This window comes from Bacteroides sp. D22, from assembly GCF_000163675.1.
GTDB lineage: Bacteria > Bacteroidota > Bacteroidia > Bacteroidales > Bacteroidaceae > Bacteroides > Bacteroides xylanisolvens.
Genome location: NZ_GG774812.1, coordinates 53,996 through 152,314, shown reverse-complemented (window position 1 = coordinate 152,314; position 98,319 = coordinate 53,996). Strand labels below are relative to the sequence as shown.

Here is a 98,319-nt window from a genome sequence, read left to right as displayed (position 1 = left end):
GGACTTTCCTTCATTTCGGCCTCCGTTGAGGGAGCACCCAGAACCTGAACAGGAATTATCTTCTTGCGGGTATCCGTGTACCATTTGGCAAATAGGTTATAAGGCACTTTGTTAGACATACAAAATTTCTCAATAGAAACACCCGCAGGGATCCCTTCCAATTTATAGCGCAAAAATAGACGCTCAAAATCATTGTAACTATACATAAACTTGGATTTTGATTTAACGAAAGCAAAGATCTGGATTTTATATCGGTTATACTATACGGCATTTTTGGACGCTAACAAACGTTGGATTTAACTGTTAGTATATACCAACTCTATATTCTGAGGTGTGAAATTATTTTCAAACTATGAATACAAAAATAAAACGAGGACTTAAAGCGGACAAGAGCCATACAATGAGTGCTCACACAATTTCCACAAAAGTTCTTTTTTAGATTGTCCCATAATATTTAGCATACCATTCAGCAAATCTTCTCAATCCATCTCTCAAGTTTGTGCTTGGTTTAAATCCAAAATCTTGCTCTAAAGGTGTTGTATCTGCATACGTTACTGGTACATCACCTGGTTGCATCGGAACGAGTTCCTTATGAGCCTCAAAATCATAATCGGCAGGGAGAACTCTAGCGGTAATTAGTTCTTCTTCAAGGATAGTCACAAAATCCAGCAGATTCTCTGGCGAGTTATTGCCAATGTTATATACTTTATATGGAGGAATTGGCAATCCATCCTCACCGTTCTGTTTTTCCGGAGCGTGTTGCATAACACGTACTACTCCCTCCACAATATCATCCACATAGGTAAAATCACGCTTGCAATTACCATAATTGAAAATTTTGATAGTTTCGCCTTTTACAAGCTTGTCGGTGAACCCGATATACGCCATATCTGGACGACCTGCAGGACCATAAACCGTAAAGAAACGCAAGCCTGTTGATGGAATATTGTAGAGTTTTGAGTATGCGTGAGCCATTAACTCATTACTCTTCTTTGTTGCCGCATAAAGGCTAACTGGGTTATCAACCTTGTCATCAGTTGAATACGGAACTTTCTTGTTACTGCCGTATACGGATGATGAAGAGGCATAAACCAAGTGCTCCACCTCATAATAACGGCAGGCTTCAAGGATATTATAGAAACCGATAAGATTACTTTGGACATAGGCATCAGGATTGGTGATACTGTAACGGACGCCCGCCTGGGCCGCAAGATTTACGACAACGGAAATTCTGTCTTCAGAGAAAATTCTTTCTACCGCATCCTTATCGGCAATCGAGGCACGGACAAAAGTCCAGTCACGGTTTAACAACTCTATTTCCTTGAGACGCTCATACTTGATATTGACATCGTAATAATCGGTGATGGAATCAACACCGATTACCCTGATATTTCGGAAATCATGGAAAAGGCGCATGACAAGATTGCTCCCAATAAAACCGGCAGCACCCGTTACAAGCACAGTCTTTCCGTCCAGCTCTACATTATATGGCAACATGGTCAGTCCCTTCTAAAAATGTCACGTGTATAAACCTTAGCTTCCACATCTTCCAGACTGTTGTCAAAACGGTTGGCTATGATAGCCTTGCTCTGCACCTTGAATCCAGCAAGATCGTTAACAACCCTGCTGCCGAAAAATGTAGTCCCGTCCTCAAGCGTGGGTTCATAGATGATCACTTCCGCACCCTTCGCCTTGATACGTTTCATTATACCTTGAATGGCGGACTGGCGGAAATTGTCAGAGTTCGATTTCATGGTCAGGCGGTATACGCCGATGACGCAAGTATGTTCCTTGGATGCGTCCCATTGTCCATTTCCCGTATAATAACCTGCCTTGCGGAGCACTGCATCAGCTATATAATCCTTACGGGTTTTGTTTGATTCCACGATTGCGGACATCATGTTCTGAGGAACATCCTGATAGTTGGCAAGGAGTTGTTTGGTATCTTTCGGCAGGCAGTAACCGCCATAACCGAATGAAGGATTATTATAATGTGTCCCAATACGGGGGTCAAGGCCTACGCCCTCAATGATCGCTTTGCTGTCCAATCCCTTTATTTCAGCGTATGTGTCAAGTTCGTTAAAGTAGCTGACACGGAGAGCCAGATAGGTGTTGGCGAAAAGCTTGACTGCTTCCGCCTCTTTTATGCCCATAAAGAGCGTGTCGATGTTTTCTTTGACAGCCCCTTCCTGCAAAAGGGCGGCAAATGTCCTAGCTGCTTCCTGTAACATAGTGACATCCGTGACAGACCGGATCGCCTTGTTTTCTTCAGCAAACTCCGGACCGTCAATGATCTTCGGATAACCTACGATGATACGGCTCGGGTAGAGATTGTCATAAAGGGCCTTGCTTTCACGAAGGAACTCCGGTGAAAACAGCAGGTTGAACTTCTTGACTCCTTTCTGGGCATATTTTACATAAAGGTTACGGGTATATCCCACCGGAATTGTCGATTTGATGACCATTACGGCATCGGGATTCACTTCAAGCACAAGATCGATAACTTCCTCCACACGACTCGTATCGAAATAATTCTTCACAGGATCGTAGTTTGTAGGAGCGGCTATTACCACAAAGTCGGCATCAGCATAGGCTAACCTCCCGTCCAAAGTGGCAACAAGATCAAGCGGCTTTTCAGCCAGATACTTCTCGATATAATCATCCTGGATAGGGGAAACCTTGTTGTTCAGTTTCTCCACCTTTTCCGGGATTACATCCACGGCAGTTACATGATGATGTTGTGATAGCAGTGTCGCTATGCTCAGTCCCACATAGCCGGTGCCGGCTACTGCGACCCGAATCTCTTTGAAATCACGCATATTATGTTTGATTTGGTTTTATCAATAGCAGTTTATATACCCTCCCGACTTGTATGCTTTTCTCCATAGCCATAACCGTAACGCTTGCCATAGCCATAATACTTGCCGTATTTACCATAACCATAATAATAGCCGTACTTCTTTTTCTGAAGATCCAAGCCGTTAATGGCGATACAGAGGTTAGGCAGTTTGTTGTTTTCCATAAGCTCATTGATCAAAGTAAACTCTGCCTTACGGGTATAATCAGCACGGCATACGTATACCGACAAATCAGCTGTGCGACCTATCAGCAAGGTATCAGTTACCATACCCACGGGGGCCGTATCCAGAATCACATAGTCAAAATTAGCCCTCAACGTTTCGATGGCTTTTTCCAAGCCGTCACGGGCCAACAGTTCCGTTGGATTGGGAGGAACTGATCCGCCCGGAAGAATAAACAGATTCTCGTTTATATCGGAAGGCTGTACTAAATCCATCAGATTCTTTGTCGGATTGGTCAGAAACTGGGTAATACCATGTTCCTTTTGGGAAATATTAAAAACCTTATTCAAGCCAGGCTTGCGAATGTCAAGACCAACTATCACAACTTTTTTACCTAACAAAGAAAGACTAATAGCCAAATTAGACGATACAAAAGACTTACCTTCACCACTGACGGTAGATGTCACCAGAATCACATTCTTGCCATTTTCAAGCATAAACTGAAGATTGGTACGGACATTACGGAATGTCTCGCTCATCAGGTTATTCTGATTCTCAAATACAGCTATAGAACCGGACTTTTCATCCGCCAACGGGATATCGCCAATAACAGGAAGAGAAGTTAGTTTTTCAACATCAGCACGGCCCTCAATCTTAAATTTGGTCAAGCCAATCAGATAAATGATACCTACCGGAAATCCTACTCCTAACACCAAGGCGGCAAGATAGATCATCATCCTCTTAGGAGAAACCGGATTGTCGTCTGCTAACGCTTCATCAATAATCTTGGCATTGTTTGCTGTAGCTGCCAAAGTGATGGCATTCTCTTCACGTTTTTGAAGTAACATCAAATAAAGGCCGGCCTTAATTTCCTGCTGCCGGGCGATACTTACGAACTGGCGTTCCTGGGTCGGAGCGTCATTAATACGACGGGAATAGCGGTTCGCCTCACGGGCAAGGTCTTCTTTGGTTATCTGCAACCCTTTCAATGTAGCATCCAGCGTAGCCTGTACATTGCTCCGCATCGCACGGATACTGGTATCCAAATTTATGATCGTCGGATTATTCTCGGTTGATGTACGCAGCAAGCGCTTTCTTTCAACCAACATCTCATTATATCTGTCTATTGCACCTGCTGATGCTGCATCCTGTAATCCAATATTACTTGGCAAGACCTCATATTCGTTACCTTGCATATAGCGTTGCAAATCCATCACCAAATTGATTTGAGTCTGGTTTTCCACACGCTTCTTTTCATATTCAGCATTACCGGTTAAGGCTATTTGAGCCTCACTGCTCAAATCTGTAATTCCGGCGCTACGCTTGAAATTCTCCAAGTCTTGTTCGGTACTTCCAAGTTCCTTGGAAATAATGCCGATACGGTCGTCGATGAATTCTGCGGTTTTCTGGGCTACCTCATTCTTGTCATTATTGGCATTGATATTGTACATCTCAAGGAGTTTGTTGATGAAGTCCCTGCCACGCCAGGTATTTGAGTTCTTCAACGAAAGAACAGCTACAGAAGTGGTTTTTGATGTAGGGGCTATCGACAAGGACTGGATATATCCTTTGGCCACAGACATCGGCCGGTTTATAAAAGCTTTTATATGACGCTCTTTACTTTCCTCCTTAGCCTGATTAACCGCCAATGTATCCTTGCTTTCAAAAAAGGCGACCGTCCCCTCATCCGTCGGAAAAACAGCTGGTAATTGTTCGAATTGTTTCCGATACTCTTTGTCTTTCACTGTTATCAACGCATCCATCCCACCATTGGGAAATAAAGTCATCTCCACTTCCATTGGTGCAGACAATTTTTCCGCCTCTTGTGGAGTCAAGCTCACCACTACGGGCGAGGTACGGTAAAGTTCCCTACTAGGAAACTCATCTTCATCCTTATAAGTCACAAACAGTCCCAGATTGTTGACCACTTCACGGGCAAGAGACTTTGATTTCAGCACCTCGATTTCATTGTCTACATTGTTCGACGAGGAAACGAAGCCGTCCAGTCCCATCTTTTCCAGTTCGGAGGACATGCTCGCACCACCGCCTTTCTTGTCATCCTTGATCAAGACTGTAGCGGATATATTATAGACAGGAGTGGCCAGACGCAGGTAACCCCATGCACAGGCGATACAGATTATTACAGAAACCACAAACCAGGGCCAGTGGATCAGGTAACGGAAAAGGATTTCCTGAATATTCACCAGCTCTTCCGGTTGCTCACCCCGGTTCTCTCTTTTTTCCTCAATCATATCTATATTACTATTTGAAGATTGTTACTAATAAACTTGCCAATGATACCAGAATAGAAGTAGCGGAGAACCACAAGCTAGTACTGTTACCTATATCGGAATTACGGGCTTTTGCTTTATTAGGAGTCACATAAACTATATCATTCTGCTGTAACCAATAATAAGGAGAAAGAATTGTCTCCGCCTTGTTTAAATCCAATGTCACAATTTCCTGTTTGCCATCAGCACCCTCACGAATCAGCTTGACATTGTCACGGACGCCCCAGACGGTCATATCCCCCGCCATAGCCAAGGCTTCTAGCAGGTTTACCTTCTCGTTACTGATGGTAAACGTACCCGGACGGGCTACTTCTCCCAATACGGAAATCTTGTAATTAACCATACGCACGGTGACGATCGGACTCTCCTTGATGTAAGGTTTCAGTTTTTCGACAATCAACTGCTCGGCCTCCTTCTTGGTCAGACCGCCCACTTTTAATTCGCCTAATACCGGAAAATTGATCTTTCCTTCATTATCCACCAGATAGGGCTGTAGGACAGGCTGAGCTGTCAACTGTGTATTCCCAATAGCCACACTGCCAGGACCCGCTACAGTCAAATTGAATGGAACTGCAAGTTCCGGACTAGTACACGACACCACGATAGTAAGTAAGTCTTTAGGCATTATCTTTGCATCATACAAATTTTCCTGTTGATTGATATCCTTTACAACTCCCGCATCCTGCAAATAAGGTACTTTCTTATAAGACTGACAGGAAGCAAGCAGAAATACCGCTATCAGGCAAGAAAACAGACTTTCATACAAGCTTCGTACATTCAAATGCGTGCGCAATGATTTATTCATATTAAATGATAATTTATTTATAGAATCTTTTGTTGATTATTTCCTATTTATTCTTTATCCAGTACTTCAAATCGCGGAGAATTTTTTGATTTGAACTCCGGAACTATTTTCTTCATCAACCGCACGGTATCCATGATCTTTACCGCACGCGACAACCTTTCAAACTCTGCATAAGTATCAAGAATATCAGTATATTCATACCGACGAACTTTGGCGATCATGATTTTCTTATTCTCTGTTGGGATCGTATTTTCTTTATCGCTCAAGACCTCTTCATAAAGCTTCTCACCCGGACGTAATCCCGTGAATTCTATTTTGATGTCTTCACCCGGACGATAGCCAGCCAATTCGATCATACGAGTCGCTAGATCAACGATCTTGACTGCTTTTCCCATCTCAAAAACAAAGATCTCATTGCCCTCACCCATTGTGGCGGCCTCCATTACCAAACGGCAAGCTTCGGGAATGGTCATGAAGAAACGAATAATATCGGGGTGAGTAACAGTCACCGGCCCACCATTCTCTATCTGTTCTTTAAAACGAGGAATGACAGAACCGTTACTACCCAATACATTACCAAAGCGAGTGGTGATAAATTTTGTATGACCTTTCACTTTTCCTTCACGGATAGCGCATCCCAGACTTTGAACATAGATTTCTGCCAAACGTTTGGAACAACCCATTACATTAGTAGGATTTACAGCTTTATCCGTAGACACCATAATCATTTTTTCTGCATCATATTCCACAGCCATGTCAGCCACCTGACGAGAACCGGTTACATTGACAAGCACAGCCTCACAAGGATTTTCCTCCATCAAAGGCACATGTTTATAAGCAGCAGCATGAAAAACAATTTGAGGATGATACAATTCGAATACCATACGAACGCGTTCCTTCACACGCACATCACCAATCACCGGAACAAAATCTATATTCGGATATTTTTTCTCAAATTCAAGACGGACATTATGCAAAGGTGTTTCTGCAGAGTCGAACATGATAAGTTTCTGAATTCCCATCTGCACTAATTGACGGCAAAGTTCACTGCCAATACTGCCTGCCGCACCAGTCACCAACACCACTTTTCCCCTGAATTCTTCTGCAACCTGACGAAGGTTGATATTAATTTCGGCACGACCCAACAAATCCTCAATCTTAATAGGACGTACCCACTGATGAAAGTTTCCGTCAGAGTCCGCTTCACTGATAGTAGGAGCTATCAATGTTTTAAGTTCATTGTTTTTACAATATTCCAAAAGTCGTTTTTCTTCCAGGCGGGTATCTTCATAACGGGCAAACAGAATCCCCTTAATTCCGCGCTTCCGCATGATATAATCAACATCCGATTCATTTTCAAAGTAATAAACGGGAAGATCTGCCAATCGGCGTCGGCTGTTATTTTTACCATATACATAAAAACCGGTTACTTTATAATGTGCACTATCCCTAAGACGTAACTTCAAGGCTACACTCTCTTCATTAGTACCATAAATAAGAATACGTGTGTTCTTTTTATTCACCCAATCCAATAAAAAATCATAGACGATTATCAATGATACACGGAAGGTTGTCAAGATCACTAAAGTCAATAAACCATCAAATAGAAGATAGGATATTTTATAATTATATGGCAATTGGGTCTCATATATAACTCCAAAAGAAATAATGACCAAACAGGTAATTTTAAATAAAACGGCACACATGATACGCCAAAGTTCACGTGCCTGTGAGAAACGAATTGTATTACGATAAGTATGGAATAATAAAGAGCCCGCAACACTTGCCACCAAAGAAACGCAAGCAAACTTACAAAGCATCCAGTCGGTCATTGGAACATGCGCCATATAATGAATTACCGCATAAGCGACCAACGAACATAATACAGAAATTGCCGTGTCAATACCTAAAATAACCCAATAACTGAAATAATTTTTGCGGGCATATTGCACTATGCCCTTCAATGTTTTTTCCATTATAGTATAAATGAATAAAATAATATTTCGAAATTTGATTTATCTAATTGATTACGATCAGTACAAGGACTATGACTACGATTTCCATGTTGGTGTAGCCCAACAGAGAATCCCTTCATCTTTCGATACGGACATACATTTCTACACTATATCTTTTGTAAAGATGTAATTCATAATACTTTATGGATTTTTATTTTTGAGAGAGGTCATCGATAAATATATCCACTGTTTGGTTACCGATGTCAGATAGACTGCCTGCTATTTTACAGACTTTCATTACATTTTTGCAGTAAAATCCCCATACCCCTATAAAATAGATTGATTACTCAATCACGTAAATCCCCATTTTCAGATACCGGCTCTACACACCCAGCCGGTATATCTACACATGCACACCCTAACATTGTCAATCGAACAGCAACTTTCGATTTCCCATTCACATGTACTAATTCCCCTTCCAATCCTGCCAATGGTCCCTTGATTACCCGTATTTTCTCTCCCGGAGCCAATGGCGATGTACTCATGCTAATCGTCTCATCCGAGTAGTCGAGCATAAACTTAAATCGCAACATTTGTTGATCAGGAATAACAGCCGGAGTACTCTCCCCACGTAATACCATGTAACGGCTGATAGAAGATAAAGTCAGGACTTCTTTTTGTTCTTGCAGATCAACGTGAACGAAAATCATCATCGGAAGCAGTACCCGGTCGACAATTTTACGGCGGTCGCTCCATTGATGAACTTCTTGTTGAATTGGAAGGAAATTTTCGATCCCCATTTTCGTAAGCCGCTCACCCGTTTTTTTCTCGTGACAAATACGTACGATTGCCACCAACCAACGTTTTGAGCGAGCTACGCTGCTGCCAATCACATCTGTTGGCAGAAGATTTCGATCGTCATTTTTCTTAATGATCATGTATTTTTACCCCTCATTTTTCCATACCCCTTAGGCAATGGATTGAATTCGGTGACAAAGATAGATAAAATTATAAATAGTAAACAAGAAAAAACGCTTTCTTTTTTTACACACAAATAGAAATATACAGTTAAGACTATCTTGGACGTGAAAAATCCGCTATCACATTGGTTCTATTTTACCACCCATATTTTATACAACATCCCTAAACAAATCAGGCGCGGAAATTCCGCGCCTGATTTCTATTCTTTCGATTTACTTACCACTTATAATTGATACCGAAGCTAAGCAATTCTTTCAACTGGAAGAAGCTGTCTCCTTCAGTCGGTTTCGAGCTATCGTCAAAACGGGTATGTATATAGAGCTTGGTAGAAAGATAACGGTTCAAAACGAAGTTGAATGTATTTTCCCATTCTACACGTGCCCAATGATAGTTGGTCAGATAATTGAGACGAGACTCTAAAGTTACTGCAGAGATGATGGTCCAGTTCAATGTGGATTGCAACTGGGAACCAAAGTCGTTTTTAGAGCATTTTCCTTTGTCTAAGCCAAACTTTGTTTCGTCTACTTCAGAATTACCGATATAACGCAAGTTATAAGTCAACGGCGCCATAAACACAGAAAGATTAAATTTCTTCTTACTCAATTTATAATCCATACCGACACTGACCGCCAAATCTGCCGGAGACATGAAAGATGAAACCAATTCTTCGCTGTTAGCTTTATATCCATTGAAAAACTGTGTCTTAAACTCGGACGAAATGGTATAATACCAATTCTTGAAAGCTCTCAAACCTAATTTATTATACAAACGAAATTGGTCTGTATTGAACAGATATTTATGGTATTCATCTGACGGAGTGGAAGTCATACCTACTTTAGCTTCCAGCTGGTTCTCAAACAGCACCTTTTCATTGTCATTATAGTTGGCAAAAATCTGAAAAGTGGCTAATCCGGAGAAGTTACTTTCACCTCCCTTATACCAGTTATCCGAAAGGTGGTTCTGGCTAATCTGCAACGATCCGTTACCTCCGGTCACCCACCAGTTCGGCCGACTAATCTTCATATTGGCTTTCCCTACATTATCATCCATATTTTCCGGTTGAAACAGATGAATAACGTTTGCTTTGGGAGATATTTTCGGCTTCACATCGTGACGGAATACATCACGACTCATGATGCGGTCTTCTGTAGTGACAACCAAGTTCGGACGTTCCAAATAAAGATCCATCAATGCACTGTTCACTATTTTCTCGGCACGCTGGGTTTTGGTAAATGCCAGGGTATCATAAGGCAGAAGTTCCGCTGTCAGTTGAGGAGTGGTGTCCCATTGCATAGGCTTCCATTCCAATTTCGAATATTGTGCCATCGGAGCATAATAATATGCCAATGGTGTGAACAGACGAAAATAATCGGGATCAGACGGAATATAACGTGGCGGCACAGACAGATCGTTCAAATAATCTAATTGCGCGACATACTTATTATATAAATAAGAAACGGTATCCAGTTTCGGAGTCGGCCCCGACATATTCAGTTTGAGCATCAAATATTTCTGAAGCTCCGCCGAAAGCGTATCTGCTTTCACGACTCTGGCTTTTGCCACAACTGTTGAAGATTTAACCGTTTTGGCAGGTTTAATCGCTTCAGGAGCAGGCTGCAGAGAGTCAGTCGGAAGTGGAGAGGGATCGACAGATTCCTGTGCAAAAAGCGATAACGATAAGATTGACAGAATAAACGCTGAACATAAAGTAGTAATTCTCATCATATTTGTCTATGGTTTAGAGTGCAAAGCTACATTATTTTGTTCAGAAATCATAGGATTCTTTTAAAATTGCATTTTTTAATAAAATTGTGGAGACGAAAGACTGTAATCTTCCTCTTTTTTTTATAATTTTGCGGTTTTTAAGTTCGTAAGAATACTACTAAGTAAACAATTATTAAAACAGTTATAGCTGTGGGAGAAACAAAGTATATTTTCGTCACCGGTGGTGTTGCCTCTTCTTTAGGAAAAGGGATCATCTCATCATCCATCGGTAAGTTGCTGCAAGCAAGAGGTTATAATGTAACCATCCAGAAGTTTGACCCGTATATCAACATCGACCCGGGAACATTGAATCCTTATGAGCACGGAGAGTGCTATGTAACCGTAGACGGACACGAAGCCGACCTCGACTTGGGACACTATGAGCGATTCCTGGGTATACAAACGACAAAGGCGAACAACATTACTACGGGACGTATCTACAAGAGCGTCATTGACAAGGAACGTCGTGGAGATTATCTGGGTAAAACGATCCAGGTGATTCCTCACATCACAGACGAGATCAAACGGAATGTTAAACTGCTTGGTAATAAATACAAGTTTGATTTTGTGATTACTGAAATCGGTGGTACGGTAGGTGACATCGAATCACTCCCCTACCTCGAAAGTATCCGTCAGTTGAAATGGGAACTCGGTAAGAACGCTCTTTGCGTACACTTGACCTATGTTCCTTATCTTGCTGCTGCCGGAGAATTGAAAACAAAACCGACGCAACATTCTGTAAAGGAACTCCAAAGTGTGGGTATTCAGCCGGATGTACTGGTACTGCGTGCCGAGCATCCGCTAAGTGACGGATTGCGTAAGAAAGTGGCACAATTCTGTAATGTAGACGATAAAGCCGTTGTGCAGTCTATCGACGCGGAAACAATTTACGAAGTACCTATCCTGATGCAAGCGCAAGGGCTGGACAGCACTATCCTCGAAAAGATGGGACTGCCGGTAGGAGAAACTCCGGGACTCGGTCCATGGCGTAAATTCCTGGAACGTCGTCACGCTGCAGAGACAAAAGAACCGATCAATATTGCACTAGTTGGAAAATACGATTTGCAGGATGCTTACAAATCTATCCGTGAAGCTTTATCGCAAGCGGGTACTTACAATGACCGCAAAGTGGAAGTTCATTTCGTAAACAGCGAGAAGCTGACAGACGAAAATGTATGTGAAGCTCTGAAAGGTATGGCGGGCGTAATGATTGGTCCGGGATTCGGTCAACGGGGTATCGACGGCAAGTTTGTCGCTATCAAATATACACGTACACATGACATTCCGACTTTCGGTATTTGTCTGGGTATGCAATGTATTGCTATTGAGTTTGCCCGCAACGTACTGGGATACACTGATGCCAACTCACGTGAAATGGATGAAAAGACTCCGCACAACGTGATTGATATCATGGAAGAACAAAAAGCAATCACCAATATGGGTGGTACGATGCGTCTGGGCGCTTACGAATGTGTATTGCAGAAAGGTTCGAAAGCATATCAGGCTTACGGACAGGAACATATTCAGGAACGTCACCGCCATCGCTATGAGTTCAACAATGATTATAAAGACCGATATGAAGCTGCCGGCATGAAATGTGTAGGTATCAACCCTGAATCGGATCTGGTAGAAATCGTTGAAATCCCGACTTTGAAATGGTTTGTCGGCACACAGTTCCATCCGGAATATGGCAGTACGGTACTGAACCCTCATCCGTTGTTCGTTGCATTTGTGAAAGCTGCCATCGAAAACGAAAAAGCAACGGTGAACGGCTAACGATACGTGGTAAACAACCGGTAGTTTGTAATTTATATAATTTGTAATTAAAATAAGAATGGATAAAAACACCATCACAGGTCTCGTTCTGATAGGTATATTATTGGTAGGATTCAGTTTTTTGAGCCGTCCAAGCGAGGAACAGATAGCTGCGCAAAAGAAATACTACGATTCTATTGCCGTGGTACAGCAGCAGGAGGAAGCGTTGAAGGCTAAAACGGAAGCTGCACTGGCTAACAGTCAAAAAGAGGTGGCATCGGCTGCCGATTCTTCTGCTTTGTTTTTCAATGCCTTGCATGGAACCGACTCTAAAATCAGCATCCAGAATAATGTAGCGGAAATCACTTTCACAACCAAAGGCGGACGTGTCTATTCAGCCATGCTGAAAGATTATATGGCACAAGACAAAAAGACGCCGGTCATGTTGTTCGACGGTGACGATGCTTCGATGAACTTCAACTTTTACAACAAGGCAGGAGCCATCCAGACCAAAGATTATTTCTTTGAAGCTGTGAACAAGACGGACAGTAGTGTTACAATGCGCCTGGCTGCGGATAGCGCAAGCTATATCGATTTCATCTATACGCTGAAACCGGATAGCTACCTGATGAACTTTGAAATCAAAGCGACAGGCATGGAAGACAAGTTGGCTAGTACTAAGTATGTGGACATCGACTGGTCACAACGTGCCCGCCAACTGGAAAAAGGATTCACTTATGAGAATCGTCTGTCGGAACTGACTTATAAAGTAACAGGTGACAATGTAGACAACTTGTCTGCTGCCAAAGATGACAGTCAGGATTTGCCGGGACGCATTGATTGGGTAGCTTTCAAGAATCAGTTCTTCTCGTCTGTATTTATCGCTGAACAGGATTTCGACAAGGTTTCCGTTAAGTCAAAAATGGAACAACAGGGAAGCGGATATATCAAAGATTATTCTGCTGAAATGAATACTTTCTTTGATCCGTCAGGCAAGGAACCGACAGAGATGTACTTCTACTTCGGTCCGAACCACTTTAAGACGCTGAAAGCGCTGGATAAAGGCCGCGACGAGAAATGGGAACTTCACAGACTGGTTTATCTGGGCTGGCCGTTGATTCGCTGGATTAACCAGTTTATCACAATCAACGTATTCGACTGGTTATCCGGTTGGGGATTGAGCATGGGTATCGTACTGTTGATTCTGACCATCATGGTGAAAGTCGTGGTTTATCCGGCTACCTGGAAAACGTACATGTCTTCTGCCAAGATGCGTGTATTGAAACCGAAAATTGACGAAATCAGCAAGAAATATCCGAAGCAGGAAGATGCAATGAAGAAACAGCAGGAGGTGATGGGTCTTTACAGCCAGTACGGGGTAAGCCCGATGGGCGGCTGTCTGCCGATGTTATTGCAGTTCCCTATCCTGATGGCTTTGTTTATGTTCGTGCCGAGTGCTATCGAGCTGCGTCAACAGAGTTTCTTATGGGCAGACGACCTTTCTACTTATGACGCTATCATCACATTCCCATTCCATATTCCGTTCCTGGGCAACCACCTTAGCTTGTTCTGCTTGCTGATGACGGTGACAAACATCTTGAACACGAAGTACACGATGTCTATGCAGGATACCGGAGCGCAACCACAAATGGCGGCAATGAAATGGATGATGTATCTGATGCCGATTATGTTCTTGTTTGTCTTGAACGACTATCCGTCAGGTTTGAACTATTACTACTTCGTGTCAACGCTGATTAGCGTGGGTACTATGATTCTGCTTCGTAAAACGACCGACGAAACTAAATTGTTGGCTATTCTTGAAGCGAAAAAGAAGGACCCGAAACAAATGAAAAAGACCGGATTTGCTGCTCGCCTGGAAGCGATGCAAAAGCAACAAGAGCTACTGCAACAGCAAAGACAGAATAAAAAATAAGGAATTATTCCTGAATCATATTCTAAGAAAGCCGGACACCCTATTTTGGTTGCCCGGCTTTCTTTCTCTAAACAATATAATAAGATGAAAACTAAATATTCGTATAAACAAATCTGGACGATCACCTTCCCTATCCTGATCAGTCTGATTATGGAGCAAATGATCGGCATGACGGACACGGCCTTCCTGGGACGTGTGGGAGAAATCGAGCTGGGTGCTTCTGCTATCGCAGGGGTATATTATCTCGCCATCTTTATGATGGCATTCGGCTTCAGCATCGGCGCACAGATCTTAATCGCCCGCCGCAACGGAGAAGGAAACTACAAGGAAATCGGACCGATTTTCTATCAGGGCATTTATTTCCTGCTTGCCATGGCAGTGATTTTATTCACATTCTCCATCGTATTTTCACCATATATCTTAAAGAATATCATTTCGTCTCCTCACATTTACGATGCAGCCGAAAGTTATATTCACTGGCGTGTGTACGGGTTCTTCTTTTCTTTTGTCATGGTCATGTTCCGCGCCTTCTTTGTAGGTACGACACAAACCAAAACACTGACGCTGAACTCTATCGTAATGGTGCTTTCGAACGTGGTATTCAACTATATCCTGATCTTCGGTAAATTCGGTTTCCCGCAACTGGGAATTGCCGGTGCTGCCATCGGTTCGTCACTGGCCGAAATGGTATCGGTGATTTTCTTTATCATCTATACATGGAAACGAATTGACTGCAAGAAATATGCGTTGAACATATTGCCCAAATTCCATGGAAAAACACTGAAACGCATACTGAATGTTTCTGTGTGGACAATGATTCAGAATTTCGTTTCTTTGTCTACCTGGTTCATGTTCTTCTTGTTTGTGGAACATTTGGGAGAGCGGTCATTGGCGATTGCCAACATCATCCGCAACGTGTCGGGGATACCGTTTATGATTGCAATGGCATTTGCTTCCACCTGCGGTTCATTGGTAAGTAACCTGATCGGTGCAGGCGAACAGGATTGTGTACGGGGAACTATCAAACAGCATATCCGTATCGGATATATCTTTGTATTGCCGATCCTGGTATTCTTCTGTTTATTCCCGGATCTGATTCTGCGCATTTATACAGACATCCCGGATTTAAGGGCGGCATCCGTTCCTTCACTGTGGGTACTATGTTCTGCCTATCTGGTGCTGGTGCCTGCCAATGTGTATTTCCAATCGGTATCAGGAACAGGAAATACGCGGACTGCATTGGCTATGGAACTTTGTGTACTGGCTATCTATGTCACCTACTCGGCATATTTCATTATGTACCTGCAGATGGACGTCGCTTTTGCCTGGACAACGGAATGTGTGTACGGTACTTTTATACTGTTGTTCTGCTACTGGTATATGAAGAAAGGAAACTGGCAGAAAAAGAAGATTTAAATCCTTTTTTCACTATCTTCGCAAGAAAATAAACATTTTATAAAATATATGAGACAAGCTAATTTATTTATGATGTCGGCAGCAATGTTGTTAGCTGCCTGCGGAGGAACGAAAGACGCAGGCAAAACAGATCAGGTGCTTATCGAGAAATCGGATATTAAGATCGAAGGGAAGCGCATGACTCCCGAAGCACTTTGGGCTATGGGACGTATCGGCGGATTCGCCGTATCGCCCGACGGAAAGAAAATTGCGTATACGGTAACGTATTACAGTGTACCGGAAAACAAGAGTAACCGCGAAGTTTTCGTGATGAACGCAGATGGAAGCGAAAACCAGCAAATCACTCATACCCCGTATCAGGAAAATGAAGTGACATGGATTAAAGGAGGCACCAAACTTGCATTCTTAAGTAATGACAACGGAAGCAGCCAGCTCTATCAAATGAACCCGGATGGTAGCGGACGCAAGCAATTGACCCACTACGACGGAGACATCGAAGGTTATTCCATTTCGCCAGATGGCAAAAAGCTACTGTTTATCTCACAAGTAAAGACGAAAGAAAGCACTGCTGATAAATATCCGGACCTGCCGAAAGCCACAGGTATCATCGTGACCGACCTGATGTACAAACATTGGGATGAATGGGTAACGACAGCTCCACATCCTTTTGTTGCCGACTTCGACGGTAACGGTATTTCCAATATCGTGGATATCCTGAACGGAGAACCGTATGAAAGTCCAATGAAACCCTGGGGTGGCATTGAGCAACTTGCCTGGAATACAGCTTCGGACAAAGTAGCTTACACTTGCCGTAAAAAGACAGGACTGGAATATGCGATTTCTACCAACTCTGATATTTATATCTATGACTTGAATACTAAGAAAACAGAAAATATTACTGAAGAGAACAAAGGATATGATACCAACCCGCAATACTCACCGGACGGCAAGTATATTGCCTGGCAGAGCATGGAACGTGACGGATACGAAGCGGATTTGAACCGTCTGTTCATCATGAACCTGGAAACTGGCGAGAAGCGTTTTGTGAGTAAGACATTCGAATCGAATGTGGATGCTTTTGTCTGGGGAGCAGATGCTAAAGTGATCTATTTCACAGGTGTATGGCATGGAGAATCACAAATTTATGCGCTTGACCTGGCAAATGATTCGGTAAAGGCTATTACTTCAGGAATGTATGATTACGAAGGGGTAGCTCTTTTCGGAGATAAGCTGATTGCGAAACGTCATTCAATGAGTATGGGGGATGAGATTTACTCTGTGGCACTGGATGGTTCTACCACTCAACTGACACAGGAGAACAAACAAATCTATGACCAGTTGGAAATGGGTAAAGTGGAAGGTCGCTGGATGAAAACAACAGATGGTAAACAGATGTTGACATGGGTGATTTATCCTCCACAGTTTGATCCGAACAAGAAATATCCGACTTTACTGTTCTGCGAAGGAGGTCCGCAGAGTCCGGTAAGCCAGTTCTGGTCTTATCGCTGGAACTTCCAGATTATGGCAGCTAATGATTATATCATCGTTGCTCCGAACCGTCGCGGTTTGCCGGGATTCGGTGTGGAATGGAACGAACAGATTAGCGGCGATTACGGTGGCCAGTGTATGAAGGATTACTTCACTGCTATCGATGAAATGGCAAAAGAGCCGTATGTGGACAAAGATCGTCTGGGATGCGTAGGTGCCAGCTTCGGAGGATTCTCCGTATATTGGTTGGCCGGACATCACGACAAACGGTTCAAAGCGTTCATTGCTCATGATGGTATCTTCAACATGGAAATGCAATATCTGGAAACTGAAGAAAAATGGTTTGCCAACTGGGATATGGGAGGCGCATACTGGGAAAAACAGAATCCGGTGGCACAGCGTACGTTTGCCAACTCTCCTCACCTATTCGTAGAGAAATGGGATACTCCTATTCTCTGTATCCATGGAGAAAAAGACTACCGTATCCTGGCTAATCAGGCTATGGCTGCTTTTGATGCTGCCGTGATGCGTGGTGTTCCTGCAGAGCTGCTAATTTATCCGGATGAAAACCACTGGGTATTGAAGCCACAGAATGGGGTTCTATGGCAACGCACATTCTTTGAATGGTTGGACAAATGGGTGAAAAAAGCTCCGTCTAAATAAAATTTTAAAGCACGGATTATACGAATCTCACGGTCATTTGATTCACTAAAACTGCATATTTCATATAATCTGTGCTTAACGACTTTCCAATAAAGTAAAATAAAAGAAGGCTCTGTTCTCAATCTACTTGAGTTCAGAGCCTTCTCCATTGCATCCATCATAAATCGGCTAAATCTTACTCCGAATAAATATTTTCAATTTCTACAATATACATCTTGTGGAAACCACCATGAGCACCACCGTACCACTTTTCCAATGATTCCTTATCCAGAAAACATTCCGGTTTGATACCGTCAGCATAAAGCTTCTTACACTCCAGGCTCAATCGTGCCTGCTCGAACAACACATTGCCATTTTCTGTAAACACTGGCTTCAATCCGGTCTCTTTTACTTTATCTATATTACGTCCCGACTTAGAACCACAAATAGCGTGAATCTTCTTATTTTCTGCCCCTAAGAAAGAAAGAGTCAGGTGATCGTTCTTCTCTACAAATTCATACGTATACCGTTCGGGACGGATAAAAACGAAAGCAACAGGCTTGTTCCACAGCCAACCGATGCCACCCCAACTTGCTGTCATCGTGTTAAACTTCTCTTTTGTTCCGGCCGTAACCAGCATCCACTCTTTTCCAATCGCTTCGAAAAAGTTTTCTTTCAGGTCTTTTACTTCTAATTTCTTCATCTCTTTATTCGTTTCTAATTATTTCTGTTTTTTCAATTTTACAATCTCTCCCAAATAGGGAATCTCCACTGGAATCTTCCGTTTCTTTGCTTCTGCTGCAAAAACTTTCGGAGGATCGTGCAAAGGCTCGTCAGACAAGTCGAATGTGCCATAATGCATGGGAATGGTAAGACCTGCATTCATTTCTTCGGCAGCAGTCAAGGATTCGTATGGCGATATATGGTTGGGACGCATAAACCAGCGAGGTTTGTATGCACCGATACCTAACAAAGCATAATCCGGTGCTCCGAACAGATCGGGAATCTCACGAAAATGGCTGGAATAACCCGTATCACCACTATAATAAAGAGAAATCCCATTTCCTTGCAGCATAAAAGCTCCCCACAGTCGCTGACCGCCATCGCGTACGGAACGTTTGCTCCAGTGTTGTGCCGGCAGAAACGTGATCTTCAATCCTTCATCTTCCATTTGTTGATACCATCCGGCTTCAATCACTTTCATTTCAGGGAACCATCCCTGAATCAGTTCACCGGTTCCCAAGCCGCAGAAAAGTTTCATTTGCGGGTTGTTCTTCAGTAAGCGGGCTATACTCTGTTTATCCAAATGGTCGAAATGGTCATGACTGACAAGTAGATAATCAATCTCCGTAAATATATCAGGATTAGCAGGAAATTCGCTCTGTCTTTTCACAAAAGGAATACTGCCGAACACCGGATCGAACATGATTCGCTTACCTGCTAATTGAAGAAAGAAAGAATTATGTCCGAGCCATATCAGAGAATCTCCTACCACCGCATCCAATGAGCGAAGATAACAAACTTTCGGGTCCCATTTCACCGTCTTCTTCTCTTTGCGTTGGGGATTGGGCGAAAGACGCCATTTCAACACGCTGCCCATCCCCGGACGGAAGCGATGCTGCCTGTTAAAAAAACGTCCGCGCACCATCGGATTTCCTCTCCAATAAGGATTGACTGTCGCTAAACGTTCGTTTCTCCTAAAACATATATGTTCACCCATTTTATTTCCTGAATACGTATTTACAAACTTACTAAAAAATCTCGATTTACGATGAATAAGGGAAAACAAAAAATGTACCCCGGACACACTATCGGGGTACATTTACTTATAAAAGAATAAATATTATCCTTTTTTAATAGAATGAGGCTTAGTTAACAGCAGTGTAGCCCATACAAAGGCAGTTGCCAGCCAAGAGCAGAAAGATTGATAACCATAATGACCGCACCCAATATCCATAAAATCAGTAACGACCATTTCAAACCTGTTCCCATTGGCGACCAATGGAATAGCTGGCGCAAGATAGTATACAAGAAAGCTCCTAATGGAATACCGATGAGGGCAACTCCGGCAATCGTACCTAATAATGTCATCATAGGAGAGACGGAAGCAACCGGCATCCAGTCGATGGCAGGCAACAATTCATAAAGTAAAGCTCCTCCACTGACTGCCACAGCAATTGCCGCAAATACCAACGCTACCAATACGACAGCCAATACGAACAAGACAGGGCAACAAAGAATGACAAGAGCTACCAAAAATATCTTAAAGAGAACGGCAGCAATGGAAACAAATACATCGCCTATCTTTTGAAGAAAGGTACGAGGTTTACCGGAGTTCACATAATTATTAACCCCATCTGCTACCCGTTCGAAGCCGTCTGTCACTGTTTTGCCAATATTCTCAATGGTTACCGCTTCTCCACGCATACTTAACTTTTCTGCGGCGGTACGAGCTTCCGGAATAACGAGCCATCCGATAATATAAAGGATAATCATCGGGCAATAAGGCACAAACACCAGAATAATCATCAGGATACGCACCAATGTGATATCCCAACCGAAGTAAGCTGCCAGTCCTGCTGCCACACCACCCAACAATTTATTATCCGGATCACGGAACCAGCGACGTTGGGCAGAGGTTTGCGTATTATTTTGATTAGCGGACGATGCTTGTTCCGTTCTTCTCTGTGAATCTGTATCCTCGTCAGCAATGCCAAAATCTTCCGGTTTGCCTACGCGGGCGATAATTTCTTCTACATCCGAAACTGTGATGACCTGTTTTCCTTCAGTTACTTTCTCGGCAAACAGTTCGGCAATACGCATCTCAATATCGTCTACAATTTCTTCCGCACCCTCCTGTTTACGAAAATAATGTTTCAAATTAGACAGATAATTGTCTAACAGTCGGTAGGCATCGTCATCTATATGATAAACTATTCCTCCTAAATTTATGGTCAATGTCTTTTTCATTTTTATTTCTTCTTTTTCGGATTATCTATTGGCTATATGATTCACTGTGTCGTTAAGTTCTTTCCAGGAAATTTCCAGTTCTCCCAAAAAGGTTTCTCCTTGTTCAGTGAGTTTATAGTACTTGCGGGGAGGTCCTTGGGTAGATTCCACCCATTCATAACTTAACAAGTCGTCATTTTTCAGACGGGTCAGCAACGGATACAAGGTGCCTTCCACTACAATCAGCTGGGCTTCTTTCAATTTCTGAATAATATCAGAAGCATAGGCAGGCTCTTTGTGCAGCAAAAGCATGATGCAATATTCAAGCATGCCTTTCCTCATCTGTGATTTTACATTGTCTACTTTCATTATTCACTTCTTTTAGATGGCACAAATATATGCATTACCCAAGTACCTTGCATTACAAAGTACTATAAATTAATAATAATTAAAACATTAGAGAGTGCTTACCTTATTATAAAAAGAAATAATGGCTATATTTGTGCCCGTTAAACCATAAAATAGAAAGTACGTATGTTTACAATTCGAAAAGCAACGGTAGCCGATTGCGAGCTTATTCATATGATGGCAAAGGAGGTATTCCCCGCCACCTACAAGGATATTTTATCTCCTGAACAACTGGATTATATGATGGACTGGATGTATGCTCCTTCCAATGTGCGCAAGCAAATGGAGGAAGAAGGGCATGTGTATTCCATCGCCTATAAAGAGAATGAACCATGCGGATACGTCTCTGTGCAGCAACAGGAAAAAGATGTATTCCATCTTCAGAAAATCTATGTTCTCCCCCGCTTTCAGGGTACGCATTGCGGCAGTTTCTTATTTAAGGAAGCAATCAAATGCATCAAGGAGATGCACCCGGAACCTTGTCTGATGGAACTTAACGTGAATCGTAACAATAAAGCCTTGCAGTTTTACGAATACATGGGAATGAGAAAGTTACGGAAAGGTGATTTCCCGATTGGCAACGGGTATTATATGAATGATTATATTATGGGATTGGATATTTAATAAACCAAAATGCCCCGGAACAAGTATCGTGAATGTTCCGGGGCATTTTGTTATTTAGTCAATGACGGGATTCTATTTCGCTACGCGTTCCAACCATTTTACCATTGAAAGCATTACAATCATAGAAGCACCTGTTGCGCCTACAAATACTAACCAGCAAGCCCAGATAGGAACAGTGGTATAAAGAATACCACCGATAAACAGCAGTGAATTACCCACAGCTGTTGCAGCCAACCAGCAACCTTGCATTAATCCCTGCAAATGAGGAGGAGCAACCTTAGATACAAACGATAATCCCAGAGGAGAAATGAACAATTCGGCAACTGTAAGGATGAAATACAGACCGATCATAATCCACGGAGTCACACGAATAGCATTTATTTCAGCAGCACTCATAGTACCCAACACCTCTTTCGAAGGCAATGTAAAGGAGAATACCATCAAGAATACATACGCTAATGCGGCAATACCCATACCGATGGCAATCTTCATCGGGGTAGAAGGTTCTTTACCATTCTTTTTCATTGAGCCGAACATCCACATGATAAATGGAGTCAGGAATACAACGAAGAACGGATTAACGCTCTGGAATATTTCAGCTCCCTTGATCTGCGTAAAACCTAAGTCGATATTAATAACACTCAAATCCACATAGTCACGGGCAAAATAAGTCAAAGAATAACCATTCTGGTGGAAAGATAACCAGAAGAAAATAACAACACCGAATACTGCAAACAAAGCATAGATACGTTGTTTGATTTCAGTAGCGCTCATTTGGATTTCTTCCTTATTCACAGTCGCAGTACCTTTACTGGTTTCCAATTTAGTCGCAGGATCCGGGAAGCGTTTCTTATTTGCCATATAAATAATCAGCGAAACAAGCATAGCACCAATAGCAGCCATAAAAGCATACTGAAAACCACGGTTAAATACATCAAGGTAGTTATTAACAAACATACCCATATCTGTTACAGGAGTCCCGTCAAGAACAACACTCTTAGCCAAAGTTGTCAGATTCTCCATTGCTTGTGGAGCCATATCATTTCCTTTTTCTAAATATTGATGGCACAATTCAGGTAAAGTGGCATCATAATCAAAATTGTTCACCTTCAGCCACCAGTTGCGCACACCAATAGCAATAAACGGTGCAAAAACAGCCCCAATATTGATAAACATATAAAATATCTGGAAACCGGCATCACGTAGGTTTGAATATTTAGGGTCATCGTACATCTGGCCTACCAAAGCCTGCAGATTTCCTTTAAATAAACCATTACCAAAAGCAATCACCAAAAGTCCGAAACAGGTTAATCCCAAGTAAAGAGCCATACTAGGAACAGGGGTCGGAGTAGGAATGGCAATAATCAAATAACCGATAGCCATTAATATCAGCCCTACTAAAATAGTGCCTTTAAAATTTTTCGTCTTATCAGCAATAACACCTCCCGCCAAAGCTAAAATATAAATGGAAGCATAGAACGCGGAATAAATGTATCCGGTAGTTGTCTCGGACAATCCAAATTTCGCTGAAATAAACAATGTCAAAATCGCCATCATAATATAGAAGCCAAAACGCTCTCCCATATTAGCTAAAGCTGCAGCAATCAGACCTTTAGGGTGTTTACTGAACATAGATATAAGTTTTTAGAATTAATAAATGATTGATTTAAATAAATATTTCTTGCAAATATATACTTTTTCTTGAGTTTTTGCACAATGATTTGTTAAACTACTCCTCAAATAAACGACAAATTTCTGCTCTGGATTCACGAATCAAATCTTCCGGAGCTATTTTTATCTGAAGTCCCCGTACCCCGGCACTTACATAAATATACGGAAATTCCCGGCTGGTTTCATGGATATAAGTAGGAAAATGTTTCTTCATGCCGATAGGCGAACAACCTCCCCGGATATATCCGGTAAGTGGCAGAAGTTCTTTTACGGGAATCAAATCACACTTCTTATTACCCGATGCTTTAGCTGCCAGTTTCAAGTCAACTTCATGTTCTCCCGGAATGACACAGACAAAATATCCGCTTTTATCGCCATGCAGGACAAGAGTCTTAAACACTTGCTCAATGTTTTCTCCTAAATCTGCTGCTACATGAACAGCACTTAAGTCGTTTTCATCCACTTCGTAGGGAATCAGTTCATAGGCTATCTTAGCCTTATCTAACAGCCGTGCGGCATTTGTTTTATTGATTTTCATTTTCGTTGTATTTATACTTTCTATATCTGATAAATAAAGAATTAGCGGGAGACAAAGTCCTCCATGACTTTTATTAAGACACGGATTACACGGCTCTAATTAAATAAAAACCATGTAATCCGCGCCTTAATTAATATGATTAGAGATAGTTGACTTTATTGGGGGAACGCCCTCACTCTATGCTTCAAATTAGAGCCCCAGCTCTTCGCGAAGAAACTTAGGTGTATATCCCTTAGGGCTCTTCGCAACCTCTTCCGGTGTTCCGTAACTAAGGAGTTCTCCCCCGCCCTTACCCCCTTCAGGGCCCATATCGATAATATAATCCGCCATTTTAATCACATCCAGATTGTGTTCGATGACAATAACCGTATTCCCTTTATCTACAAGCTTATTCAGTACTCCCATCAGTACACGGATATCTTCAAAATGAAGTCCGGTAGTCGGTTCATCAAGGATGTAAAGGGTCTTGCCTGTATCCCTTTTCGACAGTTCCGTTGCCAGTTTCACACGCTGGCTTTCTCCACCGGAAAGAGTGGTAGAAGATTGTCCCAACTTTATATATCCGAGTCCGACATCCTGCAATACTTTTATCTTACTCAAGATTTGCGGAACGTTTTCAAAGAATTCTACGGCACGGTTGATTGTCATGTCCAATACATCGGCAATCGATTTTCCCTTGAAACGTACTTCCAGTGTTTCCCGGTTATAACGTTTGCCGTGACATACTTCACAAGGCACATATACGTCAGGAAGGAAATTCATTTCAATTGTTTTATAACCATTTCCCGTACAGGCTTCACAACGTCCGCCTGAAACATTAAAGGAAAAACGTCCCGGCTTGTAACCGCGAATCTTAGCTTCCGGAAGACCTACAAACAGATTACGAATATCAGAAAACACACCGGTATAGGTAGCTGGATTGGAACGTGGCGTACGTCCCAAAGGTGATTGATCGACATTCACTACCTTATCGATATTTTCCAATCCTTCAATCGAATCGTATTCCAAAGGATCCTGCAAAGAACGGTAGAACTTCTGCGATAGAATCGGCTGCAGAGTTTCATTAATCAAAGTAGATTTCCCGCTTCCCGATACACCTGTCACGCAAATTAGTTTTCCTAACGGAAACTCTACATCGACATTCTTCAGGTTATTCCCTTTCGCTCCTTTCAGCCAGATAGATTTCCCGTTTCCTTTTCTACGCTTGGCGGGGATTTCTATCTTCATCTTTCCATTCAGGTATTGCGAAGTCATCGTATCGGTCTTCAGCATCTCCTGGGGAGTTCCTGCAAAAACAACCTCTCCACCGAGACGTCCGGCTTTTGGTCCCATATCGATAACATAGTCGGCAGCCAACATCATATCCTTATCATGTTCCACCACAATCACGGAGTTTCCCATGTCACGGAGTTCTTTCAAGGAGTTGATAAGACGTAAATTATCACGCTGATGCAGACCGATACTCGGCTCGTCGAGAATATAAAGCACATTCACCAATTGAGAACCAATTTGTGTAGCCAAACGAATACGCTGGCTCTCACCACCGGAAAGGCTGACAGAACTACGGTTCAACGCCAGATAATCCAAACCAACATCCAGCAGGAACTTCAAACGTGTACGAATCTCTTTCAGAATCTCTACTGATATTTTCTTCTGCTTATCGGAAAGGAACTCATCTACCTTCATCAACCAGTCATACAGCTCGTTGATGTCCATGTTTGCCAATTCATTAATATTCTTATCGTGGATGCGGAAATGCAGAGCTTCCTTATTCAGGCGAGCCCCTTTACATTCAGGACAAACCGTTGTTTTGGCAAATTGTTCCGCCCATTTCTGCGCTGTCGCAGAAGCATCTTTCTCCTGCAACATCTGAATATACTTCACCACTCCTTCATAGGTAACAAAGTAATCGGATGAAGTGCCGATCAGCGAACTCTTGATTTTAATCCGTTCGTCAGAGCCATACAACACTTCATCAATCGCATCGTCCGGCAACTCCTTAACCGGTGTTTTCAACGTTACATCGTACTTCTCAAGCAAAGCACCGATTTGCCAGAAAATCATCGCATTCTTATATTTTCCCAAAGGAGCTATCGCACCTTCGTAAATGGAAAGTTCACGATCGGGAATCACTTTGTCCACGTCAATCTGATTGACTACTCCCAACCCTTTACACTTCGGACACGCTCCTTGCGGTGAATTGAATGAGAAGTTATGCGGAGCAGGTTCACGATAAGACAACCCGGTGACAGGACACATGAGTCGCTTACTATAATGCCGGATACTTTCGGACTGGGCATCCAAAATCATCATCAGCCCGTCTCCCTGACGCATGGCAGTTGCCACACTCTGTTTCAGACGCCGGTCGTCTTTCTCTGCAACCACTAATTTATCGATAACCACTTCTACATCGTGGTTCTTATAACGGTCGAGCTTCATACCATGCGTGATTTCACGCACTTCTCCGTCTACTCGTACATATAAATATCCTTTTTTACGTATCTGTTCAAAAAGTTCTCTATAATGTCCTTTACGTGAACGTACCAATGGCGCCAGCAGATATATTTTCTTTCCTTTATAATCTTTCAGAATCAAATCCAGAATCTGCTCTTCGGTGTATTTCACCATTTCTTCCCCCGACAGATACGAATAGGCGATTCCCGCACGGGCATACAACAAACGGAGATAATCGTAGATCTCGGTAGTTGTTCCTACGGTAGAACGGGGATTTTTATTCGTTGTTTTCTGTTCAATGGAGATAACCGGGCTCAAGCCTGTTATTTTATCGACATCCGGACGTTCCAGATTGCCCAGGAAATTGCGGGCATAGGCTGAAAAAGTTTCGATATAGCGGCGCTGTCCTTCGGCAAAAATCGTATCGAAGGCTAAAGAAGATTTTCCACTACCGCTCAATCCGGTGATAACGGTCAAGCTGTTACGGGGAATCTCGGCATCAATGTCCTTCAAATTGTGCACGCGCGCACCGTACACATTAATATATTCTGTTTCCTGCATATTCATATCCTTCCATAAATGTTGCAAAATTAATGTTTCCGCCCGAAATATGCTCCTAAAAAAGCACAATATTATTTTCTTAACTCAAATCTTATGAAGATATAGGGCATTATTTGTACCTTTGTTCCTTGATTTCAAGAACCAATAGTTATAATTTGATGAAACCGATAAACCGAATATTCTTATTTCTGCTTTTTATAAGCGTTTCATACGCTATCAGTTATGCACAGGAAAACCAATCTTATTTCTTGCATACCATCGAAAAAGGACAAAGTTTATACTCCATTTCCAAGATGTATAATGTCACTACGTCAGACATCATACGTCTGAATCCTGGTTGTGACGAAAAAATCTATGCCGGACAGACCATCAAAATCCCTACCGGAAAAGAGAGTCAGAAAGGAGAAACATTCCATACGATCCAAGCCGGAGAAACATTGTACAAACTGACAACGATGTATAATGTGTCCGCCAAAGATATTTGTGAAGCAAACCCAGGTTTGAGTGCCGAGAATTTCCGTATCGGACAAGTTATTCTGATTCCGCAGAAAAAAGAAGAACAAACTGACGCCGTAGTTCAAACGCCTACTGAACAATCGACTATTCAAGGCCCTGTTGTTCCGAGATGCAAAGATATGCATAAGGTAAAGCGCAAAGAGACTATATTCAGCGTGAGCCGTGAATACGGAATCAGCGAGCAGGAGTTGATTGACGCTAACCCGGAACTGAAAAAGGGCATGAAAAAGGGACAATTTCTTTGCATCCCCTACCCGGCAGCAACCACCGTACAACCTACACAGAAGGAAGATCCATACGCTGTTCCTCCCAGCAATAGCGAGCTTTTCCGCAAAAATAAGGAGACTCCCCAAAAGCTGTCTACTATTAAGGCTGCCTTGTTGTTACCTTTCCAGGAGGACAAACGCATGGTGGAATATTACGAAGGTTTCCTGATGGCAGTAGACAGTCTGAAACGTACGGGCGTTTCTCTTGATTTATATGTATATGACAGTGGAAAAGACATTTCTACATTAAATACGATTCTTGCCAAAAACGAGATGAAGAGTATGAATATCATCATCGGTCCGATGCATCAGAATCAAATAAAACCATTGTCAGACTTCGCGGAGAAGAACGATATACGCCTGGTGATCCCTTTCTCTCAAAAAGGAGAAGAGGTATTCAAAAATCCTGCTATTTATCAGATTAATACGCCTCAATCTTATTTATATTCAGAGGTTTATGAGCATTTCACCCGCCAATTCCCTAATGCGAACGTTATTTTCATCGAACCGTCGAGTGCTGACAAGGAGAAAGCGGAATTTATCAGCGGCTTGAAACAAGAGTTGAAGAGCAAAGGAATTCCTATGAGAACCGTCAGCGAAAGCGCAACTAAAGAAACATTGAAAGCAACACTTCGCAGTGATAAAGAAAACATTTTTATCCCGACATCGGGCAGTAATGTTTTACTGATTAAGGTACTCCCTCAACTGACGTTGTTAGTCAGAGAGAATCCTGCAGAAAAAATTCACCTGTTCGGCTACCCGGAATGGCAGACTTACACTAGAGATCATCTGGAAAATTTCTTTGAGTTGGATGTATATTTCTACTCTTCATTCTATACGAATACATTGTTCCCGGCAGCCGTGCAATTCACCAACGCTTATCATAAATGGTATAGTAAAGATTTGGCAAGCAAATACCCCAATTACGCAATGCTTGGCTTCGACACCGGTTTCTTCTTCTTGAAGGGATTATCGCTCTATAGCTCGGAATTGGAAAACAATCTGCCTAAGATGAACCTGACGCCAATCCAGACAGGATTCAAATTCCAGCGCGTGAACAACTGGGGAGGATTTATTAATAAAAAAGTGTTCTTCATACGTTTCACTAAGAATTTTGAATTAGTAAAACTTGACTTCGAATAATACGAAAATGATAAAGATAAAACCATTTTTGATTGCAACACTCCTACTTACGGGATTTGCTCTTCCTGCCACTGCCCAAATTGGAGAAGCACGCAGCAATTTATCAGTAGGTGTTAATGGAGGTGTCAACTTAAACAGTGTTTCTTTCACTCCCAGCATCAAGCAAAATAGCTTGATGGGAATTACCGGAGGCTTGACGGCACGTTATATATCCGAGAAGTATTTCGCCATGATTTGCGGTGCACAAGTCGAATTGAATGTATCACAAAGGGGTTGGGACCAATTGTTTGAAACGGTATCATTGGACGATAACGGATATGAAGTCACCTCGAAGGATCCGAGCAAAACTTATACCCGCAAAATGACCTATATTGATATTCCTTTTCTAGCCCATCTTGCTTTCGGACGAGACAGAGGATTACAATTCTTTGTTCATGCAGGTCCTCAAATCAGCTTTCTGATAAGCGAATCGGAAACAATAAAAGGTATTGATATGAACACCTTATCCAATACACAGAAAGCGGTGTATGGAGTTAAGATTCAGAATAAATTCGACTACGGTATTGCCGGTGGCGGCGGTGTAGAACTCCGAACAAAGAAAGCCGGTAGCTTCATCGTTGAAGGCCGTTACTACTTTGCGCTGTCCGACTTTTACAGCACCACAAAGAAAGACTATTTCGCCCGTGCAGCGCATGGAACAATTACCATAAAGCTCACGTACCTATTTGACTTGAAGAAATAAAATCCTCTCCCTCCTCCCTTTCGAGAGAAGGAGCTTGAATATCTACAAAGCATCGCTTTAGGGATACTCTTTAAATAAATAAGGCAACTAACTCGCAATGAATTAGTTGCCTTATTTGTATCTTTAAAACAGAGATATTCAGTAAATGCACCGTTTTAGGGATGCTAAAGCATAGCTTTAGAGAGCAAAAAGCACCGCTTTAACTCTTATAAAGCGATGCTTTTCATTAATCATATTAACGAATTACCCAGATATAGGGAAAAGTCTTATCTCAATCTATCCGCAGCCTTTACCATCACCTCATCGCGTCCAATAGCACGAACAGCCAATATATTCAGAATGATGGAAATAAGTGGTAAACACAATGCCCAGCCTACCCGGAACATATTTGCATCATTCTTCAACGCAAAATAAAAAGCAAGGGCAGCAATGTAATAACCGACCAACAACAAGCTATTGAAAATCGTCATGCGAATCTGCAACATACGGTTCTTATATAAAAAAATGGTAGCCACGGCAACGATAGTACTAAGCATCAGAATCCCGAATAACCCCCATGTAGACTGAAAAGCGTCGTTTATTTCCAATCCTAATGCCTTAAAAGGATGTTCGCCCATTGTATCAATGAAGTAACCTATCGGCATACACATAGCTGTAATCAGTAATCCTGCAACAATCAATAAATAAACAGTTTGAATTCGTTGAATCATAAGTATTCTAAATAGTAGTTGAGTTAAACAATAATAGCCAAGCAATAAGGAGTAGGGATAATCATCCCACTTACTACTTGACTATCAAATTCTTCGTCAGAAAATAAATTACTGAAGTTTTTCTTTCTCCTTAGCCGGATTTCTATAATATATTTTCCCTTCGATGTATTCTTGCGTAGCAATCAAGTCCGGTTTCGGCAATTTCTCATAATAACGAGAAATTTCGATTTGCTCTCTATTTTCAAACACTTCTTCCAAGTTGTCATTGTAAGAGGCAAACTCTGCCAATTTCTTTGAAAGATCGTTTTTGATTTCTACACTGATCTGATTAGCACGCTTGCCAATAATGGCAACAGTTTCGTAAACATTACCTGTATCAGCACAGAGTTCCATCATGTCACGGGTTACTGTTGTAGCAGGAGCATTCGTTTTTTTGTAGTCCATAAATCTATTTAAATTTAGTCTTTAATTACTTTCTGTGATTCATTGAATATTTTCTCGGCTTCTTTCAAATATTTACTTTCAGGAAATTCATTCTTGAAAGCATAATATTCGTCCACTGTTTCGCGGTAACGATCCATCTTCTTGTCTTCTACACTATAGATAGCCATTTCGTGTCTTGCACGCAGAATCAAGATAGAAAGTTCTTCACGATAGTCAGTATAAGGATAATCTTTCAGTGCATTTTGAGCTGTGATTACACAAGACTCATAGTTATTGCCTAAATAATTACCCAGATTATAATATAATCTTGCAGAATAAAGTTCTTTCAAAACCAGCTTATCCTGCAAAGCAAAAATCATATCCTGTGCTTCCTGCTTCTTTGTGCTGTTCGGGAAATATTCCATGAACATCTGCAACTGCTGGATAGCCTGATAAGTGCTTGATTGATCCAAACGTGGTTCCGGGGTATCCAGGAATAAAGCTTTACCTGCATGAAAACGTGCCAGTTCGGTAAAAGTGCCACGGGGATACGTATTGAAATAGGTGATAAATGTCTGGGCAGCTGTCTGATAATCTTTCTGATTATAATAACTCATTCCCAACATATACAAAGACTCTTCCGCTTTATCGGTTCCTTTCAGAATGGTTATCAACTCATTCAGCAACGTAGCTGAACGATTATACTGTCCCTTCGCAAAATAGTTTTTGGCGGCTTCGTACTTGTATTCGTAATCGGTGCTTTTCAGCAATTTATTGTACTCTCCACATGATGTCAGAGTAGCCGCCGCAAGCAAAGTTATAATGATATTTTTCTTCATCCTATTTAAAAATAATGCGCAAAGTTACTTATTCGCTGGGAATTTAGCAATTAATCTGTGTTTTTTAATACATAAAAGGCGTTAAACATCGACAAAAGGAGAGAAAATGACGTCGAATTGCAAACACCAAACTGTAAACGGCAGGTAATAAACGAATCACACAGAAATCATGATTGACATAAACCTGACGAACAAACGTCAGATTCCTTGTTATAAGACAGAAAAAAACTTGTTATAAGGCAGAAAAAAAATAGTGACGGTATATGCCCGGGATAGTGACGGTATCGGTGAAGCATACCGTCACTATCCACATCGGATAGCGTCACTATTTTTTATAGCAGAAAACGGCAAACAAATGTGTTATCCCATTCAAAGACAACACAGCTATTTACCGTTCCCTGTTTATCGTTTACTGCTATATCTACAGCTTGTACAAATCACTTGCAGCCAGCAGATCGACTTTCTTTTCTTTCAATACCTCGATACATTTATCCAGATTGCTAGGGCGAATTACCACATTTGCAATATTGTTATTGGCAAACGAATACATATATTCAATAAATACACCCTCGTCTGATAAATATCCCAGCACTTTTGCCAAAGCACCCGGTATATTGGGACAGCTTATACCTACTACATCAGTCACATTCACTGCAAAATGATTATCTTTTAAAGCTTTGTATGCTCTATCCGGATCGGATACAATTCCACGCAAAATACCAAAATCAGCATTTTCGGCAATGCACAAGGCAGAAAGATTGATATTTTCTTTCGCCAGCACTTCAGTCACTTCCGTCAAACGGCCTGACTTATTTTCCAAAAAGATAGAAAGTTGTTTTGCTACCATATTTATTAAAGTATTAAGTAATAAGTATTAAGTAACAAGCATTAGGTATTAGGCAACAAGTATTACCGTAGTTCCAAGATCACCCGCATGGTTAATACTTAATACTTAATACCTAATACTTATTTATATTTTTCTGTTATCAATCACACGTTTTGCTTTACCTACGCTACGCTCAATGCTGCGAGGCTCTACCAATTTCACGTTGACTCCCAATCCAAGTACGCTTTGCAAACGTCCTCCCAGCTTTTTCTTCAAAGCCAGCATTTTGTTGATCTCATCAGAATAGAATTCCGGACGTACTTCAACCTGGAGCTCCATCGTATCGGTATTATTTTCACGACCCACTATCAACAAATAATGCGGTTCAAATTCTGCCATTTCAAGGATAACGGATTCAATCTGTGTCGGGAATACGTTTACACCACGGATAATCAACATATCATCACTGCGTCCCAAAATACGATCCATACGTACTAATGTACGACCGCAAGAACATTTATCATGATGCAAAGCAGTCAAATCACGCGTACGGTAACGGAGCAATGGCATCCCCTCTTTGGTGAGGTGGGTAAACACCAGTTCGCCCATTTGTCCCGGCTCAACCGGTTGCAAAGTATTCGGATCGATAATTTCCGGGAAATAATGGTCTTCATTCAAGTGAGTGCCGTTCTGACATTCGCACTCGTAACCGACACCCGGTCCGGCAATCTCACTCAACCCATAAATATCGTATGCTTTGATTCCCAGTTTCTCTTCAATTTCATGACGCATATTTTCCGTCCAGGGCTCCGCACCGAACGCACCGACTTTCAGTTGAAATTCTTCACGTGGCAAACCGGAATCTTTGATTGCATCTGCCAGGTAAAGCGCATAAGAAGGGGTGCAACAAAGCACTGTCGATCCGAAATCATGCATCAAGGCAATCTGTTTTTCAGTGTTGCCACTGGACATCGGAATAACAGAAGCACCGATATTCTCGGCTCCGGCATGTGCTCCCAGTCCGCCCGTAAACAGTCCGTATCCGTATGATACCTGAAAAATATCAGAACGGCCCGCTCCGTAAGCGGTAAAAGCGCGTGATATACATTCCGCCCAAGAGGCCAAGTCCTTACGGGTATATCCGACAACCGTCGGCTTTCCGGTCGTTCCGGAAGAGGCATGAATACGTACAATCTGGCTCATCGGCACGGCACAAAGTCCGAACGGATAATTATCTCTTAAATCATGTTTCGTGGTAAACGGCAGTTTTACAATATCATCGATACTATTGATATCATCGGGGGTTATTCCCATTTCCTGCATCTTCTTTCGATAGAAAGGAGTGTTGTGATAGACGTAATCTACAATTTTCTTGAGTCGTATGCTTTGAATCTTGCGAAGACTTTCGCGGTCCATACACTCAATGCTCTCATTCCAAATCATTATGTTTCTGGTATTACTAGTTGTATGAATCTGTTTTTTGATATTAATATGTTGCAAAGTAAAGGATTTATTTGGAAAAATGATTTGTTATCTCGATTATTTTACCGAATATTGCTCCACTTTTTAGGATTTAACTATGAATTATGAACTAACATCAGCTTACAAACCTACCGGGGATCAGCCGGAAGCGATAGCACAACTGACTGAAGGGGTACTTCAGGGAGTTCCCGCACAGACTTTATTGGGAGTGACCGGATCGGGAAAAACATTTACCATTGCCAATGTGATCGCCAATATCAACAAACCTACGTTGATTTTGAGCCATAACAAGACATTGGCTGCCCAGCTTTATAGTGAGTTTAAAGGTTTCTTCCCCAATAACGCGGTAGAATATTACGTTTCTTACTATGACTATTATCAGCCGGAGGCCTATCTCCCGAGCAGTGATACTTATATAGAGAAAGATCTTGCCATCAATGACGAAATCGACAAACTTCGGCTCGCGGCCACTTCTGCCCTACTCTCCGGACGAAAAGACGTGGTAGTGGTTTCTTCCGTTTCTTGTATCTACGGTATGGGAAATCCTTCAGACTTCTACAAAAATGTCATTGAAATAGAACGGGGACGGATGATGGACCGCAATGTCTTTTTACGCCGTCTGGTAGACAGTTTGTATGTCCGTAATGACATCGACTTGAACCGTGGAAATTTCCGCGTTAAAGGTGATACTGTGGATATCTATCTGGCTTATACCGACAATCTGCTCCGTGTCACCTTTTGGGGGGATGAGATTGATGGTATAGAAGAAGTAGATCCTATCACAGGAGTCACTATCGCACCATTTGACGCCTATAAGATTTATCCGGCTAACCTGTTCATGACGACCAAAGAGGCTACTCTCCGTGCTATCCACGAAATAGAAGATGATCTGACCAAACAAGTGGCATTCTTCGAGTCTATCGGTAAAGAATATGAAGCCAAACGACTATATGAACGGGTGACTTACGATATGGAAATGATACGGGAGTTAGGGCATTGCTCCGGAATTGAGAATTATTCCCGTTATTTCGACGGTCGTGCTGCCGGTACCCGTCCTTATTGTCTGCTCGATTTCTTTCCGGATGATTTTCTGATTGTCATTGACGAAAGCCACGTAAGTGTACCTCAAATCCGTGCGATGTACGGAGGAGACCGTGCACGTAAAATCAATCTGGTGGAATATGGTTTCCGATTGCCTGCGGCTATGGATAACCGTCCGTTGAAATTCGAAGAGTTTCAGAAAATGGCGAAACAGGTAATTTATGTCAGTGCCACACCGGCAGATTATGAATTGATTCAGTCTGAAGGTATCGTCGTAGAGCAGGTGATTCGTCCTACGGGACTGCTTGATCCTGTCATCGAAGTGCGCCCGAGCCTTAATCAGATTGACGACTTAATGGAAGAAATCCAGCTCCGCATTGAAAAGGAAGAACGCGTACTCGTCACCACACTAACCAAACGAATGGCAGAAGAACTGGCAGAGTATCTTCTTAATAATAATGTAAGATGTAACTATATCCATAGTGATGTCGATACATTGGAACGTGTGAAGATTATGGATGATCTCCGGCAAGGAATCTATGATGTGCTTATCGGAGTCAACCTGCTTCGTGAAGGACTCGATCTTCCGGAAGTGTCGCTCGTTGCTATTCTTGATGCCGACAAAGAAGGATTCCTCCGCTCCCACCGTTCACTGACGCAAACCGCAGGACGTGCTGCCCGTAATGTAAACGGCAAGGTAATCATGTATGCGGACAGGATGACGGATAGCATGAAACTGACGATTGACGAAACCAATCGCCGCCGGGAAAAACAGTTGGCATACAATGAAGCAAACGGAATTACTCCGCAGCAGATTAAAAAGGCCAGAAACTTGTCGGTATTCGGTAATGCAAAAGAGGCGGATGAACTGCTAAAAGAAAGACATGCTTATGTAGAACCTTCTACTCCGAACATTGCAGCAGATCCGGTAGTGCAGTATATGAGTAAAGCGCAAATGGAAAAGAGTATCGAACGTACTCGCAAACTGATGCAGGAAGCAGCCAAGAAACTCGAATTTATTGAAGCTGCACAATACCGTGACGAGTTGTTGAAACTGGAAGATTTGATGAAAGAGAAATGGGGGTAAAAACTCCCATTCTTCATATATTACATGAGAATTGCCAAGGGATAAAACTCTTAACAAACCTGTAACACAGGATTTAATCTATTAATTAGTGTTATAAAAACACCAATTAGCAGCTTATAATTTGCAAAGTTGCCAAAACTCCGTATCTTTGCACTGTGTTTTTCATAGTATTAGATTTAAGGTTAACAAAGGTTGGAGCAAGGCGTTGCTCCTTTTTTTATGTCTATACGTCATCTAAAACCTTTTCAACAACTATATCCATAGAAGTGCACATTCACAATAAATGCTGCCCAACTTGATTATCAGACAGCATTTATATTTCAAAATTTACATCAATAAACCTTAGAGTGCTTTCTCTATCGCACTCTTAATCAACGGCTCCATAATATCATACCCCTCGCCTGTCGGATGCACTCCATCTTTAGTATATTGGGGATTCAAGGCCTGATTTTCATCCACCATTGCCTTATAATAATTAACAAACGGAATTTTATTAGCTTTTGCATAAGCCTCTATCCGATCATTTAAAGATTTAATTTTCTGTGGAACATCTTTTATTTCCATTCTCCATTTAAATGCAGCGGCAGGCAATACGGAAGTCAGAATCACTTTTATCTTATTTGCTTTTGCCAATTCTGTCATAGAAACAATGTTTCCGAATGTATAATCTTCATTATAAGTTTGTGTATTTTCGGCGACATCATTTGTTCCGGCATTAATCACCACTAAAGCAGGAGAAAGATTAATCACATCTTCCCGAAAACGCAACAAGAATTGATAGGAAGTCTGCCCACTGATTCCACGGCCGATATAACCGTTTGATTTGAAAAAGTCCGGATGAGTACGTACCCAGCCCTCCGTAATGGAATTTCCCATAAAAATAACTCGTTTGTCTTTCTTCGTCGCCTTTGGAAGTGCAGCATTTTGTTTTGAATAACGAGCTAAATTTCCAAAATCATTTTTCTGTGCATAGCTTTCTCCTATTGAGAAACTCAAGCAAATAACAGCCAATAACATCCATTGGCTTAATCTTCTTTTATCCATGTTTATATTAAGTATTAGTAATATGATATTTTGCACAAAGATAAAAAAAACTCCATACATAGACGCCCAAAATATCGAATAACCGTTAAGACGAAAGATGTTTTTCTTAATCTATGTTATATAACATGCTATTTTACTTGGATTATTTGCTAATTTCCCAGGAGTCCGTATCTTTGCACTGTGTTTTTCATAGTATTAGATTTAAGGTTAACAAAGGTTGGAGCAAGGCGTTGCTCCTTTTTTTATGCCTATATATTAGAAGTGAGTTTAACATACCTTGAATAAAAAGTGATATACGTTTCTTTATTCCCAAATATAACTTTACCTTTACTGAAAAATCAGAATATGGCAAAGATTACAGTTCAGACCACAGACGTTACTATCTTAAAGATCAACGATACAGATTATATTTCTTTAACCGACATAGCTAAATACAAGACAACAGATGCTAATACTGTTATTGCCAACTGGCTACGTAATAGAATGACTATTGAATATCTAGGACTATGGGAAATATTATATAACCCCCATTTTAAACCCCTCGAATTCGAGGGGTTTAGAAAAGAAGCAGGTTTAAATGCATTCACTCTTTCTCCTCAAAAATGGATAGAAACGACCTGTGCTATTGGACTCATATCCAAATCCGGAAGATATGGCGGCACTTTTGCCCACAAAGATATTGCATTCAAATTTGCAAGTTGGATTTCTGTTGAATTTGAGTTATATATAGTAAAAGAATTCCAACGTCTCAAAGAGCAAGAGCAAGCTCAAATTGGTTGGTCAGCAAAGCGAGAACTATCTAAAATTAATTATCATATTCATACTGATGCAATCAAGCAGCATCTTATCCCTCAAGAAATCACCCCACAGCAAGCATCCATGATTTATGCCAGCGAAGCTGATATCCTTAATGTAGCCATGTTTGGAATGACAGCCTTAGAATGGCGTGATACACACCCTAATTTAAAAGGTAATATTCGTGATTATGCCTCAATCAATGAACTTATCTGCTTATCAAACATGGAAAATTTAAATGCCGTTTTCATAAATGAAGGTTTGACACCCAAAGACAGACTTATCAAATTAAATCAAATAGCAATTCAACAAATGAGCATACTAGAAGATATCAAAAATAAAAAGTTATTACAATAATTTATGGAACAACAAATTCAACTCAACGACCACAACAAGCAGGAGTATCCTCCTATGCATACAGCAGAGCATTTACTCAATGCAACCATGGTAAAAACCTATGGCTGTCCACGTTCTCGCAATGCCCACATCGAAAGAAAAAAGAGCAAATGTGATTATATACTTTCGTCATGTCCGACAGCAGAACAAATCCAGTCCATTGAAGAGACAGTAAATGAAGCAATCAGTCAAAACCTACCTGTGACTGTTGAGTATATGACACATGAACAGGCCAAAGACATCGTAGATTTAAGCAAGCTACCTGCTGACGCAAGTCCTACCCTTCGCATTGTCCGCATTGGAGATTATGACGCCTGTGCCTGTATCGGATTGCATGTATCAAATACTTCTGAAATGGGAACTTTCAAAATCATTAGCTATGACTATGACGAAGAAAGGCAAACATTAAGAATGAGATTCAAACTAATCGAGAAGAAATAGACATATTATCAAATTAATATCTATCTTATATAAAATAAATAAAAACAAAATACATTTTGTCATCATTATTGCAAAATTGGCATTATTATAATGACAAATAGACAATTTTAGTCTCAAAAATCACTTGGCATAAGGTTTGCACTTATAGAAGCGAACAATGGTTCGAGAGCAGACGATGGAAACCGGGACAACCGGTACCATCAGAAGTGAAAATACCGAAGTTCAAGAATAATTAACTGAATGTTTAACTTAAAGATAGGAGACTAAAATTATGATGCCTGTTAGAAGAACTCAAAGTTGGTTACCAAGTATCTTTAATGATTTCTTTGATAACGATTGGATGGTAAAAGCAAATGCTACTGCACCTGCAATTAATGTTTTGGAAACAGAAAAAGAATACAAAGTGGAATTGGCTGCTCCGGGTATGACGAAGGATGATTTCAATGTTCGCATTGATGAAGATAATAACCTCGTTATCAGCATGGAGAAGAAGACTGAAAACAAGGAGGAAAAGAAAGACGGTCGCTATCTGCGTCGCGAATTCTCATACTCTAAGTTTCAACAAACTATGATTCTACCGGATAATGTAGACAAAGAGAAAATTGCTGCATCTGTAGAACATGGCGTTCTAAATATCGAACTTCCGAAACTCTCTGAAGAAGAAGTAAAGAAGCCAAATAGACAAATCGAAATAAAGTAATACAGTAACCACTTACTATTCACCGGAGACGGTGATGAAAAGGATCAAAAACAGCTCTCTCCCTTAAAGGGAAACGAGCTGTTTTTTTATTGTCTTTGCAGGCGCCGCCTTATTAACATAACATACCCACAGGGTTTTCGGACTGCCCCCTTATTATCTTCAGTTGTTCTTCCGATAGCTAATTACCGCCCAACTATTAAACACGACTGCAAAAAGCAACAATATTCCGAACTGCGGCAGCAAATCAAAGAAACCACTCCCCTTCAGATATATCATTCGCATCACCTCCATAAAATACTTCAAAGGATTGAATATCGTTATTATTTGTGCCCATTCCGGCATGCTGCTAATGGGGGTAAACAAACCGCTCATCAAAATCACCACCAACAAACAGAACCACATAACAAACATTGATTGCTGCATCGTTGCTGAATAGTTGGAAATGACTAGTCCGAAGCCGGACATCACCAGAACAAAAAGAACCGCGAAAAAGTAAATCAACAGAAAATGCCCGACAGGTACTATGCCATAAATTAACCAGGCTAATATGAAACACACCGTCAGCACCAGAAAACCAATCAGCCAATAAGGCAGGAGCTTTGCCAAAATAAAAACAAACTTCGGAACCGGAGTCACATTGATTTGTTCTATTGTCCCCACTTCCTTCTCGCTAACCACATTCAACGCAGGCAAGAAACCACAAATCAAAGTCAACAACATGACCATCAATGCCGGAATCATATAGAGCTTATAGTTCAGATTCGGATTAAACAATCCCTGCGTATCAACCTGTATGGAAGGGAAAGTGCCGGAAACGGTAGCTGCTTCGGGATGTTCCGAACGTAGTTCGGCTGCATAATCATTAATGATAGAAGACAAATAAGAACTACCCAGACCGCCTTTCGTTCCATTCACGGCATTGGCTGCTATCAATACATGAGCATCCTCTCCATTCATCCAATCCCGTTCCAAATGCCTTGGAATTTCCATCACAATATCAGCCGTTCCAATTTCAATGTTTCGAAGACCTTCTTCATACGAGGTCGGTACTTCTACCAAACGAAAGTAAGTGGAGGCAGCAATCTTATTCACTAAACGTTGTGAAATAGCCGAATGGTCATTATCCACAATATTCAGCTGTATATTCTTGATTTCCAGATTTACCGCCCAAGGCATCAATAGCATAATCATGCATGGAAATACAAGAATCAATTTTGGAAGAAACGAATTGCGAAGCAATTGTTTAAACTCTTTTTCTATCAGGAACTTTATCATAAATAATTCTTCAATTTGCTGATATGTTTATATGTCAATGCCATGTAGTATAACACAGCCAATTGGCACATTAACATATTATTCTTATCTACTCCAATCTATACTTGAATTTCTTGATACTGATCGTAATAAGTACCGTCGCCATTAATAATAAGATACCAATCTCCTTATATACCAATACAACAGGTACTCCTTCAATCATCAACTTTCGCACAGCCTGAATATACCAACGTGCCGGAAGTATATCCGAAATCCACTGAAGTATCAACGGCATACTCTCAATAGGGAAAATCATCCCCGATAAAAGCATCGTGGGCATCATCAACATCAAACCGGAAACCAGCATGGCCGCAACCTGTGTACGCGTGACTGATGAAATCAATAAGCCCAACGCCAAGGATACGAAGATAAACAACAAAGAGACGGTTATCAACCAGAATAAACTTCCTACTACCGGAACATCCAGCACAAAGACCGAAAGTAAAAGAATTGTTATCAGATTGACAAACGACAACACAAAATAAGGCACAGCCTTTGCCAAAATAATAAATAGTGGCTTCACAGGCGAAACCAGTAATACCTCCATGGTCCCCGTCTCTTTTTCACGAACAATGGAAATCGAGGTCATCATAGCGCAAATCAGCATCAGGATCAACCCCATTACCCCCGGAACAAAGTTATAAGCACTCTTCATTTGCGGGTTATACAACAGTTTTATATCCGACGTTAAACGGGCAGCCGACATATTGGGCGGCATCATTTCCTGACCTACCATAGAAACAATTCCCGTCGCATAATTAACCTGCGAAGTCGACATATTCGGATCTGTTGCATCTACTACCAGCTGCACATGAGCATCACCCGTATAGAGATCATCAACAAAACGTTCGCTAAAAACAATCGCCATATCAACCTTATTCTTCAGAAAAGCAGCTTCCATTTCCTGGGGCGAATGAAAACGCGCGGTAACAGTGAAATATTCACTGGCGTCCAAACGATCAATTATTTTTCGTGTCACCACATCATTAGAAGGATCGAGCACCGCCAACCGGACATTTTTCACCTCTGTACTGATGGCAAAACCGAATAGTATAATTTGTACAACCGGCATCCCCAATAAAATCAGCATGGTTCGCCGGTCACGGAAAATATGATAAAATTCTTTCTTTACAAAAGCTATAAACTGTCTCATAATCAATCTGCTTTGCGCACCGCACCGCGGGCTAATTGCTGAAAAACATCATCCATCGTTTCCGCACCGAATTGTTGCTTCAGACGGGCAGGTGTATCAAGAGCTTTAATCTGACCGTCCACCATGATAGATATCCGGTTACAATATTCCGCTTCATCCATATAATGGGTAGTGACAAATATGGTGATTCCCTGGTCGGCTGCCTGATAAATCAATTCCCAGAACTGCCTTCTCGTAGCGGGATCTACTCCACCCGTCGGCTCATCCAGAAAAACAATTCTCGGCTCGTGGAAGATTGAAACTGAAAAAGCTAATTTCTGCTTCCACCCCACCGGAAGACTCTTCACCAAAGTATCCCGTTCGGCAGTAAGCTCCAGGCGATCCAACAATTCTTCTGTCTTCCGTTCTATTTCTTGCTCTTTCATCCCATAAATCCCGGCAAACAGACGGATATTCTCCCACACTTTCAGGTCTTCATATAGCGAAAACTTTTGGCTCATATAGCCGATATGCTTCTTTACTTGTTCAGCTTCCCGGAAAATATCATATCCTGCCACCTTTCCTATGCCTGATGTCGGTTTACTTAATCCGCAAAGCATGCGCATGGCCGTGGTCTTTCCGGCTCCATTAGCACCCAGAAAGCCAAATATCTCTCCCCGGTTCACCTGAAAGGAGATATGATCTACCGCTGTAAAATTACCAAAACACTTTGTCAACTGCTCCACTTCAATGACCGGAGCGGTTTCATGCCTCACCTCCTCCCGTTCCAAAGAAGGAGGACAAAGGATGGATGCAAATTGCTGAAGAATACGCTCGGGAGTATCAATTCCATGAATCTTTCCATGATTGATAAAAGCAATCCGGTCACATTGCCGGGCTTCATCCATGATGGGAGTAGAAACAACAATGGTAATACCCTGTTCCCGCAAGTTACGAAGCATTTGCCAAAATTCCTTGCGCGACACAGGATCCACTCCGGTAGTGGGTTCATCCAGAAATAAAATATCAGGCTTATGGATCAAAGCGCAACTCAATGCCAGTTTCTGCTTCATTCCACCCGACAAAGCTCCTGCCCTTCTTTTCCTGAACGGTTCTATCTGCTGATAGATATCTTTAATTAAATCATAGTTCTCCTGAACAGTCGTATGGAATACGGTAGCGAAAAACTCCAGATTCTCCTCTACTGAAAGATCCTGGTAAAGTGAAAAACGGCCGGGCATATATCCCACCTTTGTACGAATCTGTTTATATTCTGTTGCCACATCCAGTCCGCCGATCGTGGCCGTTCCCTTATCTGCCAGCAGCAAAGTAGTCAGAATACGGAATAAGGTACTCTTACCGGCACCGTCAGGACCTATCAGCCCAAAGATCTCTCCCCGTTCTACCACAAAAGAAACCTCTTTCAGCGCTTCCACCGTTCCATAGCTCTTGCCGACTTCTTTCACAACCACTATGGGTACATCCTTCTCCATCTCCCTGACTTTAATTTTTAATCTTCATTCTTTAATTTTACTCCGCCATACATACCAATCTTCAACGCTCCGTCATTCTTCACCGCAATCTTCACTGCATATACCAGATTAGCACGTTCATTCTTCGTCAAAATTGTTTTTGGAGTGAATTCCGAACGATCGGAAATCCAGGTCACTTCCCCCGGATAAGCTTTCTGCTCCGAGTTGCCATAGTCAGCATACACAGTCACTTGATCTCCCAGTTTCACTTTTGACAACTGTTCGGAAGTTATGTAAGCCCTCAAATACATACGATCCACTTCGCCCACCTTAAATAAAGGCTTGCCTATCGCCGCCAATTCACCGGCTTCCGCATATTTAGCCAATACTGTACCTGCGATAGGTGACTGAACATGACATTTAACTAACTGATCCTCCACTTGCGCTACCTGTATAGCAACCGAATTGCCTTGTTCTGTAAGGCTATTCGTACTATTACGCAACGATGATTCCTGTGCAACGAGCTGTCGTTCGAGTAATTTGACTTGCGCGTCCCAATCATCCAGTTGTTTTTGATTGGCCGCACCTGCAGCAAGCAAGTTTTCCACCCGTTTCCTCTCACGCTCTGCCGTGACAATTTGCTGTTTGGTAGCGGCAATCTGTTTGGCAAGATCAGGACGCTGGTTTTCTACCGATTTCATACTGGCTTCCAATTGCAGTTTCTTTAAATACAATTGTACCGTATCTACCAACCCGATCTCCTCACCCGCTTCCAGCTTTGTTCCCTCTTCTACTTCCAGTCGTAGCAATTTTCCGGCAGCCTCGGCGGACACTATTACTTCCGTAGCTTCAAATGTACCGGTTGCGTCATAATCAGGTGTTCCATTTCCGCAGGCAGATAACATCATCAGCGTTATCCCCCACATTCCTATTTTTGTTATTCTTTTCATATCCGGAGAAGTTATATTAATAATTCGTTGTATATTTCAATTGATAAATTCCCATCAACCGTTGAATCTCATGCATGGCTTTCGACTGACGCGCCAAGCTCTCATTGGTCAGTTCACGTAACATTTCAGTCACAGTCAATGTTCCATTTGCCACCTTTGCTTCGGCAGCTTTACGGATATTCGTACGCAACCGGATAATTTCATCATCATCCCGCATTTGCTTCTCCAAAGAATGGATAGCCTGATCCTGCTGCGTCATTTCCAGTCTTGTATTGAAAAGGAATACATCCCGGTTATTATCCAGTTGCTGCCTTTTCTTCTCGATCACCCGACGGTCATTTTTCAAAGTATACAAACTACCGAAATTCCATGAAAGCCGGACACCTGCCATATAATAAGGAGAGAATTCATTCTTCAGCATATCCAATCCAGGATTTCCGTATGCCCCCTGCACAAACAGTCCGAACTGCGGAAGATGACGCACATTCAAAGCCTTCTCCTGCACTTGCAGTCCGGCTCCCTGTGCATCAAACAAAGCCAACTCCGGCCGACGAATCTCACTGACAGCTGAAACCATACTTTGAGGTACAGGCTTCTCCAGCACCGTCTCCGGAGATAGTGCTTCTCCTACCAACAGCGAAAGCATTTTCAAATAAGCTGCCCGTGATGATACTAAATCAATTCTTTTCTGTTTTGTATTCAGCTGCTCCACTTTCACTGCATCCAAATCAGCTTGATTGGCTATTCCATTTTCCACATAAGCAGTAATCTGACGATAATTTCTCTCTAGCTCATCTTGTAACAATGTATTCTGTTTGATTTGCTCGTCCAGCAGGAGAATTCCAAAATAAAGATCATTCACGCGGTCATTCAGCGCATACATATCTACATTCAGTTTTTCTTTTTCCACTTCAGCCTCTGCAATCGTCTGCTTCTTCTGCATACGGATTCCTCCCCCGTCCCATATCTTCTGTTGCAATTCCAACATGACCTGATATTGGTCTTTAGACAATCCTTTTAAATCTACTCCGGGAAGTTTTACCGGAATTTCTGTCACATCACTCTGATAAGAGGCCTTTGCCGAAAGAGCAAATTGAGGCAAATATCCCTTGGCTGCATTTTCCAGATTATATTCCTTTGTCTTCTCCACTAAGCCATACTGATGTACCAACGGATAATTGTCCTGCGTCTTCCGCTGACATTCTTCCAATGTAATCTGCGCATACGCTCCTGCTACATACAGTAAAAAGGAGAAACTGAAAATCATTCTTTTCATATCCATTATTTCTTTGGTTTCTTCGAAAGACAAAGATAGGGATTTCAAAGATATTGGTCATTTCCAAGAGTTGGTAAATGTGTTCCATTAGTTCGATAAAACAGAAAAAAGCAAATAAGTATGCCGCATTTTATTACCTTTGCCGGAAAAGAGAAAAGAAAATGGGACAAAAAGAACCGATAGAGTTAGCACTTAAATTATTAGACAATCTTAAAATTGTCCGGCATAACGAGCATCGTTATATATCTTCTGATTTCGGATTCGTCAATAGCTTTGTAAAGATGGAAACGACTCTTTTCTCACTCGGTCAACCGTATCGTATTAAAGAAGGGCGTATCGCATTCGTCAAGCAAGGCTCTGCCCGAATTCTCATTAATCTGATCGAATATACCATCCAACCGGGATACATCGCAGTGATCGCTCCTAACTCCATTATTCAAATCACAGAGGTGTCTCCTGATTTTGATATGCAAATGATAGCAGCCGACCACAATTTCCTTCCTATATCCGGAAAAGACGATTTTTTTTCTTACCTTCTCCATCATCAGAAAAACATCATATTGTTACTATCTCCACAAGAACAGCAACAAATGGAACATTATTTCACCTTGATATGGGGAGTATTGCAGGAACCGCCATTCCGCAAAGAAGCTATACAACATCTTTTGGCCAGCCTCATCTATTATTTAGAATATATCGCTCAAAACAGTATTGAACTGAATTCTGCCCAGTTGACAAGACAGGAAGAGATTTTCCAACGTTTCATCTCTCTTGTCAATGTATACAGCAAGAAAGAACGTAACGTAAATTTCTATGCAGATAAGCTATGCCTCACTCCACGTTATCTGAATACTGTTATCCGACAGGCCAGTCAACAAACAGTAATGGACTGGATAAACCAGTCCATTATACTAGAAGCAAAAGTATTGCTAAAACATAGCAATCTGCTCGTTTATCAAGTTTCTGATGAATTAAATTTCCCTAATCCTTCTTTTTTCTCGAAGTTCTTTAAACGAATGACAGGAATGACACCACACGAATATCAACAAACGAAATAATCTTTATTTCGAGAACTCTTTAATCCGTTGTTCCTCTTCCAGTTTACAAATCAGTAATGTATTATCTTTCTCTGCGATGATATATCCATCCAGTCCTTGAACAACAACTCGTTTTTCTTCGCTGGCATGCACAATACAGTTCTTACTGTCATACAAACGTATATCGGTTCCTACCGTAGCATTTCCCGATTTATCCTGTGGTAAAAGACCGCGAAGTGCTCCCCATGTGCCTAAATCCGACCAGCCGAAAGAAGCCGGTAACACGTAAATTGCCTCCGCTTTTTCCATCACCGCATAGTCGATAGAAATACTTTCGCAAGTCGGGAATAACTTTTTGATTGTTTCATTTTCTTTTTCCGTATAGAAATCCGGGAAAATACGGTCAAAAATCTGTGCGATACCCGGAGCATATACACGCATCACGGAAGTGATAGTACGCACGTTCCACACAAAGATTCCCGCATTCCAGAAGTAATTACCTTCCGCCAAATACTTTTCAGCTGTCTCTTTATCGGGTTTTTCCTTGAATGCGTCTACTGTATAAATTTCTTTATCTGTTTGAAGCTGGTTGGCAGCAGCAATATATCCGTAGCCTGTCTCCGGACGAGTCGGCCGAATACCTATTGTGACAATAGCACTGCTATCATCCGTAAAACGAAGTGCTTTCTCCATCACTCTACGGAACTCGCCCGTATCGATGACTAATGCATCCGAAGGAGTTACTACAATATTAGCACGGGGATGCTTCTTTTTGATTTTCCAACAAGCAAATGCGATACAAGGTGCAGTATTTCGTGCACAAGGTTCCGCTAAAATATTACTTTCCGGAATTTCCGGCAACTGCTCCCGAACAATATCAATGTATTTTTCAGAAGTTACCACCCACATATTTTCTCTGGGGCAAACACCATCAAACCGGTCTGCCGTCAATTGAATCAGTGACCGGCCACATCCCATTACATCAATAAATTGTTTAGGACATTCCGGAGTGCTCATCGGCCAGAAACGGCTCCCTATGCCACCAGCCATTATTACAACATGATTATCCATACCTATCATCCTCCTGTAAAAAAATATTATTTAAATAAGCGCGCAAGTTACATTAAAATGTCCAAAACAGCAAATAAAGACCAAGAGTATTTAATTTTCCAACTGAATAATCGAAAAATTGTATTTCTACAATAATAGACAAAGGCCGCTCTCGAATAATAAGAACGACCTTTGTCTTTTCATTTCAATAGAATATAATCATCTTATTTATATTCTGCCCAGCTCTTGATAGCTATATCATCCACACTCATTGTACAGAAAGCATTGATAAATGCACTAGCCAGACGAGCGTTCGTAATCAACGGAATATTTAAATCGATGGCGGCACGACGGATTTTATACCCATTACTTAATTCTCCGGCAGTCAAGTTCTTCGGTATATTAACTACCATATCTATTTCCTTGCTATGAAGCATCTCCAACGCCTGCGGATGCCCCTCTTCACTCGGCCAATAAACATGAGTACTCTCAATACCGCTCTCGGCAAGCGCTTTATGTGTACCGCCCGTCGCAAAGAGTTTATATCCCTTATTCACCAACATACGGGCTGCATCCATCATATCGGCTTTCTGTTTCATGGTACCCGTGGAAAGCAAGATATTCTTCTTCGGAATACGATAGCCGACAGAAAGCATTGCTTTCAGTACAGCACAAGAAGTATCCATACCAATACAACCTACTTCACCGGTGGAAGCCATATCTACCCCCAACACCGGGTCGGCTTTCTGCAAACGGTTGAAAGAGAACTGTGAAGCCTTGATTCCCACATAGTCCAGTTCGAAAAGATTCTTTTCCGGTTTTTCGACAGGCAGACCAAGCATAACTTTGGTTGCCAGTTCAATAAAGTTGATCTTCAGTACCTTGCTAACAAATGGGAAAGAACGACTGGCACGCAAGTTACATTCAATCACCTTGATATCATTGTCTTTCGCCAAATACTGAATATTAAACGGACCAGAGATATTCAAAGCCTTGGCAATCTCACGGCTGATACGCTTAATACGACGAACAGTTTCTACATATAGCTTCTGTGGCGGGAACTGAATAGTCGCGTCACCGGAGTGTACTCCTGCAAATTCGATATGCTCACTAATAGCGTATGCCACAATTTCGCCATTCTGCGCCACGGCATCCATTTCTACTTCCTTGGCATGTTCAATAAACTGACTTACTACTACCGGATGTTTTTTCGAGACATTGGCTGCCAGTTTCAGGAAACGTTCCAGTTCTTCCTGATTGGAACAAACATTCATTGCAGCTCCCGAAAGCACGTATGACGGGCGAACGAGTACGGGGAAACCTACTTCTTCGACAAATTCATGGATATCTTCCATAGAGGTCAACTCACGCCAACGGGGTTGATCCACACCGATACGGTCGAGCATGGCAGAGAATTTCTCACGGTCTTCAGCGTTGTCAATGCTCTTGGCACTTGTGCCAAGGATATTGATATGCTGTGCATCCAAACGCAAAGCCAAGTTATTTGGAATCTGACCACCGGTAGATACAATTACACCATGCGGATTCTCCAGTTCCAGAATATCCATCACACGTTCAAAAGTCAATTCGTCAAAGTACAAGCGATCGCACATATCGTAGTCCGTAGATACAGTTTCAGGATTATAATTAATCATCACGCTGCGCCATCCTTCTTTACGAATAGTATTCAAAGCCTGCACACCGCACCAGTCAAATTCTACGGAAGAGCCGATACGATAAGCACCGGATCCCAATACGACAATGGATTTATGGTCGCCCAAGTAATGAACATCATTTGCCACGCCGCTATAAGTAAGATACAGATAATTGGTTTGTGCCGGATATTCGGCTGCCAAAGTATCAATCTGCTTCACTACCGGAAGAATACCCGCCTCTTTACGATGTTTGCGGACATAAAGAATACCATCCTCCATATCACCTTCGTAGCCGATGGCACGGGCAACCTGGAAATCAGAGAAACCTTGAACCTTGGCTTTACGAAGCAGTTCGTTTGGCAGATCGGCTATTTGTTTGTGATTATTTCCCCAGCTATGCAGTTCTTCGGAAGTCTGCATGATATTCATCAATTTCTGAAGGAACCATTTATCAATCTTAGTCAGTTCGTGTACCTGATCGATGGTGTAGCCGGCACGAAAAGCCTTCGAGATAACAAAAATACGTTTATCAGTCGGTTCGCGCAAAGCCTTGTCGATGTCAGAAATAACTAGCTCCTTGTTTTCTACAAATCCGTGCATTCCCTGTCCGATCATGCGGAGCCCTTTCTGGATAGCTTCTTCAAAAGTACGACCGATAGCCATCACCTCACCGACAGATTTCATAGAAGATCCCAATTCTTTATCTACACCGTGGAATTTACCCAAATCCCAACGTGGAATCTTACATACAACATAATCCAGTGCCGGTTCGAAGAAAGCAGAAGTAGTCTTTGTTACAGAGTTCTTCAGGTCGAAGAGTCCGTAACCCAGTCCCAATTTGGCCGCAACGAAAGCCAGCGGATAACCCGTTGCCTTAGATGCCAAAGCCGATGAACGGGAAAGACGGGCATTTACTTCAATCACCCGATAATCTTCGGATTCGGGGTCGAAGGCATATTGTACATTACATTCGCCCACAATACCGATGTGGCGGATGATACGTATTGCCAGTTCCCGAAGTTTATGATATTCTTTGTTAGTAAGCGTTTGTGACGGAGCAATAACGATAGATTCACCGGTATGAATACCCAGCGGGTCGAAGTTTTCCATATTACAAACTGTGATACAGTTGTCGAAACGGTCGCGCACCACTTCATATTCCACTTCTTTCCAACCACGAAGAGATTTTTCCACCAATACCTGCGGAGAGAAAGAGAACGCTTTTTCTACAAGAATATCCAGTTGCTCTTCGTTATCACAGAAACCGGAGCCCAAGCCACCCAATGCATACGCAGCACGAACAATTACGGGATACCCCAGTTCTTTTGCTGCGCGACGCGCAGCTTCCGCATTTTCTACGGCTTCACTCTTAATGGTCTTTACATTGATTTCATTCAATTTCTGAACGAAAAGTTCACGATCCTCGGTATCCATAATGGCTTGTACCGGGGTACCAAGTACTTTCACATTATATTTTTCAAGAATACCTTCTTTGTACAATGCCACTCCACAGTTCAAGGCTGTCTGACCACCGAACGCCAGCATAATACCTTCCGGTTTTTCTTTCTGAATCACTTTCTCTACGAAATACGGAGTCACCGGGAGGAAGTAGATTTGATCCGCCACTCCTTCGGACGTCTGTACCGTAGCAATATTAGGATTGATAAGAATCGTTTCAATGCCTTCTTCTTTCAAGGCTTTGAGTGCCTGTGAACCGGAATAGTCAAACTCACCGGCCTCACCGATCTTCAGGGCACCGGAACCCAACAGCAATACTTTCTTTATATTTTCTTTCATTGATTCTACTTTCTGGTTCACCACAGATTACACAGATTAACACAGATTTTTTATAATCCGTGATGAATATGGGTTATAATAGTTTTACAAATTCGTCGAACAGGAATTCCGTATCCGTAGGTCCACTCGCTGCTTCCGGATGGAATTGTGCAGAAAACCAAGGGTTTCTTTTATGCTTGATTCCTTCGTTAGAGCCATCATTCATATTAATAAATAACGGTTCCCAATCTGCACTCAACGTATTATTGTCTACGGCATAACCGTGATTTTGCGAAGTGATGAAGCAACGTTCCGTACCTACCATACGCACCGGTTGGTTATGGCTACGGTGACCGTATTTCAATTTATAAATCTTGGCTCCTCCCGCTTTCGAAAGCAGTTGGTTACCCATGCAGATTCCGAAAATAGGCAGTTTCTCGTTTGCCATCGCCTTGCGGATATTCTGCACCGCAGCATCACAGGTATCCGGATCCCCCGGTCCGTTAGAAATAAACAGTCCGTCAAATTCGAGTCCGTTATAATCATAATCCCAAGGTACACGGATCACCTCTACATTACGTTTCAGCAGACAACGAATGATATTAGTCTTCACACCGCAATCTACCAAAACCACTTTTTTTAATGAAGAATGAGGAATGAGGAATGAAGAATTAGCTGCGCTGTGGCTGCTTGTTCCACTAGGGAAATAATGAATAATTTCTTTACAGGAAACCTGGTCTACATAGTTTATATCGCTATAAGACGGAAATTCTTCATTCTTCATTCTTAATTCTTCATTTTCAAATACTATTTTCCCCATCATTACTCCATGTTCACGAAGAACTTTCGTCAACTCACGTGTGTCAATGCCCGTGATACCAGGAACCTTTTCGCGTTTCAACCAGTCACCGAGGCTCTCCACAGCGTTCCAATGGCTGTATTCATAAGAATAGTCACTTACGATAATCGCTTCCGCGTGGATCTTCTCACTTTCCATGAAAGTGGCAAGTCCATTCGGCTCGATAGTAAAAGGAGGAACACCGTAGTTACCTACCAAAGGATAGGTAAGCGTCATCAACTGTCCGGCGTATGAAGGGTCAGTGAGGCTCTCCGGGTATCCGGTCATGGCAGTATTAAACACTACTTCGCCCGCCACCGGCTTCTCGTAGCCAAACGACTTACCGGAAAACCGGCTCCCGTCGTCAAGGATTAATGTCACATTTCTCATTCTTATTATTGAATCGTTGTATGGTTGTTAGAATTGATACATTTGTTCTATATAGTCGATGAACGCCCGGTTCACCATTTTCACACCACCCGGTGTAGGGTAGTTACCGCTAAAATACCAGTCGCCTTTATGATGCGGACAAGCCTCGTGCAATCCCTCCAACGGTTGATAGACGATTTCCACTTTCGCCTTGGTTCCCTTGGGTGTCAGCAGTTCTACCATTTTGGCAGAGATTTCCTCATCAGTGAACAGAGCATAAATGTCTTTCACATAGTTTACCATCTGCTCTTTCGGCAGTCCTACCTGCTCTTTCGATTTACGGTAGGCGGCCGCAATCACATCTTTCATATCCCGTTCCTTTAAAAGTTCGACAGCAGCCCTGAAGGCGATAAACTCGCTCATCTTTGCCATATCAATACCGTAATAGTCAGGATAACGCACCTGCGGAGAAGAAGATACGATGACAATCTTCTTCGGACCGAGACGGTCGAGAATACCGATAATACTTTGTTTCAGCGTAGTACCACGCACAATGCTGTCGTCGATAATCACCAGATTATCAACACCGGGTACAAGACTTCCGTATGTAATATCATACACATGGGCAGCCAAATCATTACGGCTGTTTCCTTCGGCAATAAACGTACGGAGCTTAATATCCTTGATTGCCACCTTTTCGCTACGAATACGACGGGAAAGAATAACTTCCAACTCCTCCATATTCGGGTTATGCCCCAATGCAGCGATCTGCTGCACTTTCTCCTCATTCAAGTAATCATCCAGTCCCTGCAACATTCCGTAGAAAGCAACCTCTGCAGTGTTGGGAATAAAAGAGAAGACCGTATGATCGATGTCATTATTGATTGCTTTCAGTATTTTCGGAACCAACTTTTCGCCCAGCCGTTTCCTTTCTTTATAAATATCGACGTCACTGCCACGGGAGAAATAGATACGTTCGAAAGAACAAGCCTGATTTTCACGCGGCTTATTGATTTGCGAAGTACGGATCTTTCCCTCTTTGCTAATCAGCAATGCCTGCCCCGGTTGCAGTTCCTTGATTTCCTCAAACGGAACATTCAAAGCTGTCTGGATAACCGGACGTTCGGAAGCAAGAACAGCTATCTCGTCATCCTGATACCAAAATGCAGGCCGGATGCCCCACGGGTCACGGATAGCGAAAGATTCACCGCTTCCGGTCAATCCGCAAATAACATATCCCCCATCCCATTCGCGACTGGAAGTACGCAGTACGTTTGCCAAATCAATATGTTCTTCTATATAATGCGTGATGCCCATGCCCGTAAGCCCTTCGGCTTCGGCAAGATTGAATACACGCTCCACTTCACGGTCAAGACGGTGTCCCACCTGTTCCAACATGATATATGTATCGGCATATTTACGCGGATGCTGACCAATGGCAGTGATACGGGCAAATATTTCGTCCACATTCGTCATATTGAAGTTTCCGCAAAGAGCGAGATTCTTGGCACGCCAGTTATTTCTTCTTAAAAATGGATGCACGTATGAGATTCCGGATTTTCCCGTAGTGGAATAACGAAGATGCCCCATATATACTTCCCCGGCAAAAGGCAGGACTCGTTTGGCATACGCAGCATCATGCAACTGTTCGGGAGTGAGCTCCTTAAAGTTGTTTTGAACATTTTCAAAAATCTCCGTAATAGCTCCGGAGCCTAAAGCACGTTCACGAAACATATATTCTTCACCCGGATTTGCTTCCAGTTTCACACATGCCAATCCCGCACCTTCCTGTCCACGGTTATGTTGTTTCTCCATCAACAGGTAGAGCTTATTAAGACCGTACATCCATGTTCCGTACTTTTTCTCGTAATACTCCAACGGTTTAAGCAAACGTATCATGGCAACGCCACATTCATGTTTCAATTGTTCCATCTATACTATTTACGATTTGACGATTTACTATTTACGATTTAAATTACCACCTGCCAATCAAACAACTTACTATCTATCATTGATTCTTCAATCGTAAATAGTAAATAGTAAATTGTCTAATTGTAAATCACATTACTCCACCGTTACCGACTTCGCCAGATTTCTCGGCTGGTCTACATCCATCCCCTTACATACCGCAATGTGATAAGCAAGAAGTTGGAGAGGTACTGTAGTAATTAACGGATCGAGACACTCTATTGTTTCAGGAAGTTCGATACTACAATCGGCAATCTTGCTGATAACCGTATCTCCCTTCGTAACGAACGCAATCACTTTTCCCTTCCTCGCCTTGATCTCCTGAATATTACTTAGCACTTTTTCGTACAGTCCATTCTGCGTAGCAATCACCACTACCGGCATTTCCGCGTCAATCAAGGCAATCGGTCCGTGCTTCATCTCGGCAGCCGGATAACCTTCGGCGTGAATATACGATATTTCTTTCAATTTCAATGCACCTTCCAATGCAACAGGATAACTATATCCGCGTCCCAGGTAAATAAAGTTATGCGCATACGTGAAAGTTTTCGATAATTCCGCCAGGGTATCATTCAGTTTCAGCACTTCTTTCATCTTCTCCGGAATATGATTTAATTCCTGTACTATTGAAAGATAATGCCGTTCGTCAATTGTTCCTTTCGCTTTGGCAAGCGTCAATGCCAGCATTGCCAACACAGTGACCTGTCCGGTAAACGCTTTGGTGGAAGCGACTCCGATTTCCGGACCTACGTGGATATACGAACCGGTGTGAGTAGCACGGGGAATAGAAGACCCGATAGCATTGCAAATACCATATATAAATGCTCCGCGGCTTTTTGCCAATTCCACAGCAGCCAAAGTATCCGCAGTCTCACCACTTTGGGAGATTGCTATCACTACATCCTGTCCGTCAATCACCGGATCACGGTAACGGAATTCGGAAGCATACTCCACTTCCACCGGTATGCGGCAGAAACTTTCAATCAGATGCTTACCAATCAGTCCGGCATGCCAGGAAGTTCCACAGGCAACGATAATAAACCGCTTGGCGTTCAGCAGCTTTTCCCGATGATCGATCACAGCGGAAAGTACCACATTGTCTGCTTCCACATTGATACGTCCGCGCATACAATCATGAATACAATCGGGCTGTTCGAAAATCTCTTTCAACATAAAATGCGGATATCCCCCCTTTTCCAGCTGGCCGAGATTAAGCTCCACCTTTTTAATTTCAGGTGTCATTTCAACATTACTCAAGTTGACCACCTTCAATTCTTTTCCCAGATGGAGAACAGCAATTTCTCCGTCTTCCAGATAAACCACCTTATCTGTATATTCTACAATCGGAGTGGCATCCGAAGCAAGGAAGAACTCGTCCGCTCCAATCCCCACTACCAGCGGGCTGCTCTTACGGGCAGCAATAATCTCATCGGGATGCTCTTTATCAAGAATCGCAATCGCATAGGCACCAATCACTTCTCCCAACGCCAATTGAACGGCTGTCAGCAAACTGACTTGATTAGTGACTTTCATGTATTCTATTAATTGAACAAGGACTTCGGTATCTGTACTACTTTTAAAAATATAGCCTTTGGCTTGAAGTTTTTCTTTGAGAACGGCGTAGTTTTCAATAATACCGTTATGAATGAGAGCGAGCTTTTCGGAAGAAGAGTAATGAGGGTGGGCGTTAGCGGAACAAGGTTCCCCGTGAGTAGCCCAACGAGTATGGGCAATTCCGATTGTACCGGAAATATCTTTTTGTGTGACGAAATTTTCAAGATCGGAGACTTTTCCTTTCGTCTTATACACATTTAACTGTCGGTCATCACTGATGATTGCTACCCCCGCGCTATCATATCCACGATACTCCAGTCGCTTCAGCCCTTTTATAAGGATAGGGTAGGCTTTTCGTTTACCAATATAGCCTACTATTCCACACATATTATGATATTTTTATTTCGACTGCAAATATACACATTACAAATAACATAAAGACAACAAAAAGCATATTTATTTGACAGAAACGCATAAAAAAGTTGTAAACACATCAAAAAGTTAAATAATATATTATTTTTAGCTCAAAAAGAAACAAATTACAATTAGCTCACCATTAACCCAAAAGAGCTAACAAATTAAAAGTAAATCTCCTTCTTTTAATTACAAATTAGAAGAAGACAGGCTCTTCTTTTAATTTCGCGTTACAGAAAACTTATATTTTACTATCATTTTGAAATTAAACTACTAACTTTGCCGAACAAATTGACACTTCAATTAGGTATTATCATACAATAAAGCTAGTAAGAATGAAGAAACAAGAACTTTTTAACAACGTAACAGAAGGATCCCCTTACCAACGACAGCCCAAACAGATGGGCTTGTACAATGCGGCATACGAACACGATGCCTGCGGTGTTGGTATGCTGGTAAACATTCATGGAGAAAAGTCACACGACATTGTTGAGTCGGCTTTAAAGGTATTAGAGAACATGCGCCACCGTGGCGCCGAAGGTGCGGATAACAAAACCGGCGACGGTGCAGGTATCATGCTGCAAATTCCGCATGAGTTTATTTTATTGCAAGGTATTCCTGTACCCGAAAAAGGACGGTACGGCACAGGATTGCTATTTTTGCCGAAAAATGAGAAAGACCAGGCAGCCATTTTAAGTATCATTATTGAAGAAATTGAAAAAGAAGGACTCACATTGATGCATCTGCGCAATGTGCCCACCTGCCCTGAAATTCTAGGAGAATCTGCTTTGGCAAACGAACCTGACATCAAGCAGGTGTTTATCACCGGATTTACAGAAACGGAAACGGCCGACCGGAAGTTATATCTGATCCGGAAAAGAATCGAGAATAAGGTCAGACTGTCATCCATTCCGACAAAGGACGATTTTTATGTTGTTTCGCTTTCTACAAAAAACATTATATATAAAGGTATGCTTTCGTCGTTGCAACTGCGCAACTACTATCCGGACCTGACGAATAGCTATTTTACCAGCGGACTGGCACTGGTGCACTCCCGTTTCAGTACCAACACATTCCCTACATGGGGATTGGCACAACCATTCCGCCTTCTGGCACACAACGGTGAAATCAACACGATCCGTGGTAACCGCGGATGGATGGAAGCCCGCGAAAGCGTACTCTCCACTCCTACCTTGGGTGACATAAAAGAACTTCGCCCGATTATACAACCGGGCATGAGCGACAGTGCTTCCCTGGATAATGTACTGGAGTTCCTGGTGATGTCGGGATTGAGCCTGCCACACGCCATGGCTATGCTCGTGCCGGAATCTTTCAACGAAAAGAATCCCATCAGCGAGGATCTGAAATCATTCTACGAATACCACTCTATCCTGATGGAACCGTGGGACGGACCGGCCGCACTACTATTCAGCGACGGACGATTTGCCGGAGGTATGCTCGACCGCAACGGTCTGCGCCCTGCCCGTTATCTGATTACTAAAAATGATATGATGGTAGTGGCTTCGGAAGTCGGTGTGATGGATTTCGAACCGGGAGACATCAAAGAAAAAGGCCGCTTACAGCCCGGTAAGATTTTGCTGGTAGATACAGAAAAAGGTGAAATTTATTATGATGGCGAACTGAAAAAACAGTTGGCTGAAGCCAAACCTTACCGCACCTGGTTGTCTACGAACCGAATCGAACTGGATGAACTGAAGAGCGGACGCAAAGTACCTCATCATGTAGAAAACTACGACTGTATGCTTCGCACTTTCGGCTACTCCAAAGAGGATATCGAAAAACTGATTATGCCAATGGCAAGCAGCGGAGCAGAACCGATCCATTCAATGGGTAATGATACTCCGTTAGCTGTACTTTCGGATAAGCCGCAATTGCTTTACAACTATTTCCGGCAGCAATTTGCACAAGTGACCAATCCTCCCATTGACCCGCTCCGCGAAGAACTGGTAATGTCATTGACAGAATACATCGGGGCAGTCGGCATGAATATCCTGACACCCAGCGAGAGTCATTGCAAAATGGTCCGCCTGAATCATCCGATTTTGAGCAACACACAACTGGATATTCTTTGTAATATCCGCTATAAAGGCTTCAAAACGGTCAAACTGCCCATGTTATTTGAAGCAGCGAAAGGGAAAGCCGGATTGCAGGAGGCACTGAACAGCCTCTGTAAAATGGCGGAAGAATCTGTGACGGAAGGCGTAAACTACATTGTCCTGACCGACCGTGACGTGGATATTACCCATGCCGCTATTCCTTCATTGCTGGCGGTAAGCGCCGTTCATCACCACCTGATTTCAGTCGGCAAACGTGTACAAACAGCATTGATTGTAGAAAGCGGTGAAATACGTGAGGTGATGCACGCTGCGTTATTACTGGGTTTCGGAGCAAGTGCCCTGAATCCTTACATGGCATTCGCTGTTCTCGACCGCTTGGTTAAAGACAGGGATATTCAGTTGGATTATGCCACTGCTGAAAAGAATTATATCAAATCCATCTGCAAAGGCTTGTTTAAAATCATGAGTAAAATGGGGATCTCTACCATCCGCTCTTATCGTGGTGCAAAAATCTTCGAAGCCGTCGGTTTGAGCGAAGAATTGAGTAAGGCCTATTTCGGTGGACTCGGTTCGCCCATCGGAGGTATTCGCTTGGAAGAAATAGCCAGAGATGCCATTGCTTTCCACAAGGAAGGAGTGGGAGAAGTTGAGAGCGGAGAGTTGAGAGTGGAGAGTGAGGCTCCGCATGGCAACTCTCAACTCTCAACTCTCCATTCTCAACTTCTTACCGGTTTGTATGCTTTCCGTAAAGACGGAGAAGAGCATGCATGGAATCCGGAAACAATCAGTACGCTGCAATTGGCAACACGGATGGGGAGTTATAAGAAATTTAAAGAATATACTCATCTGGTAGACGAAAAAGAGAAGCCTATTTTCCTTCGTGACTTTCTGGGATTCCGTCGTAACCCGATTTCGATCGATCAGGTAGAACCGGTGGAAAACATTCTGCATCGTTTCGTCACGGGGGCCATGTCTTTTGGTTCTATCAGCAAAGAGGCTCATGAGGCAATGGCTATTGCCATGAATAAAATTCACGGACGCAGCAATACCGGTGAAGGTGGCGAGGACGCTGCCCGTTTCCAACCGCTGCCCGATGGCAGTTCCTTACGAAGTGCAATCAAGCAGGTAGCTTCCGGACGTTTCGGTGTAACGGCAGAATATTTGGTTAATGCGGACGAGATTCAGATTAAGATAGCACAGGGGGCAAAGCCGGGTGAAGGCGGACAACTTCCGGGATTTAAAGTGAATGATGTGATTGCAAAAACACGCCATTCCATTCCGGGAATTTCACTGATTTCTCCCCCACCTCATCATGATATTTATTCGATTGAGGATTTGGCACAATTAATCTTCGATCTGAAAAATGTAAATCCACAGGCCAAAATCAGTGTGAAACTGGTAGCAGAAAGCGGCGTCGGTACAATTGCCGCCGGGGTGGCAAAAGCAAAGGCGGACCTGATTGTCATCTCCGGTGCTGAAGGGGGAACAGGTGCTTCTCCAGCTTCTTCTATCCGTTATGCGGGCATCTCACCGGAATTGGGATTGAGCGAGACACAACAAACATTGGTTTTGAACGGACTTCGTGGTCAAGTAGTTCTGCAAGCCGACGGACAACTGAAAACCGGACGTGACATCATCTTAATGGCGCTAATGGGTGCCGAAGAATATGGCTTCGCCACCTCGGCATTGATTGTATTAGGGTGTGTAATGATGCGCAAATGCCATCAGAATACTTGTCCGGTGGGAGTTGCCACACAGAATGAGGAATTACGTAAACGCTTTCATGGGCGTAGTGAATATTTGGTAAATTTCTTCACATTCCTGGCGCAGGAGGTTCGCGAGCATTTGGCCGAAATGGGATTCACCAGAATGGATGATATTATCGGGCGCACAGACTTGATCGAACGCAAGTCCGTTGCCAACGACCCGAATCCGAAACATGCGTTAATCGACTTCACCAAATTGCTGGCACGCATTGATAACAACGCAGCTATCCGCCATGTCATCGATCAGGATCATGGTGTTTCTACTGTAAAGGATGTAACCCTCATTGATGCGGCACAGGAAGCTATTGAACATGAGAAAGAGATTTCTTTAGAATATACGATTGCCAATACAGACCGTGCAATAGGTGCGATGCTCTCCGGAGTGATTGCCAAGAAATACGGTGCCAAAGGATTGCCGGAACACACGCTGAATGTGAAGTTCAAAGGCTCGGCAGGTCAGTCTTTCGGGGCTTTCCTCGTACCGGGAGTTAACTTTAAACTGGAAGGTGAAGCGAACGATTATCTAGGTAAAGGATTGAGCGGCGGACGCATCTCCGTATTGCCTCCTATCCGCAGCAACTTCGAAGCCGAAAAGAATACAATTGCCGGTAATACCTTACTTTATGGAGCAACAAGCGGTGAAGTATATATCAACGGTTGTGTAGGAGAACGTTTCGCAGTTCGTAACTCCGGTGCAGTCGCCGTAGTGGAAGGTGTGGGCGACCATTGTTGCGAATATATGACAGGAGGTCGTGTGGTAGTCCTCGGACAAACCGGACGCAACTTTGCAGCCGGTATGAGTGGCGGTGTGGCTTACGTATGGAACAAGGATGGCAACTTCGATTATTTCTGCAACATGGAAATGGTGGAACTGTCACTCATCGAAGAAGCCAGCTACCGGAAAGAGCTACACGAACTAATCCGCCAACATTATCTGTACACAGGCTCAAAACTAGCCCGTACCATGCTTGACAACTGGAATCATTATGCAGAACAGTTCATCCAAGTAGTACCCATCGAATACAAAAAAGTATTGCAGGAGGAACAGATGAGAAAATTACAACAAAAAATTGCAGACATGCAAAGAGACTATTAGATTTACAATTTGACTATTTACAATTTACTATTTGAATGTATAGTCTGTAAATAGTCAAATAGCAAATGACAAGATAGTCTAAAAATAGTAAATCGTCAAATAGTAAATAACAAGATGGGAGATCCTAAAGCATTTCTAAATATACCTCGACAAGAGGCGGGATACCGCCCTGTAAACGAGCGAATCGCTGACTATAGTCAGGTAGAACAGACTTTGAATACAAACAGCCGTAAATTGCAGGCGTCACGCTGCATGGATTGCGGTGTACCTTTCTGTCATTGGGCATGCCCGATAGGAAATAAACAACCGGAATGGCAGGATGCATTATACAGGGGAAAATGGAAGGAGGCATACGAAGTATTGTCGTCTACTTGCGATTTTCCGGAATTTACGGGACGTATTTGTCCTGCTCTTTGCGAGAAATCGTGTGTGTTGAAACTTTCCTGCGATCAGCCGGTGACTATTCGCGAGAATGAAGCAGCTATCGTGGAAGCGGCTTTTCGTGAAGGATATATACAGGTAAAGACACCGAGAAGAAACGGAAAGAAAGTGGCGGTGATTGGTGCGGGTCCTGCCGGATTGGTAGTGGCTAATCAGCTGAATTTAAAAGGATATAGCGTTACTTTATTCGATAAGGATGAAGCACCCGGAGGGTTATTACGGTTCGGTATTCCTAATTTCAAACTGGATAAGAATGTAATTGACCGACGGATGAAGATATTGGCTGCAGAAGGAATACTGTTTGAAATGGGAGTAGAAATAGACGTCAATCATTTGCCGGAAGGATTCGACGCTTACTGCATCTGTACCGGAACGCCGACTGCACGTGATTTGAGTATTCCGGGACGTGAACTGAAAGGCATCCATTTCGCACTTGAAATGCTGGCACAGCAGAACAGGCTTCTGGCAGGACAGACTTTCCCGAAAGATAAATTGGTGAATGCCAAAGGCAAAAAAGTACTTGTGATAGGTGGCGGAGATACCGGTTCCGACTGCATCGGAACCAGTGTGAGACAGGGAGCCGTCAGTGTCACTCAAATCGAAATCATGCCGAAACCTCCTGTCGGCTACAATCCGGCTACTCCTTGGCCACAATGGCCGGCAGTCTTCAAAACGACTTCCAGCCATGAAGAAGGTTGTACACGCCGCTGGTGCCTGGCTTCCAATCAGTTCCTCGGAAAGAATGGAAAAGTGACAGGTGTAGAAGTGGAAGAAGTGGAATGGATTCCGGCAGCAGATGGCGGACGTCCCACGATGAAACCAACAGGGAAGAAGGAAGTCATCGAAGCTGATATGGTATTATTGGCGATGGGATTCCTGAAACCGGAGCAACCGAAATTTGCAAAGAATGTATTCCTTGCTGGTGACGCCGAGACTGGTGCCAGCCTGGTAGTACGCGCCATGGCGGGAGGACGAAAGGCTGCTGCGGAAATAGATGCTTATCTAATACAATAAGTTTTGCAACAGTGTACAACAAGAAGCTCGATTGCTATTATCGGTTCGTTCCATATCTGTGGAACTAAAGGATAACAGATATGGAACTAAAGGGAAACAGTTGTGGAACTAAACGATAACAATTATGGAACGAATTAAGAATAGCTAGTCAGCTTCTTAGAAATAGCGAATAAACAATCAACAGATTACATTACCCCCTCTAAAAATTAAAGTTATGTGTGGAATAGCAGGTATACTCAACATCAAAGTTCAAACGAAAGAACTAAGAGATAAAGCACTGAAAATGGCCCAGAAGATCCGTCATCGCGGACCGGACTGGAGCGGAATCTATGTAGGCGGAAGTGCCATCCTGGCACACGAACGCCTTTCTATTGTCGACCCGCAGAGTGGCGGACAACCGTTATACTCTCCCGATCGTAAACAGGTGCTCGCCGTCAACGGTGAAATTTACAATCACCGTGATATTCGAGCTAAATATGCGGGAAAATATAACTTTCAGACCGGAAGTGACTGTGAGGTAATTCTTGCCCTTTACAAAGATAAAGGCATCCATTTTTTGGAAGATATCAGCGGTATCTTCGCTTTCGTGCTTTATGATGAGGAAAAGGATGAATTTCTAATTGCCCGTGACCCGATAGGGGTTATTCCTTTATATATAGGAAAAGATAAAGAGGGAAAAATCTACTTCGGCAGCGAGTTGAAAGCTCTCGAAGGATTTTGTGACGAATATGAAGTATTCCTTCCCGGACATTATTTCTATAGTAAAGAGGGAAAAATGAAACGTTGGTATTCGCGCGACTGGACAGAATATGAAACCGTCAAAGAGAATGATGCACAAACCGAGGATGTGAAAGTGGCATTGGAAGAGGCTGTGCACCGCCAGTTAATGAGTGACGTACCGTATGGAGTGTTGCTTTCGGGCGGGTTGGATAGTTCCGTTATCTCTGCCATTGCCAAAAAATATGCGGCAAAACGCATAGAAACAGACGGTGCAAGCGATGCATGGTGGCCTCAACTCCACTCTTTCGCCATCGGTCTAAAGGGCGCGCCCGATTTGATTAAAGCGCGTGAGGTAGCCGAATATATCGGTACCGTCCATCATGAGATCAACTACACCGTTCAGGAAGGTCTGGATGCTGTTCGCGACGTAATTTATTTCATCGAGACGTATGATGTAACTACCGTACGCGCTTCCACTCCCATGTATTTATTGGCGCGTGTCATCAAATCAATGGGGATCAAAATGGTGTTGAGCGGTGAAGGTGCTGATGAAGTTTTCGGGGGGTATCTGTATTTCCACAAGGCCCCTACTCCACAGGCATTTCACGAAGAAACAGTACGTAAACTTTCAAAGTTGCACATGTACGATTGCCTCCGTGCCAATAAAAGTTTATCAGCATGGGGAGTAGAAGGACGCGTCCCTTTCCTTGATAAAGAATTTCTCGACGTGGCAATGAACCTGAACCCGAAAGCTAAAATGTGCCCCGGAAAAAACATCGAGAAACGAATTGTTCGCGAAGCCTTTGCCGATATGTTACCGGAAAGTGTGGCTTGGAGACAGAAAGAGCAGTTCAGTGACGGTGTAGGATATTCATGGATTGACACTTTGAGGGAAATCACAGCAGCTGCCGTGAGCGATGAGCAAATGGAACATGCTGCCGAACGTTTCCCGATCAATACGCCACAAAACAAAGAAGAGTACTACTATCGTAGCATTTTCGAAGAGCATTTCCCCAGTGAAAGCGCAGCACGCACCGTCCCCAGTGTTCCGAGTGTAGCCTGCTCCACAGCAGAAGCACTGGCATGGGATATCGCTTTCAGGAATCTGAATGAACCTAGCGGACGTGCAGTGAAAGGAATACATGAAGAGGCCTATACCTGATTAATAAAAGAGTGACAAACTCCTTTTGTGCAAACTATCAGACGTGTCCGGAGAATGTTTTTATGACAGACAGTCTTATTTTTGACACTCTTTTGTAGCATTTCTATTCTAAAATCCCAAGGATTAACGCAGATTAGCATATTATCGGCTGATTTGCGTTTTCTTTTTTATAATTTTGAGGCCAAACCCAATTAAATCTATCAAACTTTTAAAAGATCAAACAAATGAATTTAAAAAAAATGATGATGGCTTCTGCCCTTCTAATGGCTGCTTGTTGTATGCAGGCACAGACAAAAGTGATAGCTCACCGCGGTTTCTGGAAAACTCCGGGATCATCGCAGAACAGTATTTCATCACTTCTAAAAGCAGACTCCATCGGTTGTTACGGTTCAGAATTTGACGTATGGATCGCGAAGGATAACAAGCTGGTGGTTAACCATGATCCTGTATATAAGATGAGGCCGATGGAATATTCCAAAGGTGATGCACTGACCGGACTTAAATTATCCAACGGAGAAAACTTACCCAGCCTGGAACAGTATCTGGAAACCGGAAAAAACTGTAAAACCCAATTGATTCTCGAACTGAAAGCGCATAGCAACAAGAAACGTGAGACTAAAGCGGTACAAGGAATTGTTGCCATGGTGAAGAAAATGGGACTGGAAAACCGTATGGAATATATCACGTTCTCTCTACATGCCATGAAAGAGTTTATCCGTCTGGCTCCTGCCGGTACTCCGGTATATTACCTTAACGGAGAATTGTCTCCCAAAGAGTTGAAAGAACTGGGTGCTGCCGGTCTGGACTATCACATGGGAGTGATTAAGAAACACCCCGAATGGATCAAAGAAGCTCACGACCTCGGCTTGAAAGTCAACGTATGGACAGTAGACGAAGTAGAAGATATGAAATGGCTGATCGAACAAAAGGTAGATTTCATCACCACTAACGAACCGGTCATCTTACAAGAAGAACTTAAAAAGCTTCAATAAGAAAAAATATTCACATATTAAAGAATTTAATATCTGGCTTTAAGGAAACGGAATCTTCCTTTAAAAGAAACAGATTGTTTCTCGGTGTCAAACGGGTGTTTCCTTTAAAAGGAAACACCCGTTTCTTTAAATGAAAAAATGCTCTTCTATAATACTCTTAATACCAACACTTTAGAAATATCAATCTTTTAACGAAAAAAGAAAAGAGTCCTTTTTATGAATACCAATAAAAGATTACAGACAATTCATTGAAAATCATCCAATACCTCTTTTAATTCTTCTACCGTAAGCTCTCCTACCTGCCTCCAAAGTTCATGCCCCTTATGCAATAGAAGGAAAGCCGGTACTGTTTCTACATTATGAGCATCAGCAATTGCTCTATTCTCTTCTGCATTCACTCTAATCAATTCCACAGTTCTCTTTTCGTAAGTTCGAAGCACAGGCCCTATCCACTCATAATGAGGGGACCAATCGGCATAGAACACCACCAACACCAAATGGTTGGTTTTAATAGCTGTTTCTAATTGTTTCTCTATATTCATATCGCTACGTTTTTATATTAATGATAGTGCTAAAACAATGAATACAGAAAAAGGTTCTTCAAAACACTCCGCGAACAATATGATAGAGAAATAAGGATTTTCACTTTCATATCGTCAAAAGAAAAAGAATATATTTCTTGTTTTTATAACTGGTTTTATGGATTATTAGGACTAAATATTCTTCATATATTATGAAAGAATATGCAAAGCAATTCGCTCAAATAACAGTTTATTAATATATGAATATATATAATTCCAAATTATAACTAAACATAGCCGTATGAAAGGCAATTATAAGTTCACAGAAAATTAATAGAGATTAGACATACTTTTCAATAAAATATAAAGCAAAAAGTCATATCTTTGCATTGTAATAAAACAAAAGGATACAACAACCAATAAATACCAATCAAAATGACAGTAAGAATTAAGTTCACTAAAATGCATGGAGCAGGAAATGACTACATATATGTAGATACGACCAGATATCCGATAGCAGACCCTGAAAAGAAAGCGATCGAATGGAGCAAGTTTCATACAGGAATCGGAAGCGATGGACTAATATTGATTGGTGTCTCTGATAAAGCGGATTTCAGTATGCGTATTTTCAATGCCGACGGTTCGGAAGCAATGATGTGTGGTAATGGTAGCCGCTGCGTAGGCAAATATGTATATGAATACGGATTGACTGATAAAACAGAAATAACTTTGGATACACTATCGGGAATTAAAATTCTGAAATTGCAGGTAGAGGGAAAAACAGTCAGTACAGTCACCGTAGATATGGGCAGTCCGCAAGAAACAGGAGAGATTGATTGGGGAAAGAAATATCCTTTCCAATCTACTAAAGTATCAATGGGTAATCCTCATCTTGTCACATTTATTGATGACATTACCCGAATTAATCTGCCGGAAATCGGTCCTGAACTGGAGAATCATCCTCTCTTTCCCGACAGAACGAATGTAGAGTTTGCACAGATCGTCGGTAAAGACACCATACGGATGAGAGTGTGGGAAAGAGGATCGGGAATTACTCAAGCTTGCGGAACAGGTGCCTGCGCCACAGCAGTAGCCGCCTTCATCAACGGACTTGCAGGAAGAAAAAGCGATGTGATAATGGATGGAGGGACAGTTACCATCGAATGGGATGAAACCTCCGGACATATATTAATGACCGGACCGGCAACCAAGGTTTTCGATGGGGAAATTGTTGAAGAAGTTGAGAGTTGAGAATGGAGAGTTGAGAATGAATAGTAATAGAAACTTAAAACAATAACAATATGGCATTAGTAAACGAGCATTTTTTAAAATTACCGGGAAGTTATTTATTCTCGGATATAGCGAAAAAGGTAAATACTTTCAGGATAACACATCCCAAACAGGACATCATCCGGCTAGGTATCGGCGACGTTACGCAGCCACTTCCTCCAGCCTGTATAGAAGCAATGCATAAAGCGGTAGAAGAACTGGCCGGCAAAGATACATTCCGCGGATATGGTCCTGAACAGGGATATGATTTTCTGATTGAAGCAATCATAAAGAACGATTTCGCTCCACGCGGGATTCATTTCTCGGCATCCGAGATTTTTGTCAGTGACGGGGCTAAAAGCGATACCGGAAATATAGGTGATATTCTTCGCCACGACAATAGCGTAGGTGTTACAGATCCCATTTATCCGGTTTACATAGACAGTAACGTTATGTGCGGACGCGCCGGAGTATTGGAAGAAGAAACGGGTAAATGGAGCAACGTTACTTATATGCCTTGCACAAGTGAGAACAACTTTATCCCGGAAATTCCGGACAAACGGATAGACATCGTTTATCTCTGTTATCCGAACAACCCGACAGGGACCACCTTAACCAAACCGGAACTGAAAAAGTGGGTGGATTATGCCTTGGCAAACGATACACTGATTCTGTTCGATGCCGCTTACGAGGCATATATCCAGGACGAGAATGTCCCCCACTCTATCTATGAGATTAAAGGAGCTAAAAAGTGCGCGATTGAATTCCGTAGTTTTTCAAAAACGGCAGGATTTACAGGAGTACGCTGCGGATATACCGTGGTTCCGAAAGAGCTCACTGCCGCCACTCTGGAAGGCGATCGCATACCACTCAACAGATTGTGGAACCGTCGCCAGTGTACTAAGTTTAACGGCACTTCTTATATTACCCAACGGGCAGCAGAAGCCGTTTACAGTGCAGAAGGCAAGGCACAGATTAAGAAAACAATCGACTATTATATGACCAACGCAAAAATCATGAAGGAAGGATTGGAAGCCACAGGACTGAAAGTATACGGCGGCGTCAACGCTCCCTACTTGTGGGTGAAAACTCCGAACGGACTTTCTTCATGGCGATTCTTCGAACAGATGTTGTATGAAGCCAATGTGGTCGGTACTCCCGGTGTAGGTTTCGGGCCAAGCGGTGAAGGGTATATCCGTTTAACTGCGTTCGGCGAACGCAACGACTGTATCGAAGCGATGAGAAGAATAAAAAACTGGCTCTGATTGAATGAATAATGGATAGCGGGAAATAGAAAGTTCAACATGCCCCCATTAAACGGACATCATCATTCCTGCAGGATCAGTTATCCATAATCAGTTATCTATAAAAAACGATAGTATTTTGCGCGCTACTATATAACAAATGGACCGTACATCCACATTTTTCTAACTTTTAAAGGTAAAAAGACGATGAAAACGACGATTAACAACAAATTGGGGGTAATAACAGTAGCATTATTACTGTCAGGACTTGTCCCGTCTACAATGATGGCACAAGATAAGGTAGAAGCTTCCGTTGGAGCAGATTTGGTAAGTGGTTACATCTGGCGCGGTCAGAATTTAGGCGGAGTTAGCGTCCAGCCTTCACTGGGAATCTCTTACAAAGGTTTATCACTCGAAGCATGGGGATCAGTAGGAATTGAATCCAAAGATGCAAAAGAGTTTGATTTAACTCTCGGTTATTCAATTGGTGGATTTAGTGTTTCAATAACGGATTATTGGTTTGATAAAACATATACAGGGGATGTAGACGAATACGGAAAGGAGATTTATACAACCAATAAGTATTTCCAATATGGGGCCTATTCTACAGCACATGTATTTGAAGCACAAGTGGGATATGATTTCGGTCCGCTAGCCGTCAACTGGTACACAAACTTTGCAGGTGCCGACGGTGTAAAAGAAAACGGCAAAAGAGCTTATTCTTCTTACCTCGCACTTAGCGCACCTTTCAAATTAGGAGGTCTCGACTGGACAGTAAATTTAGGTATGGTTCCCTGGGAAACGACTTTTTATAATGGCTATACCAGTGGATTCTGCGTAACAGACATCAGTCTCGGAGCATCCAAGGAGATTAAAATCACAGATTCCTTCTCTGTACCAACATTTGCCAAAGTAACAGTGAACCCTCGCACTGAAGGAGCCTACTTTGCTTTCGGACTAAGTTTTTAAGAGAGAGAATTTACAATACAAAGAGCGTATAGGGATTAGAAAAGGTAGTTAGAGTTTAGATTTTATCGGTTTGTTGTATGGTAACCTGCTATGGCTGCCGCTACCCTATACCTCTTTCTTTTACAGGACACACTAATATTTAAGGTATATGAAAAAGATTGAAGCTATTATCCGTAAAACCAAATTCGAGGACGTAAAAGACGCCCTACTCGAAGCGGACATCGAATGGTTCTCTTATTACGATGTAAGAGGTATTGGAAAAGCACGGCAAGGACGTATCTACCGTGGCGTAGTATATGACACCAGCACCATTGAAAGAATTTTGATCTCTATTGTCGTGCGCGACAAGAATACCGAGAAAACAGTGCAGGCTATCATCAAAGCTGCACAGACCGGAGAAATCGGTGACGGACGTATTTTCGTCATTCCTATCGAAGACGCTATCCGCATACGCACTGCCGAACGTGGTGACATAGCCCTCTACAATGCAGAACAAGAACGTTAAATAAGATTATACTATTATGGATACAAAATATAAAAGCCATAGCTTCGTAAAGCTGTGGATAGCCACTACTATATTCATTTTGTGCTGTTTTACTACTGATATGTCGGCACAAAACACAGCTGCTGCCGATACAGTTGCAGCAGTTACAGAAACAATTACCGAAGTCGTTACCGCTCCTGCTGAAGAAGCATCAGCAGCTCCCGATACGCTTGGTGAATTAGCTCTTGGATTGAATACTGTATGGATGTTGCTTGCAGCAATGCTCGTATTCTTCATGCAGCCGGGATTTGCATTAGTAGAAGCAGGTTTTACCAGAGTGAAAAATACTGCCAACATTCTGATGAAGAACTTTGTAGACTTCATGTTCGGCTCTTTACTATACTGGTTTATCGGTTTCGGATTGATGTTCGGCGCAGGCGGATTCATCGGAATGCCCCACTTCTTCGACCTTTCTTTCATTGATAATGGTCTGCCAACCGAAGGATTCCTCATATTCCAAACCGTATTCTGTGCGACAGCAGCTACAATTGTATCAGGAGCCATGGCAGAACGTACAAAATTCTCCATGTATATCGTCTACACCATCTTTATCAGTGTACTGATTTATCCGATATCCGGTCACTGGACATGGGGCGGAGGCTGGTTGATGAACGGTGAAGAAGGTTCTTTCATGATGAGTCTCTTCGGAACCACCTTCCATGACTTTGCCGGTTCTACGGTCGTTCACTCTGTAGGTGGATGGATTGCTTTGGTAGGTGCTGCCATTCTTGGTCCCCGTATCGGTAAATATGGTAAAGACGGCAAATCAAAAGCTATCCCAGGTCATAGCCTGACTATTGCCGCACTAGGCGTATTCATTCTTTGGTTCGGATGGTTCGGGTTCAACCCCGGTTCTCAATTGGCAGCAGCAACCGAAGCCGATGCTATCGCCATCTCCCACGTATTCCTGACAACGAATCTGGCTGCTTGTGCCGGTGGTTTCTTCGCTCTGTTGGTGAGCTGGATGAAATATGGAAAACCTTCCCTGTCATTGACACTGAATGGTATCTTGGCAGGGTTGGTAGGCATCACAGCAGGATGTGACGCAGTATCTCCTGCAGGAGCAGCCTTAATAGGTGCAATATGTGGTGTCGTAATGATATTCTCCGTTGACTTCATTGACAAGGTGTTAAAGATAGACGATCCGGTAGGTGCATCTTCTGTACATGGTGTTTGTGGCTTTTTAGGAACTATTCTTACAGGTTTGTTCTCCACCAGTGAAGGTTTATTCTATGGCTACGGTTTCGGGTTCCTCGGTGCACAAATATTTGGAGCATTGGTAGTAGGTGCATGGGCAGCAGGCATGGGATTCATCATTTTCAAAACGCTTGATAAGATTCACGGACTTCGCGTTCCGGCACGTATCGAAGAAGAAGGTCTTGATATTTACGAACACGGAGAATCGGCTTACAACTAATTTAGTGATGAACGGTTTAGTGATTAGTGAAAGACAGCTACACACAACTTACTACTAACCACTACCCCGCTAATCACAGTAAAAACTTCCGGACAGGTTTGATCGCCTTTCCGGGAACCACATAACAAAGTAATTATTTACTCTAACATATTTAACAACAAATCAAATCAGGTATTATGTCAAAACTTAGATTCAGAGTAGTAGAGACAGCTTTCAAAAAGAAAGCTGTTGAGGTAGCAACACCTGCCGAACGTCCTTCGGAGTATTTCGCCAAGTATGTATTCAACAAGGAGAAAATGTTCAAATACCTTCCCAGCAAGGTATACAATGCACTGATTGACGCCATTGACAACGGTGCTCCGCTAGATCGCAGTATTGCCGACGAGGTAGCTGCCGGCATGAAGAAATGGGCCATCGAAATGGGTGTTACTCATTATACGCACTGGTTCGCACCGCTGACCGAAGGCACAGCTGAAAAACATGATGCTTTCGTTGAACATGACGGCAAAGGTGGTATGATGGAAGAATTTACTGGTAAACTGCTTGTACAGCAGGAACCGGATGCTTCTTCTTTCCCGAATGGCGGTATCCGTAACACATTCGAAGCCCGTGGTTACAGCGCATGGGACCCCTCATCACCTGCTTTCATTGTAGATGATACACTTTGCATCCCAACTGTGTTTATTGCATATACCGGTGAAGCTCTCGACTATAAAGCTCCCTTGCTGAAAGCATTGCGTGCCGTAGATAAAGCTGCTGTAGACGTATGTCGTTACTTCAACCCGGAAGTGAAAAAAGTAGTTGCTTACTTGGGCTGGGAACAGGAATACTTCCTCGTAGACGAAGGATTGTATGCCGCACGCCCGGACTTGCTAATGACCGGTCGTACTTTGATGGGACATGACAGTGCCAAAAACCAACAGTTGGAGGACCACTACTTCGGTGCTATCCCCACCCGCGTAGCCGCTTTCATGAAGGATCTCGAAATTGAAGCGTTAAAGCTGGGTATTCCTGTTAAGACCCGTCACAACGAGGTTGCCCCGAACCAGTTCGAGTTAGCCCCCATCTTTGAAGAGTGTAACCTTGCTAACGACCATAACTTGCTGATTATGTCATTGATGCGTAAGGTTAGTCGCCGTCATGGTTTCCGCGTACTGCTTCATGAAAAACCTTTTAAGGGCGTCAACGGATCGGGCAAACACAACAACTGGTCGCTGGGAACTGACACGGGCATTTTATTAATGGGACCGGGTAAGACTCCGGAAGATAACCTGCGTTTTGTTACTTTCGTCGTAAACACATTGATGGCAGTTTATCATCATAACGGATTGTTGAAAGCTTCTATCTCCAGCGCTACCAACGCCCATCGTCTGGGAGCTAATGAGGCACCTCCTGCCATCATCTCCTCTTTCCTAGGGAAGCAATTGTCGCAGGTATTGGATCACATTGAAAACAGTACGAAAGATGATTTGATTAGTCTTAGCGGCAAACAGGGAATGAAGTTGGATATTCCGCAGATTCCAGAATTATTGATTGATAATACTGACCGTAACCGTACCTCTCCTTTTGCTTTCACCGGAAACCGTTTTGAGTTCCGTGCCGTAGGTTCCGAGGCAAACTGTGCGTCTGCCATGATTGCATTGAACTCTGCCGTAGCAGACCAATTGGTGAAGTTTAAAAAAGATGTGGATGCTTTGATTGAAAAAGGAGAACCTAAAGTGTCCGCCATTCTTGAAATTATCCGTGGATATATCAAGGAATGTAAAGCGATTCATTTTGACGGCAATGGTTACAGCGACGAATGGAAGAAAGAAGCAGCCCGCCGTGGACTGGATTGCGAAACCAGTGTTCCTGTTATCTTCGATAACTACCTGAAACCGGAAACCATTGCCATGTTCGAAGCTACCGGTGTAATGACAAAGAAAGAACTGGAAGCCCGCAACGAAGTGAAATGGGAAACGTATACGAAGAAGATTCAGATCGAGGCGCGTGTATTGGGTGATTTGGCTATGAACCATATCATTCCGGTGGCCACTCAATATCAAACGGATTTAATTAATAATGTCTATAAGATGCAATCTCTTTTCCCGGCAGAAAAGGCAGCGAAATTGTCTGCTAAAAACCTGGAACTTATTGAAGAGATTGCCGACCGCACAGCCTTCATCAAGGAACATGTAGATGCAATGATTGAAGCTCGTAAGGTTGCGAACAAGATAGAAAGCGAACGGGAAAAAGCCATTGCCTACCACGACACGATCGTTCCGGCACTGGAAGAAATCCGCTACCACATCGATAAGTTGGAACTCATTGTTGACAACCAGATGTGGACGCTTCCGAAATACAGGGAACTGTTATTTGTGAGATAGAAAAGAAGAACGGTGAACGATAAACGGTGAACGGCGAACAAGTTGTATTGCAACGCATTTACACTCACAGTTCATCGTTATGAAATTATCTATTTCTTTTGTTGGTTGTTTTAAGTTTGCGGGGAGGGGTGCTGTGAAGCAGTCCTCTTCTTTTTTATTCGATTATCTTTGCATCCTCAATATCATCATCGTCATGTACCACCGGAGTCTTCGGACGACGACGGTCAAACTTGAACCAGTTGATTAATTCGGTAAGCGAATAAACCAAACTACTCACACCAATAATTATAAATGCAGTATTACGTGCTCCCGTCGGATTAAACAAAGCGATGATACCTGCAATAAGAATCAATGAAGGAACCAGGTAAAACGCTCCCGGAACAGGCATCCACCGACGTGCCATCGATAAAGAAGCAATCTGTTGCACTCCTCCCATTATCAGGATAAATCCCAATAGAAACATCAGAACATCTGCAAAGAATTCAGGCATCACAATCAGCCAAAGTCCAAATAATAAACTGCCGATTCCTTCTATCGGGAAACGGGGAGCCGCCTCACCTTCCTGTCTTTTCCGGCCGAAATAGCCAAAAAGGCTGATAACACCGGGAATCAAAAAGGCAACACCAACTGTAATGACAATATAGCTGGCAGCCGCATTTGGCCAAATAACGAGCACCAATCCTATTACAAGTGCAAAGAGAATACGAATAAGGGAATAATTCATTGTTTTCATAAATTCTATATTTTTTAACCGGGTCTGTTTCAATACTTTTGCGAATATAAGTGTTTCTACTGATATATAAAAATAACAAATAAACATTGTAATAAGTTCGTAATAATATCGTTATGACGATTACATCCCACATTGATATTTCTGCAGAAAATTTAGACAGTTCCCTTTCAGTATGAAACAAAGTGAAATAAAAAAAATCACTGCAAGATATATATGAAACATTGAAAGCTCTCTACCGAACAATGTATCAAGCAATATAAGTTGAAACCGGACCGGGCCGATGTTATTATTCCTGCTGCTGAAATATTTCTTGAGATAGCTACTCATATAAAAGCCACCAGAATTATTGTACCTACCATCGGACTGTTCGACGATATCATCAATAGTCTGTACACGCAAAAGATGAACAAGGTTTAATTCTCTACAATCTTGATGCATCAATACACAAAACTCCTGATACTAGTGTATATTCAAACTTTGTATCGGGAGTTTTTGTCTCATCTTGCTATAATGTACAGATTCGTCCTTAAAGAGGTAAATATTCAAATTTTGTTCTCTATATTTGTGTAACTATATATTTGATAAGATGGATATAAAACTTAGAATTGAACAACCTTCGGATTATAATGAAACCGAAAATGTCACACGGGAAGCCTTTTGGAATCATTTTTCTCCGGGATGTGACGAACATTATCTCCTTCATATCATGCGTAACCATCCAAAGTTTGTACCGGAACTCGATATTGTTGCAGAACTTAATGGCAAGATTGTCGGCAATGTGGTCTGCCTTAAATCATTTATCATGGCGGATGACGGTAACCAATATGAAGTATTGAGTCTGGGGCCCATTTCTGTTCTTCCCGAATATCAACAGAAAGGTATTGGAGGAAAAATGATTGCGCTGACCAAAGAACGAGCTTTTGATATGGGATTTCGTGCCATTTTACTTTGCGGTGACCCGGATTATTACCTCCGGCAAGGATTCATTCCTGCTGAAACATTAGGGATTCGCACCGAAGATAATATGTATGCCACAGCTCTTCATGTTTATGAATTATATGATAATGCTTTAGCCAACGCTAAAGGACGTTACATAGAAGATGAAATATATCAGGTCGATAAATCAGCTGCTAATGAGTTCGATAAGCGATTCCCTCCAAAGGAAATTATAGTTGGCACTCCGTCACAAAAGCGGTTCGATCAGATAGTAGTGATGCGGAGAAAAGCGATTTAAGTTTATTCAACCTTAAATCGCTTGATTTGTACATTACAGAAGTTCTATCGTGCTATGCCATCAAGCAACTATTATTCAACATAGCTACTATTCTTTGTCTCTTCATAGTTACAAAGCATTAAAATATATAATTGAGACAGAGAGAAAAAATGCCTTAACAATTGATGAAACCTATCTTATAGAAACTATAGTTTACAAAAAGTCACCATTGACACTTTGTAATTCTTAATCTACCAGGAATCGTTTCTTTCCTCCCTTTTATTGGAATAAAGAGTTTCTGTCACTGTAGAGGAATTTGCTCAAATCGTTATTCTATAATCAGGCACGATATATACACTTTTTGATACATCATCAAAGATTTTACCACCAAAGAGATATTATCTATACTAATAAAGTTCCCTTTTATTCTTTTCTATTTATCATTATCAAAGACCGAAGTAGAAAAATCAATGGAAGGAAAGTAGAAAATACTAACAATATTTACGACATAGCGACACTATCCCAATGGTTTGCTTACTCTATCCATAGCTTTTGGTGACATTATCCGCATCTTTTGCTTACTTTATCCTTATGTTTTTTACAAATATAACGATGCTTTTCAGTGAAAAACACGGTGTCTTTGTACAAAATAAGCAAAATTTTCAGCATTTTAAAGGTTTTTGCTTGCTAACAAAGAGAAATAACAAAACATGTGAGATAGCAAAATCCCTGATTACACAAACAATCGTCAGTATAATCAGGGATTCTAAAACTTTATGTAAAAAGTGTAGAGATGACGAAAAGTTTAGTACTGAATCACCTTGTCACTACTAACAGTCTTATACCAATCTGTGGTTGAGCTCTGATCGTGTGCCCAATCTGCAAATTTAGAATATGCATTCGTTATCACTGTTGTTTCTGTTGGATAAGCAAATTTATCAGGAACGCAAAGAGCCCAAGTATTATTAACTGCCTTGATTACTTCGAGCACTTCATTATCTGCCAATTGCCCATTCGCCGTAGCCGAATTAAAATGAGTCAAATGGATTTCCGTTCTCTTTTGACCTATCCCCTGATAAGCAATGAAGAAGTCTAAGCCATCTGTCACACTAGGGACAGATATTGTATTCTTAAGTTTGACGTTCACTTCAAGAATGTATATATCGGTCAGAGGGGTACTAGCATTCCCTGTATTCAACATGAGACGTTGTGCTCCTGTATATCCATATATAATGTGCGTCTCCTAAATGCGCTGTCACTGTACCATTTTCAATCGCTACCGGTTGAACCAGATAGCGTTTGTGCTCATCTATGCGTGCAACAAACACCTTATCAAGCGCTGTTGCACAATCCATCACCACATTCAAAGTCGTACTTTGATTGACAGTTCCTTCCGCTAAGAGTTTTGCTGTACTTCCCGGACTTAATGGATCGGCATCAAATATTTGTATCTTATAATCTACTCCCTGATCTCCATTAACTGACACACACGCTATCACACTTCGTGACACTGTCCAATCACCATCAAGATCGATGTTTTTTACAGGAAAAGTTTCTTCGTAAATTTGCTTCAGTTGATCTGCATCAAACAGATTTTTCTCATTATCAACACAACTGATAAAACTGATGGAAGACGCCAACAACGAGAAAGTGAATACTTTTGCAATGTTCTGTTTCATAATCTTTTAATGCTTTAGTTTGTTTTATTTGCGAAAAACATAAATCACTACTAATCAATAATCAGCAATGAACGCACAAAGATAATTGTATTTATAAACATTATACAGATTACATTGCATTTTCCGATTTGCAGTTAACATCTTTTAAAGCGCCTCACTCTAATTATTTATATTAGATGACAGTTAGTTATATCGTTGAATATAAAAATTTTAATACTATTTATTCAATAGTATACAGCAAAAAAAAGAGTTGCATGGAAATATGCAACTCTTCATAAAAAGACAAAGATTCAGCGCTACAAATCTCTATTTCTTTCATCTCCCCCATTGACAAGATAAAAATCAAAGACTAAAAGGGGAAAATCAATGGCAATACAAAAATCATCACGATTCCCATAATAATCTGCAACGGTAATCCTACTTTTACATAATCCATAAAAGTATATTGTCCGGCAGGCATCACCAAGGCATTAGGCGGCGTAGAGAACGGAGAAGCAAAACACATACTTGCACCTACCGTCACGGCAAACAGGAAAGGAACCGGACTGACTCCAATCTGTATGGCACTTTGCAAAGCAATCGGAGCAAGCAAAACAGCGGTGGCCGTATTACTAATAAACATCGTCATCAACGAAGTCGTAAAATAAATACCTGCCATCAATGCAATCGGTCCATATGATCCCAAACCGTTCACCAATGTATTGGAAATATATTCCGAAGCTCCCGTTTTCTCCAATGCCAGAGACATAGGGAGCATGGCAGCAATCAATACAATACTTTCCCAGTTGATCGTTTTATAAGCCGCTTCCACATTGCGGAAACATCCCGTAAGCACCATCAATATACCCGCTATCATAACGGCTGTAACCGGAGCTACCGGAATGAAATCAAAAACCATCATTGCCACCATTAACACCATAATAGCAGCTGCTACCGGAGCTTTATAATCTAACGTAACTTTAGCCGCTTCCGCCAAAGGTTGCCCCAAAACAACCCAATCAGCATCTTCCTTGCTAAGACGGGCTATATTATTCCATGTTCCTTGCACCAAAAGCACGTCACCACTATGAATACGCTCATTCCCCAAATCTTGCAATAAATATTCCTTTTTACGACGAACCCCTAATACGTTCACATTAAACTTATCACGGAAACCAGCTTCTTTAATTGTCTGGTTTATCAAATTAGAAGATGGCATCAATACTATTTCAGCAATACCGATATCATAAAAATCAAGCGAATTAGTCGTACTTTTTGTTTCTTCCGTTGCATGGTCGCCCAAGCTCTCCAACAGGTAATCTTCCGCAAAGAGTTGCACCTTATCAAAGTCTCCAGTCACATACAAAATATCCTCTACTTCTAACATCGTGTCCGGTGCAGCAAACTTTTGAGTAATCGTTTTCAGAAAACGATGTTGCGATGCATCACCACGACGAACTTCCATAATATTCAAACCATATTTACGACGAATATCCAGATCGATTATTGTCTTCCCCAAAAGCCGTGAATCTTTTATCACCTGTAAACGAAACAAGTTACTGGAGAGTCCATATTCATTAACCAACTGTTTCAATGACTTGCCCGAACGTTTATTATCATCTTTCTGTCCTTTTTTAGAAAGAAACCATTTACTAAGCGGCATCAGAACCAGTGTACCGACAATTACACAGACAATGCCGACAGGCAGGAAAGAGAAGAAAGAAAGCGGCTCAAGTCCGGCGGAAGTCAACGTATTCTGTATCACAAGGTTCGGCGGAGTACCAATCAGAGTCATCATACCTCCCATACTACTTGCAAAAGCCAACGGCATCAACAGCCTGCTGGGATTCATGCCAGCACTCATCGCCAGACTAACAACAATAGGAAGCATCAATGCCACCGTACCTGTGTTACTGACAAACGCGCCAATGACAGAAGTCACCAACATCACCAATAGAAACAACCGGATCTCACTGGTTCCCGCAAGTTTAAGAATTCGGGAACTAATCATTTTTGCCAGTCCCGTCTGGAAAATAGCCCCTCCTACAACAAACAATCCGATCATCATAATGACTACCGAATTGGAAAAACCGGAGAGTGCCTCGTCAGGAGTTAATATCTGAAAAACAAGTAAGGCTATCAGCGCACATAGTGCCACAATATCCGAACGAACCTTGCCGTTCACGAAAAAGACAGCCGAAAGAACGAGAATAATAATGGTTATCAGCATACGTAATTAAATGATTGTTTTATTTTGACTCTATCAAAACTAATTTAGGTGAACAAAAATAGAAAATACTCCAGCGTTATTAAAACAAATTAGAAATGATTTTAGTTCATGAGACATCATTTAATATTTTAATACATTTTACCTCTAAAAAAAGATTCAACATCACTCTAAACATCATACTATATAGGAATAATAAGATACCATACACCCACATTCTACACATTATATTTTATTACATCCTCACAATGTAACATTGAAAAATAATAGATTTATGTATTATCTTTTTGATAGTTAAAGAACAATTCATATCTTTACACCCTATTTATATCAAACATTTTATGGCAAACAATATTTTGTTAATTTTCTGGATTGGTGAAGTACCTTGGGGTTATAATTATTTACTGGTAATTATTTTACTCCTTATCATCAGCATTTTATTATATAGAATCCACAAATTACACAAAACGATTAAAAAGACCAATCATTCCTATCGTTTTTCTTTTGATATTCTCGACAACCTTCCTTTTCCGATCTTCGTAAAAGACATTGCAAATGATTTCCGATACTATTACTGGAATAAAGAATCAGCCGTTCAATCCGGTATCAGTAGTGAAGAGGCTATCGGACATACTGACTACGAAATATACGGAGAAGAAAGAGGAGAAAAATACCGGAATATCGACAAAGAACTCGTACAAGAAGGCAAAGTATACCGCAAAGAAGAAAAATATATCACTCCCGATGGAATCACCCATGATACGATTGCTGTAAAATCAATTATTTCATGGGAAGGGGAAAAAAGATGGCTACTGGCAACCCGATGGGAGATCACTCAACTCAAGAATTATGAAAGAGAATTGGTTGCAGCCAAAGAAGAACTGGAAAAAGCATTAAAGAAGCAGAAACTAGCTCTAAAAAGTATTGACTTCGGGCTTATCTATATTGATAAAAATTACCGGGTGCAATGGGAAGAAACAAGACAAATCGCCAGCCTGGTAAAAGGAAGACGATACATACCGGGAAAAATTTGCTATCAGACCAGTGCACTTCGTAATGAACCATGTGGACAATGTGCTTTCAAGAAAGCAATCGAACAAGGCAAAATAATCCGACATACAATCAGAGTAGACGATGTAGATTTTGAAGTGACCGCAACTCCCGTTTTTGGCGACGAAAAAGAAACTGAAATTATTGGCGGATTACTTCGTTTTGAAAACATCACAGAAAAACTAAAAATGAATAGAATGTTGCAAGAGGCAAAGGAAAAAGCCGAAGAATCCAATCGACTAAAATCTGCCTTTCTCGCTAATATGAGCCATGAAATACGAACCCCACTAAACGCAATTGTAGGATTTTCCGAAATGGTTTGCCAGACAGAAGAGGAAGAAGAGAAACAGGAGTTCGTGAAAATAATCTCCAGCAACAATATCTTATTATTGCAACTGATAGACGATATTCTGGATCTTTCCAAAATCGAAGCCGGTACTATGGAATTCACATTTGCGCAAACTGACATTAATGAACTGATGGAAGGTATTTGCAGACAAATGCAAGAAAAAAACTCTTCACCGGACGTACAAATCGTATTCACAGAGAGAGCAAATCAATGTATTATTAATACAGACCGCATACGCTTATCACAGGTTATCATCAACTTTACAAACAATGCCTTAAAATTCACTTCCAAAGGTTCTATCGAAATGGGATACCGGATTGAAGAAGCAAGTGATGAAATATACTTTTATGTAAAAGATACAGGTATCGGAATTCCTGCTGACAAAATAGACAAGGTGTTCGAACGTTTCGTCAAACTGAATTCGTTTATTAAAGGAACAGGTCTCGGACTAGCCATCTGTCGTGTCATAGTAGAGCGGCTGGGAGGAGTTATCGGAGCGGAATCTAAAGAAGGAGAAGGTTCTTGTTTCTGGTTCAAAATTCCAAGAACAGAGAATATTGAGAAATAGTAAACAGAATACCGAAAAGCCTTGGATTTATAAAATCACTCTTTTTGCTGTTACTGATTATGAAGTATACCCTGTAAGATGATAATACTGCCCCGCTACTTTACATTATTACCACTACTAATGAAATGTACCCCAAAAGTTTTATATCCAACTTTTAGGGTACACATTTTATTTAGCAAGAAGGATTTTTCGGAAACCTTCTTATTCTATAAACTTCATGTAAGAGTGTGCCTAAAGTGCAGTCTCTAATATTCTACGAGCAACAGCACCTGTTACATTTCCATTCTCACCATATTTAGCACCACGTTCATTGAAGCGGCGTTCGATTTCCAGAATAGTTTCCTGTCCGATGTTCTCTTCATGCAAACGTGTAGTCAGTCCCAGTGAACGGAAAAATTCTTCGGTACGGCAAATTGCTTCATCAATCCGCTCTTCTCTCGTACCGGAAGTAATTCCCCAAACTCTTTCACCATACTGCAAAAGCTTATCCCCTTTTTCTTCATGAAGCACTTGCAACGTGGCAGGAAGAACAATGGCTAACGTATGGCCATGTGTCAATCCGTGCAAAGCAGTAATTTCATGCCCGATCATGTGAGTAGCCCAGTCTTGAGACACTCCCATAGCAATAAATCCATTCAATGCCATTGTAGCCGAAAGCATAAAATCAGCCATCAGTTGATAATCATGCTGGTTTTCACGAATTTTCGGAGCAATCTCCACCAGAGTTTGCAGAATACCTTCTGCCCAACGGTCCATAACGCGACTCTGTCCGGAAGTAGTCATATATTGCTCCATCACATGAACATAGGTATCAGCCAATCCACAAGCTACCTGATGAGGTGGCAAGGTAAAAGTTACTTCCGGATCAAGAATAGAGAAGATTGGATAGTTGGCATAAAAAGGATATTTCTCTTTCGTTTCGCGACGGGAAATAACTGCTCCGTTATTCATTTCCGAACCGGTAGCAGGCAAAGTCAATACAGTGGAAAGAGGTACAGTATGAGTTACCGGGCGTCCGGCAAGTACTAAATCCCAGGCATCACCATCATACAGGATTCCTGCGGAAATCAATTTCGTACCGTCAATAACAGAACCGCCGCCAACAGCCAGCAAATAATCCACTTTCTCTTCTTTTCCCAAAGCAATCGCTTTACGGAGAGTTTCGATAGCAGGATTGGGCTCGATTCCCCAAAATTCTACCGTAAAATGGTCCTTCAATGCTTCCTTTACCTGATCGTACACTCCGTTTTTCTTCACGCTTCCGCCGCCAAAAGTAATCATAATACGTTTGTCTAACGGTATTTCTTTAGCCAGCCGGGCAATCATCCCTTTTCCCATGATTAGTTTCACGGGATTTTGAAAAATAAAATTTTCCATATCTTAGTCTATTGTTATTATTTTGGTTATTAGTCACTATCCTTGCAAAGATACATGATTTATCCGAAGCCTGTCAGAATCAAGCAAAGAATTGTTGTGCCACGGAAGGAACCATAGCCGACAACCAGGGTTTCATATCCTCTGCTACCAATAACCAATACAATAATAATATAATGAAAATGGCAATAGCGATACCTACTAAAACTTTTCTCTGTTTCATAATTGTTTTTGTTTAAATATTCAATATTTATAAGAACAGTTCTGGTTGAAAATTGTTCTATATCAGAAAAATGAAGGCAAAAGAGAAAAAAAGTCATATTTTGTTTGCTGTTTCAAACAAAGTGTCTATATTTGCCCCCATAAAATTACAAAAGACAATGAGAACAATGTTAGTAAATACATATTGGTGGTGGCGCCCGTTACAACTCCGACAGTCGTAAGGGAGCAGTGCTCGTATGTATATACCTCATTAAAGATATAACAAATTTGAAAGAGCCCTGTCGCAACCTGCGACAGGGCTCTTTTTATTTACCCCCGTTTCAAAACAGATTCAATAATAACATAAAAATAGATATAGGATTATGAAAAGTTTTTTAGTTGACCAGGATGGCTATTACGGAGAATTCGGCGGTGCTTACGTACCGGAAATCCTCCACAAATGTGTTGAGGAACTAACGAATAAGTACCTCGAAGTGATTGAAAGCGAAGAATTTAAAAAGGAGTTCGACCAGTTGCTACGTGACTACGTAGGACGTCCCTCCCCACTCTATCTGGCCAAACGCCTTTCTGAAAAGTACGGTTGCAAGTTGTATCTGAAGCGGGAAGACCTGAATCATACAGGTGCTCACAAAATCAACAACACCATCGGACAAATCTTACTGGCACGCCGCATGGGAAAGAAGCGTATCATCGCCGAAACCGGAGCCGGACAACATGGAGTAGCAACAGCTACCGTCTGTGCATTGATGGATATGGAATGTATCGTTTATATGGGAAAGACGGACGTAGAACGCCAGCACATCAATGTAGAGAAAATGAAAATGTTGGGAGCCACCGTTATCCCCGTTACTTCCGGCAACATGACTCTGAAAGATGCAACCAACGAAGCGATCCGCGACTGGTGCTGTCATCCTGCCGACACTTATTATATCATCGGATCTACCGTAGGTCCTCATCCCTACCCTGACATGGTAGCACGTCTGCAATCTGTTATCAGCGAAGAAATCAAAAAGCAACTGCAAGAAAAAGAAGGACGCGATTATCCGGATTATCTGATAGCCTGCGTGGGAGGAGGAAGTAATGCTGCCGGAACGATTTATCATTATATCAACGACGAACGGGTAGGCATTATCCTGGCGGAAGCGGGAGGTAAAGGAATAGAAACCGGAATGACCGCCGCTACCATCCAACTCGGCAAAATGGGAATTATCCACGGAGCACGTACCTATGTCATCCAAAACGAGGACGGACAGATAGAGGAACCATACTCCATTTCCGCCGGACTGGATTATCCGGGCATTGGTCCGATACACGCTAACCTTGCCGCCCAAAGCCGTGCCAACGTATTGGCAATCAACGACGACGAAGCGATAGAAGCTGCCTACGAACTAACCAAACTCGAAGGTATTATCCCTGCATTGGAATCCGCCCATGCATTAGGAGCTTTGAAAAAATTGAAGTTCAAGCCGGAAGATATCGTTGTATTGACTGTTTCGGGACGAGGAGACAAAGATATTGAAACCTATTTGTCGTTTAACGAACAGCTATAAATAATTAGTCAACCATCATTCGCAATCAATAATCAAGCAATTATAGAAATGAAAACATTTAATTATACTACCCATAGCAAACAAGTGCTCGGAGATATGCATACTCCCGTTAGCATTTATCTGAAAGTACGCGACATGTATCCTCAATCCGCATTAATGGAAAGTTCCGATTATCATGCCGGAGAAAATTCCCTGTCATTTATAGCCCTTTGTCCCTTGGCAAGCATCGGTGTAAACGGTGGCATTGTCACTGCCAACTATCCCGATAATAGCCGTACGGAAGAACCGCTGACAAAAACATTCAATGTAGAAAAGGTTATGAACCGGTTTATCAATCAGTTCCAGGTGACCGGAGATAATAAGAATGTGTGCGGACTTTACGGATATACGACGTTTAATGCCGTGAAGTACTTCGAGCACGTCCCGGTGAAAGAAAGTCATGATGAGCAAAACGATGCTCCGGATTTACTATACATATTATATAAGTATGTCATTGTTTTCAATCATTTCAAAAATGAGCTGACATTAGTTGAAATGTTGTCCGAAGGAGAAGAAAGCGGTTTGCCGGAACTGGAAGCAGCCATCGAAAACCGGAATTATGCTTCCTACAATTTCTCTGTAACAGGTCCCGTAACCAGTCCCATCACCGACGAAGAGCACAAAGCAAATGTGCGCAAAGGAATCGCACACTGTATGCGCGGAGATGTTTTCCAAATCGTGCTTTCCAGAAGATTTATCCAACCATACGCCGGAGATGATTTCAAAGTTTATCGCGCACTCCGCAGCATCAATCCTTCTCCTTATCTTTTCTATTTCGACTTCGGAGGATATCGTATCTTTGGTTCTTCGCCAGAAACACATTGCAAAATCGAAAACGGCCGCGCCTACATTGATCCGATTGCCGGAACCACCCGTCGCACGGGAGACACAGTAAAAGACCGCGAATTGACAGAAGCTTTACTGGCCGACCCTAAAGAAAATGCAGAGCATGTCATGCTGGTTGATCTTGCAAGAAACGACCTTTCACGTAATTGCCATGATGTACGCGTGGTATTCTATAAGGAACCGCAATATTATAGCCATGTTATTCACTTGGTAAGCCGTGTCAGCGGTATGCTGAATGAAGGCGCAGACAAAATAAAAACGTTTATTGACACGTTCCCGGCCGGTACGTTAAGCGGTGCCCCCAAAGTACGCGCTATGCAGTTAATCAGTGAAATCGAGCCACATAATCGTGGAGCCTACGGTGGTTGTATCGGTTTTATCGGATTGAATGGCGAATTAAACCAAGCAATCACCATTCGTACTTTTGTAAGCCGCAACAACGAACTCTGGTTCCAGGCCGGAGGAGGTATCGTAGCACGCAGCCAAGATGAATACGAACTGCAAGAGGTGAACAATAAACTGGGAGCACTGAAAAAAGCAATTGATTTAGCTGTCAAACTAAAAAATTAACCATCCCAAATAGTCAGCCTAAAAAATAATTGCTGTTGCCTGAAAAAAGATTCCCGTTGCCTAAACGCTTCTATTTCTTTAGGCAGAAAAGCAGAGATAGTATTTGAACAACCATTTTACAATGACAATAAAAATGAAAATATTACTTTTAGATAACTACGACTCTTTCACTTATAACCTGCTGCATGTAGTGAAAGAATTAGGGGCTACAGATGTAGAAGTAGTCCGCAACGACCAGATAGAGCTTGATGAAGTAGATCGTTTTGATAAAATCATCCTGTCTCCCGGACCGGGCATACCCGAAGAAGCCGGATTGTTACTACCTATTATTAAGAGATACGCTCCGACCAAAAGCATTCTGGGGGTCTGCCTGGGTCATCAGGCTATCGGCGAAGCTTTCGGAGCACGTCTGGAAAACCTCAAAGAAGTATATCATGGCGTACAAACTCCGGTAAGTATCATTCGTCAGGACCTGCTTTTTGAAGGATTAGGAAAAGAAATCCCTGTTGGAAGATATCATTCCTGGGTAGTCAGCCGGGAAGGTTTTCCGGACTGTCTGGAAATAACAGCAGAAAGCCAAGAGGGACAAATCATGGCAATCCGCCATAAAACGTATAATGTACATGGTATTCAGTTCCATCCCGAATCAGTATTAACTCCGCAAGGAAAAGAAATTATCAAAAACTTCTTAAACGATTAAACTTATGAAACAGATTCTATACAAACTTTTCGAACATCAATATTTGGGACGCGATGAAGCGCGCACCATTCTACAGAACATCGCGCAAGGGAAATATAACGATGTGCAAGTGGCCTCACTCATCACCGTCTTTCTGATGCGTAATATTTCCGTAGAGGAATTATGCGGTTTCCGTGACGCACTGTTGGAAATGCGTATTCCGGTCGATTTGAGTGATTTCGCTCCGATTGATATCGTAGGAACCGGAGGTGACGGAAAAAACACATTCAATATTTCTACAGCTTCCTGCTTTACAGTTGCCGGAGCCGGCTTCCCGGTTGTGAAACATGGTAACTATGGAGCAACGTCGGTCAGTGGTGCCAGTAATGTAATGGAGCAACACGGTGTAAAATTCACCAGTGATGTAGACCAACTGCGTCGCAGCATGGAAAAATGCAATCTTGCTTATCTACATGCCCCTTTATTCAATCCGGCATTAAAAGCAGTAGCTCCGGTTCGTAGAGGATTGGCAGTGCGCACTTTCTTCAATATGCTCGGTCCATTGGTAAATCCGGTATTACCTGCTTACCAATTGTTAGGAGTTTACAATCTACCGTTACTTCGCCTTTACACCTATACTTATCAGGAAAGCAAGACGAAATTTGCTGTTGTTCATAGCCTTGACGGATATGATGAGATTTCTCTGACCAATGAGTTTAAAGTGGCAACCAGCGATCATGAAAAGATTTACACTCCCGAAAGCCTCGGCTTCTCCCGTTATAAGGATATTGATCTGGATGGCGGACAAACACCGGAAGATGCAGCTAAGATTTTCGATCATATCATGAATAATACAGCTACGGAAGCTCAAAAAAATGTAGTGATAGTCAACTCCGCTTTCGCTATCCATGTGATTCGTCCGAAAAAGACAATTGAAGAATGTATTGCTCTTGCCAAAGAATCATTGGAAAGCGGACGAGCATTAGCTACACTAAAAAAATTCATTGAATTGAATAGTTAATTTGATTTACGATTAGCAAGTCTGATTATAAATATAAAAACAAACGAACTGATGAAAGATATATTATCCGAGATTATAGCAAACAAACGATTTGAAGTTGACCTGCAAAAGCAGGCTATTTCTATCGAACAATTACAGGAAGGTATCAGCGAATCTCCGACTCCCCGCTCTATGAAGCAGGCATTAGCCTCTTCCGCATCAGGTATTATCGCCGAGTTCAAGCGGCGCTCTCCTTCCAAAGGATGGATACAAGAAGAAGCGCGTCCGGAAGAGATCGTTCCCTCCTATGCAGCGGCAGGTGCCTCCGCCCTTTCCATCCTTACTGATGAGAAGTTCTTCGGAGGAAGCCTGAAAGATATCCGCGCCGCACGCCCTTTGGTGGAAATTCCCATCCTTAGAAAGGACTTCATCATTGACGAATATCAGCTTTATCAAGCTAAAATTGTCGGTGCTGATGCCGTACTTCTTATCGCAGCAGCACTAGAACTGGAAAAATGCAATGAACTGGCAGAGAAAGCTCATGAATTAGGTCTGGAGGTCTTATTAGAGATTCATAGTTCCGAAGAACTGGCGTACATCAACAAAGGAACAGATATGGTAGGTATCAACAACCGTAATCTGGGTACTTTCTTCACCGATGTAGAAAACTCTTTCCGCCTGGCCGGACAACTTCCTCAAGATTCGGTACTGGTATCTGAAAGCGGCATCTCCGATCCGGAAATAGTTAAACGCCTCCGGGCAGCCGGATTCCGGGGATTCCTGATCGGCGAAACATTTATGAAAACACAGCGACCGGGAGAAACTTTACAGAATTTCCTGCAAGCCATTCAATAAACTAATTATTCAAAACGGACAGCCCTATGATTAACGGAAAAATTATCAAAGTATGTGGCATGCGAGAAACTGAAAACATACAGGACGTAGAGTCTATCGAAGGCATAGATATGCTGGGATTCATCTTTTATCCTAAATCTCCCCGATGTGTCTACGAGCTTCCGGCTTACCTGCCCATTCATGCCCGGCGTGTCGGAGTCTTTGTCAATGAAGACAAGCAAGTGGTCAGCATGTATGCTGATCGTTTCGGACTGAATGATGTGCAACTCCACGGAAATGAATCGCCGGAATACTGCCGGTCCTTACATTCTGCCGGATTGAAAATCATCAAGGCCTTTTCCGTAGACCGCCCCAAAGACTTGAAAAAGGTGTATGACTACGAAAAAGTCTGTGATCTTTTTCTGTTCGATACCAAATGCGAGCAATATGGTGGTTCGGGAAATCAATTTGATTGGAGCATATTACACACATATAACGGAGATGTACCTTTCCTTTTGAGCGGAGGTATCAACTCATACAGTGCCAATGCCCTGAAAGAATTCAAGCATCCCCGGCTTGCCGGATATGATCTCAACAGCCGTTTTGAAACCAAACCGGGAGAAAAAGATCCGGAGCGTATCCGGACATTTTTAAACGAATTAAAATCATCACTTTAAAATTCCAACGTCATGAATAGAATTAATCAACTTTTCAATAGCAACAAGAAAGACATACTTTCTATTTATTTTTGTGCCGGCACCCCCACTTTAGATGGTACTGCCAATGTAATCCGCACACTCGAAAAACATGGAGTAAGCATGATTGAAATCGGTATTCCTTTCAGTGATCCGATGGCAGACGGCATTGTTATCCAGAATGCCGCTACCCAAGCATTGCGCAACGGCATGTCTTTAAAACTTCTTTTTGAACAATTGCGGGATATTCGCAAGGACGTAAAAATACCACTTGTATTCATGGGGTACTTAAATCCAATCATGCAATTCGGATTTGAAAACTTCTGCCGTAAATGCGTGGAATGCGGTATTGATGGTGTTATCATCCCCGATCTCCCTTTCCGTGATTATCAAGAACATTATCGTATCATTGCAGAGCGCTACAACATCAAAGTGATTATGCTCATCACACCGGAGACCAACGAAGAACGGGTACGCGAAATAGATACACATACCGACGGATTCATTTACATGGTTTCATCAGCAGCAACTACCGGAGCACAACAGAATTTCAACGAACAAAAACAGGCATACTTCAAGAAAATAAAAGATATGCATCTGAACAATCCGTTGATGATAGGATTTGGCATCTCCAATAAAGCGACGTTCCAGGCAGCTTGCGAACACGCTTCCGGAGCTATCATCGGCAGTAAGTTCGTTACTCTGCTCGAAGAAGAAAAAGACCCGGAAAAAGCCATCCTTAAATTAAAAGAAGCGGTGAAATGATTTATGATTTATAATTTATGAATTATGATTTATGCGAATCAGCAGTTGAATCCAGGTCATTGGTAATTCTAATAAATTAATCAAGTGTGAGGGACGTGAGGGAGGTTCACATGAATGATAAATCTACAAAATCATTCGAAAACTCATAAATCATAATTCATAAATCATAAATCACTATTTTTTCCTATCTTTGCCAGCGTTTTAACAGTAATTCAACAATTATGAGAGCAGAAACCCCTTCCGTTTTGTTAATTTACACGGGTGGAACTATCGGAATGATAGAGAATCCGGAAACAGGTGCCTTAGAAAACTTCAACTTCGATCATTTGCTTAAGCATGTACCCGAACTAAAAAGATTCAACTACCGCATCTCTTCCTACCAATTTGATCCCCCTCTCGATTCTTCGGATATGGAACCTGCTTACTGGGCAAAGCTAGTAAAGATTATCAATTACAATTATGATTATTTTGATGGTTTTGTCATCCTTCACGGAACAGATACGATGGCTTACACAGCCTCTGCATTAAGCTTTATGCTCGAAAACCTAAGCAAGCCCGTCATTCTCACCGGTTCCCAGTTACCAATCGGAACTTTGCGCACAGACGGAAAAGAAAATCTCATCACAGCCATTGAGATCGCAGCTGCCAAAAACACGGATGGTACGGCCATTGTTCCTGAAGTATGTATTTTCTTTGAAAATCATTTGATGCGTGGCAACCGTACTACCAAAATTAATGCGGAGAATTTTAACGCTTTCCGCTCTTTCAATTATCCACCCTTGGCACGGGTAGGCATCCACATCAAATATGAACCCCATCTTATCCGGAAACCAGATCCGACAAAACCATTAAAGCCGCATTATCTATTTGACACCAATGTAGTTATTTTGACTCTCTTCCCTGGTATTCAGGAGAGTATCGTAACTTCTCTGCTTCATGTTCCCGGATTAAAGGCAGTTGTCATGAAAACCTTCGGTTCGGGAAATGCCCCGCAAAAGGAATGGTTCATCCGCCAACTAAAGGAAGCTACCGATCGCGGAATTATCATTGTCAACATCACACAATGTGCCTCCGGAGCAGTAGAGATGGGACGTTATGAAACAGGAATGCACCTTTTGGAAGCAGGTGTAATCAGCGGATATGACAGTACTCCCGAATGTGCCATAACCAAGCTCATGTTTTTATTGGGACATGGATTACCCAACAAGGATATCCGATATAAAATGAACTCCTGCTTAATAGGAGAAATTACTAAGTCTTAAATTAAATACACTTAATATAATCCTTTGATTTTCATTTTAAGCAGAGCAGTCTTATAAAAGTGAAAATCAAGGGATTTCTCTTCACCATCATCGAGACTTCATCAAACCTAAACGAGCCAAAGAAGAACCAAAACAGAAGTATAGTTGTTTTCACTCTATAAAATAACAGAAAAAACATTTCCAATAAAAGATATGCAGTTATTTTTGTGATGGATTTGGTTACAAACAATCAAGCAATAATACATTATGATGAAAAAAACAGTTCAATTTGTGCCCATTATTGCAATAGCAATGGCAGGTACTATGTTTAGTTGTGTGGACTCCGGAAAGGATCTCTATGATCCGTCTTATGAAACACCTAACCCGATGGGAGACGGCTTTGCTGCTCCCGATGATATCAATTGGAACATGATAACCACTAAAAATGTTTCAGTCGAAGTGAAAGATGAAGAAGGAGGGCAATTTGCTTATTTAATTGAAATATATGCAGAAGATCCTTTGACTAACGAAAATGCTTCCGTACTCGCTACAAGGACAGCTAACAAAGAAAACAACTTTAAATTTACAGCTGCTGTCAGCCTGCTCCCCACTCAAAAGGGTATTTACGTAAAACAAACCGACCCAAGAGGACGTGAACAGGTATATCAGTTCGATGTGCCGGAAAACAGCGATAATATTACCTGTAAGCTCTATTATGCAGAATCTGCAGCACAGAATAGAGCGTTAATGAGTCGTGGTGTCGCTACAAGAAGCCTCGCATTTGAAAAACCGGATTATTCTTCCATACCATCCGACGCTAAGGAAGTTACAGAAATGGCAGGAACGACTTTGCTGCGTGGTGCTAATTACAAAATCACCTCTGACTATAATGGTATATTCAAATTTGACGGATATGACGGTGATATTGCAACCAAAGTTTATGTAGATGCCCAATGGACTATTCCTGCAACTTTCCAATTCCAGAACGGAATTGAAATCATTGTGATGAACAATGCAAAAATTAATGCATCAGGAACCATGACGTTCATCAGAAACTCCATGCTGACTATCATGGAAAAAGGAGAAGTAAACGCAGACGATGTATCATTCACCAATGGAGCGCCTGCTGCATTAAGAAACTGGGGGACACTGGCGGTAACAAATACCATGATTCTACATTCCGGTGCAACGCTCTACAACAAAGGAACCATAACAAGCAGAGACATCTCAATCAATTCTAACACAAAAATTGTGAATGATAATAAAATTGAGCTTGAAGGTACATTAAATCTGCCATCTAATTTCTCACTAGAAAATAACGGAGAGATTTATGGTAAGGAATTAATTGCAAATTCTAATGCTGTTGCTACCAATAACAACATCATGAGATTTACAACTATCAGCCTCACCAATACAACATTCAACAATGCTTGCAGCCTGGAAGCCACAACTTCTTTCTATGCAAACGGAGCAACATTCAACTTTACCCAAGGATATTTAAAAGCTCCTACGATGGAGTTTGTTAATGGGACAGTCAACTTGAGCAATGGTTCTATGCTGGATGCAACTACAAGTATTTACATGAATACAGCTCATGCTAAATTTTACGGAAAAGGCGAAAATACTTCTATGATAAAATCTCCGGTTATAACCGGACAAGGTTTTACGTATGACGGAAATTTAGTTATTGAATGTGATAATCATGTTGAAAAAAGCCCACATTGGAACAACTTCCATGTACAAAATGGCGCATACTTCACTAAAATGGGAGAATCCAAAGTCGTGATAGAAGTCTGCACGGGTACTAAGAATAATGGAAATGAAGGAGAAGAGCCAGAAGATCCTAAATTCCCGATCATCATGGATGACACTCGTAATTACGCTTATCTATTTGAAGACCAGTGGCCATTATATGGAGATTACGATATGAACGATCTTGTTCTGATTATCAAAGAAAGAAAGATTTCCATCAACAAGGATAATAAGGCAGAAGAGTTCACGCTAAGTCTTGATTTATCGGCTGCCGGAGCTACGAAGAGCATCGGAGCTGCTATCATGCTGGACGGTGTTCCTGCCAGTGCTATCACACAACCGGTGGTGTTCAGTGATAACTCTCTTGCTAAAAACTTTAATGTGAATAGTAATAAGATTGAGAACGGCCAGGACTATGCTGTTATCCCATTATTTGACGATGCTCACAACGCATTGGGAAGAGACCGTTACGAACAGATTAATACCATTAAAGATCATTCTGCCAATACGAATCCTAAAAATATCAGTTTCACAATCAAGTTCAGCAACCCTATTCCTGTGGATGAGCTTAATATCAACAAACTGAATGTGTTCATCTTCGTAGAAGGAAACAGAAACCAGCGTAAAGAGATCCATATCGTCGGTTACCAACCCACTAAGTTAGCAAATACCGACTTGTTCGGAGGCAACAACGACGATAGCTCTACTTCCCGCAAAAGATATTACATCAGTAAAGATAACCTGGCATGGGGAATCATGGTTCCGACAGACTTCAAATGGCCTTTGGAATATGTGAATATCAAATCTGCTTACTCGCTGTTCGAAAGTTGGGTAACAAGTGGCGGTACTAAGAATGAAGAATGGTGGAAAACTTTTGATTCATCAAGAGTCTATAAATAAGCCAAACAGTCAATCATCAACACGGATTTCATGAAAGTTGAAATCCGTGTTTTTTCATCAAGATACTGTTAGTCGCAATTAATAGAAAAAAAACATATATCACGAATTTTACTCTCCAGAATGGAGATTATTCTAAAATAATATCTATATTTGCAGTGTATCACAAATATAATGTGACAACAATCTCAATCAATAAATCAAATAACAAAGCAAGCGATAGAAAGGTCTATTCGTATGAAGAAAAAAATATTACTAGTCGACGATAAATCGACAATCGGAAAAGTGGCCGGTGTGTATCTAGGAAAAGAGTATGATTTTACCTATTTGGAAGATCCCATCAAAGCAATAGAATGGCTTAATGAAGGCAATGTACCTGACCTCATTATTTCAGACATTCGTATGCCTCTTATGATGGGTGATGAATTTTTAAGATACATGAAGAACAATGAATTATTCAAATCAATTCCTATCGTTATGTTATCCAGCGAAGAAAGTACAACGGAAAGAATCAGACTACTGGAAGAGGGAGCAGAAGACTATATCCTGAAACCATTCAACCCATTGGAACTCAAAATCCGAATCAAAAAGATTATTGACTAATACCGGGTCTTCTACACATGCAATATTTTGTTTATATAGGCAGAGATAGCAAAACAATAGAACTACTCTCCCGACTAAGTATTGGGGTATTCTATGCTGCGTCCAATTGTAGCAAAGCTGTCAAAGTATTGGAGAAAATACGCGAAAAATATGACGCAGCCCTATTTTTCGAACAGGTGAACTTATCCCAAGATATTGCAGATATCCAATACATGCGCAAAAAATATCCGGGACTTTATATGATACTCGTCATCGATTCCTTGTCTAAGGAAGAAGCATCCGAATATCTTAAAGCCGGCATTAACAATACAATCAAATATGAAACGAGCCAAGAGGCTTTAAAGGACTTATCGACTTTCCTTAAACGAAGAAAAGATCAGAAAATAAAGGCACTTCAGCTTAAAACACAAAATATTAATGCTTTCCGATTGCCTTTATGGAAACGAACTTTTGATATATTCTTTTCGGGAATGGCGATATTATGCCTTTCTCCTCTCCTAATATTTACTGCATTAGCTATCCGGTTAGAAAGCAAGGGCCCCATTATCTACAAATCCAAGCGAGTAGGAAGTAACTATCAGATATTCGACTTCCTTAAATTCCGTTCGATGTACACTGATGCCGACAAGCATTTAAAGGATTTCAATGCTCTTAACCAGTATCAACAGGAAGATGAGGATATTTGGGGGGAAGAACTGGAACCGGATATTAATGAAGAAGCCGACGAAGAAGAAATCCTCCTGATATCGGACGATTTCGTAATCTCCGAAGAAGACTACATCAACAAGAAGTCCAAAGAAAAAAGCAATGCTTTCGTTAAATTGGAAAATGATCCGAGAATAACAAAGATAGGACGCATTATCCGTAAATATAGTATTGACGAATTACCCCAGCTTATTAATATTTTAAAGGGGGATATGTCAATAGTAGGCAACCGTCCTCTCCCACTCTACGAAGCCGAATTGCTGACAAGCGATGAGCACATCGACCGTTTCATGGGGCCGGCCGGATTGACCGGTTTATGGCAGGTAGAGAAAAGAGGCGAAGCCGGTAAACTTTCTGCCGAAGAACGCAAGCAGTTAGATATCACCTATGCAAAGACATTCTCTTTCTGGCTGGATATAAAGATTATTCTGAAAACAGTTACTGCATTCATTCAAAAAGAGAACGTATAATCTCCTTTCAGATGATAGACTCTTATATCTACATAATAGATGATCTGATATTCTTTTGTACAGGGCTTTTGCTGCTATACCTCTTTGTGATGGCCGTAGCTTCACATTTCAAACATATCACTTATCCTAAAGCTCAAAAAACATATCGTTGCGCTATTCTCGTTCCGGAAGGAAGCCTTCTTCCGGAAATATATAAAGAAGAATCATACGAGTTTATCACATACAGCGATCTGCATCAGGCAATCAACAGTTTAGACCAGGAGCATTACGATCTGGTTCTCTTTCTGTCCCATACAGCCTCTGCTTTATCTCCGCAATTTCTGGACAAAATATACAATGCATACGATGCCGGTATACAAGCCATCCAGCTACATACGGTAATAGAAAACCGCAAAGGTTTCCGTAATCGCTTCCGTGCTATACGTGAAGAAATAAAAAACAGCCTTTGCAGAGCCGGTAATACACAATTCGGACTATCCTCCCATTTGCTGGGAACTAATATGGCAATCGATCTGAAATGGCTGCAAAAGAACATGAAAAGTTCCAAAACCAATATTGAGCGAAAGTTATTCCGGCAGAATATATACATTGATTACCTGCCGGACGTAATTGTATACTGCCAATCCGCTCCGGTCTGCCCTTATCGGAAACGTATCCGGAAAACGACTTCCTACTTGCTCCCTTCCATATTTGAGGGAAACTGGAGTTTCTGCAACCGGATCGTACAACAATTGACACCTTCTCCACTTAAATTATGTATCATCGTAAGCGTTTGGGCTTCGTTGATAACCGTATACAATTGGACCTTATCATTCGGATGGTGGATCGCACTCTTCGGTCTATTAATCACTTACAGCCTGGCAATCCCTGATTATCTGGTAGAAGACAAAAAGAAGAAAAAACATTCAATATGGAGAAAAAAACACTTAAACAACGAATTAAAGAAAACCCCGGCTTGAAACAGGCTGTGCATCGTTTCATCATGCATCCCGTTAAAACTCGCCCCAACTGGTGGATACGGCTCTTCGATTTCATATACCTGAAACGTGGAAAGGGTTCTGTCATCTACCGGAGTGTCCGCAAAGACCTCCCTCCTTTCAACCGGTTCTTCTTGGGAAAATATTCTGTTGTCGAAGATTTCTCCTGTCTGAACAATGCAGTTGGCGACTTAACAATCGGAGATTATACACGCATCGGATTAAGAAATACAATCATAGGTCCGGTTCATATCGGCAACCACGTCAATCTGGCACAGAATGTAACAGTCACAGGACTCAACCACAATTACCAGGATGCGGAAAAGATGATTGATGAACAAGGAGTCAGCACACTGCCTGTTGTCATTGAGGATGATGTATGGGTAGGCGCCAATTCGGTCATTCTACCGGGAGTAACCTTAGGAAGACATTGCGTAGTGGCTGCCGGAAGCGTAGTCAGTCATTCCGTTCCACCTTATTCAATATGCGCCGGATGCCCTGCAAGAATCATAAAAGCATACGATTTCGAGACTAAAGAGTGGAAGAAAGTAGAGAAAACGCCTGCCACTAACCATAAATAGTGAGAACTACTACATAATATACCTCATAAAGGTGATTGTGACTCATACTGAAACGAACTATCTTTGCAGTATCAGAATTGAATTAATTAGTCATAATTTTATTACGTAGCCACATTTAAGTAAAAAATGAAATAGAATCCTGCCGAAGCGATTTCGTCGGGATTTTGTTTTTTATTACCCTCCTAACCTGCAAGATCAAGCAACCCTATTCATCGATAAGTTTTCGTCTACAAAATAGTGACGCTATCCGGCAAGGATAGTGACGGTATATGTCCGGGATAGCAACGGTATCGTTGTCATATACCGTCACTATTTTTTCGCTTGCATGGACCCTTAAACCTACTATATAGTCGCCCCTTAGAATGTGCTTTTACGCCTAATAATCAACATATTAATATATAAATTGCTTTGATATATCTGCAAGTTTTTGTATCTTTATGGTTGAAAACTTGCAGATTATTATGATAAACAAGACCACCCCTCAGCCCTCCTTGTTCAGCTCTTTGACAGACCAGCTGAATCCCAGGCATCCCTTATACCTGCTTGCCAATAAGATAGACTGGCGCCGTTTTGAAGAAGCTTTCTCCCCGCTATACTGTGCCGTCAACGGT

73 protein-coding genes and 2 pseudogenes are annotated in these 98,319 nt (G+C 41.9%); 38 read left to right on the top strand and 37 right to left on the bottom strand.

All coding sequences use genetic code 11. The annotated features are described in order from the left end of the window. Nucleotides 1–435 precede the first annotated feature (435 nt). The 7 genes from HMPREF0106_RS07990 to HMPREF0106_RS08020 all read right to left on the bottom strand — a co-directional run bounded on the left by HMPREF0106_RS07990 (nt 436) and on the right by HMPREF0106_RS08020 (nt 10,777). On the bottom strand, nt 436–1,497 hold the full coding sequence (locus tag HMPREF0106_RS07990; protein ID WP_032851509.1) for an NAD-dependent epimerase/dehydratase family protein: 1,062 nt from the start codon (nt 1,495–1,497) through the stop codon (nt 436–438). Nucleotides 1,498–1,499: 2 nt separating this feature from the next. Beyond that, nucleotides 1,500–2,819: a UDP binding domain-containing protein gene (locus HMPREF0106_RS07995; RefSeq protein WP_009040520.1), complete on the bottom strand. Its 1,320-nt coding sequence runs from the start codon at nt 2,817–2,819 to the stop codon at nt 1,500–1,502. A 32-nt stretch (nt 2,820–2,851) separates the two neighbouring features. Further along, nucleotides 2,852–5,272, bottom strand: coding sequence for a GumC family protein (locus tag HMPREF0106_RS08000; protein ID WP_008643792.1), 2,421 nt, complete (start codon nt 5,270–5,272; stop codon nt 2,852–2,854). Nucleotides 5,273–5,282: 10 nt separating this feature from the next. Next, nucleotides 5,283–6,116 (bottom strand): polysaccharide biosynthesis/export family protein, encoded by an 834-nt coding sequence (locus HMPREF0106_RS08005; RefSeq protein WP_008643793.1) that lies wholly within the window; start codon nt 6,114–6,116, stop codon nt 5,283–5,285. Between the two features lie 47 nt (nt 6,117–6,163). Then, nucleotides 6,164–8,092: a polysaccharide biosynthesis protein gene (locus HMPREF0106_RS08010; protein WP_009040519.1), complete on the bottom strand. Its 1,929-nt coding sequence runs from the start codon at nt 8,090–8,092 to the stop codon at nt 6,164–6,166. A gap of 326 nt (nt 8,093–8,418) precedes the next feature. Continuing rightward, nucleotides 8,419–9,009, bottom strand: a complete 591-nt coding sequence (locus HMPREF0106_RS08015; protein ID WP_004299971.1) for a UpxY family transcription antiterminator — start codon at nt 9,007–9,009, stop codon at nt 8,419–8,421. A gap of 259 nt (nt 9,010–9,268) precedes the next feature. Continuing rightward, nucleotides 9,269–10,777 (bottom strand): DUF3078 domain-containing protein, encoded by a 1,509-nt coding sequence (locus HMPREF0106_RS08020; protein ID WP_004299972.1) that lies wholly within the window; start codon nt 10,775–10,777, stop codon nt 9,269–9,271. A gap of 189 nt (nt 10,778–10,966) precedes the next feature. On the opposite strand from HMPREF0106_RS08020, the gene HMPREF0106_RS08025 reads away from it, so the two are divergent. The 4 genes from HMPREF0106_RS08025 (at nt 10,967) to HMPREF0106_RS08040 (ending at nt 18,071) form a co-directional block, all read left to right on the top strand. Further along, the gene (locus HMPREF0106_RS08025) at nt 10,967–12,592 is read left to right on the top strand and encodes a CTP synthase (RefSeq protein WP_004325728.1); all 1,626 of its coding nucleotides are present in this window, start codon (nt 10,967–10,969) and stop codon (nt 12,590–12,592) included. Between the two features lie 58 nt (nt 12,593–12,650). Continuing rightward, nucleotides 12,651–14,504, top strand: a complete 1,854-nt coding sequence (gene yidC / locus HMPREF0106_RS08030) for a membrane protein insertase YidC (protein WP_009040517.1) — start codon at nt 12,651–12,653, stop codon at nt 14,502–14,504. An 84-nt stretch (nt 14,505–14,588) separates the two neighbouring features. Further along, complete coding sequence (gene bexA, locus HMPREF0106_RS08035; RefSeq protein WP_008022784.1) at nt 14,589–15,920, top strand: multidrug efflux MATE transporter BexA; 1,332 nt, start codon at nt 14,589–14,591, stop codon at nt 15,918–15,920. Nucleotides 15,921–15,968: 48 nt separating this feature from the next. Further along, nucleotides 15,969–18,071: an alpha/beta hydrolase family protein gene (locus HMPREF0106_RS08040; protein WP_009040516.1), complete on the top strand. Its 2,103-nt coding sequence runs from the start codon at nt 15,969–15,971 to the stop codon at nt 18,069–18,071. A gap of 175 nt (nt 18,072–18,246) precedes the next feature. Here the strand turns inward: HMPREF0106_RS08040 and HMPREF0106_RS08045 are convergent, their stop codons facing one another. From HMPREF0106_RS08045 to HMPREF0106_RS08060, 4 genes are all read right to left on the bottom strand, one after another. Beyond that, a complete protein-coding gene (locus HMPREF0106_RS08045; protein ID WP_008022792.1) occupies nt 18,247–18,753 on the bottom strand; it encodes a flavin reductase family protein in 507 nt (168 codons plus the stop codon). 18 nt (nt 18,754–18,771) lie between these two features. After that, nucleotides 18,772–19,770 carry an MBL fold metallo-hydrolase gene (locus HMPREF0106_RS08050; protein ID WP_009040515.1) on the bottom strand — a complete coding sequence of 333 codons (999 nt, stop codon included), beginning with the start codon at nt 19,768–19,770 and terminating at the stop codon, nt 18,772–18,774. Between the two features lie 152 nt (nt 19,771–19,922). Beyond that, nucleotides 19,923–21,020 (bottom strand): PspC domain-containing protein, encoded by a 1,098-nt coding sequence (locus HMPREF0106_RS08055; protein ID WP_009040514.1) that lies wholly within the window; start codon nt 21,018–21,020, stop codon nt 19,923–19,925. Nucleotides 21,021–21,041: 21 nt separating this feature from the next. After that, nucleotides 21,042–21,368, bottom strand: coding sequence for a PadR family transcriptional regulator (locus HMPREF0106_RS08060; protein ID WP_004312715.1), 327 nt, complete (start codon nt 21,366–21,368; stop codon nt 21,042–21,044). Nucleotides 21,369–21,533: 165 nt separating this feature from the next. Between HMPREF0106_RS08060 and HMPREF0106_RS08065 the strand changes: the two genes are divergently transcribed. Then, nucleotides 21,534–22,031, top strand: coding sequence for a GNAT family N-acetyltransferase (locus HMPREF0106_RS08065; protein WP_008643803.1), 498 nt, complete (start codon nt 21,534–21,536; stop codon nt 22,029–22,031). A gap of 72 nt (nt 22,032–22,103) precedes the next feature. Here the strand turns inward: HMPREF0106_RS08065 and HMPREF0106_RS08070 are convergent, their stop codons facing one another. The 3 genes from HMPREF0106_RS08070 to uvrA form a co-directional block, all read right to left on the bottom strand. Further along, nucleotides 22,104–23,663 (bottom strand): peptide MFS transporter, encoded by a 1,560-nt coding sequence (locus tag HMPREF0106_RS08070; RefSeq protein ID WP_008022801.1) that lies wholly within the window; start codon nt 23,661–23,663, stop codon nt 22,104–22,106. A 97-nt stretch (nt 23,664–23,760) separates the two neighbouring features. Then, the gene (gene ybaK, locus HMPREF0106_RS08075) at nt 23,761–24,240 is read right to left on the bottom strand and encodes a Cys-tRNA(Pro) deacylase (protein WP_008643813.1); all 480 of its coding nucleotides are present in this window, start codon (nt 24,238–24,240) and stop codon (nt 23,761–23,763) included. Nucleotides 24,241–24,429: 189 nt separating this feature from the next. Further along, nucleotides 24,430–27,255: an excinuclease ABC subunit UvrA gene (gene uvrA / locus HMPREF0106_RS08080; protein WP_008643814.1), complete on the bottom strand. Its 2,826-nt coding sequence runs from the start codon at nt 27,253–27,255 to the stop codon at nt 24,430–24,432. A 158-nt stretch (nt 27,256–27,413) separates the two neighbouring features. Between uvrA and HMPREF0106_RS08085 the strand changes: the two genes are divergently transcribed. Together HMPREF0106_RS08085 and HMPREF0106_RS08090 are read left to right on the top strand one after the other, a co-directional pair. After that, entirely contained in the window at nt 27,414–29,180 is a 1,767-nt protein-coding gene (locus tag HMPREF0106_RS08085; protein ID WP_009040512.1) for a LysM peptidoglycan-binding domain-containing protein, read from the top strand. Between the two features lie 7 nt (nt 29,181–29,187). Next, a complete protein-coding gene (locus HMPREF0106_RS08090; protein WP_004312709.1) occupies nt 29,188–29,922 on the top strand; it encodes a porin family protein in 735 nt (244 codons plus the stop codon). A 266-nt stretch (nt 29,923–30,188) separates the two neighbouring features. On the opposite strand, the gene HMPREF0106_RS08095 is transcribed toward HMPREF0106_RS08090, so the two are convergent. The 5 genes from HMPREF0106_RS08095 to HMPREF0106_RS08115 form a co-directional block, all read right to left on the bottom strand. Further along, the gene (locus HMPREF0106_RS08095) at nt 30,189–30,632 is read right to left on the bottom strand and encodes a DUF4293 domain-containing protein (RefSeq protein WP_004312708.1); all 444 of its coding nucleotides are present in this window, start codon (nt 30,630–30,632) and stop codon (nt 30,189–30,191) included. A 108-nt stretch (nt 30,633–30,740) separates the two neighbouring features. Further along, a complete protein-coding gene (locus HMPREF0106_RS08100) occupies nt 30,741–31,076 on the bottom strand; it encodes a DNA-directed RNA polymerase subunit omega (protein WP_004299989.1) in 336 nt (111 codons plus the stop codon). 14 nt (nt 31,077–31,090) lie between these two features. After that, the gene (locus HMPREF0106_RS08105; RefSeq protein ID WP_004312707.1) at nt 31,091–31,894 is read right to left on the bottom strand and encodes an outer membrane protein assembly factor BamD; all 804 of its coding nucleotides are present in this window, start codon (nt 31,892–31,894) and stop codon (nt 31,091–31,093) included. A 421-nt stretch (nt 31,895–32,315) separates the two neighbouring features. After that, nucleotides 32,316–32,741: an amino acid-binding protein gene (locus tag HMPREF0106_RS08110; protein ID WP_004312706.1), complete on the bottom strand. Its 426-nt coding sequence runs from the start codon at nt 32,739–32,741 to the stop codon at nt 32,316–32,318. Between the two features lie 123 nt (nt 32,742–32,864). Then, a complete protein-coding gene (locus HMPREF0106_RS08115; RefSeq protein WP_009040511.1) occupies nt 32,865–34,163 on the bottom strand; it encodes a phenylacetate--CoA ligase family protein in 1,299 nt (432 codons plus the stop codon). 136 nt (nt 34,164–34,299) lie between these two features. Here HMPREF0106_RS08115 and uvrB point away from each other — a divergent pair, with 136 nt between their 5' ends. Continuing rightward, nucleotides 34,300–36,330: an excinuclease ABC subunit UvrB gene (gene uvrB, locus HMPREF0106_RS08120; protein WP_008022813.1), complete on the top strand. Its 2,031-nt coding sequence runs from the start codon at nt 34,300–34,302 to the stop codon at nt 36,328–36,330. Between the two features lie 342 nt (nt 36,331–36,672). Here uvrB and HMPREF0106_RS08125 read toward each other — a convergent pair whose 3' ends face one another. After that, a complete protein-coding gene (locus HMPREF0106_RS08125) occupies nt 36,673–37,374 on the bottom strand; it encodes an SGNH/GDSL hydrolase family protein (RefSeq protein ID WP_009040510.1) in 702 nt (233 codons plus the stop codon). 345 nt (nt 37,375–37,719) lie between these two features. Here HMPREF0106_RS08125 and HMPREF0106_RS08130 point away from each other — a divergent pair, with 345 nt between their 5' ends. From HMPREF0106_RS08130 to HMPREF0106_RS08140, 3 genes are all read left to right on the top strand, one after another. Beyond that, nucleotides 37,720–38,526: a KilA-N domain-containing protein gene (locus tag HMPREF0106_RS08130; RefSeq protein WP_009040509.1), complete on the top strand. Its 807-nt coding sequence runs from the start codon at nt 37,720–37,722 to the stop codon at nt 38,524–38,526. A 3-nt stretch (nt 38,527–38,529) separates the two neighbouring features. Then, on the top strand, nt 38,530–39,006 hold the full coding sequence (locus tag HMPREF0106_RS08135; RefSeq protein WP_009040508.1) for a hypothetical protein: 477 nt from the start codon (nt 38,530–38,532) through the stop codon (nt 39,004–39,006). Between the two features lie 271 nt (nt 39,007–39,277). After that, complete coding sequence (locus HMPREF0106_RS08140; protein ID WP_004300008.1) at nt 39,278–39,706, top strand: Hsp20/alpha crystallin family protein; 429 nt, start codon at nt 39,278–39,280, stop codon at nt 39,704–39,706. A 159-nt stretch (nt 39,707–39,865) separates the two neighbouring features. Here the strand turns inward: HMPREF0106_RS08140 and HMPREF0106_RS08145 are convergent, their stop codons facing one another. From HMPREF0106_RS08145 to HMPREF0106_RS08165, 5 genes are all read right to left on the bottom strand, one after another. Next, complete coding sequence (locus HMPREF0106_RS08145) at nt 39,866–40,981, bottom strand: ABC transporter permease (protein WP_008640612.1); 1,116 nt, start codon at nt 40,979–40,981, stop codon at nt 39,866–39,868. 88 nt (nt 40,982–41,069) lie between these two features. Continuing rightward, the gene (locus tag HMPREF0106_RS08150; protein ID WP_004312690.1) at nt 41,070–42,173 is read right to left on the bottom strand and encodes an ABC transporter permease; all 1,104 of its coding nucleotides are present in this window, start codon (nt 42,171–42,173) and stop codon (nt 41,070–41,072) included. Between the two features lie 2 nt (nt 42,174–42,175). Continuing rightward, complete coding sequence (locus HMPREF0106_RS08155; protein ID WP_008640613.1) at nt 42,176–43,645, bottom strand: ATP-binding cassette domain-containing protein; 1,470 nt, start codon at nt 43,643–43,645, stop codon at nt 42,176–42,178. A 17-nt stretch (nt 43,646–43,662) separates the two neighbouring features. Further along, on the bottom strand, nt 43,663–44,574 hold the full coding sequence (locus tag HMPREF0106_RS08160; protein ID WP_009040507.1) for an HlyD family secretion protein: 912 nt from the start codon (nt 44,572–44,574) through the stop codon (nt 43,663–43,665). Between the two features lie 16 nt (nt 44,575–44,590). After that, nucleotides 44,591–45,850, bottom strand: a complete 1,260-nt coding sequence (locus HMPREF0106_RS08165) for a TolC family protein (protein ID WP_032851512.1) — start codon at nt 45,848–45,850, stop codon at nt 44,591–44,593. A 161-nt stretch (nt 45,851–46,011) separates the two neighbouring features. Here HMPREF0106_RS08165 and HMPREF0106_RS08170 point away from each other — a divergent pair, with 161 nt between their 5' ends. Next, complete coding sequence (locus HMPREF0106_RS08170) at nt 46,012–46,908, top strand: AraC family transcriptional regulator (RefSeq protein WP_032851511.1); 897 nt, start codon at nt 46,012–46,014, stop codon at nt 46,906–46,908. Between the two features lie 3 nt (nt 46,909–46,911). Here HMPREF0106_RS08170 and HMPREF0106_RS08175 read toward each other — a convergent pair whose 3' ends face one another. The 5 genes from HMPREF0106_RS08175 to glmS form a co-directional block, all read right to left on the bottom strand. Next, nucleotides 46,912–47,958, bottom strand: a complete 1,047-nt coding sequence (locus HMPREF0106_RS08175) for a mannose-1-phosphate guanylyltransferase (protein ID WP_032839530.1) — start codon at nt 47,956–47,958, stop codon at nt 46,912–46,914. A 203-nt stretch (nt 47,959–48,161) separates the two neighbouring features. Beyond that, a complete protein-coding gene (gene carB, locus HMPREF0106_RS08180) occupies nt 48,162–51,389 on the bottom strand; it encodes a carbamoyl-phosphate synthase (glutamine-hydrolyzing) large subunit (protein ID WP_009040504.1) in 3,228 nt (1,075 codons plus the stop codon). 73 nt (nt 51,390–51,462) lie between these two features. Next, nucleotides 51,463–52,596 carry a glutamine-hydrolyzing carbamoyl-phosphate synthase small subunit gene (gene carA, locus HMPREF0106_RS08185; protein ID WP_009040503.1) on the bottom strand — a complete coding sequence of 378 codons (1,134 nt, stop codon included), beginning with the start codon at nt 52,594–52,596 and terminating at the stop codon, nt 51,463–51,465. Between the two features lie 27 nt (nt 52,597–52,623). Continuing rightward, entirely contained in the window at nt 52,624–54,507 is a 1,884-nt protein-coding gene (locus HMPREF0106_RS08190) for an amidophosphoribosyltransferase (protein ID WP_009040502.1), read from the bottom strand. A gap of 132 nt (nt 54,508–54,639) precedes the next feature. Continuing rightward, nucleotides 54,640–56,484 carry a glutamine--fructose-6-phosphate transaminase (isomerizing) gene (gene glmS / locus HMPREF0106_RS08195; protein ID WP_004315736.1) on the bottom strand — a complete coding sequence of 615 codons (1,845 nt, stop codon included), beginning with the start codon at nt 56,482–56,484 and terminating at the stop codon, nt 54,640–54,642. 362 nt (nt 56,485–56,846) lie between these two features. On the opposite strand from glmS, the gene gltB reads away from it, so the two are divergent. From gltB to HMPREF0106_RS08215, 4 genes are all read left to right on the top strand, one after another. After that, nucleotides 56,847–61,451, top strand: a complete 4,605-nt coding sequence (gene gltB, locus HMPREF0106_RS08200; RefSeq protein WP_009040501.1) for a glutamate synthase large subunit — start codon at nt 56,847–56,849, stop codon at nt 61,449–61,451. 114 nt (nt 61,452–61,565) lie between these two features. Continuing rightward, entirely contained in the window at nt 61,566–62,906 is a 1,341-nt protein-coding gene (locus HMPREF0106_RS08205) for a glutamate synthase subunit beta (protein WP_004315733.1), read from the top strand. 214 nt (nt 62,907–63,120) lie between these two features. Further along, nucleotides 63,121–64,788, top strand: coding sequence for an asparagine synthase B (gene asnB, locus HMPREF0106_RS08210; protein WP_008640624.1), 1,668 nt, complete (start codon nt 63,121–63,123; stop codon nt 64,786–64,788). Between the two features lie 224 nt (nt 64,789–65,012). Continuing rightward, complete coding sequence (locus HMPREF0106_RS08215; RefSeq protein WP_004315731.1) at nt 65,013–65,780, top strand: glycerophosphodiester phosphodiesterase family protein; 768 nt, start codon at nt 65,013–65,015, stop codon at nt 65,778–65,780. Between the two features lie 245 nt (nt 65,781–66,025). Here HMPREF0106_RS08215 and HMPREF0106_RS08220 read toward each other — a convergent pair whose 3' ends face one another. Beyond that, the gene (locus tag HMPREF0106_RS08220; protein WP_004315730.1) at nt 66,026–66,322 is read right to left on the bottom strand and encodes a thioredoxin family protein; all 297 of its coding nucleotides are present in this window, start codon (nt 66,320–66,322) and stop codon (nt 66,026–66,028) included. 414 nt (nt 66,323–66,736) lie between these two features. On the opposite strand from HMPREF0106_RS08220, the gene dapF reads away from it, so the two are divergent. From dapF to HMPREF0106_RS08250, 6 genes are all read left to right on the top strand, one after another. Next, nucleotides 66,737–67,552: a diaminopimelate epimerase gene (gene dapF / locus HMPREF0106_RS08225; RefSeq protein ID WP_004315729.1), complete on the top strand. Its 816-nt coding sequence runs from the start codon at nt 66,737–66,739 to the stop codon at nt 67,550–67,552. A gap of 50 nt (nt 67,553–67,602) precedes the next feature. Continuing rightward, on the top strand, nt 67,603–68,835 hold the full coding sequence (locus HMPREF0106_RS08230) for an LL-diaminopimelate aminotransferase (RefSeq protein WP_004315728.1): 1,233 nt from the start codon (nt 67,603–67,605) through the stop codon (nt 68,833–68,835). 186 nt (nt 68,836–69,021) lie between these two features. Next, complete coding sequence (locus tag HMPREF0106_RS08235; RefSeq protein WP_009040500.1) at nt 69,022–69,783, top strand: hypothetical protein; 762 nt, start codon at nt 69,022–69,024, stop codon at nt 69,781–69,783. A 148-nt stretch (nt 69,784–69,931) separates the two neighbouring features. Beyond that, nucleotides 69,932–70,288, top strand: a complete 357-nt coding sequence (locus HMPREF0106_RS08240) for a P-II family nitrogen regulator (protein ID WP_004303701.1) — start codon at nt 69,932–69,934, stop codon at nt 70,286–70,288. A gap of 16 nt (nt 70,289–70,304) precedes the next feature. Continuing rightward, on the top strand, nt 70,305–71,744 hold the full coding sequence (locus tag HMPREF0106_RS08245) for an ammonium transporter (protein ID WP_007752233.1): 1,440 nt from the start codon (nt 70,305–70,307) through the stop codon (nt 71,742–71,744). Between the two features lie 176 nt (nt 71,745–71,920). Continuing rightward, the gene (locus tag HMPREF0106_RS08250; protein WP_009040499.1) at nt 71,921–74,110 is read left to right on the top strand and encodes a glutamine synthetase III; all 2,190 of its coding nucleotides are present in this window, start codon (nt 71,921–71,923) and stop codon (nt 74,108–74,110) included. A 154-nt stretch (nt 74,111–74,264) separates the two neighbouring features. Here the strand turns inward: HMPREF0106_RS08250 and HMPREF0106_RS08255 are convergent, their stop codons facing one another. Beyond that, entirely contained in the window at nt 74,265–74,843 is a 579-nt protein-coding gene (locus HMPREF0106_RS08255) for an HdeD family acid-resistance protein (protein ID WP_007752230.1), read from the bottom strand. 194 nt (nt 74,844–75,037) lie between these two features. Between HMPREF0106_RS08255 and HMPREF0106_RS26165 the strand changes: the two are divergent. Continuing rightward, a pseudogene (locus HMPREF0106_RS26165) lies at nt 75,038–75,260 on the top strand (Ppx/GppA family phosphatase); the annotation flags it as partial. A 169-nt stretch (nt 75,261–75,429) separates the two neighbouring features. After that, nucleotides 75,430–76,077: a GNAT family N-acetyltransferase gene (locus HMPREF0106_RS08260; RefSeq protein WP_009040496.1), complete on the top strand. Its 648-nt coding sequence runs from the start codon at nt 75,430–75,432 to the stop codon at nt 76,075–76,077. Between the two features lie 784 nt (nt 76,078–76,861). On the opposite strand, the pseudogene HMPREF0106_RS28445 reads toward HMPREF0106_RS08260, so the two are convergent. The 3 genes and pseudogenes from HMPREF0106_RS28445 to HMPREF0106_RS08265 form a co-directional block, all read right to left on the bottom strand. Beyond that, nucleotides 76,862–77,299 (bottom strand): annotated as a pseudogene (locus HMPREF0106_RS28445) (LruC domain-containing protein); the annotation flags it as partial. Further along, nucleotides 77,235–77,735, bottom strand: a complete 501-nt coding sequence (locus HMPREF0106_RS28440) for a hypothetical protein (RefSeq protein ID WP_032851507.1) — start codon at nt 77,733–77,735, stop codon at nt 77,235–77,237. The pseudogene HMPREF0106_RS28445 and the gene HMPREF0106_RS28440, both read right to left, overlap by 65 nt. A gap of 349 nt (nt 77,736–78,084) precedes the next feature. After that, the gene (locus HMPREF0106_RS08265) at nt 78,085–79,944 is read right to left on the bottom strand and encodes an SLC13 family permease (RefSeq protein WP_009040495.1); all 1,860 of its coding nucleotides are present in this window, start codon (nt 79,942–79,944) and stop codon (nt 78,085–78,087) included. A 338-nt stretch (nt 79,945–80,282) separates the two neighbouring features. Between HMPREF0106_RS08265 and HMPREF0106_RS08270 the strand changes: the two genes are divergently transcribed. Next, nucleotides 80,283–81,908, top strand: a complete 1,626-nt coding sequence (locus HMPREF0106_RS08270) for a PAS domain-containing sensor histidine kinase (protein ID WP_009040494.1) — start codon at nt 80,283–80,285, stop codon at nt 81,906–81,908. Between the two features lie 231 nt (nt 81,909–82,139). Here the strand turns inward: HMPREF0106_RS08270 and HMPREF0106_RS08275 are convergent, their stop codons facing one another. Together HMPREF0106_RS08275 and HMPREF0106_RS27485 are read right to left on the bottom strand one after the other, a co-directional pair. Then, complete coding sequence (locus HMPREF0106_RS08275) at nt 82,140–83,285, bottom strand: iron-containing alcohol dehydrogenase (protein ID WP_009040493.1); 1,146 nt, start codon at nt 83,283–83,285, stop codon at nt 82,140–82,142. A 79-nt stretch (nt 83,286–83,364) separates the two neighbouring features. Next, nucleotides 83,365–83,505: a hypothetical protein gene (locus HMPREF0106_RS27485; protein ID WP_004300101.1), complete on the bottom strand. Its 141-nt coding sequence runs from the start codon at nt 83,503–83,505 to the stop codon at nt 83,365–83,367. Between the two features lie 361 nt (nt 83,506–83,866). Between HMPREF0106_RS27485 and trpB the strand changes: the two genes are divergently transcribed. From trpB to HMPREF0106_RS08340, 13 genes are all read left to right on the top strand, one after another. Beyond that, nucleotides 83,867–85,054 (top strand): tryptophan synthase subunit beta, encoded by a 1,188-nt coding sequence (trpB, locus tag HMPREF0106_RS08280; RefSeq protein ID WP_009040491.1) that lies wholly within the window; start codon nt 83,867–83,869, stop codon nt 85,052–85,054. Nucleotides 85,055–85,102: 48 nt separating this feature from the next. Continuing rightward, a complete protein-coding gene (locus HMPREF0106_RS08285; RefSeq protein WP_009040490.1) occupies nt 85,103–86,509 on the top strand; it encodes an anthranilate synthase component I family protein in 1,407 nt (468 codons plus the stop codon). Between the two features lie 133 nt (nt 86,510–86,642). Then, nucleotides 86,643–87,209: an anthranilate synthase component II gene (locus HMPREF0106_RS08290; protein WP_085929820.1), complete on the top strand. Its 567-nt coding sequence runs from the start codon at nt 86,643–86,645 to the stop codon at nt 87,207–87,209. Nucleotides 87,210–87,213: 4 nt separating this feature from the next. After that, nucleotides 87,214–88,209 (top strand): anthranilate phosphoribosyltransferase, encoded by a 996-nt coding sequence (gene trpD / locus HMPREF0106_RS08295; RefSeq protein ID WP_009040489.1) that lies wholly within the window; start codon nt 87,214–87,216, stop codon nt 88,207–88,209. 51 nt (nt 88,210–88,260) lie between these two features. Further along, nucleotides 88,261–89,043 (top strand): indole-3-glycerol phosphate synthase TrpC, encoded by a 783-nt coding sequence (trpC, locus tag HMPREF0106_RS08300; RefSeq protein ID WP_009040488.1) that lies wholly within the window; start codon nt 88,261–88,263, stop codon nt 89,041–89,043. Between the two features lie 26 nt (nt 89,044–89,069). Then, nucleotides 89,070–89,699 carry a phosphoribosylanthranilate isomerase gene (locus HMPREF0106_RS08305; protein ID WP_009040487.1) on the top strand — a complete coding sequence of 210 codons (630 nt, stop codon included), beginning with the start codon at nt 89,070–89,072 and terminating at the stop codon, nt 89,697–89,699. A 12-nt stretch (nt 89,700–89,711) separates the two neighbouring features. Continuing rightward, nucleotides 89,712–90,482 (top strand): tryptophan synthase subunit alpha, encoded by a 771-nt coding sequence (gene trpA / locus HMPREF0106_RS08310; RefSeq protein WP_009040486.1) that lies wholly within the window; start codon nt 89,712–89,714, stop codon nt 90,480–90,482. 221 nt (nt 90,483–90,703) lie between these two features. Continuing rightward, complete coding sequence (locus HMPREF0106_RS08315; protein WP_009040485.1) at nt 90,704–91,744, top strand: asparaginase; 1,041 nt, start codon at nt 90,704–90,706, stop codon at nt 91,742–91,744. Nucleotides 91,745–91,990: 246 nt separating this feature from the next. Beyond that, nucleotides 91,991–94,375, top strand: a complete 2,385-nt coding sequence (locus HMPREF0106_RS08320; protein ID WP_009040484.1) for an LruC domain-containing protein — start codon at nt 91,991–91,993, stop codon at nt 94,373–94,375. Between the two features lie 234 nt (nt 94,376–94,609). Beyond that, complete coding sequence (locus tag HMPREF0106_RS08325; protein WP_004300114.1) at nt 94,610–94,975, top strand: PleD family two-component system response regulator; 366 nt, start codon at nt 94,610–94,612, stop codon at nt 94,973–94,975. A 17-nt stretch (nt 94,976–94,992) separates the two neighbouring features. Beyond that, nucleotides 94,993–96,150 carry a sugar transferase gene (locus tag HMPREF0106_RS08330; protein ID WP_008022882.1) on the top strand — a complete coding sequence of 386 codons (1,158 nt, stop codon included), beginning with the start codon at nt 94,993–94,995 and terminating at the stop codon, nt 96,148–96,150. A gap of 11 nt (nt 96,151–96,161) precedes the next feature. After that, nucleotides 96,162–97,109 (top strand): glycosyltransferase family 2 protein, encoded by a 948-nt coding sequence (locus tag HMPREF0106_RS08335; protein WP_009040483.1) that lies wholly within the window; start codon nt 96,162–96,164, stop codon nt 97,107–97,109. Continuing rightward, nucleotides 97,061–97,708, top strand: a complete 648-nt coding sequence (locus HMPREF0106_RS08340) for an acyltransferase (protein WP_004316628.1) — start codon at nt 97,061–97,063, stop codon at nt 97,706–97,708. The genes HMPREF0106_RS08335 and HMPREF0106_RS08340 overlap by 49 nt, the downstream gene beginning before the upstream one ends. Nucleotides 97,709–98,319 lie beyond the last annotated feature (611 nt).

Excerpts from the sequence above, each read along its gene's own strand:
- HMPREF0106_RS07990 (WP_032851509.1), bottom strand. The coding sequence starts at position 1,497 with ATGTTGCCATATAATGTAGAGCTGGACGGAAAGACTGTGCTTGTAACG.
- HMPREF0106_RS07995 (WP_009040520.1), bottom strand. The coding sequence starts at position 2,819 with ATGCGTGATTTCAAAGAGATTCGGGTCGCAGTAGCCGGCACCGGCTAT.
- HMPREF0106_RS08000 (WP_008643792.1), bottom strand. The coding sequence starts at position 5,272 with ATGATTGAGGAAAAAAGAGAGAACCGGGGTGAGCAACCGGAAGAGCTG.
- HMPREF0106_RS08005 (WP_008643793.1), bottom strand. The coding sequence starts at position 6,116 with ATGAATAAATCATTGCGCACGCATTTGAATGTACGAAGCTTGTATGAA.
- HMPREF0106_RS08010 (WP_009040519.1), bottom strand. The coding sequence starts at position 8,092 with ATGGAAAAAACATTGAAGGGCATAGTGCAATATGCCCGCAAAAATTAT.
- HMPREF0106_RS08015 (WP_004299971.1), bottom strand. The coding sequence starts at position 9,009 with ATGATCATTAAGAAAAATGACGATCGAAATCTTCTGCCAACAGATGTG.
- HMPREF0106_RS08020 (WP_004299972.1), bottom strand. The coding sequence starts at position 10,777 with ATGATGAGAATTACTACTTTATGTTCAGCGTTTATTCTGTCAATCTTA.
- yidC (WP_009040517.1), top strand. The coding sequence starts at position 12,651 with ATGGATAAAAACACCATCACAGGTCTCGTTCTGATAGGTATATTATTG.
- bexA (WP_008022784.1), top strand. The coding sequence starts at position 14,589 with ATGAAAACTAAATATTCGTATAAACAAATCTGGACGATCACCTTCCCT.
- HMPREF0106_RS08040 (WP_009040516.1), top strand. The coding sequence starts at position 15,969 with ATGAGACAAGCTAATTTATTTATGATGTCGGCAGCAATGTTGTTAGCT.
- HMPREF0106_RS08045 (WP_008022792.1), bottom strand. The coding sequence starts at position 18,753 with ATGAAGAAATTAGAAGTAAAAGACCTGAAAGAAAACTTTTTCGAAGCG.
- HMPREF0106_RS08050 (WP_009040515.1), bottom strand. The coding sequence starts at position 19,770 with ATGGGTGAACATATATGTTTTAGGAGAAACGAACGTTTAGCGACAGTC.
- HMPREF0106_RS08055 (WP_009040514.1), bottom strand. The coding sequence starts at position 21,020 with ATGAAAAAGACATTGACCATAAATTTAGGAGGAATAGTTTATCATATA.
- HMPREF0106_RS08060 (WP_004312715.1), bottom strand. The coding sequence starts at position 21,368 with ATGAAAGTAGACAATGTAAAATCACAGATGAGGAAAGGCATGCTTGAA.
- HMPREF0106_RS08065 (WP_008643803.1), top strand. The coding sequence starts at position 21,534 with ATGTTTACAATTCGAAAAGCAACGGTAGCCGATTGCGAGCTTATTCAT.
- HMPREF0106_RS08070 (WP_008022801.1), bottom strand. The coding sequence starts at position 23,663 with ATGTTCAGTAAACACCCTAAAGGTCTGATTGCTGCAGCTTTAGCTAAT.
- ybaK (WP_008643813.1), bottom strand. The coding sequence starts at position 24,240 with ATGAAAATCAATAAAACAAATGCCGCACGGCTGTTAGATAAGGCTAAG.
- uvrA (WP_008643814.1), bottom strand. The coding sequence starts at position 27,255 with ATGCAGGAAACAGAATATATTAATGTGTACGGTGCGCGCGTGCACAAT.
- HMPREF0106_RS08085 (WP_009040512.1), top strand. The coding sequence starts at position 27,414 with ATGAAACCGATAAACCGAATATTCTTATTTCTGCTTTTTATAAGCGTT.
- HMPREF0106_RS08090 (WP_004312709.1), top strand. The coding sequence starts at position 29,188 with ATGATAAAGATAAAACCATTTTTGATTGCAACACTCCTACTTACGGGA.
- HMPREF0106_RS08095 (WP_004312708.1), bottom strand. The coding sequence starts at position 30,632 with ATGATTCAACGAATTCAAACTGTTTATTTATTGATTGTTGCAGGATTA.
- HMPREF0106_RS08100 (WP_004299989.1), bottom strand. The coding sequence starts at position 31,076 with ATGGACTACAAAAAAACGAATGCTCCTGCTACAACAGTAACCCGTGAC.
- HMPREF0106_RS08105 (WP_004312707.1), bottom strand. The coding sequence starts at position 31,894 with ATGAAGAAAAATATCATTATAACTTTGCTTGCGGCGGCTACTCTGACA.
- HMPREF0106_RS08110 (WP_004312706.1), bottom strand. The coding sequence starts at position 32,741 with ATGGTAGCAAAACAACTTTCTATCTTTTTGGAAAATAAGTCAGGCCGT.
- HMPREF0106_RS08115 (WP_009040511.1), bottom strand. The coding sequence starts at position 34,163 with ATGATTTGGAATGAGAGCATTGAGTGTATGGACCGCGAAAGTCTTCGC.
- uvrB (WP_008022813.1), top strand. The coding sequence starts at position 34,300 with ATGAATTATGAACTAACATCAGCTTACAAACCTACCGGGGATCAGCCG.
- HMPREF0106_RS08125 (WP_009040510.1), bottom strand. The coding sequence starts at position 37,374 with ATGGATAAAAGAAGATTAAGCCAATGGATGTTATTGGCTGTTATTTGC.
- HMPREF0106_RS08130 (WP_009040509.1), top strand. The coding sequence starts at position 37,720 with ATGGCAAAGATTACAGTTCAGACCACAGACGTTACTATCTTAAAGATC.
- HMPREF0106_RS08135 (WP_009040508.1), top strand. The coding sequence starts at position 38,530 with ATGGAACAACAAATTCAACTCAACGACCACAACAAGCAGGAGTATCCT.
- HMPREF0106_RS08140 (WP_004300008.1), top strand. The coding sequence starts at position 39,278 with ATGATGCCTGTTAGAAGAACTCAAAGTTGGTTACCAAGTATCTTTAAT.
- HMPREF0106_RS08145 (WP_008640612.1), bottom strand. The coding sequence starts at position 40,981 with ATGATAAAGTTCCTGATAGAAAAAGAGTTTAAACAATTGCTTCGCAAT.
- HMPREF0106_RS08150 (WP_004312690.1), bottom strand. The coding sequence starts at position 42,173 with ATGAGACAGTTTATAGCTTTTGTAAAGAAAGAATTTTATCATATTTTC.
- HMPREF0106_RS08155 (WP_008640613.1), bottom strand. The coding sequence starts at position 43,645 with ATGGAGAAGGATGTACCCATAGTGGTTGTGAAAGAAGTCGGCAAGAGC.
- HMPREF0106_RS08160 (WP_009040507.1), bottom strand. The coding sequence starts at position 44,574 with ATGAAAAGAATAACAAAAATAGGAATGTGGGGGATAACGCTGATGATG.
- HMPREF0106_RS08165 (WP_032851512.1), bottom strand. The coding sequence starts at position 45,850 with ATGAAAAGAATGATTTTCAGTTTCTCCTTTTTACTGTATGTAGCAGGA.
- HMPREF0106_RS08170 (WP_032851511.1), top strand. The coding sequence starts at position 46,012 with ATGGGACAAAAAGAACCGATAGAGTTAGCACTTAAATTATTAGACAAT.
- HMPREF0106_RS08175 (WP_032839530.1), bottom strand. The coding sequence starts at position 47,958 with ATGGATAATCATGTTGTAATAATGGCTGGTGGCATAGGGAGCCGTTTC.
- carB (WP_009040504.1), bottom strand. The coding sequence starts at position 51,389 with ATGAAAGAAAATATAAAGAAAGTATTGCTGTTGGGTTCCGGTGCCCTG.
- carA (WP_009040503.1), bottom strand. The coding sequence starts at position 52,596 with ATGAGAAATGTGACATTAATCCTTGACGACGGGAGCCGGTTTTCCGGT.
- HMPREF0106_RS08190 (WP_009040502.1), bottom strand. The coding sequence starts at position 54,507 with ATGGAACAATTGAAACATGAATGTGGCGTTGCCATGATACGTTTGCTT.
- glmS (WP_004315736.1), bottom strand. The coding sequence starts at position 56,484 with ATGTGTGGAATAGTAGGCTATATTGGTAAACGAAAAGCCTACCCTATC.
- gltB (WP_009040501.1), top strand. The coding sequence starts at position 56,847 with ATGAAGAAACAAGAACTTTTTAACAACGTAACAGAAGGATCCCCTTAC.
- HMPREF0106_RS08205 (WP_004315733.1), top strand. The coding sequence starts at position 61,566 with ATGGGAGATCCTAAAGCATTTCTAAATATACCTCGACAAGAGGCGGGA.
- asnB (WP_008640624.1), top strand. The coding sequence starts at position 63,121 with ATGTGTGGAATAGCAGGTATACTCAACATCAAAGTTCAAACGAAAGAA.
- HMPREF0106_RS08215 (WP_004315731.1), top strand. The coding sequence starts at position 65,013 with ATGAATTTAAAAAAAATGATGATGGCTTCTGCCCTTCTAATGGCTGCT.
- HMPREF0106_RS08220 (WP_004315730.1), bottom strand. The coding sequence starts at position 66,322 with ATGAATATAGAGAAACAATTAGAAACAGCTATTAAAACCAACCATTTG.
- dapF (WP_004315729.1), top strand. The coding sequence starts at position 66,737 with ATGACAGTAAGAATTAAGTTCACTAAAATGCATGGAGCAGGAAATGAC.
- HMPREF0106_RS08230 (WP_004315728.1), top strand. The coding sequence starts at position 67,603 with ATGGCATTAGTAAACGAGCATTTTTTAAAATTACCGGGAAGTTATTTA.
- HMPREF0106_RS08235 (WP_009040500.1), top strand. The coding sequence starts at position 69,022 with ATGAAAACGACGATTAACAACAAATTGGGGGTAATAACAGTAGCATTA.
- HMPREF0106_RS08240 (WP_004303701.1), top strand. The coding sequence starts at position 69,932 with ATGAAAAAGATTGAAGCTATTATCCGTAAAACCAAATTCGAGGACGTA.
- HMPREF0106_RS08245 (WP_007752233.1), top strand. The coding sequence starts at position 70,305 with ATGGATACAAAATATAAAAGCCATAGCTTCGTAAAGCTGTGGATAGCC.
- HMPREF0106_RS08250 (WP_009040499.1), top strand. The coding sequence starts at position 71,921 with ATGTCAAAACTTAGATTCAGAGTAGTAGAGACAGCTTTCAAAAAGAAA.
- HMPREF0106_RS08255 (WP_007752230.1), bottom strand. The coding sequence starts at position 74,843 with ATGAAAACAATGAATTATTCCCTTATTCGTATTCTCTTTGCACTTGTA.
- HMPREF0106_RS08260 (WP_009040496.1), top strand. The coding sequence starts at position 75,430 with ATGGATATAAAACTTAGAATTGAACAACCTTCGGATTATAATGAAACC.
- HMPREF0106_RS28440 (WP_032851507.1), bottom strand. The coding sequence starts at position 77,735 with ATGAAACAGAACATTGCAAAAGTATTCACTTTCTCGTTGTTGGCGTCT.
- HMPREF0106_RS08265 (WP_009040495.1), bottom strand. The coding sequence starts at position 79,944 with ATGCTGATAACCATTATTATTCTCGTTCTTTCGGCTGTCTTTTTCGTG.
- HMPREF0106_RS08270 (WP_009040494.1), top strand. The coding sequence starts at position 80,283 with ATGGCAAACAATATTTTGTTAATTTTCTGGATTGGTGAAGTACCTTGG.
- HMPREF0106_RS08275 (WP_009040493.1), bottom strand. The coding sequence starts at position 83,285 with ATGGAAAATTTTATTTTTCAAAATCCCGTGAAACTAATCATGGGAAAA.
- HMPREF0106_RS27485 (WP_004300101.1), bottom strand. The coding sequence starts at position 83,505 with ATGAAACAGAGAAAAGTTTTAGTAGGTATCGCTATTGCCATTTTCATT.
- trpB (WP_009040491.1), top strand. The coding sequence starts at position 83,867 with ATGAAAAGTTTTTTAGTTGACCAGGATGGCTATTACGGAGAATTCGGC.
- HMPREF0106_RS08285 (WP_009040490.1), top strand. The coding sequence starts at position 85,103 with ATGAAAACATTTAATTATACTACCCATAGCAAACAAGTGCTCGGAGAT.
- HMPREF0106_RS08290 (WP_085929820.1), top strand. The coding sequence starts at position 86,643 with ATGAAAATATTACTTTTAGATAACTACGACTCTTTCACTTATAACCTG.
- trpD (WP_009040489.1), top strand. The coding sequence starts at position 87,214 with ATGAAACAGATTCTATACAAACTTTTCGAACATCAATATTTGGGACGC.
- trpC (WP_009040488.1), top strand. The coding sequence starts at position 88,261 with ATGAAAGATATATTATCCGAGATTATAGCAAACAAACGATTTGAAGTT.
- HMPREF0106_RS08305 (WP_009040487.1), top strand. The coding sequence starts at position 89,070 with ATGATTAACGGAAAAATTATCAAAGTATGTGGCATGCGAGAAACTGAA.
- trpA (WP_009040486.1), top strand. The coding sequence starts at position 89,712 with ATGAATAGAATTAATCAACTTTTCAATAGCAACAAGAAAGACATACTT.
- HMPREF0106_RS08315 (WP_009040485.1), top strand. The coding sequence starts at position 90,704 with ATGAGAGCAGAAACCCCTTCCGTTTTGTTAATTTACACGGGTGGAACT.
- HMPREF0106_RS08320 (WP_009040484.1), top strand. The coding sequence starts at position 91,991 with ATGATGAAAAAAACAGTTCAATTTGTGCCCATTATTGCAATAGCAATG.
- HMPREF0106_RS08325 (WP_004300114.1), top strand. The coding sequence starts at position 94,610 with ATGAAGAAAAAAATATTACTAGTCGACGATAAATCGACAATCGGAAAA.
- HMPREF0106_RS08330 (WP_008022882.1), top strand. The coding sequence starts at position 94,993 with ATGCAATATTTTGTTTATATAGGCAGAGATAGCAAAACAATAGAACTA.
- HMPREF0106_RS08335 (WP_009040483.1), top strand. The coding sequence starts at position 96,162 with ATGATAGACTCTTATATCTACATAATAGATGATCTGATATTCTTTTGT.
- HMPREF0106_RS08340 (WP_004316628.1), top strand. The coding sequence starts at position 97,061 with ATGGAGAAAAAAACACTTAAACAACGAATTAAAGAAAACCCCGGCTTG.